The 115,343-nt window shown below is 67.2% G+C and carries 91 protein-coding genes, 1 pseudogene and 1 riboswitch (2 of these 93 cut by a window edge); of the genes and pseudogenes, 53 read left to right on the forward strand and 39 right to left on the reverse strand.

Annotated features, from left to right (window positions below):
• Positions 1 to 1,444, reverse strand: the 5' portion of a protein-coding gene (locus EDF74_RS12575; RefSeq protein ID WP_123730419.1) for a glycosyltransferase. The gene continues 656 nt to the left of window position 1, outside the view; the window shows 1,444 of its 2,100 coding nt (coding positions 1–1,444); the start codon lies at positions 1,442 to 1,444; its stop codon lies off the left edge, out of view.
• 96 nt (positions 1,445 to 1,540) lie between these two features.
• Here EDF74_RS12575 and mrcB point away from each other — a divergent pair, with 96 nt between their 5' ends.
• The 4 genes from mrcB (at position 1,541) to tsaB (ending at position 7,369) form a co-directional block, all read left to right on the forward strand.
• A complete protein-coding gene (gene mrcB / locus EDF74_RS12580; protein WP_123730420.1) occupies positions 1,541 to 3,982 on the forward strand; it encodes a penicillin-binding protein 1B in 2,442 nt (813 codons plus the stop codon).
• A 15-nt stretch (positions 3,983 to 3,997) separates the two neighbouring features.
• A complete protein-coding gene (locus EDF74_RS12585) occupies positions 3,998 to 4,525 on the forward strand; it encodes a hypothetical protein (RefSeq protein ID WP_123730421.1) in 528 nt (175 codons plus the stop codon).
• 70 nt (positions 4,526 to 4,595) lie between these two features.
• Positions 4,596 to 6,653 (forward strand): ATP-dependent DNA helicase, encoded by a 2,058-nt coding sequence (locus EDF74_RS12590; protein WP_123730422.1) that lies wholly within the window; start codon positions 4,596 to 4,598, stop codon positions 6,651 to 6,653.
• A 5-nt stretch (positions 6,654 to 6,658) separates the two neighbouring features.
• Complete coding sequence (tsaB, locus tag EDF74_RS12595) at positions 6,659 to 7,369, forward strand: tRNA (adenosine(37)-N6)-threonylcarbamoyltransferase complex dimerization subunit type 1 TsaB (protein ID WP_123730423.1); 711 nt, start codon at positions 6,659 to 6,661, stop codon at positions 7,367 to 7,369.
• Positions 7,370 to 7,515: 146 nt separating this feature from the next.
• On the opposite strand, the gene EDF74_RS12600 is transcribed toward tsaB, so the two are convergent.
• Entirely contained in the window at positions 7,516 to 8,403 is an 888-nt protein-coding gene (locus EDF74_RS12600; protein ID WP_123730424.1) for an energy transducer TonB family protein, read from the reverse strand.
• Entirely contained in the window at positions 8,400 to 9,350 is a 951-nt protein-coding gene (gshB, locus tag EDF74_RS12605) for a glutathione synthase (protein WP_123730425.1), read from the reverse strand. The genes EDF74_RS12600 and gshB overlap by 4 nt, the downstream gene beginning before the upstream one ends.
• Before the next feature lie 257 nt (positions 9,351 to 9,607).
• Between gshB and pilG the strand changes: the two genes are divergently transcribed.
• The 7 genes from pilG (at position 9,608) to EDF74_RS12640 (ending at position 21,551) form a co-directional block, all read left to right on the forward strand.
• Positions 9,608 to 10,009 carry a twitching motility response regulator PilG gene (gene pilG / locus EDF74_RS12610; protein WP_121039045.1) on the forward strand — a complete coding sequence of 134 codons (402 nt, stop codon included), beginning with the start codon at positions 9,608 to 9,610 and terminating at the stop codon, positions 10,007 to 10,009.
• Between the two features lie 18 nt (positions 10,010 to 10,027).
• The gene (locus EDF74_RS12615) at positions 10,028 to 10,390 is read left to right on the forward strand and encodes a response regulator (protein ID WP_123730426.1); all 363 of its coding nucleotides are present in this window, start codon (positions 10,028 to 10,030) and stop codon (positions 10,388 to 10,390) included.
• Positions 10,390 to 10,920, forward strand: coding sequence for a chemotaxis protein CheW (locus EDF74_RS12620; protein WP_123730427.1), 531 nt, complete (start codon positions 10,390 to 10,392; stop codon positions 10,918 to 10,920). Before EDF74_RS12615 ends, EDF74_RS12620 begins: the two co-directional genes overlap by 1 nt.
• A 43-nt stretch (positions 10,921 to 10,963) precedes the next feature.
• Positions 10,964 to 13,000, forward strand: coding sequence for a methyl-accepting chemotaxis protein (locus EDF74_RS12625; RefSeq protein ID WP_123730428.1), 2,037 nt, complete (start codon positions 10,964 to 10,966; stop codon positions 12,998 to 13,000).
• 94 nt (positions 13,001 to 13,094) lie between these two features.
• Positions 13,095 to 19,739 carry an Hpt domain-containing protein gene (locus EDF74_RS12630; protein ID WP_123730429.1) on the forward strand — a complete coding sequence of 2,215 codons (6,645 nt, stop codon included), beginning with the start codon at positions 13,095 to 13,097 and terminating at the stop codon, positions 19,737 to 19,739.
• On the forward strand, positions 19,726 to 21,048 hold the full coding sequence (locus tag EDF74_RS12635; protein ID WP_123730430.1) for a chemotaxis protein CheB: 1,323 nt from the start codon (positions 19,726 to 19,728) through the stop codon (positions 21,046 to 21,048). The genes EDF74_RS12630 and EDF74_RS12635 overlap by 14 nt, the downstream gene beginning before the upstream one ends.
• A gap of 29 nt (positions 21,049 to 21,077) precedes the next feature.
• Positions 21,078 to 21,551, forward strand: coding sequence for a chemotaxis protein CheW (locus tag EDF74_RS12640; RefSeq protein ID WP_123730431.1), 474 nt, complete (start codon positions 21,078 to 21,080; stop codon positions 21,549 to 21,551).
• Between the two features lie 62 nt (positions 21,552 to 21,613).
• Here EDF74_RS12640 and EDF74_RS12645 read toward each other — a convergent pair whose 3' ends face one another.
• On the reverse strand, positions 21,614 to 22,348 hold the full coding sequence (locus tag EDF74_RS12645) for a 16S rRNA (uracil(1498)-N(3))-methyltransferase (protein WP_123730432.1): 735 nt from the start codon (positions 22,346 to 22,348) through the stop codon (positions 21,614 to 21,616).
• The gene (bioA, locus tag EDF74_RS12650; RefSeq protein WP_123730433.1) at positions 22,339 to 23,730 is read right to left on the reverse strand and encodes an adenosylmethionine--8-amino-7-oxononanoate transaminase; all 1,392 of its coding nucleotides are present in this window, start codon (positions 23,728 to 23,730) and stop codon (positions 22,339 to 22,341) included. Before bioA ends, EDF74_RS12645 begins: the two co-directional genes overlap by 10 nt.
• Positions 23,731 to 23,780: 50 nt before the next feature.
• Between bioA and nudE the strand changes: the two genes are divergently transcribed.
• From nudE to gcvH, 8 genes are all read left to right on the forward strand, one after another.
• Positions 23,781 to 24,329, forward strand: a complete 549-nt coding sequence (gene nudE, locus EDF74_RS12655) for an ADP compounds hydrolase NudE (RefSeq protein WP_121039027.1) — start codon at positions 23,781 to 23,783, stop codon at positions 24,327 to 24,329.
• Positions 24,326 to 25,129 (forward strand): 3'(2'),5'-bisphosphate nucleotidase CysQ, encoded by an 804-nt coding sequence (gene cysQ, locus EDF74_RS12660; RefSeq protein ID WP_123730434.1) that lies wholly within the window; start codon positions 24,326 to 24,328, stop codon positions 25,127 to 25,129. The genes nudE and cysQ overlap by 4 nt, the downstream gene beginning before the upstream one ends.
• A gap of 16 nt (positions 25,130 to 25,145) precedes the next feature.
• Positions 25,146 to 25,958: a nucleoside triphosphate pyrophosphohydrolase gene (gene mazG, locus EDF74_RS12665; protein WP_123730435.1), complete on the forward strand. Its 813-nt coding sequence runs from the start codon at positions 25,146 to 25,148 to the stop codon at positions 25,956 to 25,958.
• Positions 25,955 to 26,278: a YnfA family protein gene (locus EDF74_RS12670; RefSeq protein ID WP_123730436.1), complete on the forward strand. Its 324-nt coding sequence runs from the start codon at positions 25,955 to 25,957 to the stop codon at positions 26,276 to 26,278. The genes mazG and EDF74_RS12670 overlap by 4 nt, the downstream gene beginning before the upstream one ends.
• 95 nt (positions 26,279 to 26,373) lie before the next feature.
• Positions 26,374 to 27,336: an SPFH domain-containing protein gene (locus EDF74_RS12675; RefSeq protein ID WP_046272684.1), complete on the forward strand. Its 963-nt coding sequence runs from the start codon at positions 26,374 to 26,376 to the stop codon at positions 27,334 to 27,336.
• Position 27,337: 1 nt separating this feature from the next.
• Positions 27,338 to 27,769 (forward strand): NfeD family protein, encoded by a 432-nt coding sequence (locus EDF74_RS12680; protein WP_123730437.1) that lies wholly within the window; start codon positions 27,338 to 27,340, stop codon positions 27,767 to 27,769.
• 85 nt (positions 27,770 to 27,854) lie between these two features.
• Complete coding sequence (gcvT, locus tag EDF74_RS12685; RefSeq protein ID WP_123730438.1) at positions 27,855 to 28,967, forward strand: glycine cleavage system aminomethyltransferase GcvT; 1,113 nt, start codon at positions 27,855 to 27,857, stop codon at positions 28,965 to 28,967.
• Between the two features lie 97 nt (positions 28,968 to 29,064).
• On the forward strand, positions 29,065 to 29,460 hold the full coding sequence (gene gcvH / locus EDF74_RS12690) for a glycine cleavage system protein GcvH (RefSeq protein WP_123730439.1): 396 nt from the start codon (positions 29,065 to 29,067) through the stop codon (positions 29,458 to 29,460).
• Positions 29,461 to 30,105: 645 nt separating this feature from the next.
• Here the strand turns inward: gcvH and EDF74_RS12695 are convergent.
• Entirely contained in the window at positions 30,106 to 30,297 is a 192-nt protein-coding gene (locus tag EDF74_RS12695; RefSeq protein ID WP_020424295.1) for a hypothetical protein, read from the reverse strand.
• Between the two features lie 90 nt (positions 30,298 to 30,387).
• Between EDF74_RS12695 and EDF74_RS12700 the strand changes: the two genes are divergently transcribed.
• The gene (locus EDF74_RS12700; RefSeq protein WP_123730441.1) at positions 30,388 to 30,978 is read left to right on the forward strand and encodes a histone; all 591 of its coding nucleotides are present in this window, start codon (positions 30,388 to 30,390) and stop codon (positions 30,976 to 30,978) included.
• 135 nt (positions 30,979 to 31,113) lie between these two features.
• On the opposite strand, the gene EDF74_RS12705 is transcribed toward EDF74_RS12700, so the two are convergent.
• The 3 genes and pseudogenes from EDF74_RS12705 to EDF74_RS18425 all read right to left on the reverse strand — a co-directional run.
• Complete coding sequence (locus EDF74_RS12705) at positions 31,114 to 32,508, reverse strand: serine hydrolase domain-containing protein (RefSeq protein WP_123730442.1); 1,395 nt, start codon at positions 32,506 to 32,508, stop codon at positions 31,114 to 31,116.
• Positions 32,509 to 32,674: 166 nt separating this feature from the next.
• Positions 32,675 to 34,135: a GMC family oxidoreductase gene (locus EDF74_RS12710; protein ID WP_428999156.1), complete on the reverse strand. Its 1,461-nt coding sequence runs from the start codon at positions 34,133 to 34,135 to the stop codon at positions 32,675 to 32,677.
• Positions 34,063 to 34,263, reverse strand: a pseudogene (locus tag EDF74_RS18425) (FAD-dependent oxidoreductase); the annotation flags it as partial. The pseudogene EDF74_RS18425 and the gene EDF74_RS12710, both read right to left, overlap by 73 nt.
• Positions 34,264 to 34,463: 200 nt before the next feature.
• Here EDF74_RS18425 and EDF74_RS12715 point away from each other — a divergent pair.
• Complete coding sequence (locus EDF74_RS12715; protein ID WP_123730443.1) at positions 34,464 to 35,807, forward strand: NTP/NDP exchange transporter; 1,344 nt, start codon at positions 34,464 to 34,466, stop codon at positions 35,805 to 35,807.
• Positions 35,808 to 35,838: 31 nt separating this feature from the next.
• Entirely contained in the window at positions 35,839 to 36,195 is a 357-nt protein-coding gene (locus EDF74_RS12720) for a DUF1304 domain-containing protein (protein WP_123730444.1), read from the forward strand.
• A gap of 87 nt (positions 36,196 to 36,282) precedes the next feature.
• On the opposite strand, the gene EDF74_RS12725 is transcribed toward EDF74_RS12720, so the two are convergent.
• From EDF74_RS12725 to EDF74_RS12735, 3 genes are all read right to left on the reverse strand, one after another.
• Positions 36,283 to 36,753, reverse strand: a complete 471-nt coding sequence (locus EDF74_RS12725; RefSeq protein ID WP_123730445.1) for a hotdog fold domain-containing protein — start codon at positions 36,751 to 36,753, stop codon at positions 36,283 to 36,285.
• A 69-nt stretch (positions 36,754 to 36,822) separates the two neighbouring features.
• Positions 36,823 to 39,300, reverse strand: coding sequence for an acyl-CoA dehydrogenase (locus EDF74_RS12730; protein WP_123730446.1), 2,478 nt, complete (start codon positions 39,298 to 39,300; stop codon positions 36,823 to 36,825).
• Positions 39,297 to 40,217 (reverse strand): alpha/beta fold hydrolase, encoded by a 921-nt coding sequence (locus tag EDF74_RS12735; RefSeq protein ID WP_123730447.1) that lies wholly within the window; start codon positions 40,215 to 40,217, stop codon positions 39,297 to 39,299. Before EDF74_RS12735 ends, EDF74_RS12730 begins: the two co-directional genes overlap by 4 nt.
• A 139-nt stretch (positions 40,218 to 40,356) precedes the next feature.
• Between EDF74_RS12735 and EDF74_RS12740 the strand changes: the two genes are divergently transcribed.
• The gene (locus tag EDF74_RS12740; RefSeq protein ID WP_123730448.1) at positions 40,357 to 40,959 is read left to right on the forward strand and encodes a TetR/AcrR family transcriptional regulator; all 603 of its coding nucleotides are present in this window, start codon (positions 40,357 to 40,359) and stop codon (positions 40,957 to 40,959) included.
• Positions 40,960 to 41,049: 90 nt separating this feature from the next.
• Here the strand turns inward: EDF74_RS12740 and EDF74_RS12745 are convergent, their stop codons facing one another.
• The 4 genes from EDF74_RS12745 to EDF74_RS12760 all read right to left on the reverse strand — a co-directional run bounded on the left by EDF74_RS12745 (position 41,050) and on the right by EDF74_RS12760 (position 46,775).
• Positions 41,050 to 41,514: a hypothetical protein gene (locus EDF74_RS12745; protein ID WP_148045953.1), complete on the reverse strand. Its 465-nt coding sequence runs from the start codon at positions 41,512 to 41,514 to the stop codon at positions 41,050 to 41,052.
• Positions 41,515 to 41,599: 85 nt separating this feature from the next.
• Positions 41,600 to 44,374 (reverse strand): TonB-dependent receptor, encoded by a 2,775-nt coding sequence (locus tag EDF74_RS12750; RefSeq protein ID WP_123730450.1) that lies wholly within the window; start codon positions 44,372 to 44,374, stop codon positions 41,600 to 41,602.
• A gap of 527 nt (positions 44,375 to 44,901) precedes the next feature.
• The gene (locus EDF74_RS12755; protein ID WP_184997299.1) at positions 44,902 to 45,726 is read right to left on the reverse strand and encodes a hypothetical protein; all 825 of its coding nucleotides are present in this window, start codon (positions 45,724 to 45,726) and stop codon (positions 44,902 to 44,904) included.
• Positions 45,727 to 45,878: 152 nt separating this feature from the next.
• Positions 45,879 to 46,775 carry an Hsp33 family molecular chaperone HslO gene (locus EDF74_RS12760; RefSeq protein ID WP_123730452.1) on the reverse strand — a complete coding sequence of 299 codons (897 nt, stop codon included), beginning with the start codon at positions 46,773 to 46,775 and terminating at the stop codon, positions 45,879 to 45,881.
• Positions 46,776 to 46,854: 79 nt separating this feature from the next.
• On the opposite strand from EDF74_RS12760, the gene mtgA reads away from it, so the two are divergent.
• From mtgA to EDF74_RS12775, 3 genes are read left to right on the forward strand one after another with little or no spacing between them, the layout of a single operon-like run.
• The gene (gene mtgA, locus EDF74_RS12765; protein WP_123730453.1) at positions 46,855 to 47,604 is read left to right on the forward strand and encodes a monofunctional biosynthetic peptidoglycan transglycosylase; all 750 of its coding nucleotides are present in this window, start codon (positions 46,855 to 46,857) and stop codon (positions 47,602 to 47,604) included.
• A gap of 39 nt (positions 47,605 to 47,643) precedes the next feature.
• Positions 47,644 to 48,663 carry a glycosyltransferase family 2 protein gene (locus tag EDF74_RS12770; protein WP_123730454.1) on the forward strand — a complete coding sequence of 340 codons (1,020 nt, stop codon included), beginning with the start codon at positions 47,644 to 47,646 and terminating at the stop codon, positions 48,661 to 48,663.
• Entirely contained in the window at positions 48,623 to 49,054 is a 432-nt protein-coding gene (locus EDF74_RS12775) for a CBS domain-containing protein (RefSeq protein WP_123730455.1), read from the forward strand. The genes EDF74_RS12770 and EDF74_RS12775 overlap by 41 nt, the downstream gene beginning before the upstream one ends.
• A 63-nt stretch (positions 49,055 to 49,117) precedes the next feature.
• On the opposite strand, the gene EDF74_RS12780 is transcribed toward EDF74_RS12775, so the two are convergent.
• From EDF74_RS12780 to EDF74_RS12795, 4 genes are all read right to left on the reverse strand, one after another.
• Entirely contained in the window at positions 49,118 to 51,100 is a 1,983-nt protein-coding gene (locus EDF74_RS12780; RefSeq protein WP_123730456.1) for an AsmA family protein, read from the reverse strand.
• Positions 51,101 to 51,507: 407 nt separating this feature from the next.
• Complete coding sequence (trhA, locus tag EDF74_RS12785) at positions 51,508 to 52,143, reverse strand: PAQR family membrane homeostasis protein TrhA (RefSeq protein ID WP_088432947.1); 636 nt, start codon at positions 52,141 to 52,143, stop codon at positions 51,508 to 51,510.
• 106 nt (positions 52,144 to 52,249) lie between these two features.
• A complete protein-coding gene (locus EDF74_RS12790) occupies positions 52,250 to 53,854 on the reverse strand; it encodes a peptide chain release factor 3 (protein ID WP_123730457.1) in 1,605 nt (534 codons plus the stop codon).
• A gap of 73 nt (positions 53,855 to 53,927) precedes the next feature.
• A complete protein-coding gene (locus EDF74_RS12795; protein WP_260232256.1) occupies positions 53,928 to 54,794 on the reverse strand; it encodes a M23 family metallopeptidase in 867 nt (288 codons plus the stop codon).
• Between the two features lie 153 nt (positions 54,795 to 54,947).
• Positions 54,948 to 55,068, forward strand: a riboswitch (SAM riboswitch).
• 78 nt (positions 55,069 to 55,146) lie between these two features.
• Between EDF74_RS12795 and metX the strand changes: the two genes are divergently transcribed.
• Genes metX through EDF74_RS12810 form a run of 3 tightly spaced genes read left to right on the forward strand, consistent with a single transcriptional unit; the run spans position 55,147 to position 58,483 of the window.
• Entirely contained in the window at positions 55,147 to 56,178 is a 1,032-nt protein-coding gene (gene metX / locus EDF74_RS12800) for a homoserine O-succinyltransferase MetX (RefSeq protein ID WP_123730878.1), read from the forward strand.
• On the forward strand, positions 56,175 to 57,419 hold the full coding sequence (locus EDF74_RS12805) for an O-succinylhomoserine (thiol)-lyase (RefSeq protein ID WP_123730458.1): 1,245 nt from the start codon (positions 56,175 to 56,177) through the stop codon (positions 57,417 to 57,419). Before metX ends, EDF74_RS12805 begins: the two co-directional genes overlap by 4 nt.
• Complete coding sequence (locus EDF74_RS12810; protein ID WP_123730459.1) at positions 57,416 to 58,483, forward strand: homoserine dehydrogenase; 1,068 nt, start codon at positions 57,416 to 57,418, stop codon at positions 58,481 to 58,483. The genes EDF74_RS12805 and EDF74_RS12810 overlap by 4 nt, the downstream gene beginning before the upstream one ends.
• Before the next feature lie 120 nt (positions 58,484 to 58,603).
• Here the strand turns inward: EDF74_RS12810 and EDF74_RS12815 are convergent, their stop codons facing one another.
• Positions 58,604 to 59,605 carry an alpha/beta fold hydrolase gene (locus EDF74_RS12815; RefSeq protein ID WP_123730879.1) on the reverse strand — a complete coding sequence of 334 codons (1,002 nt, stop codon included), beginning with the start codon at positions 59,603 to 59,605 and terminating at the stop codon, positions 58,604 to 58,606.
• Positions 59,606 to 59,719: 114 nt separating this feature from the next.
• Positions 59,720 to 61,102 carry an L-serine ammonia-lyase gene (locus tag EDF74_RS12820; RefSeq protein ID WP_123730460.1) on the reverse strand — a complete coding sequence of 461 codons (1,383 nt, stop codon included), beginning with the start codon at positions 61,100 to 61,102 and terminating at the stop codon, positions 59,720 to 59,722.
• A 97-nt stretch (positions 61,103 to 61,199) separates the two neighbouring features.
• On the opposite strand from EDF74_RS12820, the gene EDF74_RS12825 reads away from it, so the two are divergent.
• The gene (locus EDF74_RS12825; RefSeq protein WP_123730461.1) at positions 61,200 to 61,418 is read left to right on the forward strand and encodes a glutaredoxin family protein; all 219 of its coding nucleotides are present in this window, start codon (positions 61,200 to 61,202) and stop codon (positions 61,416 to 61,418) included.
• Positions 61,419 to 61,533: 115 nt separating this feature from the next.
• Here EDF74_RS12825 and EDF74_RS12830 read toward each other — a convergent pair whose 3' ends face one another.
• Genes EDF74_RS12830 through EDF74_RS12840 form a run of 3 tightly spaced genes read right to left on the reverse strand, consistent with a single transcriptional unit; the run spans position 61,534 to position 63,352 of the window.
• Complete coding sequence (locus tag EDF74_RS12830; RefSeq protein ID WP_019186059.1) at positions 61,534 to 62,100, reverse strand: YceI family protein; 567 nt, start codon at positions 62,098 to 62,100, stop codon at positions 61,534 to 61,536.
• A gap of 2 nt (positions 62,101 to 62,102) precedes the next feature.
• Positions 62,103 to 62,675: a cytochrome b gene (locus EDF74_RS12835; RefSeq protein WP_123730462.1), complete on the reverse strand. Its 573-nt coding sequence runs from the start codon at positions 62,673 to 62,675 to the stop codon at positions 62,103 to 62,105.
• Positions 62,672 to 63,352, reverse strand: coding sequence for a YceI family protein (locus tag EDF74_RS12840; RefSeq protein WP_123730463.1), 681 nt, complete (start codon positions 63,350 to 63,352; stop codon positions 62,672 to 62,674). Before EDF74_RS12840 ends, EDF74_RS12835 begins: the two co-directional genes overlap by 4 nt.
• A gap of 229 nt (positions 63,353 to 63,581) precedes the next feature.
• Between EDF74_RS12840 and EDF74_RS12845 the strand changes: the two genes are divergently transcribed.
• From EDF74_RS12845 to EDF74_RS12860, 4 genes are all read left to right on the forward strand, one after another.
• Positions 63,582 to 67,130 carry a hybrid sensor histidine kinase/response regulator gene (locus EDF74_RS12845; protein WP_123730464.1) on the forward strand — a complete coding sequence of 1,183 codons (3,549 nt, stop codon included), beginning with the start codon at positions 63,582 to 63,584 and terminating at the stop codon, positions 67,128 to 67,130.
• Positions 67,131 to 67,382: 252 nt separating this feature from the next.
• Complete coding sequence (locus EDF74_RS12850; RefSeq protein WP_123730465.1) at positions 67,383 to 70,826, forward strand: hybrid sensor histidine kinase/response regulator; 3,444 nt, start codon at positions 67,383 to 67,385, stop codon at positions 70,824 to 70,826.
• A 71-nt stretch (positions 70,827 to 70,897) separates the two neighbouring features.
• Positions 70,898 to 74,254, forward strand: coding sequence for a hybrid sensor histidine kinase/response regulator (locus tag EDF74_RS12855; RefSeq protein ID WP_184997230.1), 3,357 nt, complete (start codon positions 70,898 to 70,900; stop codon positions 74,252 to 74,254).
• 100 nt (positions 74,255 to 74,354) lie between these two features.
• Positions 74,355 to 77,873: a sensor histidine kinase gene (locus EDF74_RS12860; protein WP_123730467.1), complete on the forward strand. Its 3,519-nt coding sequence runs from the start codon at positions 74,355 to 74,357 to the stop codon at positions 77,871 to 77,873.
• Positions 77,874 to 77,925: 52 nt separating this feature from the next.
• On the opposite strand, the gene mdtD is transcribed toward EDF74_RS12860, so the two are convergent.
• The 5 genes from mdtD to EDF74_RS12885 all read right to left on the reverse strand — a co-directional run bounded on the left by mdtD (position 77,926) and on the right by EDF74_RS12885 (position 82,981).
• The gene (gene mdtD / locus EDF74_RS12865) at positions 77,926 to 79,329 is read right to left on the reverse strand and encodes a multidrug transporter subunit MdtD (RefSeq protein ID WP_123730468.1); all 1,404 of its coding nucleotides are present in this window, start codon (positions 79,327 to 79,329) and stop codon (positions 77,926 to 77,928) included.
• Between the two features lie 530 nt (positions 79,330 to 79,859).
• The gene (gene hemE / locus EDF74_RS12870; protein WP_123730469.1) at positions 79,860 to 80,933 is read right to left on the reverse strand and encodes a uroporphyrinogen decarboxylase; all 1,074 of its coding nucleotides are present in this window, start codon (positions 80,931 to 80,933) and stop codon (positions 79,860 to 79,862) included.
• Between the two features lie 77 nt (positions 80,934 to 81,010).
• Complete coding sequence (locus tag EDF74_RS12875; protein ID WP_123730470.1) at positions 81,011 to 81,262, reverse strand: WGR domain-containing protein; 252 nt, start codon at positions 81,260 to 81,262, stop codon at positions 81,011 to 81,013.
• Positions 81,263 to 81,332: 70 nt separating this feature from the next.
• Positions 81,333 to 82,442, reverse strand: coding sequence for a 3-dehydroquinate synthase (gene aroB / locus EDF74_RS12880; protein ID WP_123730471.1), 1,110 nt, complete (start codon positions 82,440 to 82,442; stop codon positions 81,333 to 81,335).
• Positions 82,439 to 82,981 carry a shikimate kinase gene (locus tag EDF74_RS12885; RefSeq protein ID WP_123730472.1) on the reverse strand — a complete coding sequence of 181 codons (543 nt, stop codon included), beginning with the start codon at positions 82,979 to 82,981 and terminating at the stop codon, positions 82,439 to 82,441. Before EDF74_RS12885 ends, aroB begins: the two co-directional genes overlap by 4 nt.
• Positions 82,982 to 83,076: 95 nt before the next feature.
• On the opposite strand from EDF74_RS12885, the gene EDF74_RS12890 reads away from it, so the two are divergent.
• Complete coding sequence (locus tag EDF74_RS12890; protein ID WP_123730473.1) at positions 83,077 to 83,280, forward strand: dodecin family protein; 204 nt, start codon at positions 83,077 to 83,079, stop codon at positions 83,278 to 83,280.
• A gap of 27 nt (positions 83,281 to 83,307) precedes the next feature.
• Here EDF74_RS12890 and EDF74_RS12895 read toward each other — a convergent pair whose 3' ends face one another.
• Complete coding sequence (locus EDF74_RS12895; RefSeq protein ID WP_123730474.1) at positions 83,308 to 84,135, reverse strand: kinase; 828 nt, start codon at positions 84,133 to 84,135, stop codon at positions 83,308 to 83,310.
• 41 nt (positions 84,136 to 84,176) lie between these two features.
• On the opposite strand from EDF74_RS12895, the gene pdxH reads away from it, so the two are divergent.
• A complete protein-coding gene (gene pdxH, locus EDF74_RS12900) occupies positions 84,177 to 84,776 on the forward strand; it encodes a pyridoxamine 5'-phosphate oxidase (protein ID WP_123730475.1) in 600 nt (199 codons plus the stop codon).
• 1 nt (position 84,777) lies between these two features.
• Here pdxH and prpR read toward each other — a convergent pair whose 3' ends face one another.
• A complete protein-coding gene (gene prpR / locus EDF74_RS12905; RefSeq protein ID WP_123730880.1) occupies positions 84,778 to 86,394 on the reverse strand; it encodes a propionate catabolism operon regulatory protein PrpR in 1,617 nt (538 codons plus the stop codon).
• 163 nt (positions 86,395 to 86,557) lie between these two features.
• On the opposite strand from prpR, the gene prpB reads away from it, so the two are divergent.
• The 10 genes from prpB to pbpC all read left to right on the forward strand — a co-directional run bounded on the left by prpB (position 86,558) and on the right by pbpC (position 103,049).
• On the forward strand, positions 86,558 to 87,448 hold the full coding sequence (prpB, locus tag EDF74_RS12910) for a methylisocitrate lyase (protein ID WP_123730476.1): 891 nt from the start codon (positions 86,558 to 86,560) through the stop codon (positions 87,446 to 87,448).
• A 27-nt stretch (positions 87,449 to 87,475) separates the two neighbouring features.
• The gene (gene prpC, locus EDF74_RS12915; protein WP_123730477.1) at positions 87,476 to 88,633 is read left to right on the forward strand and encodes a bifunctional 2-methylcitrate synthase/citrate synthase; all 1,158 of its coding nucleotides are present in this window, start codon (positions 87,476 to 87,478) and stop codon (positions 88,631 to 88,633) included.
• A gap of 139 nt (positions 88,634 to 88,772) precedes the next feature.
• On the forward strand, positions 88,773 to 91,388 hold the full coding sequence (acnD, locus tag EDF74_RS12920) for a Fe/S-dependent 2-methylisocitrate dehydratase AcnD (RefSeq protein ID WP_123730478.1): 2,616 nt from the start codon (positions 88,773 to 88,775) through the stop codon (positions 91,386 to 91,388).
• A gap of 97 nt (positions 91,389 to 91,485) precedes the next feature.
• Positions 91,486 to 92,202, forward strand: coding sequence for a hypothetical protein (locus tag EDF74_RS12925; protein WP_123730479.1), 717 nt, complete (start codon positions 91,486 to 91,488; stop codon positions 92,200 to 92,202).
• Positions 92,203 to 92,243: 41 nt separating this feature from the next.
• Positions 92,244 to 92,501 carry a type II toxin-antitoxin system ParD family antitoxin gene (locus EDF74_RS12930; protein ID WP_123730480.1) on the forward strand — a complete coding sequence of 86 codons (258 nt, stop codon included), beginning with the start codon at positions 92,244 to 92,246 and terminating at the stop codon, positions 92,499 to 92,501.
• A 25-nt stretch (positions 92,502 to 92,526) separates the two neighbouring features.
• The gene (locus tag EDF74_RS12935) at positions 92,527 to 92,814 is read left to right on the forward strand and encodes a type II toxin-antitoxin system RelE/ParE family toxin (RefSeq protein ID WP_260232257.1); all 288 of its coding nucleotides are present in this window, start codon (positions 92,527 to 92,529) and stop codon (positions 92,812 to 92,814) included.
• 80 nt (positions 92,815 to 92,894) lie between these two features.
• A complete protein-coding gene (gene prpF, locus EDF74_RS12940) occupies positions 92,895 to 94,079 on the forward strand; it encodes a 2-methylaconitate cis-trans isomerase PrpF (protein ID WP_123730482.1) in 1,185 nt (394 codons plus the stop codon).
• Between the two features lie 20 nt (positions 94,080 to 94,099).
• Positions 94,100 to 95,557 (forward strand): bifunctional 2-methylcitrate dehydratase/aconitate hydratase, encoded by a 1,458-nt coding sequence (locus EDF74_RS12945; protein WP_123730483.1) that lies wholly within the window; start codon positions 94,100 to 94,102, stop codon positions 95,555 to 95,557.
• Between the two features lie 143 nt (positions 95,558 to 95,700).
• Positions 95,701 to 100,620 carry an alpha-2-macroglobulin family protein gene (locus tag EDF74_RS12950; RefSeq protein WP_123730484.1) on the forward strand — a complete coding sequence of 1,640 codons (4,920 nt, stop codon included), beginning with the start codon at positions 95,701 to 95,703 and terminating at the stop codon, positions 100,618 to 100,620.
• A 53-nt stretch (positions 100,621 to 100,673) separates the two neighbouring features.
• A complete protein-coding gene (gene pbpC, locus EDF74_RS12955; protein ID WP_123730485.1) occupies positions 100,674 to 103,049 on the forward strand; it encodes a penicillin-binding protein 1C in 2,376 nt (791 codons plus the stop codon).
• 79 nt (positions 103,050 to 103,128) lie between these two features.
• Here the strand turns inward: pbpC and EDF74_RS12960 are convergent, their stop codons facing one another.
• Both EDF74_RS12960 and EDF74_RS12965 read right to left on the reverse strand, forming a co-directional pair.
• Positions 103,129 to 103,713, reverse strand: coding sequence for a ferritin-like domain-containing protein (locus EDF74_RS12960; RefSeq protein ID WP_123730486.1), 585 nt, complete (start codon positions 103,711 to 103,713; stop codon positions 103,129 to 103,131).
• A gap of 29 nt (positions 103,714 to 103,742) precedes the next feature.
• Positions 103,743 to 104,225, reverse strand: coding sequence for a peroxiredoxin (locus EDF74_RS12965; RefSeq protein ID WP_102788119.1), 483 nt, complete (start codon positions 104,223 to 104,225; stop codon positions 103,743 to 103,745).
• 250 nt (positions 104,226 to 104,475) lie between these two features.
• Here EDF74_RS12965 and EDF74_RS12970 point away from each other — a divergent pair, with 250 nt between their 5' ends.
• Complete coding sequence (locus tag EDF74_RS12970; protein ID WP_123730487.1) at positions 104,476 to 105,372, forward strand: DnaJ C-terminal domain-containing protein; 897 nt, start codon at positions 104,476 to 104,478, stop codon at positions 105,370 to 105,372.
• A gap of 123 nt (positions 105,373 to 105,495) precedes the next feature.
• Here the strand turns inward: EDF74_RS12970 and pilH are convergent, their stop codons facing one another.
• A complete protein-coding gene (gene pilH / locus EDF74_RS12975; RefSeq protein ID WP_123730488.1) occupies positions 105,496 to 105,879 on the reverse strand; it encodes a twitching motility response regulator PilH in 384 nt (127 codons plus the stop codon).
• Positions 105,880 to 105,968: 89 nt separating this feature from the next.
• Positions 105,969 to 106,964: a YhdH/YhfP family quinone oxidoreductase gene (locus EDF74_RS12980; protein ID WP_123730489.1), complete on the reverse strand. Its 996-nt coding sequence runs from the start codon at positions 106,962 to 106,964 to the stop codon at positions 105,969 to 105,971.
• A gap of 213 nt (positions 106,965 to 107,177) precedes the next feature.
• On the opposite strand from EDF74_RS12980, the gene hflK reads away from it, so the two are divergent.
• From hflK to EDF74_RS13000, 4 genes are all read left to right on the forward strand, one after another.
• Positions 107,178 to 108,299 carry an FtsH protease activity modulator HflK gene (gene hflK / locus EDF74_RS12985; protein ID WP_121038866.1) on the forward strand — a complete coding sequence of 374 codons (1,122 nt, stop codon included), beginning with the start codon at positions 107,178 to 107,180 and terminating at the stop codon, positions 108,297 to 108,299.
• Complete coding sequence (gene hflC, locus EDF74_RS12990; protein ID WP_019186091.1) at positions 108,296 to 109,159, forward strand: protease modulator HflC; 864 nt, start codon at positions 108,296 to 108,298, stop codon at positions 109,157 to 109,159. Before hflK ends, hflC begins: the two co-directional genes overlap by 4 nt.
• Positions 109,160 to 109,228: 69 nt before the next feature.
• Positions 109,229 to 109,414 carry a DUF2065 domain-containing protein gene (locus EDF74_RS12995; RefSeq protein ID WP_121038863.1) on the forward strand — a complete coding sequence of 62 codons (186 nt, stop codon included), beginning with the start codon at positions 109,229 to 109,231 and terminating at the stop codon, positions 109,412 to 109,414.
• A gap of 341 nt (positions 109,415 to 109,755) precedes the next feature.
• The gene (locus tag EDF74_RS13000) at positions 109,756 to 111,048 is read left to right on the forward strand and encodes an adenylosuccinate synthase (RefSeq protein ID WP_088432983.1); all 1,293 of its coding nucleotides are present in this window, start codon (positions 109,756 to 109,758) and stop codon (positions 111,046 to 111,048) included.
• A 104-nt stretch (positions 111,049 to 111,152) separates the two neighbouring features.
• Here EDF74_RS13000 and EDF74_RS13005 read toward each other — a convergent pair whose 3' ends face one another.
• On the reverse strand, positions 111,153 to 111,602 hold the full coding sequence (locus EDF74_RS13005) for an EF-hand domain-containing protein (RefSeq protein ID WP_184997234.1): 450 nt from the start codon (positions 111,600 to 111,602) through the stop codon (positions 111,153 to 111,155).
• A 194-nt stretch (positions 111,603 to 111,796) separates the two neighbouring features.
• Between EDF74_RS13005 and EDF74_RS13010 the strand changes: the two genes are divergently transcribed.
• Positions 111,797 to 112,123 carry a DUF6966 domain-containing protein gene (locus EDF74_RS13010; RefSeq protein WP_123730491.1) on the forward strand — a complete coding sequence of 109 codons (327 nt, stop codon included), beginning with the start codon at positions 111,797 to 111,799 and terminating at the stop codon, positions 112,121 to 112,123.
• Here EDF74_RS13010 and EDF74_RS13015 read toward each other — a convergent pair whose 3' ends face one another.
• Positions 112,124 to 112,822, reverse strand: a complete 699-nt coding sequence (locus tag EDF74_RS13015; protein ID WP_123730492.1) for a M23 family metallopeptidase — start codon at positions 112,820 to 112,822, stop codon at positions 112,124 to 112,126. It abuts the gene before it with no gap.
• 4 nt (positions 112,823 to 112,826) lie between these two features.
• The gene (locus tag EDF74_RS13020) at positions 112,827 to 113,801 is read right to left on the reverse strand and encodes a L,D-transpeptidase family protein (protein ID WP_123730493.1); all 975 of its coding nucleotides are present in this window, start codon (positions 113,799 to 113,801) and stop codon (positions 112,827 to 112,829) included.
• A 203-nt stretch (positions 113,802 to 114,004) separates the two neighbouring features.
• On the opposite strand from EDF74_RS13020, the gene EDF74_RS13025 reads away from it, so the two are divergent.
• On the forward strand, positions 114,005 to 115,343 hold the 5' portion of the coding sequence (locus EDF74_RS13025) for a methyl-accepting chemotaxis protein (RefSeq protein ID WP_123730494.1). The gene runs 794 nt beyond the window's last position; 1,339 of the gene's 2,133 nt are visible here — the first part of the coding sequence; the start codon lies at positions 114,005 to 114,007; its stop codon lies off the right edge, out of view.

Genomic DNA, 115,343 nt, shown 5'->3' on the forward strand with positions numbered 1-115,343 from the left:
CCATCACCGCCAGCTCGCGCGCGCGGGTGCGCTCGGCATTGCGCAGCAGCCCGGCATCCCCCGCGATCTCCGCGCCGCGTCGCTCGCGCAGGTAATGCAGATCGACGGTGTCGAACACGGTGCGCGCCTGCGGCGCGAAGCTGCGCAGCAGCGGCAGGCATTCGTGGGCGACGTGATAGCGCACCATCATCGCGACGTCGAAGCGGGCGCCGTTGGCGCGCAGCCACGGCGCGACGCCGACCAGGTAAGGCGCGTACCAGACCTCCACGCCCAGCGCCTGCAGCGCCTCGGTCGCCGCGCCGCCATGCTCGCGACGGGTCGGCACGAACACCACATGTACGCCCTCCTCGAGCAGCATGCGGATCAGGTTGTACTGGCGCAGCGAGGCCGAGTCGCGGTCCGGCTGCGGCACCTCTTCATCCAGGATCAGGACCTGACGCTGGGCACGGTGCAGCAGGGCCGGCGCGGGCACGCTGCCGACCGCCGGCTGCGCCTTCAGTGCATCGGCCCACTTGGCGGCGAACACGCTGCGGTTGCGGACCTGGTAGGCCTTGACCCCGCTGCCGGTATCAGTGCCATTGCTGGTGCCTTCGTCATGCACCACGCGGCTGGCCGGTTGCACCAGCACGCGGTGGCCGCTGGCGCGTACCGCGAACGCCAGATCGGTATCTTCGTAATACGCCGGCTTGTAGCGCAGATCGAAACCGCCAAGCGCATCCCACAGGGCGCGGGGGATCATCACCGCCGCACCGGAGCAGTAGTCGGCATCGCGCAGGGCGCTGTAGCGGGGATCCTCGGGCGACTCGAAGCGGCCATAGCTCCAGCCGCTGCCGTCCTGGAAGATCACGCCGCCCGATTCCTGCAGGCGACCATCGGGATAGAGCAGCTGTGAACCGACCAGGCCCGCGCGCGGCACCCGCGCGAAGGTCGCGAGCAGGGCATCCAGCCAGCCCGGCTGCGGCACGGTGTCGTTGTTGAGCAGCACGATGTACTGGCCACGCGAACGCGCCACGCCATCATTGCAGGCCTCGATGAAGCCGCCGTTGCTTGCCCGCACTTCATAGCGCAGGCCGTTGATCTGCGGCATCCAGGCCGTCGTTTCATCGCTGCTGCCGTCGTCCATCACCACGATCTCGCACGCGACCTGCGGCGGATGCGCGGCCAGCGCCCGCAGGCATGCCAGCGTGTGCGCAGCGTGGTTGTAGACCGGAATGATGATGCTGACCACCGGGTGGTCGCTGGCCGGCAGCGCGAACGGCGAGAAAGGCACGGCATCGGGCAGGTACAACGGCGCGCCACGCGGGGTCGGTACGGCCTGGGTATGCACCCGGATGCGCTGCAGGGTCGCGCGCCAGCCCCGGGTGCGCAGACTGGCCAGACTGCGACGGAACAGGCCACGCATGCGGTTCAGGAAATAGCGAGCATCGGCCAAGGACATCGACATCCCGTTGCAACTCCAGCTTAAGCGGGGGAACCCGGGAGAACGCGCCGCTCGCGGTGGCTGCGTTAGACTCGCCGGAATCCATATTCTCGCATCCCCGTGCCCCGACGCTACGATTCCGACGACATCGACGAGTTCGAAGACGACACCGAAAGCCGCGGCCCGCTGTGGCGGCGCCGGTTGATCACCTGGAGCATGGCGGCTGTCGCGCTGGGGCTGGGCTTCCTGATCCCCTATACGGTGTACCTGAACCAACAGGTCACCCAGCGCTTCGGTGAGCTGCGCTGGCAGATTCCCACGCGTGTCTATGCGCGCCCGCTGCCGCTGGCGCCCGGCGTGGCGATGGATGCGGCCACGCTCAAGACCGAGCTGGCGGCCTCGGCGTACCGTGATGACGGGATCGGCAAATCACCGGCCACATACACGCAGGAGGGGGGGCGTTTCGTCATCTCCAGCCGTGGCTACAACGACGTTGACGGCCGGGTCGCCCCGCGCCGCGTCGAGCTGAGCCTGTCCGGCGGGTCGATCGCTTCGCTGCGTGACCCCGACACCCGCAAGGCGCTGAAGGCCGCGCGCCTGGATCCGGCCCGGATCGCCACGCTGTACGGCCAGAAGCAGGAAGAGCGGCGGCTGGTGCGGATCGAAGAGACCCCCGAACTGCTGGTCACCGGCCTGCAGGCAGTGGAGGACAAGGACTTCAACCGGCACCACGGCATCGACCTGAGCGGCATCGCCCGCGCGATCTGGGTGACCGTGCGTTCTGGTGGCCAGAGCCGGCAGGGGGCCTCGACCCTGACCCAGCAGCTGGCCCGCAGCGGCCTGCTCGGAATCGGCAAAGAGCAGACGGTCACCCGCAAGTTCAATGAGGTGCTGTACGCGCTGATCATGGAAGCGCGCTACGACAAGCGCACCATCCTGGAGGCCTACCTCAACCAGGTCTACCTGGGCCAGCGTGGCAGCCAGGCCATCCACGGCATGTCCTCGGGCGCGGAGTTCTGGTTCGGGCGTGATCTGGCCTCGCTCAATACCGAGCACGTCGCGCTGCTGATCGGCCTGGTCAAGGGCCCGTCGTATTACGATCCGCGCCGCAATCCCGAGCGCGCGCTGGATCGCCGCAACTTCGTGCTGGGCAAGCTGCGTGAAGCCAACCTGATCGATGATGCCGAGTACAAGCGTGCGGTCGATGCACCGCTGGGCGTGCCCAAGACTCCGGGCCTGATCGCGGCCAACCGTTTCCCGGCCTATGTCGATCTGGTCCGTCGCCAGCTCGGCCACGATTACCCCGAGTCGGTGCTGCAGGGCGCCGGCCTGAGCGTGATGACCGGCATGGCGCCCTCGGCGCAGGCCTATGCCGAAGGTGCGGTCACCAAGACGATCAAATCACTGGAAAGCAAGCGCCGTCCCGCGTTGCAGGCCGGCCTGGTGCTGACCGACGTGCACAACGGGGATGTGCTGGCCGTGGTCGGCAGCCGTGATGTGTCCGAACCGGGCTTCAACCGGGCCATCGAGGCGCAGCGCCCGGTCGGCTCGCTGCTCAAGCCGTTCGTGTATCTGCTGGCGCTGGCGCAGCCGGACCGCTACTCGCTGTCCAGCTGGGTCGACGATTCGCCGGTGACGGTGCAGCTCAGCCGCGGCAAGCAGTGGTCACCCGGCAACGCGGACAACCGCAGCCACGGCACGGTCCGCCTGATCGACGCGCTGGCTCATTCCTACAACCAGGCCACGGTCCGGGTAGGCATGCAGGTTGGCCCGGAGCGGGTCACGCAGTTGATCCATGTTCTGGCCGGCATCAAGGCCGAGCCCAATCCCGCGGTGATCCTGGGCTCCACGGATCAAAGCCCGTATGCGATGGCCCAGCTGTATCAGTTCCTGGCCTCCGGGGGCGAGATCCAGCCGTTGCATGCGGTGCGTGGCGTGCTCGATCCGCAGGGCAAGTTGATGAAGCGCTACGACAAGACCCCGGCGCCGGCGCAGGAAGGTGACTCGATTGCCGCCAACCTGATCAGCATCGGTCTGCAGCAGGTCGTCGCCAGCGGTACCGCGCAGCGCCTCAACGCCGACGGCCTGGGCCGCCTGCAGCCGGCGGGCAAGACCGGCACCACCAACGACGGCCGCGACAGCTGGTACGCCGGCTACACCGGTGACCATCTGGCCGTGATCTGGATGGGCAACGACCAGAATGAACAAGCCGGGCTGTATGGCGCGACCGGGTCGATGCGGGTCTGGTCCGGCATTTTCCAGCGCCTGCCCAGCTCGCCGCTGAAGGTCAGCAACAAGGGCCTGGACTGGCAGTACGTGGAGGCCAGCGGCACGGCCACCACCGATGAAGCCTGCCCGGGCGCCCGTCGCTTCCCGTTCGTGGTCGGCTACACCCCGGCCTATGTACCGTGCACCGCGCCGAGCGCCTTGCCGGAAGGGGAGGGCGGCGAACAGAGTGAAGGCGGTGGCTGGCGCAGCTGGTTCGGCCTGGAGAAAAAGCCCGAGCCCGCCCCCGAACCGGCGCAGAATGCACCGGCCGCCACCCCCGCGCGTCAACCCTGATCGAGGCCTGCCTGCATGACCACCCGTTTCCTGATCCGTTCCGCGTCGCTTGCCACACTGTGCCTCGCGCTGGCGGCCTGCGTCACGCCACCGCCGGTCGTGAAGGCACCGGTCGACACCACCACGCCGGCCCAGCGCCTGGCCGCCGTGGATGCCGCCGCGGGCAATGACGACAAAGAGCTGGCCGTGCAGCCGCTGCGCGACAGCGAGGTGGAAGACCTGCGCCAGGCCGCGCATGCCCGTCGCCAGGCCAACGATCTGACCGGCGCTGCGGCGGCGCTCGATCAGGCGCTGGCGATCATGGCCTCGGACCCGTCAGTGCTGCAGGACCGTGCCGAGATCGCGCTGCTGCAGGGCGATTGGGCGGCGGCGGAAACGTTCGCCCGCAAGTCGGTCGAACTCGGTTCGAAGACCGGCCCGTTGTGCCGTCGCCATTGGGCGACGATCGAGCAGGCGCGTCTGGCCCGGGGTGAGAAAGAAAACGCGGCCTCCGCGCATGCCCAGCTGGACGGCTGCACGGTGCCGGGGATCATGCGCTACTGATAGGGGCGATGCAGTCGGATGCGTGACGGCGTAGCGCCGGGCATCGGTCGGCACCCTTTATCATTGCGTCATGTCCCAACTTGCCCACGCCAGCCGCGATGCCCTCAGTGAGGGCGGTGCGCTCGCCAGCCAGCTCGATGCCTTCGTTCCGCGCCCGGCCCAGCTGCGCCTGACCGCGGCGATCGCCGAAGCGTTCGACCAGCGCGACGTCCTGCTGGCCGAGGCCGGCACCGGCACCGGCAAGACCTATGCGTACCTCGTGCCCGCGCTGCTGTCCGGGCTGAAGACCATCATCTCCACCGGTACCCGCGCGCTGCAGGATCAGCTGTATCACCGCGATCTGCCACGCGTGCGGGCCGCGCTCGGTGTGGGCCACAGCAGTGCGCTGCTGAAGGGGCGCGCGAATTATCTGTGCCGCTATCGGCTGCAGCAGGCCCGGGGCGAGCCCCGCTTCAGTTCCCCTGAGCAGGTCGCGCAGTTCCAGCGCATCCTGGCCTGGTCCGGCCGTACGAAGTTCGGCGACATGGCCGAGCTGGAGGCCTTGCCGGAGGACTCGCCGCTGTACCCGATGGTGACCTCCACCGTCGATAACTGCCTGGGCACCGAGTGCCCCTTCTGGGATGACTGCTTCGTCGTGCAGGCACGGCAGCGGGCGCAGGCGGCCGACGTGGTGGTGGTCAACCACCACCTGCTGCTGGCCGATCTGGCGCTCAAGCAGGAAGGCTTCGGCGAGATCCTGCCGGGCGCGCAGGCGTTCGTGATCGACGAGGCGCACCAGCTGCCTGAACTGGCGGCCAACTTTTTCGGCGAAGGCTTCGGCATGCGCCCGTGGCAGGAGCTGGCACGCGACTGCCTGGCCGAGAGTCGCAGCGTGGCCGGTGCGCAGGCCGCCCTGCAGGAGCCTGCGGCCGCGTTGGAGCAGACCCTGCGCGACCTGCGCGTGGCGATGGATGGCCTGCCGCCGCGCGGCACCCAGTGGCGCGCGCTGACCGTGCCGCAGGTGCGTGATGGCTTTGATGCCGCGATGAGCACGCTGGTCCAGCTGCGCGATGCGCTGGCCGGCGTGCGCGAGGCGTCGCCCGGCCTGGACGCCTGCCATGCCCGCGCCATGGAAGCGGTCTCGCGGTTGTCGCGCTGGCTGGGCGACGATGCACCGATGCTGGATTTCGACACCGATCCGGACCAAGCGCCGCCGCCAGCGGAGGTGCTCTGGTATGAACTGACACCGCGCGGTTTCCGCTGCCAGCGCACGCCGATGGATGTGTCCGGTCCGCTGCGTGAGCATCGCCAGCGATCGATGGCGGCCTGGGTATTCACCTCGGCCACGCTGACCGTGGACGGGGGTTTCGAGCATATTTCCCAGCGGCTGGGCCTGGATGATCCGGTCAGCCTGCTGCAGCCCAGCCCGTTCGACTGGGCCCAACAGGCGCTGTGCTATCTGCCGACCGATCTGCCCGATCCGGCCGCGCGCGGCTTTGGCACCGCATTGATCCGAGCGTTGACCCCGGTGCTGGAGGCCTCACACGGCCGCGCGTTCCTGCTGTTCGCCTCGCACCGCGCGCTGCGCGAAGCGGCCGAGGCGCTGCGCGACGCACCGTGGCCGCTGTTCGTACAGGGCGAGGCACCGCGCGCGACCCTGCTGCAGCGCTTCCGTGAATCGGGCAACGGCGTCCTGCTGGGCTCGGCCAGCTTCCGCGAAGGCGTAGACGTGGTGGGCGATGCGCTCAGCGTGGTGGTGATCGACAAGTTGCCCTTCGCCGCGCCGGACGATCCGGTGTTCGAAGCGCGGCTGGATGCAATCCGCCGCGACGGCGGCAACCCGTTCCGCGATGAGCAGCTGCCGCAGGCGGTGATTGCGCTCAAGCAGGGCGTGGGCCGCCTGATCCGCAGCGAAACCGATCGCGGTGTGCTGGTGCTGTGCGATCCACGCCTGCTCAGCCGTGGCTATGGCCGGATTTTCCTGGATTCACTGCCGCCGTTCCGACGTACCCGTTCGCTGGCCGATGTGCAGTCCTTCTTTGCGCCACAATGGCCCGTCGCTGACCCCACACCCGTCGCTGCGCCTGCATCACCGCAGTCCGTGCAACGTCTGCCGTCCACCGATGACTTTCCCACTTCCCTGTTCTGACCGCCATGAAACTGCTCGCCTTTGAAACCGCCACCGAAGCCTGTTCCGTCGCCCTGTATGTGGATGGGCAGGTCAGTGAGCGCTTCGAGATCGCCCCGCGCCGCCACGCCGAACTGAGCCTGCCCTGGGCCGAGGCGCTGCTGGCCGAGGCGGGGGTGGCCCGTTCGCAGCTGGATGCGATCGCGTTGGGGCGGGGGCCGGGCGCGTTCACCGGCGTGCGGCTGGCCATCGCCATCGCCCAGGGGATCGCCCTGGCGCTGGACCGCCCGCTGATCGCGGTCTCCACCCTGCAGGCGCTGGCGCTGCGTGCCCCGGCTGAAGCCGATCATGTACTGGCCAGCATCGACGCGCGCATGGGCGAGGTCTATGCCGCACGCCACCTCCGCGTGGACGGGCAGTGGCAGCTGCAGGGCGAGGAGAGCGTGTGCGCGCCGGAGCAGGTGGTGTTGCCCGAGGGCACGCGCTGGTTCGGCGTGGGGACTGGCTTCGGCGCGGCCGACGGCGTGCTGGCGACGCGGTTGGCCGATCAACTGACCGGCGTGGACGCGCTGGCGCTGCCGCGTGCCTCGGACGTGCTGGCCTTGGCGGTGCCCGCTTTCCAGCGCGGCGAGGGCGTGGCACCGGAGCTGGTGGAGCCGGCGTATCTGCGCAACAACGTGGCACTGACCCTGGTGGAACAGCAGGCGGCGCGGGCGGCGAAGCAGGCGGCCTCGTAACGCAGGCGGCCTCGTAGCGCCGAGCTGCGCATCGCATCGTAAGCCCCAGCCACGCATGGCGTGGCACTACCTGCGCGGCGTTATCGTAGAGCCACGCCATGCGTGGCTGGACCCTGCGCACGACCTTGCGCACGATCCGCGCCCGATCACCGGTCGTCGCGCAGCTCGCCGCCAGGCAGGAACACCCAGGTGCGGGTCACCTGCAGGATGTCGATCGCATCCTCGGTCTTGGGCAGTGGCGGGAACGGCTGTGCCAGGGTGATCACGCGCAGCGCGGTTTCATCCAGCAACGGCGTGCCGCTGGACTGCAGGATGCGGGCACTTTCGACCGTGCCATCGCGGCGCACACCGACGGTGATCACCACCTGGCCGCCGAGCCGGCGGGCGCGTGCCTCATCGGGGTAGTTCAGATTGCCGACGCGCTCGGCGCGGTCGACCCACGCGCGCAGATAGCTGGCATAGGCGTATTCGCGGGTACTGGCCGAGACGAACTTGCGGTTCGGGCGTTTGGCGTACTGGGCCGAGCGCAGGTGCACTTCGGCGGCCAGCCGCGCCATCTCCACATCGCGCTGCTCGCGGGCCGTCATCGGTGCATCCGGGCGGGGTTGCTCGGGCAGCGGCTGTGGCTGCGCCTCGGCGATGGTGTCGGTGCCATTGCGGCTGTTGACCACACGGGTCTGCGGCGGCGGCACGCTGGCCGCCTCCTGGCGCTGCTGCGGGACGGGCGACAGCCCTGCCTGCGCCTGCGGCACGATCCCGGCCTGGTTGTCGCGCGGGCGCTGGGCCTTGTCGTGGTCGCCGCCGCCCTGCTGATTGGCCTGGGCCAGGAAATCGGCCTGCTTGGGCGTCAGCGGGGTCTGGGTCTGGCTGAAGATCACATCCAGGGTCGGCACCAGTGGCGCGTTGTCGCTCACCGCAAAGCCCACCCCGAGCAGCAGCAGCGCGTGCACGAGCACGGACAGCGTCAGGGTCGCGCCCAGCCGCTGGGATTCGCGCGCCTGCCACGTCGGGGCCGGGACGACGCTGGCGCTCATCGCGGCAGGCCGGCCTCGATCGCGTCGAACAGCGTGCCGGCGATGTTCAGCCCGAACTGGGCGTCGAGTTCGCGCACGCAGGTCGGGCTGGTGACGTTTACTTCAGTCAGGTAATCGCCGATCACATCCAGGCCGACGAAGCGCATGCCGCGCCGCTTCATCTCCGGCCCGACCTGGGCGGCGATCCAGCGGTCGCGCTCGCTCAGCGGGCGGCCTTCGCCGCGGCCGCCGGCGGCCAGGTTGCCGCGGAACTCGTCACCCTGCGGAATCCGCGCCAGGCAGTAGTCCACCGGCTCGCCATCGACCAGCAGGATCCGCTTGTCGCCGGCGGTGATGTCCGGGATGAACTTCTGCGCCAGGGCCAGCGTGCGCTCGCCGTCGGTCAGGGTTTCCAGGATCACATTGAGGTTCGGGTCGCCGGTGCCGCTGCGGAAGATCGAGCGCCCGCCCATGCCGTCCAGCGGCTTGAGAACAGCCTGGCCGTGTTCAAGCACGAAGGCCTTCAGGTCGGCGTTGCGGCGGCTGACCAGCGTCGGCGGGCAGCACTGCGGGAACAGCAGGGCGGCCAGCTTCTCGTTGTAGTCGCGCAGGCCCTGCGGATCGTTGACCACCATCGCCCCCGCCTGCTGGGCGACGCTGAGCACGTGGGTGTCGTAGATGAATTCGGCATCCACCGGCGGGTCCTTGCGCATCAGCACGACCTGGCCGGGGCCGAAGACCGTCTGGCTGAACTCGCCCAGGGTGAACCAGTCGTTCTTGTCCTCGCGCACCTGCAGCGGTGCCGTGCGGGCGATGGCCTGGCCGTCGCGCAGGGCCAGCCCGCCGGGGCTGACGTAGTGCAGGGCATGGCCGCGGCGCTGGGCTTCCAGCAGCATCGCGAAGGTGGTGTCCTTGGCAATCTTGATATGGGCGATGGGGTCCATCACCACGATGACATTCAACGGCATGGTCGCAACCTGGCGGGCAGGCCGATGATGGTAGCGACAATGGCCGCCCAATGCCTGCCCCGGGCTGCGCAACGCAGTGTCCGGCCGGGCGGCGGGCCGCCTCGGGTTTGCGCAGAATGCCCGGCGCCGGGCCGGCGGGAGGCGCTCGCGGCGGGGCCGGGATGGGGATGCTTGAAGCGCGCGCCGGTATTGGGATATAGATACGCTTTCGCAGCGACGCCGGATCAGTGCACGCGTCGCGCGCTTGGGGAAAGGTAATGACTGAATACATGGCTGCGGGTGGGGAACTCGCAGGGTTACGCGTCATGGTCATCGATGATTCGAAGACCATACGCAGGACGGCGGAAACACTGCTCAAGCGCGAAGGCTGCGAGGTGGTGACCGCGACCGATGGTTTCGAGGCGTTGGCCAAGATCGCCGACCAACAGCCGCAGATCATCTTCGTCGACATCATGATGCCGCGCCTGGATGGGTACCAGACCTGTGCGCTCATCAAGGGCAACCAGCTGTTCAAGTCGACGCCGGTGATCATGCTGTCGTCCAAGGACGGCCTGTTCGACAAGGCGCGGGGGCGCATCGTCGGCTCGGAGCAGTACCTGACCAAGCCATTCACGCGTGAAGAACTGCTGGGTGCCATCCGCACATACGTCAACGCCTGACCAGGGGGGAAAGGCACAATGGCTCGAATCGTACTGATCGAGGATTCACCGACCGACCGTGCGGTGTTCACGCAGTGGTTGACCAAGGCCGGTCATGAAGTCCTGGAAGCGGACAACGCCGAGGACGGGCTCAAGCTCGTGCGCGAGCAGTCGCCGCAGCTGGTGCTGATGGACGTGGTGCTGCCGGGCATGAGTGGCTTCCAGGCCACCCGCGCGATGGCGCGCGACGCGGCGATCAAGCACATCCCGGTCGTCATCGTCAGCACCAAGGCGATGGAAACCGACAAGGCGTGGGGGCTGCGCCAGGGGGCGGCCGACTACATCGTCAAGCCGCCGCGCGAGGAGGAACTGATCGCGCGGATCAACCAGTTGGTGGTCTGATGCGTTCTCCTTTCGACATCCTCGAGGCTTACGAGCGGCGCAGCCTGGCCCATGCGGTGCAGCTGCCCGAGCGGCAGTTCTCGCAGGACCTGTGGCGTGGCGTCGGCTACCGGGTGGGCAAGCGCCGGCTGGTCTCGGACTTCCGTGAAGTGGTGGAAATCGTCCCGATGCCGCCGATCACCCCGGTGCCGGGCGCGCAGCCCTGGCTGCTGGGCGTGGGCAACCTGCGCGGCAACCTGTTCCCGGTGGTGGACCTGAAGTACTTCCTGGAAGGCGAGCGAACCGTGCAGCAGGAAGGCCAGCGCGTGCTGATCATGCGCCAGGCCGGCGGCGACGTCGCGCTGACCATCGATGAACTGTTCGGCCAGCGCAGCTTCGAGCAGGACCAGGACACCGCTGAAGGCGATCTGGCGACCGGCCGCTATGCGCATTTCGTCGACCGCGCCTTCCACGGCGACGGTCATGACTGGGGCGTGTTCTCGCTGTCGCTGCTGTCGCGTACCCCCGAATTCAGGCAGGCCGCGGCCTGACCGCAGGCGCCTGTCTCTCCGTATTGAAGATCGAGGTTGAACGATGAGTACTGCTTCGGAATCCGCCAAGGCCGGCAAGCTCGGCTCGGTGGGCACCAATTTCTGGCTCGGCCTGCTGGCCGTGTCGATGATCGTGTTCGGCGTCAACACCGGCGTGGCGACCTGGCAGGGCAGTCGCCTGGCCAGTGCGAGCACCGATGCGGCGAACCTGCAGGTGCTCTCGCAGCAGCTGGCCAACCAGGGCCGTGAAGCGGTCTCGGGCAACGCCCAGGCGTTCACCGCGTTCAAGTTGACCAAGACCGACATCGAAACCACCGTCAGTGCCCTGCAGGGCCGCTACGGCACCGAGACCAATGTCGCCGGCCCGCTCGATGCGCTGATCAAGACGTGGGAGCCGCTCGGCAAGAGCGCCGGCCAGCTGGTCGCCAGTGAACCGGCGGTGCTGGCCCTGGCGGGCAACGCCAACAACTTCGTCAACGGCGTGCCGGCACTGCAGGCGCAGCTGAACGAAGTGGTCCGCGCGATGTCGGCCAGTGGCGCGCCCTCCTCGCAGGTCTACAACGCGCTGCAGCAGGTGGTGGTGGTCGGCTCCATGGCCCGCCGCGTGACCGAAATGCGTGCCGGCGGTGCCAATGCCGCCGCTGCCGGCGATGCGCTCGCCCGCGACTCGGTGGTGTTCACCCAGATTCTGGATGCGCTGCGCAACGGCAACGACGAGCTGGGCATCGCCCCGGTCCGCAACGCCCCGGCGCTGGCCGCACTGGAGCAGTCGCAGAAGCAGTGGGACACCATGAAGCAGGACGCCGATGCGATCCTGGCCAGTTCCCGCCAGCTGTTCGCGGCGCAGTCCTCGGCGGCCGCCCTGACCGGTGGCTCGGCCGACATGCTCCGCGACAGCAAAAAACTGTTCGAGGCGTTTTCTTCGTTCGGCTCGCTGCGCGATACCCGCCTGTTCCCGAATTTCTGGCTGGGTGTGGTGTCCGGTGCGCTCTCGTTGATCGCCATCGTCGGCTTCGTCGGCAGCACCGTGCGCAGCCGCTCGCGCGAGCAGGAACTGCGTTACCAGACCCAGGTGGAGTACAACAGCCGCAACCAGCAGGCCATCATGCGGCTGCTGGACGAAATCAGCTCGCTGGGTGAAGGCGACCTGACGGTGAAGGCCTCGGTGACCGAGGACATGACCGGCGCCATCGCCGACGCCATCAACTACGCCGTGGACGAACTGCGCCATCTGGTGACCACGATCAACGACACCTCGGCCAAGGTTGCCGTGTCGACCCAGGAAACCCAGGCCACGGCGATGCAGCTGGCAGAAGCGGCGGGCCACCAGGCCAACCAGATCACGTCGGCCTCGGACCGCATTGGCGAAATCGCAGCAAGCATCGAACAGGTGTCACGCAACTCGGCCGAGTCGGCCGACGTGGCACAGCGTTCGGTGGTGATCGCTGCCGAGGGTGCCGGCGTGGTGCGCGAGACGATCCAGGGCATGGACCAGATCCGCGACCAGATCCAGGAAACCTCCAAGCGCATCAAGCGGCTGGGCGAATCCTCGCAGGAGATCGGCTCGATCGTGGAACTGATCAACGACATTTCCGAGCAGACCAACATCCTGGCGTTGAACGCCGCGGTGCAGGCCGCCTCGGCCGGTGAGGCCGGTCGCGGTTTCGCGGTGGTGGCCGACGAAGTGCAGCGCCTGGCGGAGCGTACGTCCGGTGCGACGCGACGGATCGAAAACCTGGTGCAGGCCATTCAGGCCGATACCAACGAAGCGGTCAGCTCGATGGAGCAGACCACCGCCGAAGTGGTCTCCGGTGCACGCCTGGCCGAAGACGCCGGTACCGCGCTGACCGAAATCGAGCGCGTCTCCAACGCACTGAACAACCTCATCAAGAACATCTCGATCGCTGCCCAGCAGCAGTCGGCCGCGGCATCGGACATCACCCGCACCATGGGCGTGATCCGTCAGATTACCGGCCAGACCTCGCAGGGCGCGGGACAGACCGCCGAGTCGATCGGCCACCTGGCACAGCTGGCGGCCGACCTGCGCCGCTCGGTTGCCGACTTCAAGCTGCCGGCGTGAGCCGCGGGCAGGGCGGAGAGGGAAGGAACAAGCAGATGATGCATCGCGAGAAATCACCGCACGCCATGTGCGCCGAGCTGCCGGGAGACCTGGCATGAGCACGCTGCGCGATGCCATGAGCCACGCTGCACTGGGCTGGGTCAAGCCGGAGCTGGACGAGACCCTGCGCCAGGTGCGCAACGAGGTCGAGTACTACGTGGAAGACCCTGCCGATGGCAGCCGCATGCGCTTCTGCGCCGGCTACCTGCACCAGGTGCAGGGCACCCTGCGCATGGTCGAGCTGTATGCCCCGGCGATGGTGGCCGAGGAGCTGGAGCAGCTGGCCAATGCGATCGGCGCTGGTGAGGTGCCCGACCGTGATGAAGCCTGCGCCACGCTGATGCGTGGCAGCGTGCTGCTGCCCGATTATCTGGAGCGCCTGCAGAACGGTCACCGCGACATCCCGATCGTGCTGCTGCCGCTGCTCAATGACATCCGCTCGGCGCGCGCCGCGCCGGGTATCAATGAAAGCGTGCTGTTCGCCTTCGCGCCGGACAGTGCGAGCGCCACCGAGGCCGAGCTGGATCATGCGCGCGGCAGCCTGAGCGGGCGCAACCGCGAGCTGCTCGACACCGTCGGCAACGCGGTCAAGGAAGAGCTGCTGCGCATCAAGGATGCGCTGGACCTGCACCTGCGCACCGGCGGCGAGCCGGTGCACCTGCAGACCCAGGTCAACGAACTGGGCGCGGTGGCCGATACGCTGGGCATGATGGGTCTGGGCGTGGCCCGCGGCGTGGTGGTGCAGCAGCGCGACGCACTGCGCGATGTGGTCCAGGGCGTGCAGCAGATCGATGAAACGCTGCTGCTGGATATCGCCGGTGCGCTGCTGTACGTGGATGCCTCGCTGGATGACCAGGTCGCCCATCTGGGCGCGGTCGGCAGCGGCGCAGATGACCCGAGCGTGGCCGAGAACCGGCGCACGGTGGAAGTGCTGGCGCATGAAGCGATCGCCAACTTCGCCGCTGCGCGCGAGCACTTCGTCGCCTTCATCGAAACCAACTGGAACCACCAGCAGCTGCAGGAAGTGCCGCGCCTGCTGGGCGAGGTCGCCGGCGCGCTGCGCATGCTCGATCTGACGGTTCCGGCCGACTACCTGCAGGGCGTGCGCCAGTACATCACGGTGGAACTGCTGGGCAAGCAGCGTGTGCCGAGCGGTCGCCAGCTCGACACCCTGGCCGATGCCATGGCCAGCCTGGAGTACTACCTCGAAGCCCTGCGCGAAGGCCGCGCGGGCCGCGACGAGATTCTGGACATCACCCGCAGCAGTCTGGAAACCCTGCGTTACTGGCCACTGCCGGCTGCCAACCAGCCCTCGGCCGATACCGGGCCGGACGCATTGCCGGTGGCGCCGGAACCTATTGAACTGACCCCGTGGGACGCGCCGGCCGCCGAGCCGATCGCGCTGGGCGTCACCGCCGAGATACCGCGCCCGGCCAACCTGCCGCCGCCGCTGCCGGACTTCACGTTCGATCCGCCGCCGGCCACGACGCCCGCGGCCCCGCCGGCTGCCCTGGTGTTCGATGCGTCGACCGCGCCCATCGCGACCGATGCGCCGCAGTGGACCTTGGCGGGCAACAACGATGTGGACGAACTGCCGACTTTCGCGCATTTCGATCCGATCATCGCCGAAGCACCGGCCGGTGCCGCGTGGGGCGTGCCGCCATTGGTGTCAACGCCGGTGGCGGTCGCCGCCGAGACTGAGCTCGATGCGACGCCGTCGGAACGCACCGACGATGCCGATCCGACCTTCCTGGAGATGCCTGCATTCGTGGCGGACGGCACCGGGTTCGACCCGGTTGCGGCCGAGCACGAGGCGCTGGAGCTGAGCGACGAGCCGATCGAGTTCACCTTCGATGAGCGGCTGGACAACGCTGATGACGTGTTGTCGCTGCAGATCGACGATGCCGACCCGGAATCCGGATCGGCATCCGGATCGGTGCCTGACGACGCAGACGTCCAGGCGCTTCCCACTTTCCTTCAGGACATCCCGGTTGCATCTGCGGACGAGAGTGACCGCGCGTTGAGCGCCCCTGTCGTTGATGAGATCGACGACGTCGGCCAAGCGCAGGATGCCGCAGCGGCCTCACTTTCGACCTCGGGCGTGCAGGACGCCGTCATCCGCAAGATTGAGCTGGACGACGAATCGGTGCGGTTCCTGGCCGAGCTGGATGCCGCCGCCGCACAGTTCCGCGCGGAGGGTGTCGATCCCGTTGCTGCACCGATCACCGGCCTGGTGGCCGAGGTCGCTGCCGTGACTGCCGAGGACACCAGTATCGAGGCCGGCTTCGAGGACGATGGCGAGAACATCGACCAGGACATCCGCGAAGTCTTCATCGAGGAGTTCGACGAAGAGCTGGTGAACCTGGGCAACCTGCTCCCGGCCTGGCGCATCGCACCGGACAACATGGACCGGCTGCGACCGATCCGCCGCGTGTTCCACACCCTCAAGGGCAGTGGTCGCCTGGTCGGTGCACGCACCCTGGGAGAATTCAGCTGGAAGATCGAGGGCATGCTCAACCGCGTGCTCGACGGCAGCCGTCCGGCCTCGCCGGCGGTGGTCGCGCTGGTCGGGCAGGCCTACGACGTCCTGCCGCAGCTCAACGCCGCGCTGCGTGATGGCAGCCGCGTGACCGCCGACCTCCAGGCGATGCAGGCGATCGCCGATCGCGTGGCCGCAGGCGAAGAGACCTTCCATGTTCCGCTGCAGCGCCCGGTGGCGCCGGCGGCGACCGTGCCGGATCCGGTGGCAGTCGATACCGTGCCCGTGCCCGCGCCGGTGGTGGAAAGCACCCCGGCCAACATCGACAGCGTCCTGCGCGAGATCCTGGAAGCCGAGGTCGAGGTGCACCAGGCCACGCTGCAGGCATGGTTGGACAGCGCGTCCGACGCGTCGCAGCCGGTCACCGATGGCCTGCTGCGCGCGGTGCACACCATGAATGGCGCCTTCGCCATGACCGACGTGCCGGAAATCACTGCCGTCACCGGTGCGGCAGAGAGTTACATCAAGCGTTCGCTGGCCGCCGATGCGCTGCCCAGTGACGCAGGTCTGCAGGCACTGGGGGAGACCTGTGCCGCGATCACCACCACGATGGAGGCCCTGCAGGACGAGGCGCCGCGCGTGCCGGTCCAGCGCGCACTTGCTGCCCGCTTGGTCGCCCTGGCCGACACACTGCCCGAAGCGCGCTGGCCGGCGCTGGTCGATGACGAACGGGACCTGGCGGAGGATGACTCGGCGCTGGACGTGACCGATGCCGCCTCCCTTGCGGACATGGACGCCGACGTGGCTGCTCACGCCAGCGACGCTGGGCAAGCCATCGCTGCAGAAGAAGCCGTCGTTGCAGAAGAAGCCATCGCTGATCACGCGCCGGCCGACGTGGAGGCACCGGTTCTGGAGAGCATCGATGACGCTGCCGATGCCGACCTGCAGCAGGGGCTGATCGAGGCCGACGGCCTGACCCTGGTCGACGGGGATACCGTCGACGTCGACGTCGAGGCCACGGCTGACCACGCGCTGGTCGCGGCGGAACTGACTGGAACCGATGATCTGTCCGCCTACTTCGACGGTGGGTTGCCGGCGTCGCCGGTGCTCAACGAAGTTCACAACACGCAGGACACCGCGGCCGAGGAGACCGATCTGGACGCGGTGCACGCCGGTCTGGATGCCGTGGAACTCACCTCGGCCGAAGATCTGTCGCGGTACTTCGATCACCTCACCCCATCCGAGCTGGCGGCCGATCCGGAGCCTGGTGCTACGACGGCCGTGATGGACGAACCACAGGACGTTGCCGGAGCGTTTGCCGACGCCGAGGTCGACGCCGAAGCCGACGCCGACGCCGAAGCCGATAGCGTCGAGACAACCCTCGATGCATCTCACCCCGGCGGCAGCGGGGCTGTGCCGGCTGGCGCATACGCGGTCGCCGTGGACGACGCCGCCAACGACGGCTGGCGCGACACCGACGGGCGCGATGAGAACGACGACGACGCGCAGGCGCTGGACGACATCCTGCCGCCGCCGCCAGCCTTCGGCGAGGTGGTGGATGCGCAGCAGGCCATCGACGACGGCCTGACCGTGCTCGATGCACCGGATGCCGACGCGGGCGAAGACAACGGTGTGCTCGGTCTGGATGCCACGGTCGACGCACCGGTGGAAGGGGACGCCTTTGCCGAAGCCTTCGAAGCGACCGATACCGCAGACGCAGACGACAGCGAACCCACCGACGCCGCACCCGCGCGCTTCTTTGAACTGGAAGACGCGCCGGCGCCGGCCACCACCGCTCCGCAGCCTGCCGACACCGCATTCGGGGCGGCAGCATCGGACGATGACGTTGAACTCGATGCCGGCGACGCCCTCGATTTCACCCAGCTCGATCAGGAGCTGGTCGATATTTTCGTGGAGGAAGGCAAGGATCTGCTCGACCATTGCGATGGTCTGATCAGCGAACTGCGTGCCGCACCGCAGGACCGCGACGTCATCGCCGGTCTGCAGCGCGACCTGCACACCCTCAAGGGTGGCGCACGCATGGCCGGCATCAATCCCATCGGTGATCTCGGCCATGGGATCGAATCGCTGCTGGAAGCCGTGGCAGCCAACCGCACCGATATCGACCGCAGCGATGTGCATCTGCTGGAGCGTGGCTTCGATCGTCTGCATCAGTTGCTGACCCGGACCGGGCAGCACCGCACCGTGGCCATGCCGGACGACCTGATCGCCGCCTTCGAGCAGCGCACCCAGGGCCGTGCCGAGCCGGAGCAGATCGAGACCACCGAGCAGACACTTGCTTCCGGCGACGCCAAGGTCGAAGCCGCGATCGCCGCGCTCGTCGCTGCCCCGTTGTCCGCACCGGTGCCGCTGGAGACCGCCAGCGAAGACGACGGTCTGCCGCGTCCGCAGCAGGAGCAGGTGCGCGTGCGCGCCGATCTGCTCGACCGCCTGGTCAATCATGCCGGTGAAGTGGCGATCTACCGTTCGCGTCTGGAACAGCAGCTTGGCGCCTTCCGCGGCGCCATGGGCGAACTGGACCGTACCAATGCCCGTCTGCGCGATCAGCTGCGCCGCCTGGACCTGGAAACCGAAGCGCAGATCGTGGCGCGCTATCAGCGTGAGCAGGACCAGGCCGATCACAAGTTCGACCCGCTGGAACTGGATCGCTTCTCCACGCTGCAGCAGCTCAGCCGCGCGCTGAACGAATCGGCGGCCGATCTGGGCGGCCTGCAGGGCGTGCTGGACGACCTCTCGCGCCAGTACGACGTGCTGCTGCAACAGCAGTCACGCGTCAGTTCGGAACTGCAGGACGGCCTGATGCGCGCGCGCATGGTGCCGTTCGATGGCCTCGTACCGCGGCTGCGCCGGGTCGTGCGCCAGGCTGGCCAGGACACCGGCAAGCAGGTCCACGTCACCCTGGAAGGCACCCACGGCGAACTGGACCGCAACGTGCTCGACCGCATGGTCGCGCCGCTGGAACACATGCTGCGCAACTCGGTGGCACATGGTCTGGAAACCCCCGCACAGCGCCGTGCCGCCGGCAAGCCGGAGGAAGGCGAAATCGCCATCCGCCTGCGCCGCGAAGGCTCGGAAATCGTGCTGGAAGTCGCCGACGATGGCGCCGGGCTGGACCGCGAGGCGATCCGTCGCCGTGCCGAACAGCGTGGCCTGATCGCCGCCGATGCGGTGCTGGGCGATGCCGAACTGGACGCGATGATTTTCTCGCCCGGCTTCAGCACCGCCGACCAGGTCAGCCAGCTGGCCGGCCGTGGCGTGGGCATGGACGTGGTGCACAACGAAGTGCGCCAGCTCGGCGGCTCGGTGGACATCCACTCCGTGCGCGGGCAGGGCGTCACCTTCACCCTGCGCCTGCCGCAGACGCTGGCCGTCACCCAGGCGGTGTTCGTGCAGATCGGCGACACCACGTTCGCGGTGCCGGTGGCCTCGGTCAGCGGCATCGGCCGGATCTCGCGCGAGCGCTTTGAAACCGCCGATGGCGACTACCACTACGGCGGCGAAGCGTTCGCGCTGCACGATCTGGGGACGCTGATCGGCCAGGCCCAGGCCCGTGCCGAAGGCCAGGCCCAGGTGCCGCTGCTGCTGGTGCGCGCGGGCGACCTGCGCGTGGCCGTGGCGATCGACCAGGTGCTCGGCAACCGCGAAATCGTGGTCAAGCCGGTCGGCCTGCAGATCGCCTCGGTGCCGGGTATCTACGGTGCGACGATCACCGGCGACGGCCGCGTGGTGGTCATCCTCGACGTTGCGCCGCTGGTACGCCGTTACATCGCCAATCCGCACAAGCCGATCGCCCCGACCACCCAGGTCAGCGACCGCGATGCACCGCTGGTGATGGTGGTCGATGACTCGCTGACCATGCGCAAGGTCACCGGCCGCATCCTGGAGCGCCACAACTTTGATGTGACCGTCGCGCGCGATGGCATCGAAGCCCTGGAGCGCCTGGAAGAGCGCGTGCCCGATCTGATGCTGCTGGACATCGAAATGCCGCGGATGGACGGCTACGAGCTGGCCAGCGTGATGCGTGCGGACCCGCGTTACCAAGGGGTGCCGATCGTGATGATCACCTCGCGCAGCGGCGACAAGCACCGTCAGCGCGCCTTCGAAATCGGTGTCCAGCGCTACCTGGGCAAGCCGTACCAGGAGCTGGATCTGATGCGCAACGTGTACGACCTGCTGGGGATCGCCCGTGTCCGCGAGTGATGGCCCCACCTTGTTGACGATCGCGCTGCTGGCCCGTCCGGGTGCGGCCCGTGACCGACTGCGCGAAGCGCTGGATCATGCCGGCGCGCAGGTGGTGCTGGAGGACGACCCGATCACGCTCGAGCTTCAGACCCTGCGCGACGCCGATCCCGGTGCCGTGCTGATCGCACTGGAGCCGGCAATCGAGGATGCCCTTGAACGGCTGGACCCGGTGCTGGGCTCGCCATCGCTGACCCTGATCTTCGATGAGGCCGACCTGGCCGCGCGTCGGGATGGCTGGGAGGCGCAACGCTGGGCGCGGCATCTGGTGGCCAAGCTGCACGGTCATCAGGATGTGCTGCCGCCGGGCTCGGAGCAGGACCAGCATCTGCAGCCCGAACCGGGCCTGCCGGTGACGCCGGCCGAGCTGCATGCCGATGCGCCGCTGGAATTCCACCTGCGCGAAGCCGCCGATGCCGCCCCTGAGGTTCCCGCCGATGGCCTGTACCAGGCGCCGCAGGACCTGCGCGAGCCGGTCTCGCTGGAGGACGCGCTGGCTGCGCTGCAGCCGGCCCAGGACGAACCGCACCCGCCTGCGATGCCCGCTGCGGCACCGCCCGCCGACCTCGCCGCGGCAGTCGCGCCGGTCACCGCGATCGGGGATCACAGCCGCTGGTCGCTGGTGGAGGAGCACGTCGTAACGTCGCCCGCTGCATCAACGGCGGAGGCCGTACCGGAGCGCTTCGATATCGACCGGCTGTCGCTGGTCGAGCTTGAGCCCGATACGGGAATCGAGGGTGGGTGCCGCGGTGCCGTGCTGGTCCTGGCCGGTATCGGTGGGCCGGACGCGCTGCGTCGTCTGCTCGCTGCGCTGCCTGAAGCCCTGAGCACGGCGATCCTGGTGCACATGCGCCTGGACGGCGGTCGCTACGGCAATCTGGTCAAGCAGATGGCGCGCGTGTCTGCGTTGCCGGTGGTGCTGGCCGAAGTGGCACAGCCGGTGGACGCCGGACAGGTCTACGTCCTGCCGGACGACGTGGGCGTCGTCGCCAGCCAGGGCGGTCTGCAGTTCATTGCCGACACCGCCGGGATCCAGATCGATGCCCTGCCGGCGGCGCATAGTGGTGTGGTCCTGCTCAGTGGCGCGGACGCCGCCCAGCTGGATGCCGTGCTTGCGCTGGCGGCTGCAGGTGCCTGGGTTGCCGGTCAGGTGGGCGAAGGCTGCTACGACCCGACGGCGGCCAGTGCCGTGGTGGTCGCAGGGCAGGACGCCGGTGAACCGCCGCAGCTTGCCGCCACCATCGCCGAACGCTGGGGCGTGGACGCGTAAGCGCGTCACGCTCCTTTAAAGGAAGACCCATGAGCTACGCCAGCAACGACGAAATCCGCGGTGTCCTGATCCAGGCCGGGCACGAACGCGTGCTGCTGCCCAACGCCACCGTGGCCGAGATGATGTCCAAGGTGCCGATCGAAACGGTACCCGACGCACCGGCCTGGCTGGTCGGTCAGATCGCCTGGCACGGCTGGGACGTGCCGCTGCTGTCGTTCGCCCGGTTGTCCGGGCAGGGCGACGAACCGGTCGTGACCAACAACAAGGTGGTGGTGCTCAAGGCGCTGGGTGGCAATGCCCGCCGCCCGTACTTTGCCCTGCTGACCCAGACCTTCCCGCAGCTGATCGCGGTGCCGCGCGACGGTCTGCTGGCCGATGCCTCCGAGGAGACCCTGCCGCAAGGTGTGCACATGCGCGTCCTGCTGGGCGAACAGAGCGCGCTGCTGCCCGACCTGGATGCGCTGGAAGCGGCGCTGGACGAGGCATTCCCCGTCGCGGGGTGATGTAATAACGGGGACGGGGGTAGTTAATCGGCGCGATTAACTACCCCCGTCCCCGTTATTCTTCAGCCCAGATCGCCCAACCGTGCCTGCACGGCAGCGATCGCCGCCAAGCCTGCGGTCTCGGTGCGCAGCACCCGCGGGCCCAGCTGCAAGCCCTGGAAGCCTGCTGCCGCCAGTGCTTGGCGGTCGCGCGGCGACCAGCCGCCTTCCGGGCCGATCGCGATCACCACGCCGCCCGGTGCGGCCGAGAGCGTCGACAGGCGGTGCTCCCCCTGCGGGTCCAGGGTCAACTTCACGGCCGCGGCCGGGAGCGCGTTGGCGGCGTCCTGCAGCGAGCGCGGCGCGGCCACGGTCGGCACCCGGGCGCGGCCGGACTGACCACAGGCCGACACCACCACGCTGTGCCAGTGCGCCAGCCGCTTCTCGGCACGCGCCGCATCCAGCTTCACTTCGGTGCGTTCGGCGTTGACCGGCACGAAGGCCTGCACCCCCAGTTCGGTGGCCTTCTGCAGGATCAGGTCCATCTTTTCCCCGCGGGCGATGCCCTGCAGCAGGGTGATGTGCAAGGGCGACTCGTTGTCCAATGCGGTGGCGGCCTCGATCCGCACCTGCGCATCGCGCTTGCCGACGGCCACCAGCGTGGCGCTGTAGTCCTGGCCATCGCCGTTGAACAGCACGCAGCCGTCGCCTTCGCGCAGGCGCATCACGCGGACCAGATGGTTGGCGGCGTCCTCGGGCAGTGCCAGCGTCTGCCCGACCGCCAGCGGATGATCGATATGGCTGCGGGTCACGCGCATGCGACGGCCTCGTCGATGGCGGCAAGGGTGGTCAGGGCAAGCAGGTCCAAATGTTCATCCTCAACGCAGTACGGCGGCATCCAATACAGCACATTGCCCAGTGGGCGCAGCACCACACCGCGTTTGAGCGCGGCTTTATAAGCATGCAACCCGATCCGGGCCTCGGCCGGGAACGGCGTGCGCTTGTCGCCGTTGCGGGTCAGTTCGAAGGCCACCACCATCCCGGCCTGGCGCACATCGGCGACATGCGCGTGGTCGGCGAACGGCGCGGCCAGGGTGCGCATCACCTCGGCGGTACTGCGGTTGCGCGCGATCACGTCTTCACCGGCGAAGATGTCCAAGGTCGCCAGCGCGGCGGCGCAGGCCAGCGGATTGCCGGTGTAGCTGTGCGAATGCAGGAAGGCGCGCTCGCGTGAATCATCCAGGAAGGCGTCGTAGAGCGCCTGGGTGGCCAGCACTGCCGACAGCGGCAGGAAACCGCCGGTCAGGCCTTTGGACAGGCACAGCAGATCCGGCATTACCCCGGCCTGTTCGCAGGCGAACATCGTGCCGGTGCGGCCGAAGCCGGTGGCGATCTCATCGGCGATCAGGAAGGCACCATTGGCATCGCACAGCGCGCGCGCACGCTGCAGATAGACCGGGTCGTACATGCGCATGCCGCCCGCGCACTGCAGACGCGGCTCCAGGATCACCGCGCAGATTTCGCCCGGGTGCTGGTCGAACAGCGTGGCCAGTGCATCGGCGGCCTGGTGCGCGCGCTGCGCGGCGCTCTGGCCCGGCTCGGCCAGGTAGGCATCGGGCGAGGGCGCGAACAGCGCCTCGGTCAGCAGCGGCGCATACACGCGCCGATACAGGGGAATATCGCCGACGGACAGCGCGCCCAGGGTTTCGCCGTGATAGCCATTCTCCAGCGCGACGAACCGGGTGCGGTGGTTCTCGCCCCGGTTGCGGAAGTAGTGGAACGCCATCTTCAGCGCCACCTCGACCCCGGCCGAGCCGTTGTCGGCGTAGAACACCTTGGCCAGCGGGTCGCGTCCGGTCTGGCGTGGCGCCATCGCCAGCAGGCGCTCGGCCAGCTGTACCGCCGGCGCGTGACTGAAGCCGGCCAGCATCACCTGTTCCAGCTGGGTGGCCTGCTGGGCGATGGCCGCAGCGATGCGCGGTTGCGCATGGCCGAACAGATTGGTCCACCAACTGCTCACCGCGTCCAGATAGCGATGGCCGTCATGGTCGATCAGCCAGGGGCCTTCGCCACGGGCGATCGGCAGCAGGGGCAGGGTGTCCGGGTGCTCGCGCATCTGCGTGCACGGGTGCCACAGGACGGCCAGATCGCGTTGCCGCCACTGATCGGCCAGCGTGAGAGGGGCTGGGTCTGCTAGCATTTCGGGCTCATGAACACGTTTTCACCAGTACCCATTCTAGAGATGCTCGCATGAGCCGTCGCCTGCCCATCATCCACCAGATCACGGACGAGGAAAGCGGGCCGTTCCAGCGCCAGCATCTGGATCTGGAGTTCTCCAATGGCGAACGCCGCCGCTTCGAACGGCTCGTAACCCGCGGCCATGGGGCCGTGGTGGTGGTGCCGATGCTCGATGACGAGACCGTGCTGCTGGTGCGTGAGTACGCCGCCGGCATGCACCGTTATGAGCTGGGGCTGGTGAAAGGCCGCATCGATGCCGGCGAAACCCCCGAGCAGGCCGCCGACCGTGAATTGAAGGAAGAGGCCGGTTACGGCGCCCGCCGGGTCGACGTGCTGCGCGCGATGACGCTGGCCCCCACCTATATGAGCCATCAGTCCTGGCTGGTGGTGGCGCGGGATCTGTACCCCGAGCGCCTGGTCGGTGATGAGCCGGAGGAGCTGGAGGTCGTGCCGTGGAAGCTGGCCGATCTGGACCAGTTGATGCTGCGCGAAGATTTCTCCGAAGGCCGATCGCTGGCGGCGCTGTTCATCGCACGCGAGTGGCTGGGACGGAAGGAATGATCAAACTCACGACGGATCTGCGCGAAACCGTCATCGCCATCGCCCAGGACGCGGCCGCCGCCATCATGGCGGTGTATGCCACGCCGTTCGATGTGGAGATCAAATCCGACCACAGCCCGGTCACGGCGGCCGATCTCGGCGCCAACCAGGTGATCGAGCGTGGGCTGGCCCAGCTCACTCCGGAGCTGCCGATCCTCTCCGAGGAATCGGCGCAGGTGCCGTGGGAGATCCGCCAGCACTGGGGCGCGTACTGGCTGGTCGATCCGCTGGATGGCACCCGCGAATTCGTCAAACGCAACGACGAGTTCAGCGTCAACATCGCGCTGATCTACCAGGGCGCGCCGGCGTTCGGCGTAGTGCTCGCCCCGGCCACGGGCCAGATCTGGCATGCGATGCGCGGCGAACTCGCCTACCGCCGCGACGGTATGCGCGATTCGGTGCTGCGGACCCGCACGCCCGCCTCGGCGCCGCTGCGGGTGGCCGCCAGCCGCTCGCATCGCAGCGAGCAGACGCAGGCCCTGCTGGACCGCATGGGCGATATCGAGGTGCTCGCACAGGGTTCCTCGCTTAAATTCTGCCGCCTGGCCGAAGGCACGCTGGACGTCTACCCGCGGCTCGGCCCGACCGCCGAGTGGGATACCGCCGCCGGACAGTGCGTGCTGCACGCCGCCGGTGGCGCGGTACTCTCGGCCGAGACCGGCAAGCCGTTCCGCTACAACCGCCGCGAGAGCCTCTTGAACGGCGACTTCATCGCGCTCGGCGATACCCGCCTGCCGTGGCGTGCGTGGCTGCCCGCCTGACCTGACTGGAGCAACGATGCCTGCCACCCCTGAACTGGACCGCCTGCTGGGCATCATGGCGCGCCTGCGCGATCCGCAGCAGGGCTGCCCGTGGGACCTGCAGCAGGACTTCGCCAGCATCGCCCCGTACACCATCGAGGAAGCCTACGAGGTCGCCGATGCGATCGACCGCGGCGATCTGGATGACCTCAAGGATGAACTCGGCGACCTGCTGCTGCAGGTGGTCTTCCACGCGCAGATGGCGCAGGAGCAGGGCGCGTTCGGGTTTGCCGACGTGGCCCGCACGATCAGCGACAAGATGGAGCGCCGGCACCCGCACGTGTTCGCCCAGGTCCAGGTGGACGGGGCCGATGACGTCAACAGCAACTGGGAAGCGATCAAGCGCGCCGAGCGTGCTGCAAAGGGCCACACCGATACCTCGGCACTGGCCGGCATCTCGGGTGGCCTGCCGGAGTGGCAGCGGGCGGTGAAGCTGCAGGCACGCGCAGCGCGGGTCGGGTTCGACTGGCCGGGCCCCGCGCCGGTGATGGACAAGGTGCGCGAAGAACTGGACGAAGTCGCTGCTGAATTCGCGCGTGGCCCGGTCGAGGAGAATCAGGCACGCCTGCAGGAAGAGCTGGGCGATCTGCTGTTCGTCTGCGCCAATCTGGCCCGTCACGCCAAGGTCGATGTCGGTGCCGCCCTGCGGCTGGCCAACCACAAATTCGAACGGCGTTTCCGCGCGATGGAAGCACAGGCCGAGGCGGCCGGACAGTCCATGGGTGCGCTCGATCTGGAGGCGCAGGAAGCGCTCTGGCAGCGGGCCAAGGATGCCGAGCGCACGGGATGAACACCCTGCTGCTGTTTGTCGTGACCGCCGTGGCCGAGATCGTCGGCTGCTACCTGCCCTGGCTGTGGCTGCGCAAGGACGGCAGCGCCTGGCTGCTGCTGCCGGCGGCCGTCAGCCTGGCGTTGTTCGCCTGGCTGCTGACCCTCCACCCGACCGCCAGCGGGCGCGTCTATGCCGCCTATGGCGGGGTCTATATCGGCACTGCACTGATGTGGCTGTGGCTGGTGGATGGCATCCGTCCCAGCCGGTGGGACCTGCTCGGCGTCGGCCTGTGCCTGGTCGGCATGATGGTCATCATGTTCGCCCCGCGCACCGCCTGATCCTGCCTGACGGGCACCCAGGACACTCCCCGACGCCGGTGTGAAGACGGCGTGGCTATACTCGACCTACGATTCCGGGGAAAGGGAGTGACCTGATGTTTCCAACCATGCTGTTCTCGCTGGTGCTGGCCTTCGTGGCCGTTGTCATTCTGTTCAAGGCCGTGCGGATGGTGCCGCAGGGCTATGAATGGACCGTGGAGCGCTTCGGCCGCTACACCCACACCATGTCGCCCGGCCTGCATTTCCTGATCCCGATCGTCTATGGGGTCGGCCGCAAGGTGAACATGATGGAGCAGGTGCTGGACGTGCCCAGCCAGGAAGTGATCACCAAGGACAACGCCGCCGTGCGCGTGGATGGCGTGGTGTTCTTCCAGGTGCTCGATGCGGCCAAAGCGGCCTACGAGGTCGCCAACCTGGAGGTGGCGATGATCGCGCTGGTGCAGACCAACATCCGCACCGTGATCGGCTCGATGGACCTGGATGAATCGCTCAGCCAGCGTGAGGTGATCAATGCCCAGCTGCTGAGCGTGGTCGACCATGCCACCAACCCGTGGGGCGTGAAAGTGAACCGCATCGAGATCCGCGACATCCAGCCGCCGCGCGATCTGCTCGATGCGATGGCGCGGCAGATGAAGGCCGAGCGCGAAAAGCGCGCGCAGATCCTGGAAGCCGAAGGCTCGCGTCAGTCCGAGATCCTGCGCGCCGAAGGCGAGAAGCAGGCCACCGTGCTGGAGGCCGAGGGCCGCAAGGAAGCTGCCTTCCGCGATGCCGAAGCGCGCGAGCGCCTGGCCGAGGCGGAGGCCAAGGCGACCACGATGGTCTCCGAGGCGATCGCCCAGGGCGACGTGCAGGCGATCAACTACTTCATCGCGCAGAAGTACGTGGAAGCTTTCAAGGAACTGGCAACCTCGCCGAACCAGAAGCTGGTGCTGATGCCGATGGAGGCCAGCGGCGTCATCGGCTCGATCGCCGGCGTGGCTGAACTGGCGCGCGAAGCGTTCGCCAAGCAGGAAGAGAAGAAAGCCACGCGCGGCGTCCCGCCGCGGATCGGAGGCTGACATGCGCTGGGAAGTGGTGGCCTGGGGCGCGCTGGCACTGGTGCTGTTCGCCGCCGAGGCGCTCGCGCCCGGCGCCTTCATGTTGTGGATCGGGATCGGTGCGGCGGCCGTGTTCGTTCTGGTCGCGGTGTTCGCCGACGTCCCCCTGTTGTGGCAGGTGGTCGCCTTCGTGGTGCTCAGCGTGGTCTCGATCCAGTGCTATCGCCGCTGGGGGCGATCGCACGATCGCCAGAGTGATCAGCCGCTGTTGAACCGGCGCGCGGAGCAGTTGATCGGGCGGGTAGTGGTGCTCGACCAGGGCATCGTGGCCGGCAAGGGCCGGGCCAAGATCGACGATGCGTTCTGGGTGGTCGCCGGGCCGGATCTGCCGGCCGGCAGCCCGGTGCGCGTGGTGGCGGTGGAAGGGATGACGCTGAAGGTGCAGCAGGCCTGATCCGCGGTTTTCCCGCACCGCCGCAGGCGTTGTGAAGACGGTTCTGGGATAATGATGGCTTGCCTTCATTCCCCCGGAACCGGTCATGACCCAGAAGACGCTTCTCAACGATACCCACCGCGCACTCGGCGCCAAGATGGTCGATTTCGGTGGTTGGGACATGCCCATTCATTACGGTTCGCAGCTGGACGAGCATCATCTGGTGCGCGGCGATGCCGGCATGTTCGACGTCAGCCACATGACCGTGGTCGACCTGCGCGGTGAGCAGGTCAAGCCGTTCCTGCGCACGCTGCTGGCCAACTCGGTGGACAAGCTCAAGGCCACCGGAAAGGCCCTCTACTCGTGCATGCTCAATGCCCGCGGCGGCGTGATCGACGACCTGATCGTCTACTACATGGCTGACGATTTCTTCCGCATGGTGGTCAACGCCTCGACCCGCGAGAAGGACCTGGCCTGGATCCGCGAGCAGGCGGCAGCCTTCAACGTGGAGGTCATCGAGCGCGAAGACCTGGCCATCATCGCCGTGCAGGGCCCCACCGCGCGCGAACGCGTGATCGGCCTGCTGGGCGAGGGCGACCGCGCGGCGCTGGAAAAGCTGGGCCGCTTCGCCGCCCTGGAGACGGCCACCGCCGACGGCACCGCGCTGTTCGTGGCGCGTACCGGCTACACCGGTGAAGACGGTTTCGAGATCCTGCTGCCGCAGACCGCCGTGGTCGCGTTCTGGAATGCGCTGAGCGCCGCGGGTGTGCGTCCGGCCGGCCTGGGTGCGCGCGATACGCTGCGACTGGAAGCCGGCATGAATCTCTACGGCCAGGACATGGACGAGGAGATCACGCCTTATGAAGCCGGCCTGGCGTGGACCGTCGCACTGGACGAAGGCCGCGACTTCATCGGGCGCGATGTGCTCGAGGCGCAGAAGGCGGCCGGTAACGCCCGCCAGCTGATCGGCCTGGTCATGGATGAGAAGGGCGTGCTGCGTCACGGCCAGGTCGTGCTCACCGCCAGCGGCGAGGGCGAGATCCTGTCCGGCACCTTCTCGCCGACCCTGGGCAAGGGCATCGCGTTCGCCCGCGTGCCGGGTGGCGAACTGGGGGACGTTCGCGTGGATATCCGAGGCAAGCAGATTCCAGTGCGCGTGGTGAAGTTTCCGTTCGTGCGCGAAGGCCAGGCCCAGCCCGGCGTGTTGATCGACGGCTGATGCCGTGATGTATCCGGTGCGGACGCGTTCGTGTCCGCGCCGGTTGGTTACACTACCCCCGTTTCTTGACCCCCCTGATATTCCTCGGAGCAGTCCCATGAGCGAGATCCCCGGCGACCTCAAATTCCTCAAGTCCCACGAGTGGGCACGCGTTGAAGGCAGCGGCCGCGTCACCGTCGGTATTTCCGACCACGCCCAGGGCCTGCTTGGCGACCTGGTCTATGTTGAATTGCCGGAGGTTGGCCAGGAGGTCAAGGCCGGCGAACAGGCTGCCGTGGTCGAGTCGGTCAAGGCCGCTTCGGACGTGTACAGCCCGATCACCGGCACGGTGGTCGAGGTCAATTCGGCCCTGAGCGACAAGCCGGAAACCATCAACGAAGACGCCTACGGCGACGGCTGGATCTACGTCGTCGAAGTGGCCGGCCTGGACGAAGTCAACGACCTGCTGGGTCCGGACGACTACGCCGAGCTGCTGGAAAACGAAGATCATTGATCGTCGTGTCTGCTGAAAAACGGCCGCCTGGGTGCGGCCGTTTTTTTTTGCCTGCTTGCCCGGGCATGCGTCGATCGCGTTAGTGGTGCGTGAGGATTGCACTGCGTGCGCGATGGGCGGTGGTCGCGACGGCAGGCTCATGACGATCGGTTCGGTGCCGATGCGCGCCGGTGATCTGGTCTGCGGCGACGCGCCGACGGCATGCCCAGCAGGCATCCAAGCGGGTGTGCGGCGACGTTCAATGGCGAACGCCAGGCGCGAACATGTCGGTGCCGAACGGTCAAAAGTTTGCGCAGTTACGCGAATCGGGTCGAAAAAAGCGCGGGCAGATGTGAAAAGTTTTGCGGTCTGTTTAAGGTGCGCACGGGGAGTCCCGTGGCGGGGGTGATGGCATGCGATGCGCGCGTGCCGTTGCGGGGCGGCGCACGCCGATGTTGCGATGTCGCTACACGAAAGTGCTTCTTTTAAGTGTTTTTCTTTTCTGGGTTGTCAGCGTTTGATTGCGCGGAGTGTTCGCGCTGGCGGTGGCATGGCGCTCTGGTCGGGGCGCTGACGGGTACGGCAAGGGGCGCGCCGCAAGGCGCCGGTGTGAAAATTTTTCGCCGGGGTTGTTGACAGTGAAAAAAAGCGTGATTAGGTTTCGCCTCAGCAGACCTTGCCTGCGAACAGAGTGAGCAGAATCGACATCAAGTCGCGAAGCACAACCTGGACATCCACCTCGCGTCCCATGACGGTGGAGATGGCTTCGCTTCCTCCGGCGAACCGCAAGTTCCTTTCCTCTTCGATACCTGCCTGGCCACATGCGGCGGGTGTCACCGTATCCGTCACGACGCGCATGACGCGACGGCGGTCCCCGCGACGCAGCAACGGCGGGTTTGCTTTACCTGGGCGTTTCCACTCCATAGATCACTGACGAGGAGCCATCCCATGGCAACCAAGAAAGCTGCGAAGAAAAAGCCGGCCGCCAAAAAGGCAGCCAAGAAGGTCGCTAAAAAGGCGACTGCCAAGAAGGCCGTGAAGAAGGTAGCCAAGAAGGCGGCTGCCAAGAAGACGGTGAAGAAGGCGGCCAAGAAGGCGACCGCTCGCAAGGCAGCAGTGAAAAAGACGGCAAAGAAGGCAGTGAAGAAGACTGCGAAGAAGGCCGCCACCAAGAAGACCGCGAAGAAGGCAGTGAAGAAGACGGCGAAGAAGGCCGTCAAGAAGACTGCAAAGAAGGCAGCTGCCAAGAAGACCGCGAAAAAGGCGGTAAAGAAGACGGCCAAGAAGGCGACCCGCAAGGTAGCCAAGAAGGCCGCTCCGAAGAAGGCTGCCAAGAAGACCGCGAAGAAGACCGCCAAGAAGGCCACCCGCAAGGTAGCCAAGAAGGCCACCGCCAAGAAGGCGACTGCCCGCAAGGCTCCGGCCAAGAAGGCATCCGCGAAGAAGGCAGTGAAGAAGGTTGCAAAGCGCAAGCCGGCCGTTCGCAAGAAGAAGGCCGCACCGGTCGCACTGCCGGCAACCCCGGCACCGCTGATCTGAGTTTTTCCCGATAGCCGTACCTGAGACTCCTTCCCTGGCAGCCCAGCGGGGAAGGAGTTTTTTTATGGGCGGTACCAAAAACCACAAAAAAGGCGGCCATCCGGCCGCCTTTTTCAATGCCACGTGCGGGCAGGATCAGCGCGGCGAAGCGACCGCGCGGTTCGACGACACGCCCTTGCGCTTGCCTTGCGGGGCGGCATCCTCGGCCATCAGGCTGTCGCTGCCGAAGTCGGTGTCCACGTCCAGCCAGCGCTGGGTCGGCAGGCCCATGGCCTGGTCCAGTACGGTGGGCAGCAGGCCGCTGGGCAGGCTGCTTTCGCCGTTCCACATGATGGCGATGCCGAGGTCGCGTTCGGGCACCAGCGCGACCAGGCCGCGATAACCCTGGACGGCACCGGCGTGGAAGATCACTTCATGGCCGGCGTAATCGAAGGTGCGCCAACCCAGTGCATAGCCGGCCGAGTTGAGGCGTTCGCGGCGCCAGCCCGAGCGCATCTCACCGGGGGTGCTGATCAGGCTGGCGTGCAGCGTGGCCAGCAACGGGGCGGGCAGGACGTCGGGGCGATGGCCGGTGTGTGCCAGCAGCCACTGCGCCATGTCACTGGCACTGGCATTGACGCCGGCGGCCGGGGCGAGCCGGTAATAGGTCGGCTTGGGCGTGAGCGCGACCCAGCCGTTGCGGCTGCGCACGTGCGGGCGCGCCCAGCGCGAGCTGGCCTGGATGCCGGCCAGGCCGAGGCTGGCGTCATCCATGCCCAGCGGCTTGAACAGGCGGCGCTCGACGGACTGTTCGTAGAAGCTGCCGGAGGCGGCGTAGACCACATCACCGATCAGGCTGAAGGCCACGTTCTGGTAGGCATAGCAGTCGCCGGGCAGGCACTTGAGCGAGGTGGCCGCCAGCTTGTGGGTGAGCGTGTAGTACTCGGCGTTGGCTTCGACGTCGCGGTCGTAGGCGTTGTAGGGCAGGCCAACGCGGTGACTGAGCAGATCGGCCACGGTCAGGCGCTCGGTCGCTTCGGGCGTGCTCAACTGGAAGCCGGGCACGTAGTCGGTGACCTTGCTGTCCCAGCGCAGCGTGCCATCGTTGACCAGCAGGCCGGCCATGGTGCCGGCGAAGGCCTTGGACAGCGAGGCCAGGCGGAATACGGTGTGCGCGTCGACCTGCTGCGGATTGTTGACGTCGGTGACACCGTAACCGCGCGCGCTGAGCACGCGGCCGCCCTGGACGATCGCAACGGCCATGCCGGGTACGCGCTCGCCGTAGGTGAGCTGCTGCGCCATCGATTCGATCGAGGCCACGTTGAAGCTCTGCGCGGGCGGCTGCACTTTCAGGCCGGCCGGGGTGGTGCGATACGCGGCAGGCTGGGTATGCGGGGCGGCGCTCGGCGCCGATTCCTCGATATTGACCGGGAACCCGGCGGGCGCAGCGGCGGGTGTCTGTGCAGTGGAAGACATGGCGATGGGCATCAACATGCCCAACAACCCGGTTGCCGCCGAACGGATCGGTCGGCGCCTGTTGTTCTGGTTCATCGTATGGGTGCCCGTGCGCGACTGCTGTGACCGATTCTAGCGCCGCTTTTCGTGATTGCACAAACGAAACGAAGATGAATGCGTATCGCATTGAAAATACGCGGGTTTTGCCGATCTCCAAAGGATCCCTTGCCCGGGCGGTAAGGACGGTCCAGCGCACCCCTGTTCAGGCAGTGGCGGCGGTCCGGATCCAATGCGCTGCACGCTCGGCGATCATCAGGGTCGGGGCATTGGTGTTGCCGCTGACCAGGCGCGGCATCACCGACGCGTCCACCACCCGCAGCCGCTGGGTGCCATGCACGCGCAGGGTCGGATCGACCACGGCCTCGGCATGTTGCCCCATCGCGCAGGTGCCGACCGGGTGGTAGATGGTCTCGGCCTTGGCCCGGATGAAGGCTTCCAGTGCCGCGTCGTCCAGCGCGTCGTGCGGGGGGAAGACCGGCGCGCCGCGCCAGCGGTCGAAGGCGGGCTGGTGCAGTATCCGGGCCGACAGGCGCGCACATTCGAGCATCATCTTCAGGTCGTGGCCCTCCGCATCGCCGAGGTAGTTGGCGTGGATGCGCGGCGGTGAGCGCGCATCGGCATCACGCAGGCGCAGCTGCCCGCGGCTGCGTGGGTGCAGCGGGCAGGCATGCAGCGTGTAGCCATCGCCCGGCAGCCGGTGGCGGCCGTGGTTGTCCAGCATCGCCGGGACGAAATGGAACTGGATGTCGGCACCGGCATCGGTGGCCAGCGACGAGCGGGCGAAGCCGCCGGCCTCGGCCAGGTTGCTGGTGCCGGCACCGCGGCGGCCGCGCAGGAAGTAGTCCACGGCGATGCGCAGCTCGTTGCTGCGGTCGTAGCTGACGCCCGGTGTGGTGTGCACGACGGTGCAGATGTCCAGGTGGTCGTGCAGGTTGCGGCCGACACCGGGCAGATCCACGCGCGGGGTGATGCCGTGGCAGCGCAACGTGTCCGCCTCGCCGATACCGGAGAGCATCAGCAGGTGCGGGGAATGGATGGCGCCGGCGCTGAGGATCACCTCGACCGCCGCGCGTGCATGGAGGTGGTGGCGGCCGCGTCGATAGTGCACGCCGGTCGCCGTCGTGCCCTCGAAGCTCAGCGCGGTCGCCTGCGCACCGGTAAGCACCGTCAGGTTGCGCCGGTGGCGAGCAGGGCGCAGGTAGGCGTCCGCGCTCGAACACCGTGCACCGTCGCGCTGGGTGACCTGGTACAGCCCTGCGCCGAGCTGCTGGTCACCGTTGAAGTCCGCATTGTGGAGATGGCCGGCTTGCTGGGCGGCGGCGATGAACGCGGCCGAGAGGGGATTGTGGTGGCGCAGGTCGGACACCGACAGCGGTCCTGCGGCGCCGTGCAGCGCGCTGGCGCCGCGGCTGTTGCGCTCGCTGTGCAGGAACCAGGGCAGCACCTCGTCCCAGCCCCAGCCGGTGGCACCACCCGCTTCCCAGCCGTCGTAGTCGGCCGGTACGCCGCGCACGTAGCACATCGCATTGATCGAGCTCGAGCCCCCCAGCACCTTGCCGCGCGGCCACCACAGGCGACGGCCGTCCAGCGCAGGCTCGGGCTCGGTCTCCAGATTCCAGTTGATGCGGCGGTTGTTGACCAGCCGCGCCAGGCCCGCCGGCATGTGGAGAAGGGGTTGGTGTCGCGCGGACCGGCTTCCAGCAGCAATACCCGGCAGGCCGGGTCCTCGCTGAGCCGGTGGGCCAGCACGCAGCCGGCAGAACCGGCTCCAATCACGATGTAGTCGTACATGCCGCTCCTTGCCGGGGTGCGCACCGAGCATAAGACAGGTTGCGGCAGGCAGGGGCTGCGGGGTGCGTCACGCAGCGTTGCGCCGATGGGCGTGCCGGAGGCTGGCGATGTTGCGGTGCATCGTTTACCTTGCGCGCTTCGACGCCCGGAGTTCCCCACATGCTGCCGTTGCAACGCCCCTTGTGCGCGCAGAGCGGGCAATGACCGCGGCGACCGGGACCGGGACCGGCACGGCAGCCGGTGGCATGCTGAGTGCGTGGCGGCGTTCGCCACCGCTGATCTGGGCCTCGCTGTATTTCTTCTGCCTGCTGAGCGGCTACTACGTGCTGCGCCCGGTGCGCGAAGCGATGGCGGCCTCCTCCGATCTGCAGACGGTGTTCCCGCTGCCGTTGATCGAGTGGTTCGCCGGCCATGGGATCGCCCTGCAGGACTTCGTGCTGCAGTTCCTGTTCACCTGCGTGTTCTTCATCATGCTGGTGCTGCAGCCGCTGTACGGCGCGCTGGTGAGCCGCTATCCGCGCCGGGTATTCCTGCCGGTGGTGTACGGGTTCTTCATCGTCACCCTGCTCGGGTTCTACGTGATGTTCGACACCGGCGTGCCCGGGCGCGGCATGGCGTTCTTCTTCTGGATCACCGTCTTCAACCTGTTCGCGGTGGCCGTGTTCTGGAGCTTCATGGCCGACGTGTTCTCCAACGTGGAGGCGCGCGCGTACTACGGCTATCTCGGCGCGGCCGGGACGATCGGCGCATTCCTTGGGCCGATCATCACCTCGGCGCTGGTGCAGCGGGTCGGCATCGCCAATCTGATGCTGGTCTCGGCCGGCTTCCTGTTGATCTGCCTGGGCTGCATCTGGCGGCTGCGGCTGTGGGCGGTGGCACGCGAACAGGAGCGGGAACTGGTCTCCGGCGAGACGCCGATGGGCGGCAGCGTGTTCGATGGCCTGAAGCTGATCGTGCGTGAGCCGATGCTGCGCTGGCTGGCGCTGATGGTGCTGTTCGGCGTGGGCGTAGGCACCATGCTCTACAACGAGCAGGCCTCGATCGTACGACGCCTGTACACCGACCCTGCCGCCAGCACGGCGTTCTTCTCGCGCGTGGATCTGGCCGTGAACGCGCTGACCCTGATCATCCAGCTCGGCGCGACGCGCTGGCTGCTGTCGCGGTACGGGATCGCACCCGCACTGCTGATTCCCGGGGTGGCGATCATCATCGGGTTCTCGATCCTGGCCGCCTCGCCGCTGCCGCTGATGGTGGCGATGGTCCAGGTCATGACCCGCGCCAGCGAATTCTCGCTGGCCAAACCGGCGCGCGAGACGATCTACACCCGTGTGGACCGCCAGTGGCGCTACAAGGCCGGCGCGGCGATCGACACTGTGGTCTACCGCGGTGCGGACCTGACCTTCGCCTGGGTGCACAAGGGGCTGTCCCTGTTCGGCTCGCACATCGTGTTCCTCGGTGGCCTGGTCGTGGCCGGTGCCATGACCGTCGCCGCCCTTGGCCTGCTGCGCGAAGAAAAGAAGCTGCCGGGCGAGCGCCCGGAGTAAGCTCTCTGCATTACGTTCTGGAAGCCTGCCCATGTATTGGATCGCGCTGTCACTGACCTTGCTGGTCGCCCTGCTGCACGTGTACTTCCTGGTCCTGGAAATGTTCCTGTGGACCAAGCCGCTGGGATTGAAAACCTTCCGCAATACGCCGGAAAAAGCGCAGGCCACGCGGGTGCTGGCGGCCAATCAAGGGCTGTACAACGGCTTCCTTGCCGCGGGCCTGTTCTGGGGCCTGTTCGATCATCTGCCGATGCTGGTGAACTTCTCGCTGGGCTGCGTGATCGTGGCTGGCTGCTATGGCGCGTACAGCGTCAACAAGCGGATCTTCTTCATCCAGGCTGTGCCGGCGATCCTGGCCGTGGCGGCATGGTGGATGGTGCCGGCCTGACAGGCGGCAGCCACGCGTGGCGTGGCTCTGCCCTGCGATACACGAATTGGATGTAGAGCCACCCCATGGGTGGCTGCGCGCCAACGATCAACGCTTGACCGGCGACACCCACATCGCGATCCGGGCCTCGAACACCGCCGTGCCGGCGTCATCGCGCACCTGCACCTTCACCGGCAGCGCGTAACCCGCCTCGGCCGCCACGATCGGCTGCTCCGGCGTGGCCACGGCATGCTGGGTGCCCGTCGCCTTGGCCAGGTACTGCACGTCCATGCCCTTCGGGATCCAGCGCATGCCCTTGGGCAGCGAGGCATCCACCATCAGCCCGGCAGTGAGCTCGGCCAGGTTGCACAGCGCGATCGCGTGCACCGTGCCGATGTGGTTGGTGACCTTGCGCCGGTGCGCGATGCGGCCTTCGCAGCGGCCCGGTTCAAGCAGGGTGATGCGCGGGGCGATGCTGGCGAAGTAGGGTGCCTTGAAACACACCGCGCGCGAGAACAGCCAGTTGCCGGCAGGCCATCGCTGCATTCGGCGATAAAGCGTGAGCAGTGGAGCGGTCATCTAAGATCTCCCTAAAGAAACGGCGGACCGAAGTCCGCCGTTGTCGTTTACATGGTGCCAGGATCGGGATCAGGCGGCTTCGGACTGCGCGTCCTGCTGGGCACGCTTGTAGTAGCCCGCCGAGCGCAGCTCTTCCGGATCGAAGTCGTCCACGGTGATCGTTTCCAGGGTGAGCGTGCGCAGCTCCTCAAGCAGGGTGCGCTCGTCCTGGGTGATCACGCCTTCGGCCACGGCTTCGTCCAGCTGGGTAACGAAGTCCAGCGCCTCGATGCCCTTGGTCTTGAGCGCCTTGATGAACTTGCGCTCCACCGGCTCGGCCATGATCGCCTTGGACAGGTAGCTGTTGATGCGGCCACCCGGGTTGTTTTCGCACGGGGTCAGGAACACGCCACTGGCCAGACGGTCGCGGGCTTCGTTGGGCGCCATCAGCAGCGCGGCGACGCGGTGGCCAAGGCGGTCGCCCGGCGCCTCGGCACGACGACCGAACGGGAAGATCAGCGCCCACATCAGCCAGCCGATCGGACGCACCGGGAAGTTGCGCAGGGCGGCCGACAGCGACTCTTCGATCTTGTGCACGCTGTCATGGAAGGCCCAGGCCAGCAGCGGCTGGTCGGCGGCCGGTGCGCCTTCGTCGTGGTAACGCTTGAGCATGGCGCTGGTCATGTAGATGTGGCTCAGCACATCGCCCAGGCGGCCGGACAGCGATTCCTTGAACTTCAGCTTGCCGCCCAGCGTCATCATCGAGATGTCGGCCATCAGCGCCAGGTTGGCCGAGTAACGGTCCAGCTTGCGGAAGTAGCGGCGGGTGTAGGCATCGCCCGGGGCGGCACCGAAACGGGCACCGGTCAGGCCGAACCAGAACGAACGCACGGCGTTGGAGATGCCGTAGCGGATGTGGCCGAACAGGCTGCGGTCGAATTCCTGCAGGCCGGCACGGGTGTCCGGATCCTGCGCGGCCTTCATTTCCTTCAGTACCCACGGGTGGCAGAGGATCGCACCCTGGCCGAAGATCAGCAGGCTGCGGGTCATGATGTTGGCGCCTTCGACCGTGATCGCGATCGGCGCGGCCTGCCAGCTGCGGCCGGCGAAGTTGCGCGGCCCCAGGATGATGCCCTTGCCGCCGATGACATCCATCACGTCCGAGATCACTTCACGGCTCATGGTGGTGCAGTGGTACTTGGCAATGGCCGACGGCACCGACGGCACGTCGCCACGGTCCACCGCCGCCGCCGTGGCCTGGCACAGCGCGCTGATCGCGTAGGCCTTGCCACCGATGCGGGCCAGCGCTTCTTCCACGCCCTCGAAGCGGCCGACCGACAGGCCGAACTGCTTGCGGATGCGCGCATAGGCACCGGTCACCACCGCACCAGCCTTGGCACCGCCACTGGCGGTGGAGGGCAGGGTGATCGAGCGGCCGACGGCCAGACACTCGTTGAGCATGTTCCAGCCCTTGCCGGCCTTCTCGGCACCGCCGATCAGCTGGGTCAGCGGGATGAAGACATCCTTGCCGCGGATCGGGCCGTTCTGGAAGGTCGAGTTGAGCGGGAAGTGGCGACGGCCGATTTCCACGCCAGCGGTATCGCGCGGCAGCAGCGCCAGGGTGATGCCGATGTCGCGGGTGGTGCCGATCAGGCCGTCCGGGTCGTACATGCGGAAAGCCAGGCCGATCAGCGTGGCCACCGGGGCCAGCGTGATGTAGCGCTTGTCGAAGGTGAGCTTGACGCCGAGCATCTGCTCGCCGTTCCACTCGCCCTTGCAGACGATGCCGTAATCGGGAATCGAGGTCGCATCCGAGCCGGCAAACGGACCGGTCAGGCCGAAGCAGGGCACTTCACGGCCATCGGCCAGGCGCGGCAGGTACTGGTCCTTCTGTTCCTGGGTGCCGTAATGGTTGAGCAGTTCACCCGGGCCCAGCGAGTTGGGCACGCCGACGGTGGAGCTGACCACGCTTGACACCGAGGCCAGCTTCTGGATGACCTTGTGGTGGGCCAGCGCGCTGAAGCCCAGGCCGCCGTATTCCTTCGGAATGATCATGCCGAAGAACTTGTTCTTCTTGATGAAGCTCCACAGCTCCGGCGGCAGGTCGGCGTAAACGTGGGTGATTTCCCAGTCGTTGACCATCTTGCACAGCTCTTCCACCGGGCCGTCCAGGAACGCCTGTTCCTCGGAGGTGAGCTGCGGCTTGGGGTAGTTGAGCAGGATGTTCCAGTCCGGATCACCGGTGAACAGCTCGCCTTCGAAACCGACCGAGCCGGTTTCCAGCGCGATGCGCTCGGTCTGCGACAGCGGCGGCAGTACCTTGCGGAACACCTTCATCATCGGCGCGGTCAGCAGCGGCTTGCGGATGAAGGGCAGCAGCAGCGGCACGGCGATGACGGCGACGATGGCCGCAGCCACGATCGTGGCGGTCTGGTTGACGTACGGGATGAACCAGCAGGCGGCCAGCAGCACCAGGCTGATGATCGTCCAGGTGATCAGGCGCATCCGGTGGTAGGCGACGAACGCACCTGCCAGGAGGATCGCGAGGAAGGGAACGACAATGCTCATGAGCGTGCTCCGGTGACGTGCTCGGTAATGGCGGACGATGCGACGGCGGAGGCCGAGGGCAACACGTCCAGATAGTCCAACACAGTAGCGGTAAAGGCGTTGTTGTCGTCGCCGGCGACCATGTGCGTGGCCTCCGGCAACTGCACGTGGCGTGCATGTGGCACCAACGCGAGGAACTCGGCCACCGTCTGCGGGGTGACCAGGGTGCTGCGGCCGCCGCTGACCAGCAGCACGGGGCATTTCACCTGGCGCGCCGCCTCGGCAAGCGCGTCCTGGTGGTGCTCGCTGTCGCGCGCCAGCTCGGCGACCAGGCGCGGGTCCCAATGCCAGCGCCAGCGGCCGTGGCCGTCCTCGCGCAGCAATGCGCGCAGCGCATCATCCGACTTGCGCGGGCGGTGCGGCAGGTAGGAGGAGATCACGTCGGCGGCCTGGGACAGCGACGCGAAACCCTCCGGGTGCGCGGTCATGAACATCAGGATCTTTTCGACACCGGCGGTATCCCAGCGTGGGGTGATGTCCACCAGCACCATCGCCGAAAACAGGCCCGGCCAGCGCGACTCGGCGAGCAGGCCGAACAGACCGCCCATCGAGGCGGCGATCAGGACCGGCGGCTGCGGCTGTTCACCGGCCAGCACGATCAGATCATCGGCGAACTGTTCACCGTGATACGCAAGGTCGGCCGGGTTCCAGTCGGAATCGCCGTGGCCACGCGCGTCGTAAGCCAGGGTCTGGTAGCCGGCGTCGACCAGCGCGTTCGCGGTGGCGTTCCACGCATGCCGTGTCTGGCCGAAGCCGTGCGCGAACAGCACCGTGCCACGGCGCCCCGGACCTGTGCGGGTGGCGGCCAGCACGGCGTCATGCGCGCCGGTCAGTCGCTCATCGCCAAGGCGGGGCAGGGGAGAAGGAGGAATGACCATACTCGCTAGTATGGACTTGCCCTGTGCGATGTCAATACTTCGGAGTATGGTGGGTCCATCCCTTGTGGCAGCAGGCGTGAAGCGCCCTTTTGCTGATTCACATACTGCAACCAACTCCGGCGTATGGTTAAATCCACCTATGAATGAACCCGAAGCTTCCGCCGGCGAGCCACGTGCCGGCCGCAATAGCCGCCTCAGTGCCGAAGACTGGGCCCAGGCCGCACTGGATCTGATTGCCGAACAAGGCGTGGGCGCGGTCGCGGTGGAGCCGCTGGCGCGTCGCCTCGGTGTCACCAAGGGCAGCTTCTATTGGCACTTCCCTTCGCGCGATGCATTGCTGCAGGCTGCACTGGAGCGCTGGGAACTGTTCGAGCAGGAACAGGTGTTCGGCAGCCTGGCCGACGTCACCGATCCGCGCGTGCGTCTGCGCCAGCTGTTCCAGGTGGTGGCGCATGAAGTGCAGCCGCACATCATCTACAGCGAGCTGCTCAAGGCGCTCGATCACCCGATGGTGCGCCCGGTCATCGACCGCGTGTCGCACCGCCGGCTGGAGTATCTGGTCGCCTCGTTCCGCCAGGCCGGCCTGAGCCGTACCGACGCGCAGCATCGTGCACGCCTGGCCTATGCCGCCTATGTCGGCTTCCTGCAGTTGTCGCTGCAGCTGCAGCAGCCCAAGCAGGCGCGCGAGGATTTCGAGGCCTACGTGGAGCATGTGATCGAGACGTTGATTCCGATCGGGTGAGGGCGGCGCGGCGCGCCTGGTCATCGCATGCACAAAAAAGGCCTGCCCCGATCGGGGCAGGCCTTTGCGTATCAGCGGTAGTGCGTTTACTTACTTCTGGCTCTGACCGATCCGCTGTTGCGCACGGACGGTGTCGTCCTGCGCGCGCAGCTTCAGGCGGGCGCGTTCGGCGACGGTGAGGCAGTTGTTCTGCGGCAGGTTGCTGCCGATGGTCTTCTCGCGGCGACACACCAGGCGGCTGTCCGCGGCGGCCTGCGTGAGGATCGTATTGATCTGCGACTGGTCGTTCATGACCGCAACGCGGTCGTTTTCGTGCAGGCGCGAGACATCGTCGGCCGTGCCGAGCTTGGCCTGGATGCGGTTGAGTGCCGCCACCACCGAGCTCTTCTGTTCCAGCGAGATTTCGCGATATTTGTCGCTCTCAAGATCGGCCATGACCGTCTTGCGTTGTTCAGCGAACGAGTGGTTGAGATCGATCACGTTCTTGCCCTGCGCCCAAGCGGCGCCGGAGACGGCGAACGCCAGCAGCAGGCCGGTCAACATCCTTTTTTTCATGGGGCTCATCCTCGGTCCTGGAAGGAAAAAAGGATGGCCCGGCGAACCGGGCCATCCTCAAGCGGTTGCTACTACCTCAGACCCATCAGAAGCGCTGGGTGTACTGCATGTACATGTAACGACCCGGGATGTCGTACTGCGGGTCGAACGAGTTGGCGAACGCATCCAGCGTGACCGGCGGGTCCTTGGCGAAGATGTTGTTGGCACCGACGCGCACGGTCGCATTCCACGGCAGGTTGTAGCTCAGCTGCAGATCGTGGTACGTGATCGATTCCAGCGTGCCTTCGCTCACATCTTCGGTCAGGCCCGAACGGTAGCGGATCATCCAGCTGGCGCTGAAATCACCGTAGGTCCAGTCGGTGGTCAGGTTGCCACGCAGGCGCCAGTACGGATCGGACTCGAAGTACTTGCCGTTCAGCGCTTCCCAATCGTCCTGCGTCGAATCGCGCGAGCGGTTCTTGGTGACGTAGGTGGAATCGAGGGTGAAGCCGAAGGTGCCGACGCTGGTGTCTGCCAGGCGGTACTTCACGGTCAGGTCGTAACCTTCCAGTTCCTGGAAACCGGCGTTGATCGGGCCGATGAACATGCCGGTGACGAGACCGGTCGCATCACGGGTGATCAGGTCGCAGTAGCTGGAGATGTTGTCAACGTAGCACTTGTCCAGGATCGTGTTGGCCGCGAAGCTGCTGATGCGGTTTTCCAGCTCGATGGACCACCAGTCCAGCGAGATGTTCAGGCCGGTCGCCCAGGACGGGCTGTACACCACGCCCAGCGTCTTGCTGGTGGCGGTTTCCGGGGTCAGATCCGGGTTGCCGCCAAGGGTGAACGGATAGATGGTCTGGCCACCGTTGACGCCGCCGCCGCTGTTGTAATCGGCCACGAAGCCAGCCGGGACGCCGCGGGCGGCGCAGTTGGCCTGCACGCCAGCGTTGCCGGCGAAGCGACCGTCGCCCGAGCAGGGATCGGAGTAGGTGGCGAAGGTGTCGGAGTCACCACGGTACAGATTGGTGATCGACGGTGCACGGAAGCCTTCGGCCCAGTTACCACGGACCAGCACTTCGTCCAGCGGCTTCCACTTGAAGCCGAACTTGCTGTTCAGCGTGTTGCCGAAGTTGCTGTAGTCCGAGTAACGGGTGGCAGCACTCAGTTCCAGCAGCTGGGCACCCGGCAGGTCCTTCAGCAGCGGGATCGCCACTTCGATGTACGCGTCATCCAGCGAGTACTCGCCGGAGGTCGCGGTGAAGGAGTTGCCCGAGGTCAGGCCGTTGGCGATGAAGGCGTCCGGCGAGGAATAGCCGCTTTCCTTGCGGTGTTCAAAACCAGCCGCGAAGCTCAGCCAGCCAGCCGGCAGTTCGAACAGTTCACCGGAGAGGTTCGCGGTGACGCTTTCGTTGCGGTACTGGTAGGTGTTGTGTGCGGTGAACAGGATGTAGTCCAGCATCTCCTGGCTCACGCCACCGGCCGGCGACAGCGGGTTGAACGGGGTGCAGCCGCTGATGATGTCGCCGCCCGGGCCGTCAACGCAGACCACGCGGCCGCCACGCACTTCGGACGCGCCGAGGGCAGCTTCCAGCGACAGCAGGTTGGCGTCGCCGACCTGGGTCTCCACTTCGTTGGTCTTGTTGAACGCGTAACCGGCATCCCAGTTGAACTGGCGGCCGGCGAACTCGAAGAAGCCATCCAGGCCCAGATAGACGTGGCTGGTCTTGGTGTTCTGGTCGTACAGACGCGACGCTTCGGTCAGACGGTGGGTCCAGCTGACATCACGCCCATCACCGCCGTAAGCGGCGTTGTAGGGGTTGTAGTAGCTGTCACCGCTCAGGCTCAGGCCGGTGTTGATGGTGCTCAGCGGGAAGCCGGCCAGCTGCTGGGCCGAGCGACGCTCGTTGTACAGCGCATCCATCTTGAAGGTGATGTTGTCCGACAGGTTGTAGCTGCCCTGCGCGAACAGAGCACTACGCTTCTGCGGGGTCGCCAGGTAATTGTCCTTGGCGAAGTTGTAGTTGAAGTCGCTGGTGTACGGGATGTACTGGTTCAGCGCGTAGTACGGATCGCTGGCCAGACCGCTGGCGATGGCGCCCGGACGCAGGGCCAGATTGCCGCCTGCAGCTGCCGAGGCGTTGATCTTGCCGTTGGCCGAGTAGCTGCTGTACGTGGCGCTGCCGCGGCCGAATTCCGGCACCGCCGAGATGGCGCGGTCACCGGCGGAGACGGCGTCTTCTTCAACACGCGACACGCTGATGACCAGGTTGCCGCGATCGCTGCTGGTGCCGACGGTGGCGTCGAACGAGGTGCGCTGACCGTCGCCCTGGCCGTACTGGCCGACGTAGGCGTTGACTTCCGCGCCTTCGTAATCGCCGCGGGTGATCAGGTTGACCACGCCGGCGATGGCGTCGGAACCGTAGACCGACGAGGCGCCGTCCTTCAGCACTTCAACGCGTTCGATGATGGAGGCCGGGATGGTGTTCAGATCCACCGAACCGGAGGTGTTGGACACCCAACGGCGGCCGTTCACCAGCACCAGGGTGCGTTCCGAACCCAGGTTACGCAGGCTGATGGTGGACGAGCCGTCACCGCCGTTGTTGAAGTTGGTGTTCAGACCGGCACCGTTGGCCGAGATGCGCTGGAGCACATCGGCGACCGAGGTCAGACCCTGCTTTTCGATCGCAGCGCGGTCCATGATGAAGACCGGCTGGGAGTTCTCGACGTCCACGGAGCGGATGCGGGAACCGGTGACCTCGATGCGATCGAGGTTGGTCGGCGATGCCGACTCCTGGGCGACAGCGGTGGTGGCAGTGCCTGCCGTCGCGACCAGCGCGATCACCACTGCATCACGCAGCTTGTTGTGCTTGAAATTCATTGCTCTCTCTCTCTCCAAGTGGGCTTGGGTACGACACGAAGTTGGCTTCTGCGGGGCGGAGACGAAAGGCGTCTCCAAGTCGCGAAGCTGACTCGATAGTAACCACGTATTCGGAGAAATTAAAGACCCGTTAATACTTCATGTGATTTAGGTGAAATTCGGCAAAGTCCTTGTGCCCCAATGCATTGCGGGTGCGATCAGTGCTTCGCGCCCATTGGCAGTGCCTAAGATGTGATGACTTTTGGCACATTTTTTATGTCGATTTGTATCGAATTCGCCTGAATGGGCGGCCGGGAGGGCTCGCACTCGACCGGGCGCCGCGTTCCTGAAGCGTCGTGATTGTCCCGTCAGCGGGCGTTTCGGCACGCCTTATGCTAGGAATCGTTACATGACTGACGGTAATGAGGGGCACGGTGAACGCGCGCACGGCAATGCCGCCGCAGGAGGCAGCGGTCAATCAATCCAGATAGGGGGCAGGGATCACCCGTGCACCAGTGCAGGCCCGTTGCAGGCCAATCGGTGAGGGCTTACAGGTCCTGCTCGTAGCGGACGTAGGGCACAGTGCCTTCGTCGGTGCTCTCATTGCGCGGAGCGAACGGATTCTTGCCGCGGGTGACGACGTTCTCGGCGCCCACGGTGAGCTGGCCGCTCCATGGGGTGCGCCAGGTCAAGCCGACGCCCAGGCCTTCCCACTTGCCGGGCTGCCCCGGGACATCGACCACGCGGCCGATGATGTTGCCGCTGAAATTGCCGTAGCCAGCACCGATGGTGAGGCTCTTGCTGTCCCAGCGGTCGACGATGGCCGGCGAGGCGTCCGCGATCGGCACCAGGCGTGCCTTCGCATACGTGCCGCCGATCGACACGAAGCCTTCGCGGCCGATGTTCTTCTGCCCGAAGACGGTCAGATCGTTCTGTTCGGCGCGCAGCGACGGCGATTTGTTCGGCCCCGCCAGCCAGGCTGGCAGGGTGTCGCGGCCGCTGCCGGCGGTGATGCCCACGCGCCCACCGGGCCGGTTGAAGGCGGCGGTGCCGCTGACCCGGCGGCTGAGGGTGTTGTCTTCTTCATCGCCCAGAGTAGCCAGCATGCAATGACTGGCCAACCCGCTGATGCTGGTGCCGCGGCTGCTGTTGCACAGCAGGCCGAGCGAATCACCGGAGGACAGCCCAAAGGCCGCATCCAGCGAGCTGCGCCCGAAATGCCAGCGGGCACCGACGGCCTGTTCGCCGGTCGGCTCCAGATACAGCAGCGCCTCGACCTTGCCGCTGCCCTTGTTCCAGACCGGCAACACCGTGCCGTCCTGCCTGCCCTTGGCCTGCGCATGCGCGCCCGAGACCGCGCCAAGGGCGATCATCAGGGCCAGCGGTAGACGCAGAAGGGGATGCATGGGAACTCTCAGACAAGCGCTGTGACGACAAGTTCCCGCCGAAGCGGGACATTGATCCTAGGGCGTTTATGATTTCTTAACAAGTCTTGGTTCTCCCCAGAACAAAACTCGTACCAAAATTACTGAAGCCGTTCAGGTGCCGGCGAAGATACATCCATCTCGCGGAACAGTATGTCGAATTCCGTCAACGGAAAGTGATACTCCTGCCCGCAGAATTCGCAGCGCACTTCGACCGCACCGGTCGGCTCGGCGGCCGCCCGTGCTTCCGCTTCGCCCAGCGACTGCAACATGCCCTGGACGCGCTCGCGCGAGCAGGAGCAGGCAAAGCGCAGCGCCTTGTCGCCCAGCAGTTCCGGGTGTTCCTCATGGAACAGGCGATGCAACAGGTCGTGGCCGGGCACATCCAGCAGTTCCTGCTTGCCCAGGGTCTCGAACAGCGCGCTGGCACGCGACCAGCCATCCTGGTCGCCTTCATCGCCCGGCAGCTTCTGCAGCAGCAGGCCTGCGGCGCGGGTGCCATCCGCAGCCAGCAGCAACCGGGTCGGCAACTGCTCGGACTGGCGGAAGTAATCCTCGAATGCCTCGTCCAGGCCGGCCGCGCTCAGTCCGACCAGGCTCTGGTAGCGCTGCGGTTCGCGCGGGTCCAGGCCGGGGTTCTCGATGGTGATCGCCAGCAGCGCGTCATCGCCCAGGGCGGTCAGATCGCGCGGGGCATCACCACCGCCGTCGGCCAGCTGGACGATGCCGCGCAGGGTACCGGCTGCGGTGCACTCGGCGAACAGGGTGCGCAGCGCGGTGTTGCTGCGCAGCTGGATGGACAGCCGGCCATCAACCTTGGTGTGGCCGGTGAACAGCGCCGAGGCGACGCTCGCTTCGCCGAGCAGTTCGGCTGCACCCGGCGGGTAGGCGGCGTGGGACAGGATCTCCTGCCAGGTCGCATCGAGGTGCACGTGCACGCCGCGGACGCCGGCATCGGGGAGCAGGAAACGGGCAAGGGTGTCGGTCTGGGCGGTCATCGGTTCGGTGGCTGCGCGAAAGGAGTGCCGGTTGCCGGATAATGCGCCGACAACCGTGCAAGTAAAGGATGCACCAGTAATGGGGGCAGAGCGCAGCAACCTCAAGGTCGAGCCGGACCTGGAACCGTCACCGCCGCGGCGCTGGCGCTGGAAACGCCTGATGTGGCTGCCGGTGCTCTTCGTCGGCATCAGCGTGTTGCAGGTACTGGCCCTGCGCTTCATCGATCCGCCCGTGTCCAGCGTGATGGTGTGGCGCTACGGCGAGGCGCTGGGGCAGGGCGACTGGGGCTACCGGCTGCATTACCAGTGGCGTGACCTGGACCAGATGGCCGCGAGCCTGCCCATTTCGCTGGTGGCCGCCGAGGACCAGCGCTTCCCGGAGCACAATGGCTTCGACCTGCAGGCGATCGAAAAGGCGCGCGATCACAATGCGCGCGGTGGCCGCCTGCGCGGGGCCAGCACGATCAGCCAGCAGGTCGCCAAGAACCTGTTCCTGTGGCAGGGCCGCAGCTGGATCCGCAAGGGGCTGGAAGTCTGGTACACGGTGCTGATCGAAGCGCTATGGCCCAAGTCGCGGATCCTGGAGATGTACGCCAACATCGCCGAGTTCGGCGACGGCATCTATGGCGCACAGGCGGCGTCCCGGCAGTACTGGAACAAGGACGCCTCGCGGCTGAGCCCGGCCGAAAGCGCCCGGTTGGCCGCGGTGCTGCCATCGCCGCGTCGCTACAACGCCGCCAAGCCGGGGCCCTACGTGCAGCGCCGTGCGGCCTGGATCCAGCGGCAGGCCCGCCAGCTGGGCGGCAACGCTTACCTGGGCGACGACTGAGCATTCATGTACGTGATTGGCTGACGCTACAATCGCGGCATGAACGCCCAACGCCTGACCGTCGTGGTTGCCGCCCACAATGAAGCCTTGGCCCTGCCGATGCTGCACGTGCGTCTGTGCGCGGTGCTCGACGACCTGGGTGGCATCGATGGCCGGGTGCTGTATGTCGACGACGGCAGTACCGATACCTCGTGGGAGGTGATGCAAGGGTTGGCGGACGCGGACCCCCGCGTCGGCGTGCTGCGGCTGTCGCGCAACTTCGGCAAGGAGGCGGCGCTGACCGCCGGGCTGGATTTTGTCGACAACGGCGCGGTGATGATTCTCGACGCCGATGGACAGGACCCGCCCGAACTGATTCCCGAGTTCGTCGCGCTCTGGCAGCAGGGCTATGACAACGTGTATGGCACGCGCCTGAAACGCGATGGCGAGAGCTGGTTCAAACGGTCCACCGCGAAGGTGTTCTATCGGGTGATCGGGCGCCTGTCCAACACGCCGATTCCCGCTGATACCGGGGATTTCCGACTGCTTTCCCCGCGCGCGCTGCAGGCACTTGGCCAGCTGCGTGAACGTCACCGGTTCATGAAAGGGCTGTTCGGCTGGGTGGGTTTCCGCCGCAAGGCGCTGCCCTATCATCGTCACGCGCGGCTGGTGGGGGAAAGCAAGTTCAGCGTCTGGCGGCTGTGGAATTTCGCGCTGGAAGGCATCACGGGGTTCTCGACCGCGCCGCTGCGGGCGACCACCTACCTGGGCTTGGCCGCAGCGAGCGTCGCGTTCCTGTTCGCACTGGTGGTCGTCCTCAAGGCCGCCCTGTACGGCGACCGCGTCGCGGGCTGGCCGACCATGATGGCGGTGATCCTGTTCCTGGGCGGCATACAGCTGATCGCGCTGGGGCTGATCGGTGAATACCTCGGCCGGCTCTATGAGGAATCCAAACAGCGCCCGCTGTATCTGGTTGACACCTGGCAGGCGCCGTTCGTGGCAGACTCGGCCGTGCATCCCATCGGTGGAGAGCAGCGAGATGACCACGGTACGACAGCTGTTGGAAGGCAAGTCCCCTGAGGTATTCGCCGTAGCGCCGACATCGGCGGTGATCGATGCCATCCGGCTGATGGCCGAAAAGGGCATCGGCGCGGTGCTGGTGATGGAGGGCCGGCAACTGGTCGGGATCCTTTCCGAGCGCGACTACGCGCGCAAGATCGTCCTGCACGAGCGCTCGTCACGCACGACCGAAGTGCGCGAGATCATGACCCCCAAGGTAGTGACGGTAGCGCCCGGCGAGCAGGTGGAACACTGCCTGCAACTGGTCACCGATTACCGCATCCGGCATCTGCCGGTGGTCGACGGCACGGGCGTGCTCGGCGTGATCTCGATCGGCGATCTGGTCAAATCGGTGATCGACGAACAGGCGCAGAAACTCGATCAACTGCAGCAGTACATCGTCGCCGGCTGAGCGGCCCTGGATGTTGCCCGGATGGCCGGTCAGCGGCCGGCATCCGGCCATGACCGCATCTGCTTACTTGGCGTAACGCCCACCGCAGTTGCTGTCTTCGCCCGGGCCGGTCTCGATCGTGGCCAGCAGGGCAGCCGGCGGGGCGATGCTGCCCAACGCCAGCGCGATCGCTCCGCGGATGCCCAGCGCCTTGAAATCCGGGCGGAACGAGGGATCCTTGAAGGTGCCGCCGATGCGCAGTGGCGAGCGCAGCGCCAGGATGCTCATGTCCTTCGGGCGTGGCCGCAGCAGCAGGTCCAGCTGTTCCTGCTTCAGATCCACCTTGCCTTCGCCGAGGATCAGGGTGTCGGTGGTATCAAAGGCGAGCGAACGTGATTGCATCACACCGTTGGCGACTCCGAAGTCGCCCCACGCGCAACGCAGTGGAATCTGCTTGTCACCGGTAAACAGAAACTTCACCGATTCGGCGACATCCAGTCCGGCCAGTTCCATGATCAGATTGCCGACATGCCCACGGCCGATGCCGAGGGCTACCGCGCCGTCTGAACTGCCCAGCATCGCTGCCACCGAATTGCCCTGGCCGGTCAGGTTGATATCACCGCTGATGCCGCCCGAGGCCTGCTCGGCCAGCTTCGCATCCGGGAACAGCTTGCCCAGCTGCACCTTGCGGATGGTGGCCTGCAGCTGCGTGGAGATCGCCTGCTTGCGCGCGTCCATCCGGATCGTGCTGCGGATATCGCCGCCCGCCACACCGAAGTTGAGCGGTTCCAGGCGCAGCAGCCCGTCATTGAGCTTGAGGTGGGCATCCATGTCATCCAGCGGCAAGGTCGGCGAATTGATCCGCTGCGCCTTCCAGCGCACATCGGCATCCATCGCACGCAGCTTGGACAGGTTGTAAGGCGTATCGGGCAGCACCTTGGCGCGGGTCGCCAGCGCAGCCGCTTGGGCCTTCTGCTCGGCATTGGCCGATTCGCCCGCACCGGTTTTCGGCGGCGCCCCGATGAACCCGGCCAGATCGTCGAAGTCCAACCGCTTGGACACCAGATCCGCCTTCAGGAACGGCCGGTCACCGCTCACGTCGATCTGCGCGGTCCCGCCCAGATCGCTGTCACCGGCCGTACCCGTGAAATTCTCATAACGCCAGATCGCGTTGTCGCGCTTGAGCTGCCCCTTGAGCCTGTAAGGCGGCGTGGAGGGCATGGCGACCCCGATCAGCGGATACAGATCCTCCATATCCTGACCACTCAACATCAATTCCAGATCGAACACGCGCAGCTGGAATGGGTTGGTCAACGTCCCACTGGCGATCGCATGCGTATTCCCGGCACGCCCATCCAGATGGATGCGGAACGGGTGCCCGGTATTGGTCAGCTCCAACGGCGACTCGGTATTGCCTTCCAGCGAGAACGGATTGCCCTGCCAGCGCCCTTTGCCCTTCACCAGCAGCGGCGGACCACTGTCCTTGTCGCGTGGCTTGCCGCTGTCCAGCGACACCATCACATCGGTCCGGCCCGCCGCATCCTGGAACTGCAGCCGCCCATCATCGACCAACAACCGCTGCAGCACCGGCGGATCACCGTCGCTCGGCCCCAGGAAATCCCAATTGCCCGGCTGATTCTTCTCCGGCGCCGTCTCCAGCAACAGATCCGGCCGGATCAACCGGATCTCCGGAATCCGCACCTGCCCGCGCAACAACGGCGACACCCGCAGATCGATCTCCACCCGATCCGCCGTCGCCATCTGCGGCTGCTTGGCCCACGTCGCATTCGCAAACGTCAGCCCATCGCCGCGCACCGTCGTGACCCGACCCAGATCGACATCCAGATCCCCATGGATATGGAACTCCCGCCCGGTCTTGGCCTGAACCGCCCGTTCCACTGGCCCCTTGAACCAGTTCCAATCCCACAACGCGATCAGAATCAGCAGTGCAGCAAACAGAAACACGAGGATCGCCAACCACCGCTGCCCCCGCTTGCCAAGACGACGCCAGCGCCAGCGGGAACGAGAAGGAGCATCGGAAGGAACAGGGGAGGGCACAGTATTCACCTCCCCATGGTTGCCCTTGCATCGTGCAGGCAACGCGAAGCATTGGTAAGGGTAGTGTCAGGGTGAGGCGTGCCGATCCTCGTCGTCGCCGCTGGGGACGACTACGCCAGGCGCAGTGCGTGGCCATGCTTGGCACCCGGTCCAACCAGGATTTTGACCTTCTCAGGCCACCAGCCAACGGTGAGCGGGGCGGTGCGGGTGGGTTGGCGGGACCATGAGCGCCATGGATGGCGCGACATGAGCCTCCAGGGACGGATTCACGGCGTGTCCCGCCGACCCACCCGTGCCGACCCCGCCTGGCGCATTCCTGACGCCCGAGTCGCTCTTGGTCTCGCTCTTGCTGTTGCTAGTGCTATTGCTCTCGCTGGTCAGGGTGCCGTCGCACTTGCCTGGCAGAAAAACAGCACTCAGAGAATCTGCGCCGTCACCGCAACGAAGTGACACACACTCCCGCCGATCACGAACAAATGCCAGATCGCATGCGAATACGGCACCGACTCCCGGTGATAGAACACCGTCCCCAACGTATAGAACACACCGCCGGCCAGCAGCCACCCCAGCGTCCACGCATCCAGCGAATGCCACATCGGCTTGATCGCCACCATCACCATCCAGCCCATCGCGATATAGATGATCGTCGACAACAGCTTGAACCGGCCGGTATAGAACAGCTTGAACACCACCCCGAACAGTGCCAGCGCCCAGATCGCGGTGAACATGCCCCAGCCCCACGGCCCCCCGCGCAGACCGATCAGCGTGAACGGCGTGTACGTACCGGCGATCAACAGATAGATCGCGCAGTGATCGAACACCTTCAGCCGGCCCTTGGCGACCGGATGCTGGATCGCGTGATACAGCGTGGATGCCGTATACAACAGCAACAGCGCCACGCCGAACACGATCGCGCTGGCCAGCTGCCAGCCGTCGCCATAGATGGCGGCCAGGGTGATCAGTACCGCACTGCCAGCCAGTGCAGCAACGGCGCCAAGCCCGTGGGTCAAGGCGCTGGCGATTTCTTCTCGAACGGAAACGACAGAGGTCATGGCGATGATCGGATGTGCGGGGAGGAGGAGCCCGCTCCCCCCTATCATCGCCAAGATGGGCCGCGCATGCACGCGCGGCCGTTCAGCCGACAGATCGGCTGAGCGATCAGCTGACCGACACGCTGTGCGCGGCTTCGCGCGTGGCCGCAAAGCGCACGTCCGGCGCGCGTTCCTGCGCCAGCTGCAGATTGACGCGCGTCGGTGCCAGGTACACCAGCTGGCCGGCGGCATCGATGCTCAGGTTGCCTGCGTTCTTCTCGCGGAACTCCTCCAGCTTCTTCTCGTTGCTGCAGGTGACCCAGCGCGCCGTGGTCACACTGACCGGCTCGAACGTGGCTTCCACGCCGTACTCGTCCTTCAGGCGGTACGCCGCCACATCGAACTGCAGCACACCCACCGCGCCCAGGATCAGGTCGTTGCTCATCAGGGGGCGGAAGAACTGCGTCGCGCCCTCTTCGGAGAGCTGCGCCAAGCCCTTCTGCAGCTGCTTGAGCTTGAGCGGATCGCGCAGGCGGGCGCGGCGGAACAGTTCCGGCGCGAAGTTCGGGATGCCGGTGAAGCTGACCGCTTCGCCTTCGGTGAAAGTGTCACCGATGGAGATCGTGCCGTGGTTGTGGATGCCGATCACATCGCCCGGCCACGCCTCGGCGGCGATCTCGCGATCGCTGGCCATGAAGGTCAGCGCATTGGCCAGCTTCATTTCCTTGCCGGTGCGCACATGGAAGGTCTTCATGCCGGCCACGAAACGGCCGGAGCACACCCGCATGAATGCCACGCGGTCGCGATGCTGCGGGTCCATGTTCGCCTGGATCTTGAACACGAAGCCAGTGAGCTTGTTTTCCTGCGGTGCGATGACGCGGCCGGTGGTGGCGCGCGGCTGCGGCGACGGCGCATGCTCGACGAAGAAGTCCAGCAGCGGCTGCACGCCGAAGTTGTTCACACCCGAGCCGAAGAACACCGGGGTCTGCTTGCCGGCCAGGTAGGCCTCCACGTCGAACGGATGGCTGGCGCCCTGCACCAGCTCCAGCTCGTCGCGCAGGTCGGCCAGCATGCGCTCACCGATCTTCTCGGCCAGCCCCGGCGAATCGATCGAGGGGAAAATGGTCGAATCCTGGCGGGTGAAGTTGCGACCCTGTTCGTACAGATGCACCTCACCGCTGATCAGATGCACCACGCCCTTCAGGCGCTGGCCCATGCCGATCGGCCAGGTGACCGGCGCGCACTGGATGCCGAGCACGCTTTCCACTTCGTCCAGCAGATCGATGGGCTCCTTGCCCTCGCGATCGAGCTTGTTGATGAAGGTCATGATCGGCGTGTCGCGCAGCCGGCAGACTTCCATCAGCTTGATGGTGCGCTCTTCCACGCCCTTGGCCACGTCGATCACCATCAGCGCCGAGTCCACCGCGGTGAGCACGCGGTAGGTGTCCTCGCCGAAGTCGGCGTGGCCGGGGGTGTCGAGCAGGTTGACGATCTTGCCTTCGTACGGGAACTGCATCACCGAGGAGGTGACCGAGATCCCGCGCTCCTTTTCCAGCGCCATCCAGTCGGAGGTCGCATGGCGCGCGGCCTTGCGGCCCTTGACCGAACCGGCCATCTGGATCGCACCGCCGAACAGCAGCAGCTTTTCGGTCAGCGTGGTCTTGCCGGCGTCAGGATGGGAAATGATGGCGAAGGTGCGGCGGCGCGCAGCTTCGGTAGCGACTTCGGACATGGCGTGACGCGCCCGCCCGGGGCGCTTTTCATGGAGATAAGCCGCTCAGTATAGCGGGGGAGGGCGGCCGGGGTCAGGGCAGGGCGGATGGGCCGGCCTCGTCCGTGCTCCGGGCGAAGTGCAACTCGCCGTGTGGGCTGACGATCCGTGCCGGGATCGAGCGCAGCCGCATCCCGGCATTGACCTGCACCGCGAAGTGCAGGTGCGGCGCGGCGCTGTAGCCGGTGTTGCCCGATAGGCCGATGCGCTGCCCTGCCTGGACCTGCTCGCCGGGGAGGACCAGCACGCCGTGGTGCTGCAGGTGGGCGTATACGGCCATGCTGCCGTCGTCATGCAGCACCCGCACCAGGTTGGCCCGGCCCAGATCGTGGTCCCGGTCCTGCCCGTTGCCCTGATACCCGGCCTGGACCTGCATGACGGTTCCTGCCCGCGCCGCGAGTACGGGCGTGCCTTCGGGCAGGGCGAAGTCGATGGCCTCGCGGTTCTCGGCATCGTTGTGGCTGAACCGCCCTCGCGGTGCCTGGCTGACCTGGATGCGGGCGGCATCGAACGGCAGTTGGTAGCTCACATCCTGGGGCCGCGCGGCGGGGTCGCCAGGAACGGCCGTCAGATCCAGACGGATCGCGGTACTGCCGGCCGGCGGCTGCAGGTGGGTCACCACGACGCTGGCGCCTGCGGCGACCACCGTCTGAAGGGGGAGCCCCGGTAGCGCGGCGGCGCCGGCGGCGGGTCGCAGTTCGACCTGGACCGGCCCGGCCACGCGGTTGTCCACGCGCGCCTGCCAGCGCTCGCCAGCCCCTTCCAGGGTCAGCACGGCCAAGGCCGGCACATCCGTGGCGAGGCCGTCGCGGGGTGCCGAAGCGGATGCTGGCCGGTCGAGGTGCCAGCCCTTCCGCCAGTTCACCCCCGGGTCGGCCCAGGCGTTCAGCACCGGGATCATCATCAACGTCAGGGCAGTGAAACGCAGGCAGCGCAAGGCGTCGGCCGGGCAGGGAGGACGCTGGAGTATGCGCGACTGATGATCATCTGGAATATATATCGCTTCATGCCGATGAAGGGATTGACATGGGCCGGAAGCACTGGCATCGTGGCTCCACCATCGAGACCGGCAGAGGGACAGGCCCTTTGAAGCCGGGGCAGCCCGCAGACGCGAAAGCGACCTGCGTAGGTGCCAAATCCTGCGGAGACCGTTGGTGTCTTCCGAAAGATGGTTCGAACCGTGCACCGTGCGTGCGCTTCGAACGCGAGCTCCGCGAAAGCTCGATGGCCGTTTTCCTCCTTTGGATACCGCCATGCGCTTCGCCACCGCCGCCCCTGTCGCCACCGATTCCTTCGCCCCGCTCAGCGTCCCCGTCGACGCCGGGCTGAACGCCGTGCGCGGCGATATCGCGGCGGTGCTGTCGATGCGTCACGGCGGGGCGCGGCCGGTACGCCTGCGCTACGAATGCGTGGGCCGTGCCGATGCGCCGGTGGTGGTGCTGGCCGGCGGTATCTCCGCGCACCGTCATGTGGCGGCCAATGCCGAGTTCCCGGAAAAGGGCTGGGCCGAGGGCCTGGTGGCCGCAGGTCGCGCGCTGGATCCGGCCTCGCTGCGCATCCTGGCGTTCGATTTCATCGGCGCCGACGGCGCGCTCGATCTGCCGATCGATACCGCCGATCAGGCCGACGCGCTGGCCTTGCTGCTCGACCATCTCGGCATCGCCCGCCTGCAGTGCTTCGTGGGCTACTCCTACGGCGCGCTGGTCGGCCAGCAGTTCGCGATCCGTCATCGCGAGCGCGTGCAGAAGCTGATCGCGGTGAGTGGTGCGCATCGCCCGCACCCGTATGCCGCGGCCTGGCGCGCGCTGCAGCGCCGTGCGGTCGCGCTGGGTCAGCTGCAATGCGCCGAGAGCCACGGGCTGTCGCTCGCGCGCCAGTTCGCCATGCTCAGCTACCGCACGCCGGAAGAATTCGGCGAGCGCTTCGATGCCGCGCCGGAAGTGGTCAATGGCCGCGTGCGCGTTGCCGCCGAGGACTATCTGGATGCAGCGGGTGCGCAGTACGTCGCCCGCACCCCGGTCGATGCTTATCTGCGCCTGTCCGAATCGATCGACCTGCACCGCATCGACCCGGCCGCCATCCAGGTGCCGACCGTCGTCGTTGCCGTGGAGGGTGACCGCCTGGTGCCGCTGGCCGACTGTGTCGGCCTGGTGGAAGGGCTGGGCCCGCGCGGCAGCCTGCGCGTGCTGCGCTCGCCGTATGGCCACGACGCCTTCCTGAAAGAAACCGATCGCATCGACGCGATCCTCGCCACCGCTTTTCGTTCCCCCGGAGAATCCGCATGAGCCGTTCCGCTGGTACCGAGCCGTCCTGTAGCCGCGTCACCGCCGCCGTGCGTGCCGGCATCGACCGTGACACCGCCCACGGCGCGGTGACCCCGCCGATCGTGCTGTCCTCCAACTTCAGCTTCGATGGCTTCGGCAACAAGCGCCAGTACGACTACACGCGCAGCGGCAACCCCACCCGCGATCTGCTCGGTGAAGCGCTGGCCGAACTGGAAGGCGGCGCCGGTGGCGTGATCACCTCCACCGGCATGGGCGCGATCAACCTGGTGCTCAACGCGCTGCTGCAGCCCGGCGATACCCTGGTGGTGCCGCACGATGCATACGGCGGCAGCTGGCGCCTGTTCAATGCGCTGGCCAAGAAGGGTCACTTCGGCCTGATCACCGCCGACCTGACCGATCCGCGTTCGCTGGCCGATGCGTTGGCGCAGTCGCCGACGCTGGTGCTGATCGAAACCCCGTCCAACCCGCTGCTGCGCATCACCGACCTGCGCTTCGTCATCGATGCCGCGCACAAGGCCGGTGCCAAGGTCGTCGTCGACAACACGTTCCTGTCGCCGGCGCTGCAGCAGCCGATCAGCTTCGGTGCCGATCTGGTGCTGCACTCCACCACCAAGTACATCAACGGCCACAGCGATGTGGTCGGTGGTGCGGTGATCGCGCGTGATCCGGCGGTGCACGAGCAGCTGGTGTGGTGGGCCAACGCGCTGGGCCTGACCGGTTCGCCGTTCGATGCGTTCCTGACCCTGCGCGGCCTGCGGACGCTCGGTGCGCGTCTGCGTGCGCACCAGGAAAACACGGCGGCCGTGGTCGACCTGCTGGCCGCCAGCGATGCGGTCGCCAGCGTGTACTACCCGGGCCTGGCCGATCACCCCGGCCATGCGATCGCCGCGCGCCAGCAGAGCGGCTTCGGCGCGATGCTCTCGTTCGAACTGGCCTCGTGCCCGGGCGAGGATCCGCATGCGGCAGTGCGCGCCTTCGTGGATGGCCTGCGCTGCTTCACCCTGGCCGAATCGCTGGGCGGCGTGGAGAGCCTGATCGCGCATCCGGCGACCATGACCCACGCGGCCATGACCCCGGAAGCGCGTGCGCACGCCGGGATCAGCGAAGGGCTGCTGCGCCTGTCGGTCGGGATCGAATCGCCGGAAGACCTGGTGGCCGATCTGCAGGCCGGGCTGGAACGCGCGCAGGTGGTGATCGATCAGCACCGCGACGTGCAGCGCCGTAAACAGGTGGATGCATGAGCGCGGTCCTGAACCTGCCGCTGGCGGACCACCGCAAGCTGGCGCTGCTCGGTACCGGCACGGTCGGCACCGCGTTCGTGCAACGGTACGCCGCGCTGCAGGATCGCGGCGTCATGCTGCCCTCGTTCTCCTGGCTGGCGAACTCGCGCACGGCGCGTGCCTGCGAACAGACCCCCGCGCAGGAACTCGCCCAGGCCAACCTGGCCGCACGCGGCGCGCTGGCGTTGCAGCCGTGGGCGGAAGCCGAAGGCCTCCAGCGTGGCGATGTGGTGGTCGACGCGACCGCCAGTGACGAGGTCGCCAACTGGCACGAACAGTGGCTGGCGCGGGGCGTGCACGTGGTGACCGCCAACAAGCTCGGCCAGGGCGCACAGCTGGCCCGTGCCCAAGCCATCGCCGACAGTGGACAGCAGGGCGCTGCGCAGTACGGCGACAGTGCAACGGTGGGTGCAGGCCTGCCGCTGCTGAGCAGCCTGCGCGCGCTGGTCGCTGGCGGCGACCGCATCCATCGCGTGGAGGGCGTGTTGTCCGGTTCGCTGGCGTGGTTGTTCCATCACTACGATGGCCAGCGACCGTTTTCGGCGTGGGTGCGTGAGGCGGCCGAGGCCGGCTACACCGAGCCGGACCCGCGTGTGGATCTCTCCGGCGAAGATGTCCGTCGCAAATTGCTGATCCTGGCGCGCGCCAGCGGCATCGCGTTGCGTGCCGAGCAGGTGCAGGTCGCTTCATTGGTACCTGACGCGCTCGCCGCGCTGTCACCGGCGGATGCGTTGGGTCAGCTTTCTGTGCTGGACGCACCGCTGCAAGCTTACTGGCAGCAGGCGCAGGAACAAGCAGGGTGTCTACGTTTCGTCGGTGGTTTCGACCACGACGGAGCGGCGGTTGGGCTGCGCGTCCTGCCGCGCGATCATCCGCTGGCCGGCGGTGCACAGACCGACAACCGGGTCGCGATCCACAGCGACCGGTATCACGCCCAGCCGCTGCTGATCCAGGGGCCGGGCGCCGGGGCGGACGTCACCGCCGCCGCGTTGCTGGATGACGTGCTGGCGATCGTGCGGCGCTGAATGCCGTGCGATCCCACCCAGGCACACGGTGGCGCCAAGGGTGGGCTGGCTGCGTCGGCGGATAATGGTGAGGACGGCTGCTGCCACGCATGGCGTGGCACTACCGGGGTGGTGGGCAGGTCAGTCGTGTTGTGAGATTGCCTTCAGCAGTGCCGCATTGAACCGGTCCGGGTCCTGCACCTGTGGCGAGTGGCCGAGGTCTTCGAAGCTCACCAGGGTGGCGCCTGGGATCGCTGCCGCCGCCGCTTTGCCCAGCGCAGGGTAGTTGCCGAGCGTCGCTTTCAGGGCGGGTGGTGCCAGATCACGGCCGATTGCAGTGCGGTCGGTCTGGCCGATGAACAACGTGGTCGGTACCGTCAGCCTGGGCAACTCATGGACCACCGGCTGGTTGAACACCATGTCCGAGGTCAGCGCCTGGCTCCATGCCACCGCCTGTTTGCCGGGGCCGTCGTACATGCGCGACTGCATGCGCACCCACTGCTCGTACTCGGGCTTCCACTGGCCGTTGTAATAGACGTCGAGCTGGTACTTCTTGATGCTGTCGAAGCTGGTCTTCAGCTCGCCCGCATACCAGGCGTCGATGCTGCGCCATGGCACGCCCTTGGCCTTCCAGTCTTCCAGTCCGATCGGGTTGACCAGCGAGAGACTGAGGGTGCGCTGCGGGTACATCAGCGCGAAGCGGGCCGCGAGCATGCCTCCCATCGAATGGCCGACGATGTGCAGCTTGCCTTCGCCGTAGCCCAGATGCTCCAGCAGCGCTTCGGTATTGGCAGCCAACTGGCCGAACGAGTACTGGTAGCGCTCGGGCTTGCTCGATTTGCAGAAGCCGATCTGGTCCGGTGCGATCACCCGGTAGCTGGCCGCGCTCAGTGCCGCGATGGTGTCCTTCCAGGTGGCCGCGCAGAAATTCTTGCCGTGCAGCAGCACCACCGTCCCGGCGAAGCCTTTGCCACCGGCGGGCACGTCGATATAGGCCATCTCCAGCGGCTGGCGCTGGGACTCGAACCGGAAGATCTTCACGGGGTACGGATAGTCGAAGCCTTCCAGTCGCGGGCCGTAGGTGTCGGCGGCGAGGGTGGTCAGCGGCAGGCAGGCGAGCAGGGCGGCAGCCAGGATGCGCATGGCGGTCTCCATCGGGGGGAAGTCCTGACTGTACCGGAGCGGCCGTGCAGGCGTACCGACGATGCCACCGGGAGCAGCCGACCAACGGTCGGCTCTACCGCCGGGGACGGTCGATCAGCACTCGATGACGTTGACCGCCAGCCCGCCGCGGCTGGTTTCCTTGTACTTGTCCTGCATGTCGCGGCCGGTATCGCGCATGGTCTTGATGACCTTGTCCAGCGAGACCTTGTGCTTGCCATCGCCACGCATCGCCATGCGCGAGGCATTGATCGCCTTGACCGCGCCCATTGCATTGCGCTCGATGCAGGGAATCTGCACCAGCCCACCGATCGGGTCGCAGGTCAGGCCGAGGTTGTGTTCCATGCCGATTTCAGCGGCATTCTCGATCTGGCTCGGGTTGCCGCCGAGTGCAGCGACCAGGCCGCCGGCCGCCATCGAGCAGGCCACGCCCACTTCGCCCTGGCAGCCGACTTCGGCACCGGAGATGGAGGCATTTTCCTTGTAAAGGATGCCGATCGCCGCGGAGGTCAGCAGGAAATCGAACACGCGCTGTTCGTTGGCGCCGGGGCAGAAACGGTCGAAATAGTGCAGCACCGCTGGCAGTACGCCGGCTGCGCCGTTGGTCGGTGCGGTCACCACGCGGCCACCGGCGGCGTTTTCTTCGTTCACGGCCAGCGCGTACAGGTTGACCCAGTCCAGCGTGGTCAGCGGGTCGCGCATCGCCGCTTCCGGCTTGGAGGACAGTTCGCGGTACAGCGCCGGGGCGCGGCGTGATACATGCAGGCCGCCGGGCAGGGTACCTTCCTGACGGATGCCGCGCTCCACGCAGGCCTGCATGGCGCTCCAGATCTCGCGCAGGCTGTCGCGGATCTCGTCCTCGGTACGCCAGCACTTTTCGTTCTCGAACATCATCTGGGCGATGCTCAGGCCACTGCGGGCGGTCTGCGCGAGCAGCTCATCGCCGCTCTTGAACGGGTAGGGCAGCGGGGTTTCATCGGGCACGATGCGGTCATCGGCCGCGTCATCCTGGTTGACCACGAAGCCGCCGCCGACGGAGTAGTAATCGCGCGTGGCGATCACCTGCTCGTCCGCACCGTAAGCCGTGAAGCGCATGCCGTTGGTGTGGTACGGCAGCTTCTGGCGCTTGTTCAGGCCCAGGTCGCGCTTCTCGTCGAAGGCGATCTCATGCTGGCCCATCAGGCGGATGCGCTTGCTGCTGCGGATCCGCTCGAGCGTCTCGGGGATGATGTCCGGATCGATCAGGTTCGGGCGCTGGCCTTCCAGCCCGAGCAGCACGGCCTTGTCGGTGCCATGGCCACGGCCGGTCAGGGCCAGCGAGCCGTAGACGTCGGCGCGGATGCGCACCACGTCTTGCAGATGGCCGGGATCGAGGAGCCAGCGGTGCACGAAACGTTCGGCAGCCTTCATCGGTCCCACGGTGTGCGAAGAACTCGGGCCAATGCCGATCTTGAAAACGTCGAACGTGCTGACAGCCATGATTGCCAAACTGCGGGTATCGGATGGAGCGCTATTCTATGCTGTCGCAGGCGCCAGCCTTGAGTGCGGCGCAACATTTCCCAAGGCGGGTGGGCCGGTGTTTACCTTGTACCAGCGTGATGACTGCCAGTTGTGCGACCAGGCCCTGGCGGTGCTGGCCCAGGCCCGGGTGGCCGATCTGGACAGTGTGTTCATCGATGACGACACCGCGCTGGAGGCCCGCTACGGGCTGCGGGTGCCGGTGCTGCGCGATGCGCAGGGGCGGGAACTGGACTGGCCGTTCGATGTGGCGGGACTGCGGGCCTGGATCGGCTGACACCCAGCGCCGCTTGGCGGTGCTGGATGCCGTAGCGCCGGCCGCTGGCCGGCTCGTCGGGATTCGATCATCGCGGGAGGAGCCGGCCAGCGGCCGGCACTACCGCCATCTGACGTTACTTCGCCTTCAGGACCACTTTGGTGCTGATCGCGGTTTCGTTCGGGATCGTTTTGGTGTCGGCCCAGTCGCCGCCACCCACGCCGAAGTCCAGGCGCTTGACCGTGGCCTTGCCGGCCAGCACCGGCTGCGCGCCCGGGGTCCAGGTGAAGGTGAGCGTGACCGGCTTGCTCACGCCACGCAGCTCCAGCGTACCGTCGGCGGCGTACTGGTTGTTGCCCAGCGACCGGAACTTGGTGGCGCTGTACTTGGCCTGGGCGAACTTGCCCACGTTGAAGAAGTCCGCGCCCTGCAGGGTCGAATCGCGGTCGCTGTTGCCGCTCTTGGCGCTGGCCAGCGGAATGGTCACTTCCAGCTTGGCATCGTCCAGCTTGGCCGGATCGAAGCTGATCCGGGTGTCGAAACCCGGGAAGGTGCCGGTGAACACTTCGCCGTCGTACTTGGTGGCAAAGGCCAGCACCGAGCCGGGTGCCTGCACGTAATCGGCGGCCAGCACCGGGGCAGTGGCCAGCAGCCCGGCCAGGGCGGCAGCGACGGCGGCGGGAGAGGTGAGCTTGATGTTCATGGTCAATCCTTCTGGGGGGAGGCAAGCCAGCGCTGCGGGAGCATGCGCGCAAGCGTGGCATCGCGTTGGTAAAAATGGTGATAAAGCGCCGCACCGGCATGGGCGACCACCACGGCGATCAGCAGCCAGAAGCCCCACTCATGGATGGCGTGCGAGATCTGTGTGACGCGTTCGTCCGGTGGGCTCAGCTTCGGCACGTCGACCAGCCCGAACCAGCGGAACGGACGCAGGCCGCTGGCGGAGTCGTAGAGCCAGCCCGACAGCGGAATGCCGAACATCAGCACGTACAGCAGCCAATGGGTGGCCGAGGCGATGCGCTCCTGCCACGTCGGCGTGCCCGGCACCGGGTGTGGTGCGCCGGCGTACAGGCGCCACAGCAGGCGGGTCACGACCAACGCCAGCACGGTGATGCCGATCGATTTGTGCATGGTGTAGACCCAGAAGTACTTCGGGGTCCTGGGCAGTTCGCCCATGGTCAGCCCGACGATGCCCAGCGCGAGGATCAGTACGGCGATCAGCCAGTGCAGGGTCTGGCTGACGCCACCCCATCGGGTCGGGGTGTTCTTGGCGGTCATGGCGTGGTCTCCTGGACCGGCTGTGGGGAATCTGAGTCGGCCGGGGCGGCGGGAGTTCCCGGCGCATCGGTGGGGGCGGTATCGGCAGGATCGCCGGCGTTGCGATCACGCACGGCTTCGGCCTCGATCCGCAACTGCACCTCATCACCGATCATCGAGGCCCAGCCATCCACGCCGAAGGCGCTGCGGCTGAGCGTGGCGGTGGCCGAGAAGCCAGCGGTACGCCGGAACGGAGGCAGTGGATGCCGCTTGAGTGCGTTGAGGGTGACCGCCAGGGTCACCTCGCGGGTCACCCCGCGGACGGTGAGCTGGCCGGTAACGTTGGCGTGGGTCGGATCAATGGGCGCGACATGTGTGGAGACGAAGCGTGCCTCAGGAAATCGCTCGCCATCGAGCAGGTTGCGCGCCAGCGTGGCGGTGTTCCATTTGGCATCGCCCAGGTCCAGCCGCTGGATCGGCACGCTGACCTCCAGTCGCGCGCTGCGCCAGTCATCCGGATCGAACACCAGCACGCCTTCGCTGCCCGATACCGTCCCCAATGCATGCGAGAAACCGGCATGCTCGACCGCGAACAGCACACGGGTGTGCACCGGGTCCAACCGATAGCTGTCCGGCCCAGCAGTGGCGAGCAGCGGGGTGGTGGCCAGCAGCAGGGAAAGTGTCAGGCGCTTGAGCACGTCGCAGCCTCCATCAGGGTCTGGGGCGATCATACGCACAGCCATGTCATCGGATGCAGCGTCATGGCTGAAACAGATCGTGGTGCGGCCGACAACAGCGCCGCCCGCCTGTGCTGTCTCACTCGCCTGCGGCGGAAACAACCCGTTCCATCCACGGCAGCGGGGCCAGAATGCGGACACCGTCCTGATCGCTGTGTGACAATCCTCACTAACAGGGAGATCCGGATCGATGAGCACGCGCCGCTGGGGTGCAGGCATCGTGCTGTTGGCGCTGTGGTTGTGCGCAGTGCCGTCAGTGTTGGAAGCCGCAGGGACATCGGCAGAAACGCCACGTTTGCGCCGCCTGAGCGCCGCCGAAGGCATGCCATCGCGCATGGTGCTGGCGCTGGCCCAGGACCGCCAGGGGTACATCTGGGCCGGTACCGATGACGGGCTGGCCCGCGTGGACGGCGTTGGCCTGCGGGTGTGGCGCAATGATCCGGCCGATCCTGGCTCGCTGCCCGGCAACGAGGTGGAAACGCTGCTGGTCGATCCGCTGGACCGGGTCTGGGTGGGGAGCAACGGTGTGGGCCTGAGCATGCTTGGCCCGGAACGCACGGCGTTCACCCGTTTTTCCGCCTTGAGCGAGGCCTGCGAAGGCCAGTTCTGGTCGCTGGCGTATGCCGCGCAGTCCTTGTGGATCGGCACCAACCAGCATGGTCTGTGCCGGCGCAGTGAGGATGGCACGCTGGTCACCTACCAGGCAGACCCGAACGATCCACGCAGCCTGCCCGACAACACCATCTACAGTCTCCTGGCCGATCCGCAGGGGCGGGTATGGGTGGGTACGTCCAATGGCGTGGCCCGTTGGGATGGCGATGGCTTCACCCGTATCGCGCCGGCGCTGCTCGGCGGCAAGAGTGTGTTCCGCCTCAGCCGTGAGCCCGACGGGACGGTCTGGGCAGGTACTGAAGGTGGGCTGTTCCGCATCGATGCCGACGACCAGGCCCGTGCGGCAGCCTGGAAGCTCAGCGCGGATGTGCGTGCGGCGACGGTCATCCACGACCGTCATGGCGGGTACTGGCTGGGCACGGCCGATGGCCTGTACCGGGGCGATGATCGCGCGATGCGCCTGCTCGCCGGCGACGCGGGCAGCGGCTTCCTGACCGCACGCAGCGGCGTGCTGGACATGCTGCAGGACCATGAGGGCGGCCTGTGGGTGGCCATGCTGACCCAGGGCCTTGCCTATCTGCCGCCGGACTGGAAACGCTTCTCAAGCTGGTACCAGCTCGATGGCAAGCCGCTGGACAGTGTCTATCTGCTCGGCGCCGCGGCAGCGGGCGATGACTACTACATCTCCGGCGCGCACGGGCTTTACCGCCTTGATGCCCAAGGCGAGCTGCGCCAGATCGCCGACGATACGCAGATCGGTGTCGGTGCGGCCTGGTCGCTGTTGCCGCGCGACGACGGGGCCGTGTGGATCGGGCGTGCCGGTCGATTGAGCCTGTACCAGCCCGCCACGCGCACACTGCGGGAGTGGAAGATCGGCGGTGGCGCGGATGTGCGTCAGCGCATCGATCTGATCCGCCAAGCACCCAATGGTGAGCTGTGGTTGTCGATCATGAACTTCGGCATCCAGCGCCGCGATGCCCAGGGCAACGTGCTCGACACCATCCGCAACGACCAGGACCGTGGGCTCGTGGAAGACCCGGTGGAACAGATGGTGTTCGATCCGCGCGGCCAGCTGTGGGTGATGGGCGGCGCGCTGGGCCTGCGGCGTTGGCATGATGGCCGCTTCGAGCAGGTGCCCGGGATTTCGCGCGGCAACATCTACGATGCCGCGTGGACAGGGCCGGACGAGCTTTGGCTGGCCCGCCAGGGGGCGCTGGAACGGTACCGCTGGGATGGGTTGAGCATGAGCCTGCGTGAACGCGTCGGCCCTGCCGAGGGCATGCCGCCGGTGTCCATGGGCGGACTGGCGCTGGGCAGACACGGACAGGTGTGGGCGACCACGCCACGCGGGCTGATCTGCTGGCATGCCGACGCGCAGCAGCTGCGGTTGTATGGCGAGCGCGATGGGCTGCCGGATGTGGAATTCAGCAATCGCCCACCGGTGCAGGCGCGCGATGGCCGTGTGCTGGCCGTCACCGCGACCGGGCTGGTCGGCTTCGATCCGGACGCGCCTGACAGGGTGTTGCCGCCTTCGCAGCTGGTGATCGACAGCGTGCAGGTCCGTCGCGATGACGCCGAGGGTCAGCAGATGTTGTCCACACATGCGCCGATCGTGCTCGGCCCGCAGGACCGCGATCTCATCGTGTCCGCACGCTTGCTGTCCTTTGCCAACCCACATGGCAACCGCTATCGCTACCGCGTCTCCGGTTACGACCAGAACTGGGTCATGCAGGCCGCCGATGGGGAGCGACTGCTGTCGCGACTGCCGGCGGGCCACTACCGCATCGAGGTGCAGGCAGCCACGTCGCAGGGCGACTGGACGCCCTCCAGCACGCTGGCGCTGGAGGTACGCCCGCCGTGGTGGCGCAGTGGCTGGGCGATCGTGGGGTACGTAGTGCTTGGCCTGGTCGCGGTAGCAGCGCTGGCCTACGTTGCGCGTGCCCGCCTGCGCCGTCGTCAACAATGGCAGCTGACCGTGCACAAACAGCAGCTGGCCGAGCAGGCCTCGCAGGCGAAGAGCCGCTTCCTGGCGACGCTGGGTCATGAAGTGCGCACCCCCATGACCGGCGTGCTGGGCATGAGCGAGTTGCTGCTGGCCACCCCGCTGGATGAGGTGCAGCGGGGCTACGCGGGCTCGATCCAGCATGCCGGCAAGCACCTGCTGCGGCTGGTCAATGACGCACTGGATCTGGCGCGTATCGAGGCCGGTCGACTGGAGCTGGACCTGCGGCCGTTCGACCTGATGTCGTTGATGGAGCAGGTGGAAGCGCTGATGGAGCCGATGGCGCATCATCGCGGGTTGGCGTTCGAGCGCAGCTTCAACCTGCCCGGTCCCGTGCAGGTCAGTGGCGATGAAATGCGCGTGCGCCAGATCCTGATGAATCTGCTCGGCAACGCGATCAAGTTCACCGAGCAGGGCCATGTCGGGCTGGGCGTGGAACTGAGCGGTGATGGACGCGGCCTCGTCTTCGACGTGTCCGATACCGGGCCGGGCATCAACCAGGACCAGCAGGCGCGGCTGTTCCATCGCTTCGAGCAGGCTGACGGCCCACGCACGGCGTCGCGCTACGGTGGCAGCGGGCTGGGGCTGGCGATCTGCCAGGAGTTGGCGGTGGCGATGGGGGGGCGCATCGGCATCGACAGCCGACCCGGTCATGGCGCGCGCTTCACCGTCGAGCTGCCGTTGCCTTGGTCGCTCTCACCGATGGGAATGTCGCGGGACGCCGGCGCGGAAACGCGCGCACAGCTGCCGCCGCTGCGGATCCTGCTGGTCGAAGACGACCCCACCGTGGCTGACGTGATCGTTGGCCTGCTGCGGACCCGTGGGCACGAGGTGGTGCATGTTCTGCACGGCCTGGCGGCGTTGTCGGAAGTGGCGGCGGGAAGCTTCGATATCGGCCTGCTCGATCTCGACCTGCCCGCCTTGGATGGCATCGCCATTGCCGGGCAGCTGCGCGCGATGGGGTATGAGCTGCCGCTGATCGCGGTCACCGCGCGCTCGGATGCCTACGCCGAACAGCAGGTGCTTGCCGCGGGCTTTGACGGTTTCCTGCGCAAGCCGGTCACCGGTGATCTGCTGGTGGACGCCATTGCACAGGCACGCGCCGTACGGGCGTTGCGTTACTGATCCGGCTGCGGATCGCATGAGGTGTACATCGAATTTTTGTTTCGAACCTGCGATTTCAATCTGAAACTTGATTGACCGGGATGTGACGGCCGCACGGTCTGGCCGATGGTACGGCCACCGCTTCGACATACCGTGCTGTTCGAGCAGCTGAGGATGGTTGGAGTATAGGTGGCAGGAGGCCAGTGCGGTCGTGCAGGCAGGGGATGGATCGCCTTCATTCTCCTGGCCGTGCTGTTGTTGCCCGTCCCGGCAATGGCTGATGGTCTGGTCACCCTGCCGTGGCCACGGCGGCTGGGGCCGGCAGATGCGTTGCCGACATCGGCGATCCGCGCGATCGACGAAGACCAGGACGGTTATCTGTGGATGGCCAGCGACGATGGCCTGCTGCGTTTCGATGGCCATCGCTTTCGCGCGTGGCGCCGCGAGCAGGGACTGCCCGATGGCGACCTGCGCGCCCTGCATGTCGACGCGCAGCAGCGCATCTGGTTGGCGACGGCGTCGCAGGGGCTGGTTGCGCTGTCGGCGGATCGTCGTGTCTTCCATGGCGAGCGCGGCGAGGGCGGTGCCGTGTTGCCGCGCACCGGTGTCGTGCAGGTGACCAGTACCCCGGATGGCATCCTGTGGGTCGGCACGACCGGCCATGGCCTGTTCGCCCGGCATGGTGATGGCCGGTGGCGCAACATATCGCTGCGGCACGACGGGGTGCCGACGAGCCAGGTCACCGCGTTGGTGGTCGACCGTCATGGCCGGCTCTGGGTAGGTACGCCGCAGAGCGTGATGCGCCGCGACGGTAACCGGTTCACTGCGCTGGCGCTGCCTGCAGGCGATCACGGTGGCCTCCAATCGCTCTGGGCCGATCCGCAGGGCGGTGTCTGGGCGCGTACCCGCCGCGCGGTGATCCGGTGGGACGACGATGGCGCGCGCGTTGCACCGTCATCGCAACGGGACATGCCGGTGCTGCGCAGCCGCGAGGGGGAGCTGTGGACGAGCGGCCCAGAAGGCATGTTCCGGCATCGTGCTGGCGACGCCGCACAGCCGGTGCCGCTCCCCGGTCACGATGGCGCCTCGTCCACGACGCTGGTGAGTGCTGCCTTCCAGGACCGTCTGGGAGGACTGTGGTGGGCGGGGCACGATCAAGGGCTGTGGCACCTTCCCGCACGCTGGCGCCAGTTCGCGCTGCTCCCGGCGGCCCGGGAGGGCAGCCCCGGCCTGGACGGCGGACACGTCTGGGCACTGGCACCCTCGCGCGGTGAGCGGGTGTGGGTCGCCACGGATGGCGGGCAGGTGCAGCGCGTGGATCTGCGCACCGGAACCAGCCGGCTGCGCATCGATTACCGGCCCGCGGGGATGCAGCAGGCGGCGGTAGGGATGGCCGAAGATCTGCGTGGCCGGCTGTGGTTGGCCAGCGGGAACACCCTCTCCCGCTACGAGCCGACCACGGGCGGGATGCGGCACTGGCTGCTGGATCTGGGCAGCACCGCAGGCGGTGTGGACCTGAAGGTGTGCAGCGATGGCGCGCTGTGGTTGGCCCGGGCAGACCGCATACAGCGGCGCGATGCCGATGGCGTGCTGCAGCTGTCGGCGGCGCCGCAGACGCTCGGGCTGCTGCCGCCTGCCGCGGGGCCACAGCTGTTGTGCGGCGAGGACGGATCGTTGTGGGCAAGCGATCGTGCTGGCATCAAACGCTGGTTGCCGGCGCAGGAGCGCTTCGCGGCGGTGCGCGGTGGCCCGCTGGAGGAAGTCGGCGCCATCGCCCGCGGGGAGGATGACCACTATTGGGCCAGCAGCCCGGGTGTACTGCGCCGATACCGCTGGGACGGGCAGCAGTTGCGCAAAACCCACAGCTTCAGCGCCGTGCACGGGTACCCGCAGCTGCTTGCGCGGGCGCTGGTGGTCGATGAGCGTGGCATCGCGTGGGCGGGCGCCGCGCGCGGATTGATCCGGGTCGATCCCGATGGTGGCGGCGTCCGGCAGTACGGCAGTGACGATGGCCTGCCCGCACAGGCGGTGCTGCCCCGGCGGTTGATACACACCGCCGGGGGGCGTGTCGCTGCAGCAGTGCACGAAGGCGGGCTGTTGCTGTTCGAGCCGCGCGCCGTCCAGGCCCCGGCACGGATGCCCGGCCTGGTCGTGCACGCGATCACGGCCAGGCGAGGCAGCCGACAGATCACGTTGCCGGCGGGCGTTGCATCCGTGCCGCTTTCCGGTGCTGATCGCCATGTCCGGGTGGCGGCACGGTTGCTCGGCGGCGCACCGGGCAACGTGCGGTACCGGTTCCGGCTGCAGGGATACGATCCGGATTGGGTGCACAGCGGGTCGGCCGGCCAGCGTGTTTTCGAGCGCTTGCCCGTGGGTCTGCACACGCTGGAGGTGCAAGCCCGGAAGGGCGAGGGTGACTGGTCGCCGATCCGGCGCATTGCATTGCAGGTCTCGCCTGCGTGGTGGCAGACCCCGCTCGCCCGTTGGAGCGCGGCCGCAGCCGGCGTTGCGCTGCTGGGATTGGGGCTATGGGCATGCGAGGTACGTCGGACGCGCCGACGTCGCTGGCGGGGGTTGCGCGAAGGGCAGCGCTTGGCCGAACAGGCATCACTGCAGCGCACGCGGTTCCTCACGACACTGGGTGCCCGCATCCGCGTGCCGATGACGGCAGTGCTGGGCTGGAGTGAACTGTTGGCGCACGCACCGCTCGCGCCTGCCGAGCGCAGCCGGGTCGGCAGCATCCACCAGGCCGGCGAGCATCTGCTGCGCCTGATGGATGACGCGCTTGATCTGGCCTGCATCGAATCCGGACACCTGACGCCGCAGCCGGTGCCGTTCCTGCTTCAGCCGGTGATCGTGGCGGTCCATGCCTTGCTGCTGCCGGTGGCGCAGGGCAAGCGGCTGGTACTTGCTTGGCGCAGTACGCTGCCGGCGTCTGCATGCTTCAACGGTGATGCGCGGTATCTGCGGCAGATCCTGCTCAACCTGCTGGGCAACGCACTCAAGTTCACCGCATGCGGCACGGTTCGCCTGGAGGTTCGTGCCGGTGCCGAGGGCGAGGGCGTGATGTTGCAGGTGATCGATACCGGCCCGGGAATGAGTGCGGCACAGTGCGCGCGTCTGTTCCAACGGTTCGAACAGGCAGACGGTGCGCAGACGTTGGCCCGCTATGGCGGCACCGGGCTGGGCCTGGCCATATCGCGCGATCTGGCGCGGGCCATGGGAGGCGACATCGACGTGTCGAGCCGGCCGGGCGAGGGGGCGTGTTTCCGGGTGCGGTTGCCGCTGCCGCGCTGCCCTGCCGATGTCCGGGAGCCGGCGCTGCCTGTGGTCCCCGGCCAAGCGCTCCATGGCGGCCTGCGTGTGCTGCTGGTGTTGCCCGCCATGCCCGTGGCCGAGGTGCTGCACGCCTTGCTGAGTTCATTGGGGCATGGGGTGGCGTGGGTACGCAGCGTTGATGATCCTGCGGCGGCCTCGCTGGGCGATGCGCGCTGGGATCTGATCGTCAGTGATCCGGGCTTGCGTGTGGACGGAGAGCGGATCGGCACTGTCGTGCAGCGCCGCTGGCCCGGCATTCCGCGGCTGGCGCTGACACCGCGCGCGGACACGGCGGCCGAGCGCGATGCGGCTGCCGCCGGGTTCGATCTGTTCCTGCGGCTGCCGGCGAGCCGGGCCAGGCTGGCGGCGTGCCTGGCGCAATGCCGGCAACGCGCATGACGGGGCGGGCGAGGATGCGATGCCTGCGCACGGTCCTGTGCTGGCTCATCACGGCCTTTCCGGCAGCGGCAGTGTCCAGCCCTGCGCAGCGCATCACGACCGCAGACGGACTGCCCGCCAACGAGGTCCATCAGATCGTGGAGGATCGCCATGGCTATCTCTGGTTCGCCACCGCCGATGGCCTCGCCCGGCACGATGGCAGCGGGTTCCGTGTGTGGCGCATGGAGGATGGATTGGCCGACAACGATGTGCGCAGCCTGGCACTGGACAGGCAGGACCAGCTCTGGATCGGTACCGGCAATGGCTACCTTCAACGTCTGTCCGCCGATCGGCAGCAGCTGGCGCGCTGGGCAGGCCCGCGCGCCGCGGCACCGGCCGCCAGTCCGGTGCTCGCGGTGCAGCCGCTGGGCGACGGCAGCGTCTGGTTCGGTACCCGTGACGCAGGCGCTTACCGATTGGGTGTCGATGGGCGTCTGCGCCAGTATCTGCCGGCAGCCGATGGCCGCGGCCTGCCATCGGCCCGCGTGGAGCGGCTGGCTGCCGATACCGAGGGGGGCGTGTGGATGGGCACGGCTGCGGGGCTGACGCGGTGGCAGGACGACCGGTTCCAGCCGCCGGCCAGGCTCGGTGCGATCGCGCGGCCGGTGACCGCGCTGGGCGTGGATGCGCAGGGGTCACTGTGGTCGAGCACGGCCGAGGGCACCGACGTCCGCCAGCTGCCATCCGGGCAGCTCGACCTGGGCCGCGGTCACCCGGGTCACCGCTGGCTGGGTTACAGCCGGGAGGGTGGGCAATGGTTCTCCGACGGTGCACAGGTGTGGTGGGAGGACCGCTCGGGGCAGGACCGGCATGCGGTCACGCTGTCCGGGCGGGATCGGCATTCGCGGCCGCACATCACCCGTGTGGTCGAAGATCGCCAGGGGAGGGCCTGGTTGCTCGGCAGCCATCAAGGTGTGTGGCGACTTGGTACGCAATGGCGGCATGTGGAGCGGTTTGCAGCGCCAGCGGTCGTGGCCGGCGTAGCGCCCGGTGGACTGACCGCAGCGACGGACGGCACTGCATGGCACGCGCGCGGCGGGTGGCTCGGCAAGGTGTCGCCGATGAACGGATTCGACCGGCGGCGCTGGCCCTACGCACATGATCTGCAGCGCACCGATCGCCACGCAGTGGTGGACGATGGTCGCGGTCAGGTGTGGGTGTTCGCCGCCCCATGGCTGACGCGGATGGATGCCGAGCGGCGCCGTCAGCGGCGCTGGCGCGTTGCGGACCAGGACCCCGTGACCCAAGGTCACACAGCAGCCGGGCATGCCGTGCTGCGCATCTGTGGCGGTCATCTCTGGCTTGCCGGCCAAGGGCATCTGCAACAGCGCACCCTGGCGGGCACCGTGCTTGGCACCTGGTCCTACGATGCGGTGCGGTTGCGTCCCGGGGCTGCGCCCTTCGTCCTGTACTGCGACAGGACGGAAAAGATGTGGCTGGGCGACCGCGAAGGACTCAAACAGTGGCACTCCGCCGGGCAGTACTTCGCTCTCGTCCCCGGCGCGCCGCGGCGCCAGGCGGGCGGGCTGCGACAGGGCGCCGATGGACGGCTGTGGGTGGCCGATGCAGAGGGCTGGGTGGCCTACGGGCAAGACGCAGGGCGGCTGCAACGGTCCCAGCAGTTCGATACGACCCATGGGCTGCCGGCGGTGCTGCCGCGTGGTCTGGCCGAGAGCGGCGATGGCACCTTGTGGGCCACCAGCGCACGCGGGGTGGTGAGGCTGCAGCCCGACCAGCGCGGTATCCGGCTGTACACCGCCGAGGATGGAATGCCGATGATGGTGTTCGGTCACGACCTCATCGTGGCCGGCAATCACCTCATGGCAACGGACGTGGAGGGTGACGTACTGGTGCTGGATCCGTCCGCAATGGCGGCAGCCACGCTGCTGCCGACGCTGGTCATCGACCGGGTCCAGGTGCGTCGCCATGGGCGCTGGATCGAGCTGCCCGTGGCCGATCCGCTCCGGTTCAATGCCGATGATCGCGACATCCAGCTTTCGGCGCGGCTGCTCACCGGCAGCCAGGGCGGGGTGAGCGATTACCGGTTCCGGCTGCGTGGCAAAGATCCGGAGTGGGTCCGTGCCGGACAGCGTGGCACACGCGGATTTCCGCGGCTGCCACCGGGCGAGCATGTGCTGGAATACCAGGCCCGGGGCGTGGATGGCCGCTGGTCACCGCTGCAGTCCACCCGACTGCACGTGGCCTACAGCGGCTGGTCGCATCCCGGCGCCTGGGCGTTGTTGCTGATCGGGATGATCGCGGCGCTGATGCTCATCGCGTGGCGGGTGCGTCGGCACTACACCCGGTACGTCGCACGCCAGCGCGCCACGCGACGGCAGGCGCGCGCAGAACGGGCGGCGCAGGCCAAGGCACGCTATCTGGCGATGCTTGGCCATGAGATACGCACGCCCTTGACCGGCGTACTGGGGATGAGCGAGCTGCTGCTGACGGCGCCGCTGTCGGCGGCCGAGCATGCGCAGGTGCTGCACATACAGAAGGGCGGCCGAGAGGTACTGGAGGTGGTCGACACTGCGCTGCAGACCGCACGCCTGCAGGCCGGCAAGCTGCCGCTGCAGATGCGCCGCATCGACATCGCCGCGTGGCTTGGCGACCTCCACGCGGCGCTGGAACGCTCACTGGTTCCCAGGCACTGCGCACTCACGCTATGCCGGCAGCTGCCTGACGGGGCCCATGCCGAGGGCGATCCGGAGCGCCTGCAGCAGGCGCTGGCGAGCCTGCTCGGCGTCCTCGTCGCGCACACCGCCGCAGTGGGGATCGTGCTGCGCGTGGCGTCGCTGCCAGGGCGCGCGGGCGTGTTGTTCGACGTGATTGTCACACCGGGCGGGGGACCCGTGCCGGCGCTGTCAACGCTACGCGACGCGTTGGCCGACACCGACATGCTGGCGCGCGCCCTTGAAGGTCGCCTGCACCTGCTGCAGCGTGCCGGCCCAGCCTGGCAGGCTATGCTCAGCGTGCCGTTGCCATGGCAGCGGCAGGACCCGGTCAGAGCGGACGCGCCCGCACCCGGTGCGCTGCAGGTGCTGCTGGTGGAGGACGATCCGCTTGTCGCCGAAGTCGTCTCGGGCCTGCTCCAGATCCAGGGTCATGCCGTCATCCACGCCGGTCACGCGCTGGCGGCCCTGTCGCACCTGGCCAGCGCCGGTACGCAGGTGATCCTGCTGGATCTGGATCTGCCGGGGATGGACGGGCTGTCACTGCTCAGGCTGATCCGGCAGCAGGGGCACGGCATGCCGGTACTGGTGATCACCGCGCGCCGCGAGGACACGCTGGCGGCCGAAGTCGCCGGGGCCGGTGCGGATGGCGTGCTGCACAAGCCGCTGGGCGGCGACGCGCTGCAGGCGGCCCTGCAGCGGGTACGGCCGTGCTGAGTGGATCGTGCCGGCGCGGGGAACGGTTTACTATGCGGGGCATTGCCGGGCGGCGGCAGGGGATCCACTGACAGACCCGGGAGAGCCATTGGTGTTGCGTATGCTGTGGCCGTTGCTGATCGGCCTGTGTGTGCTCTGGACGACCTGCGTGTCGGCGCAGCCGGTACCGCCGACGCCGCGGCAGCTCACCGTGTTCGACGGTCTGCCCTCCAATACCGTCAACCGTATGGCCGAAGACCGCTTCGGCTATCTGTGGATCGCCACCAATGACGGTCTGGCCCGCTATGACGGGCGCAATTACCGCATCTGGCGCGCCGAGGATGGCCTGCGCGACAACCACGTCTGGACGGTGCACGTGGATGCACGCAACCAGGTCTGGATCGGCACGGAGAATGCCGGGCTGGCGATGATGTCGGCCGATCGGCGCGAGATCCGCTTCTACGATCGCGACAGCCATCCGGAGATCGGCAGCAATACGATCTGGAGCCTGGCCTCCACGCCGGACGGGGCGATCTGGTTCGGCACATACCAGGGCGGCCTGCATCGGCTGGATCGCGACGGCACGCTGACCCGCTACATGCCCGAGCCGGGCAACCCGCGCAGCCTGCCGGCGGCATCGGTCGGGTATCTGGCCACGACCCTGGATGGCAGCCTCTGGGTGGGTACCAAGGCGGGGCTGGCACGCTGGACCGGCCACGATTTCGATCCCGTCCCTGACGCGCAGCTGGCACCGCGGGTGATCAACGGCCTGACCGCCGAGCCGGATGGCAGCCTGTGGATCAGCAGCAACGCCGGGGTCACCGTACGCCGCCCGGATGGCCGCTTCGAACCGGCGCCGTGGAAGGTCACCGAGGGCGACCAGATCCTGGGCATGATGCTGCGCGATGAGCAGGGCGGGTACTGGCTCGATACCCGTTCCGGGCTGGGCCGGGCCATGAACAACCAGTACCAGCAGGTGCCGCTGTACAGCGCGGTCGCGCGTGGCCAGGTGCGGCCGAACTGGACCGGTGCCTACGAAGACCGCGAAGGCGGCATCTGGCTGGCCAGCACCAACGGAGGGCTCTGGCACCTGCTGCCGCGCTGGTGGCAGTTCTCGGTGCTGTCGCGGTTGGAGGACGATCCGGCGTCATTGCGCAATGCCTATGTGCTCGGCATGGGCGCGGCGGCGGACGGTGGTGTGTGGACGGTGGGTACGCACGGTGCATTGGACAAGTTCGACCCGGTGAGCGGCGAGATCCAGCAGCATCGCACCTGGGTGGACGGCACGCAGTGGCTGCAGTCGGTGCTGGAAGATCCGCGTGGACAGGTCTGGATCGGCTCATGGGACGCGCTGCTGCGGTATGACCCGAAGCAGGACCGGATCCAGCGCTGGGATCGCGACGCGGCGGTCGATGCAACGATGGACGGCGCGATCGAATCGATGGCGCTGTGCGATGGCCAGCGGCTGTGGACATCCTCGGCGAGCGGGCTGCAGCAGCGCGACCTGGATGGACGCGTGCTGCACCGGGTGACGTTGGGCCACGCCGGGCTGGCGCCCACGCAGATCGCGCAGGACATCCAGTGCGGTCCCCAGGACCGGCTCTGGGTGGCGACGGGCCAGGGACTGCTGCACTGGGTGCCGGCGCGATCCCGATTCGAACCACTGCCCGGCGGCCCCACGGGCGGGGTGCATGCGCTGGCCTTCGCGGCCGATGACAGTGTGTGGTTGTCCGAAGAAGGAAAGCTCTCGCAGTATCGCTGGGACAACGGCCGGCTTACGCCGCAGTCGGTGATCGGCAGCAGTGCTGGATATCCCGAGGTGACCGCCACCGGACTGGTCGTGGACCGTCAAGGCGTAGTGTGGGCGGCGAATGCACGCGGATTGATCCGCGTCGATCCGGTCACCGGCAGCGTGCGTCCGTACGGCGTGCATGACGGCCTGCCCAGCCAGGAATTCCGTCGCCGCACGCTGACACTGACGCCGAGCGGACGCATCGTGGGCGGTACCCCGGCCGGCGTGGTGGTGTTTGATCCGGAGCAGGTCAAGCCGGCCACGCGCCGTGCGCCATTGGTGATCGAACGCGTGGAGGTGCGTCGCGGCGAGCGGGTGCTCGACCTGACCCATGTCACGCCGCTGGACATCGCCGACGGTGATCGCGATCTGCGCATCGTGGCGCGGTTGCTGTCCTTCGCCGATTCCACCTCGAACAATTACCGCTACCGGCTGGCTGGCTACGATCCGGACTGGGTGGAAGTGGGGCCGGCAGGCGAGCGTCTGTTCTCGCGCCTGCCGCCTGGCCGTTATCGATTGGAGGTGCAGGCGCGCTCGGCCGATCACATCTGGTCGCGCGTGCAGGTGCTTGAGTTCCGCGTGCAGCCGCCGTGGTGGCGCAGTTTGACCGGCCTGTTGCTGCTGACGTCTGCGGTGTTGCTGTTGCTGAGTCTGTTCGCATGGCTGTACCGGCGCCGGTTGCAGCGCCGGCATGCGTACCAGCTGGCCCTGCAGAAGCAGGAGCTGGCCGAGCAGGCCTCGATGGCCAAGACCCGTTTCCTGGCGAATCTTGGGCATGAGGTACGCACGCCGATGACCGGGGTGCTGGGCATGAGCGAGCTGCTGCTGTCCTCGCCCTTGAATCCACAGCAGCGCAGTTACACCGAATCGATCCGGCACGCCGGCGAACATCTGCTGCATCTGGTCAACGATGCGCTGGACCTGGCGCGGATCGAATCAGGCCGGCTGGAGCTGCAGGCGCAGCCGTTCCACCTGCAGCGCCTGGTGGATGATGTGTGCACCTTGATGGCGGCACTGGCCGAGCAGAAGGGGCTGCGTTTCGTGGTCGACAACGCGTTGCCGGTGGGCACCAGTACGGTGGGCGACGAACTGCGCGTGCGCCAGATCCTGCTCAATCTGCTGGGCAACGCGGTGAAGTTCACCAGCCATGGCGAAGTACGCCTGATCGTGCGCGGGATCACCGCCGAACGGGGCCTGCACATCGAGGTGGCAGACACCGGGCCGGGCATCAGCAGCGATCAGCAGGAACGCCTGTTCCGGCGTTTCGAGCAGGCCGATGGCGCTCGCACCGCCGCGCAGTACGGCGGCAGCGGGCTGGGCCTGGCGATCTGCCGCGAACTGACGCTGGCGATGCAGGGGCAGATCGGCGTGCGCAGCCAGCTTGGCGTCGGCACGCGCTTCACGGTGACGCTGCCGCTGGCCCTGCAGTCGGGTATGGCGGCCGAGGTGGTCGGTGCCGAGGGCGAGCGGTGGGTGCTGACGCCCTTGCGGATCCTGCTGGTGGAGGACGATCTGACCGTGGCCGAGGTGGTGCGCGGACTGCTGTCGGCGCGCGGCCATGAGGTGGTGCACGCCGAGCATGCCCTGTCGGCACTGCGCGAGGTCAGCGAGGCACTGTTCGACGTGGTGCTGATGGATCTGGATCTGCCGGGACTGGGCGGCATCGCGCTGGCCGAACACCTGCGCAGCCAGGGCTTCGAGATGCCGTTGATTGCGGTGACGGCGCGCACGGACCCGGCGATCGAGGAGCAGGCGCGCGCGGCAGGTTTCAATGGGTTCCTGCGCAAGCCGGTGACCGGCGATCTGCTGGTGGAGGCGATCGCGCGCGTGTTGCACGCTACCCGGTAGCGGCGGAGCGTTGGTCCGCTGACCGTGCGTGCCTGCCGTTACGTGGTCGCCGTCATTCGGCGACCTCTTCAACGTCGCGCGGGGAGGGGCGGGTATCGGGCAACTGCCAGAAGATCAGCGTGGAGGTCAGGGTGATCGCACCCACGCAGACGAAGGTGGCGTGCAACGCAGCGGTGGCGCCGTGCGCGACGTCGAGGTGGTTGAACGCGGCGAGCAGGCTGCCCGCCGCCGCGGCACCGAAGCCGGTGGCGAGCATCATCACCATCGACAGCAGGCTGTTGCCGGCACTGGCGAAGTCGCGGTCCAGATCGCGCAGGGTGACGGTGTTCATGACGGTGAACTGCAGCGAGTTGACGGCGCCGAACAGGGCCAGCTGGACGACACGGACCCACACGGGTTGCCCGGGTGTCATGAAGATGAAACTGGCCATCGCCAGGCCGACCAGCACGGTGTTGACCATCAGCACGCGGCGGTAGCCGAAGCGTTCGACGAGTTTGACCGCATAGCGCTTGGACACCATGCCGGCGGCAGCGACCGGAATCATCAACAGGCCGGCGTTCATCGGACTCATCCCCATGCCCACCTGCAACAGCAGCGGAATCAGCAGGGGCATGGCACTGCTGCCGATGCGCGAGAACAGGTTGCCGAGGATGCCGATGCGGTAGCTGGGGACATGGAACAGCGCGAGCGAGAACAGCGGCGCCGTCGAGTTGGCCGCATGCAGCCAGTAGCCGACGAGCGCGGCGAGGCCGGCGACGGTCATGAGCATCACCAGCGCGTGCGGTGTTGCCATGCCGGAGATGCCGTCCAGCGCCAGGGAGAGCACGACCATGCCGAAGGCGAGCATGAGGTAGCCGGCGATGTCGAAGCGGGTGCGGTGCTCGGCGTAGTGGTCCGGCATGATTTTCATGGCCGCGACGTAGCCGATGATGCCGATCGGGAGGTTGATCAGGAACACCCAGTGCCAGGAGGCGACTTCGACCAGCCAGCCGCCCAGGGTCGGTCCGATCAGCGGGCCGATCAAGGCGGGGATGGCGATGAAACTCATGGCGCGCAGGAACTCTTCGCGCGAGACGGAGCGCATGACGGCCAGGCGCCCGACCGGCAGCAGCATGGCGCCCCCGATGCCCTGCAGGACGCGCGCACCGACGAGCTGGTGCAGGGTCTGGGCAAGGGCGCAGGCGAGCGAGCCCAGGGTGAACAGGATGATGGCGACGAGGAAGGTGCGCCGTGTACCGAAGCGGTCGGCGATCCAGCCGGAAGCGGGGATGAACGTGGCCACGGCGAGGGCGTAGCTGAAGACGACGGACTGCATCTGCAGAGGGCTTTCGCCGAGGCTGCGGGCCATGGCAGGCAGGGCGGTGTTGACGATGGTGGAGTCCAGCATCTGCATGAAGATGGCCAGCGATACGAGCCACAACAGGGGCCGGATCGAGGCGTAGCTGCTGGTCGTCATGGTGCGGGCCTTCGTCAACGAGGGCGATATGATCGCCGATGTGGGATCAGGGTGTGGTCAAAGTTGAAGCCGAAGCCGAAGCCGAAGTCGAAGCCGAAGCCGAAGCCGAAGCATTGGCTCGGTCGGTGTCCAGGAGAGGGTGCGGCACGGGTGGGTCGGCGGGACACGCCGTAAATCCGTCCATGGAGGCTCATGTCGCGCCATCCATGGCGCTCATGGTCCCGCCAACCCACCCGTGCCACACCCATGACTGTTGTCTGGCTGTCACAGGAAAAGCGGAAATGCAGGAAATCAGACGTTCGTCTTGATGCCCTGAATGGACGTGATGCCGGGAATGACATGGGTAGATCCACGCCATGCGTGGATGGCCGCGCGCAGCGCGGCAATGATCGGCACCCATCGCCTGCGGACGGCACGTGTGGTTCGTCTCGAGGGTGGAAACGAAAGCACGCGTTCTGGATGCAGAACGCGTGCATCGTCGGCCATGCCCGGGTAGTGCCGGCCGCTGGCCGGCTGTCAACCAGCGGCGATCAGCGTCGGCTCAAGCGGTGTACAGCTTCCACCAGGACCTGCACGTGGTCGGGGTTCATGTCGGGCGACATGCCGTGGCCGAGGTTGAAGACGTGGCCTTCGCGCGAGCCGCCGTTGCCTTGGGCGTAGCTGTCGAGCACCTGGCCGGCGGCGCGTTCGATGGCGGCGGGGTTGCCGTAGAGGGTGGTGGGGTCGAGGTTGCCCTGCAGGGCGACGCGGCCGCCGGTGCGGGCAACGGCGTCGGCGAGGTCGAGGGTCCAGTCGACGCCGAGGGCGTCGGCGCCGGTGTCGGCGAGGGCGCCGAGGTGCAGGCCGGTGCCTTTGCCGAACAGGATCAGCGGGGTGCGTTCGGCGCCTTCACCGCGTTGGAGTTCCTGGGCGATGCGGGTCAGGTAGCGCAGGGAGAATTCGCGGTACATGGTCGGGCTGAGTACGCCGCCCCACGTATCGAACACCTGCAGGACCTGGGCGCCGGCCGCGCGCTGGGCGGCGAGGTAGGCGATCACCGCGTCGGTGACGACCGAGAGCAGCTGGTGCAGGGCGGCCGGTTCGTTCAGGGCCATCGCCTTGATGCGGGCAAAGTCCTTGCTGCCGCCGCCTTCGACCATGTAGCAGGCCAGCGTCCACGGGCTGCCGGAGAAGCCGATCAGGGGCACGCTGCCATCGAGTTCGCGGCGGATCACGCGGACGGCGTCCATCACGTAGCGCAGTTCGGTCTCCATGTCCGGCACCGCCAGCTTGGCGATGGCGGCTGCGTCGCGGACCGGGTGGCGGAACTTCGGGCCTTCGCCTTCGACGAAGTACAGCTCCAGGCCCATTGCGTCGGGGATGGTGAGGATGTCCGAGAACAGGATGGCGGCATCGAGGTCGAAGCGGCGCAGCGGCTGCAGGGTGACTTCGCAGGCGATGTCCGGGTTCTTGGCCATCGCCAGGAAGCTGCCGGCCTTGGCGCGGGTGGCGCGGTACTCGGGCAGGTAGCGGCCGGCCTGGCGCATCAGCCAGACGGGGGTGCAGTCCACCGGTTCGCGGCGCAGGGCGCGCAGCAGGCGATCATGGCGGGAGGGGCTGGTCACGGAACGCTTCCTTGGGATCTGGTGGCGCAGGGCCGAATGGGGTCGTGGCGGTAGGGCGATGGCGGTGGGGTGGCCGCTCAGGGCGGCGGATCACCGCTGGTATAGGTCACTTCGTAGCCGCGATGCAGGTGCGCGTCGCGCGCCTTCTCGAACGCGGCCAGCGCCAGGTCTTCCTGCAGATGCAGCTCGCGGCGCAGTTGCCCGCGCCCGCCGATGGGGCCGGACTCGAGCAGCAGTTCCCAGCCACCGAACAGGTCCGGTTGCAGGGTGAGCTGGAGATAGCGGGCCGGATCGGCACCGCGGGCGTGTTGGTGCAGGAAGACGCGCATGCCCCGATTGTAGCCGTGAACGCCGCAGGCGGCCGTCAGCGACGGGCAGGTGCGGCGGAACGTCGCAGGCTCAGCCGGCGGCGAGCACGCGCAGGACGTCGGCCTCGTCGACATCGGCGACCACTTCGGCCCGGCCGATCCCGCGCCACAGCACCAGGCGCAACCGGCCAGCGACGTTTTTCTTGTCCAGCCGCATCCGGGCCAGCAGGGCTTCGGGCTGCAGGCCCGCCGGAATGGCAACCGGCAGTTCGTAGCGCAGCAGCAGCTCGCGCAGCTGGTCGGTGTCGGCGTCTTCGCTCATGCCCAGCTGGGCCGACAGGCGCGCGGCCAGGACCATGCCGATCGCGACGGCTTCGCCGTGGTTGAGGTTGTCGTTGCCCGGTGCGCCGTAGCCCTGTTCGGTTTCGATCGCGTGGCCGAAGGTGTGGCCCAGGTTGAGCAGGGCGCGCTCCCCTTTTTCCAGCGGATCGCGCGCCACGATCTCGGCCTTGTGCTCGCAGCTGCGTGCGATGGCCTGGGCCAGCGCGGTGTCATCGCCGGCCAGCAGCGCGGCGTGTTCGGCCTGCAGCCACTGGAAGAACAACGGGTCGCGGATGGCACCGTACTTGATCACCTCGGCCAGACCGGCCCGCAGCTCGCGCGGCGGAAGGGTACGCAGGGCGGCGGTATCGGCAATGACGGCGCGCGGCGGGTGGAAGGCGCCGACCAGATTCTTGCCTTCGGGGATATCCACCGCGGTCTTGCCGCCGACCGAGGAATCGACCATCGCCAGCAGCGAGGTCGGCAGCTGCACGCAGTCGACACCGCGCATCCAGCAGGCGGCCGCGAAGCCGGCCAGATCGCCAGCGACGCCGCCACCGAGCGCCATCACGCAGGCATCGCGGGTGGCGCCGAGGGCGGCCAGTGCAGTGATCGCATCGCCGAAGTGGGCCAAGGTCTTGGAGGCTTCGCCGGCCGGCAGCAGCAGCTCACCGATCAGCAGGTCCGGGCGCGCGGCCAGCAACGCCGATGTCACCCCGGCCAGATACAGCGGCGCCACCGAGGAATCGCTGAGCAGCAGCACATGGCGGCCGCGCACATGGCGGGCCAGCAGCTCGCCCTGGCCGAACAGGCCCGGGCCGATGTGGATGGTGTAGGGGGTGTCGCCGCTGACGGCAACGGTGCGCGGGGAGGGGGTCATTCGGGTGTTTCCTGTCGCTGCCACTGCGCGGCCAGGCGCAGCACCAACTGCGCGGTGGCCTCGGCGGGCGTGTAGAGGTCGGTATCCAGGGTGAGGTCGGCCAGGCCCTGGTACAGCGGGTCACGGGCGGCGGCCATCTCGTGCAGTACCTGTTCGCGGTCCGGGCGCTGCAGCAGCGGGCGGCCGCGGTCACGGGCAAGCCGCTCCAGCTGGGCCGGCACACTGACCCGCAGGTAGACCACGAAACCCCGGCGGGCGATCGCCGCGCGGTTGTCCGGATCCAGCACCGCGCCACCGCCGGTGGAAATCAGTTGACCGTGGCCATCCAGCAGGGCGTGCAGGACCTGACGCTCATGCTGGCGGAAGCCGGCCTCCCCGGAGTGTTCGAAAATCGCCGGAATGCTGGCCCCGGTGCTGTCCACGATGGCCTGGTCGGCATCCACGAAGTCCAGCGTGAAGCGCTCGGCCAGCCGGCGCCCGATGCAGGTTTTGCCGGCGCCCATCGGGCCAATCAGGATGAGGTTCGGAGCGGGATTCATTACCCTCGATCCTAACATCTCCGTGCCATTGCCTTTACGCGCGGCCCCCCATGGTGGGCCGGCGCGGACTGTCCCGCGCGCCACCGGAGCGCTCCATGTCCGTCGCCAAAATCATCGAGATCAACGCGTCCTCCAAGACCAGCGTGGAAGACGCCGTACGCAGTGGCCTGAAGAAGGTGGCCGAGACGGTCAAAGGCATCCAGGGCGCCTGGATCAATGAAACCAAGGTGGTGACCGATGGTGAGGGCAATATCACCGAGTGGCGGGTGAATCTGCGGGTCACCTTCCTGGTCGGTTGATCTGCGCGCGCCCTGTGGTGGCCGTGGTCAGCGCGTCGGAATGATCCGGCGCTGCTCGTCCAGCGCAATGACGGTGTCTGCCAACGCGGGCAAGGTACGCAGTGCCTGGCGGCTGACCCGTTCGTAGTACTGCACGAAGCGCTCCAGCTGAGCGCGGCTCATGCTGCTGCGGTCGGGCTGGGCCGCCTGCAGGTTCTGCTCCTGCTGCCAGCGCCAGCGCGGGATCACCGAGAAATCCGGCGGTTGCAGGAACCACAGCCGGTCGCAGCGCTGCCACAGCGCGGGGTAGTCGGTAGCGAGGGCGTGATTGCACCCGCGGCGCCAGCGGCCATCGGCGTCGGCCTCGCGCTCGAGCGCGTTGAGTGGTTCGGCCAGATCGGTCTCGTCCTGCGCCGGGGTCCCCAGGAACCAGCCTTCGAACACCAGCAGGTCGAGTGGCCCGTCAATGCGCGGCCAGTCCTTTTCGGGCAGGCGCTCGTCGGCGAGTTTGTCAAAGCGGGGCAGGGCGACCGGGCCGCCGGCCGCGACCGCGTCCAAGGTGGCATGGGCCAAGGCCAGATCGTGGGTGCCCGGCGGGCCGCGGGTCAGCAGCAACGGGTGCACCTGGCGGGCCAGACGTTGGCGCTGGGCACGGGTGAGGTACACATCGTCGATGGAGAGCATGGCCGCACGCAGGCCGCGCGTTTGCGCCAAGGCAACCACCTGGGCCGCCAGCGTCGATTTGCCGCTCCCCTGCAGGCCGCTGATCGCCAATACTGGGATGCCCGCGCCGCAGCTCAGTGCGTCGTCCAGCGCCTGTGCGACCAGTGCATCCGGAAAACCTCTCGTCGGGGGCATGTACGCAGGTGCAGACATGCAGCGACAATAAACCCAAACCGCGTGACAAGAAAACCGCCATGACCGATCTGTATGCCGAAGCGTTGTCCACCTTTGCCGGGCTGTTCGAAGAAGCCAAGGGAAGCCGCGAAGTCGAACCAAATGCGATGACCGTCGCCACGGCCGACCAGAGCGGTCAGCCCTCCGCGCGGACGGTGTTGTTGAAGGCGTTCGACGAGCGCGGCTTCGTGTTCTACACCCACCTGGACAGCCACAAGGGCCGTGAGCTGCAGGCCAATCCGCAGGCGGCGCTGCTGTTCCTGTGGCGCAGTCTGCGCGAAGCCGGCATCCAGGTGCGTATCGAAGGCCGCGTGGAGCAGGTCAGTGATGCCGAGGCCGATGCGTATTTCGCCTCGCGGCCGCGCATGAGCCAGATCGGTGCGTGGGCGTCGCTGCAATCCAGGACGTTGGCCTCGCGCGAAGAGTTTGACGCGCGCGTGGCCACCACCGAAGCCAGCTTCGACGGTCGCGATGTGCCGCGACCGGAAGGCTGGAGCGGCCTGCGCGTGGTGCCGCAGCGGCTCGAGTTCTGGTACGGCGCGCAATTCCGTCTGCACGAGCGCTGGTGCTATGAGATCGGCGCGGACGGGCAGTGGAGCAAGCGGATGCTGTTCCCCTGATCTAGGCCGGCGTTGCTTCGCGCAGCCAACGCCACAACGTCGTTCGCGAGACCCCCAGCTGCGCGCAGGCCTGCGCGCGGTTGCCGCCGCAGTCGGCCAGCAGCTGGTGCAGCGCGTCCGAATCCGGTCGCGCCGCCGAAGCAGCGCTGAGCGCTGCCGGTTCGCCGGGACCTGGCAGCACACGTGGGCGCTGCACCGCGTGCAGCTCCGGCAACCACTGCAGCATCTGCGGCAGCGACAGCGCACCCGGCTGCTGCTGCCAGTGGATGCGCAGGCGGTCGACCATGTTGCGCAGTTCGCGCACATTGCCCGGCCAGGCGTAGTCGCGCAGCCGCGCCATCGCCTCGGTGGACAGCGGTGCGTCGGTACCAGCCAGCTGCCGGAAGAAGTGGCTCACCAGCAAGGGGACATCCTCGCGCCGTTCGTGCAGCGTCGGCAGCGCGATGCGCAGTGCCGCCAGGCGGTAATAAAGATCGCGACGAAAGCGCTGCGCGTCCACCAGCAATGCCAGTGTCTGCAGCGTGGCCGCGACCACGCGCACGTCGACCGGCGTCGGCTCGGTGGCGCCCACGCGCAGCACTTCGCGCTCTTCCAGTACCCGCAGCAGCCGGGTCTGCAACGGCAGCGGCAGTTCGCCGATTTCATCGAGGAACAGCGTGCCGCCCTCGGCGGCTTCCACCAGACCGACACGACCGCCACGACGCGCGCCGGTGAACGCGCCCTCGTTGTAACCGAACAGCTCAGCTTCCAGCAGTGACTCGCTGATCGCCCCGCAGTTCAGCGCGACGAAACGACCCCGGCGGCCACTGGCGCTATGCAGTTGCCGCGCGACCAGCTCCTTGCCGGTGCCGGTCGCGCCGGTCACCAGCACGGTGCTGTCGTACGGGGCATACAGCGCAATGTGTTCGCGCACCTGCTGGATCAGCGCGCTGTCGCCGAGCAGGGCGTGGTCCGCATCCCGGCGCTTGGCCGGTGCCCGCCGCCGCAGTGACGATGCCCCGGAACGGGCCAGGGTCTGGGTCAGCTCCAAGGCATGTTCGAAGGCTTGCCGCACCGAGTCGGCCGAGTACAGCAGCACACCGGGCAGCCCGACCTGCTCGGCATGGTCGATCGCCATGCCGGTGCCGACGATCACCTCGATACCGTTGGCACGCAGATCGGCGATGCAGTCGCGCGCATCCTCACGGGTGACGAAGCGGCGGTGCTCGATGTCCAGACCGAAACTGTGCTGGAAGCTGCCGAAGGTCGGCACATCGGTGGCATGCGTGACCAGTCCGATCCGTGGTGCGATCCGGCGTGCGCGCGCCAGCGCCTCCATCAGGTCGAAGCCGTTGGCCTGGATCGGTACCAAAGGCACCTCCAACCGGCTGCGCAGGTAGGCCGCATTGGAGCCGCCGGCGATCACGACATCGCAGTGCTCGCGCCGCAGGCGTTGGCCGATCACATCCACTGCCTCCTCAAAGCCGAGATTGATCGGCACGATGCGGGCGCGGCGGTCGAACTCCGGAATCACATCGCCGAGCAGGCCGGTCAGGCGCGACACGCTGACCGTCCAGATCACGGGCAATTGGCCAGCATCCGGATCGGACAGACGGGAACGGTGTCGGGGCAGGCTGATCGACATGGGCACGTTTCGATGTTTCAGTTCCAGCCATGTTACAGATGTTTCAATGTTTCAAGGTGAAACGCTTCGGTCATCGAGGTGCCTCAATGAAATCAGACACTTGCCAGCTGGCACGGCCCTTGCGCTTATCTACAGGTCAACCACGATGGAATGCCGCATGAGCACCCCTGTTTCCTCCGCTGGCGCCCGTTTCCGCGCCGCACTGGCCGCCGAATCGCCGTTGCAGGTGATCGGCGCGATCAACGCCAACCACGCGCTGCTGGCCAAGCGCGCCGGCTACCGGGCGATCTACCTCTCCGGCGGCGGCGTCGCGGCCGGCTCGCTGGGCCTGCCGGACCTGGGCATCAACACCCTGGAAGACGTGCTGATCGATGTGCGCCGCATCACCGATGTGTGCGACCTGCCGCTGATGGTGGATATCGACACCGGTTTCGGCCCCAGCGCGTTCAACATCGCGCGTACGGTCAAGTCGCTGATCAAGGCCGGCGCGGCCGCCTGCCATATCGAAGACCAGGTCGGCGCCAAGCGCTGCGGTCACCGCCCGGGCAAGGAGATCGTGTCGCAGGGGGAGATGGTGGACCGGGTCAAGGCCGCCGCCGATGCGAAGACCGATCCGGACTTCTTCCTGATCGCGCGCACCGATGCCATCCAGGTCGATGGCGTGGATGCCGCGATCGAACGTGCCATCGCCTGCGTCGAGGCCGGTGCCGATGGCATCTTCGCCGAGGCCGCCTACGATCTGGAGACCTACCGCCGCTTTGTCGATGCGGTGAAGGTGCCGGTGCTGGCCAACATCACCGAGTTCGGTGCGACCCCGCTGTTCAGCCGCGATGAACTGGCCTCGGCCGGCGTCGCCATCCAGCTGTTCCCGCTGTCTGCGTTCCGCGCTGCCAACAAGGCGGCAGAGAACGTGTATGAGACCATCCGCCGCGAGGGCCATCAGCGTAATGTGGTGGAGGCGATGCAGACGCGCGAAGAGCTGTACGACCGTATCGGTTACCACGCCTTCGAGCAGCAGCTCGATGCGTTGTTCGCCGCCAAGAAGTAAGACCGCACACTGTTTTCTGGAGGGATCATGAGCGACACCACTACCGCCCCCGGCTTCAAGCCGAAGAAATCCGTCGCCCTGTCGGGCACCGCTGCCGGCAACACCGCGCTGTGCACCGTCGGCCGCAGCGGCAACGACCTGCATTACCGCGGGTATGACATCGCCGATCTGGCCAACACCAGCGAGTTCGAGGAAATCGCGCATCTGCTGGTCCACGGCAAGCTGCCGACCCGCGCTGAGCTGGTTGCCTACAAGACCAAGCTGAAGTCGCTGCGTGGCATCCCGGCCGCGGTCAAGGCCGCGCTGGAAGAGCTGCCGCCGTCGGCGCACCCGATGGACGTGATGCGCACCGGCGTGTCCGTGCTCGGCTGCGTGTCGCCGGAGAAGGACGACCACAACCATCCGGGCGCGCGCGATATCGCTGACAAGCTGATGGCCTGCCTGGGCTCGATGCTGCTGTACTGGTACCACTGGAGCCACAATGGCCGCGCGATCGACGTGGAGACCGACGACGACTCCATCGGTGGCCATTTCCTGCATCTGCTGCACGGTGAAAAGCCGCAGGATTCGTGGGTCAAGGCGATGCACACCTCGCTGATCCTGTACGCCGAGCACGAGTTCAACGCCTCGACCTTCGCGTGTCGCGTCATCGCCGGTACCGGCAGCGACATGTACAGCGCGATCACCGGCGGCATCGGCGCCCTGCGCGGTCCCAAGCACGGCGGCGCCAATGAAGTGGCCTTCGAAGTGCAGAAGCGCTACGACAGTCCGGATGATGCCGAGGCCGACATCAAGGCCCGCGTGGAGCGCAAGGAAGTCGTCATCGGTTTCGGCCACCCGGTCTATACCGTGAGCGATCCGCGCAACAACATCATCAAGGAGGTCGCGCGCGACCTGTCCGCCGAGCAGCAGAACGTCAAGATGTACGACATCGCCGAGCGTCTGGAATCGGTGATGTGGGACATCAAGAAGATGTTCCCGAACCTGGATTGGTTCAGCGCGGTCAGCTACCACATGATGGGCGTGCCGACAGCGATGTTCACCCCGTTGTTCGTGATCGCCCGCACCTCCGGTTGGAGCGCGCACATCATCGAGCAGCGCATCGACGGCAAGATCATCCGCCCGAGTGCGAACTACACCGGCCCGGAAGACCAGGCCTTCGTGCCGATCGACCAGCGCAAGTAACACAGACGTACCGCACCCGTTAGCGGGTGCTTTGCGGAACAGGCCGGCGCGATGCCGGTCTGCTCCGTTGCGGCGTCGCTACTCCTTCTTCGCCGGTGTCACGACGCCCCGGCCCGCCAACAAGCAGCTATCGCCAGCCATGAATACTCAGTACCGCAAGAACCTCCCCGGCACCGCGCTGGACTATTTCGATACCCGTGCCGCCGTCGACGCGTTGCAGCCCGGTGCCTATGCCACGCTGCCGTATACCTCGCGCGTGCTGGCTGAAAACCTCGTGCGCCGCTGCGATCCGGCCACGCTGGAGGCCTCGCTGCGCCAGTTGATCGAGCGCCGCCAGGACCTGGATTTCCCGTGGTTCCCGGCCCGCGTGGTGTGCCATGACATTCTGGGCCAGACCGCCCTGGTCGATCTGGCTGGCCTGCGCGACGCCATTGCCGATGCCGGCGGTGACCCGGCGCAGATCAATCCGGTGGTGCCGACCCAGCTGATCGTGGATCACTCGCTGGCGGTGGAATTCCCCGGCTTCGACAAGGCTGCGTTCGAGAAGAACCGCGCCGTCGAGGACCGCCGCAATGAAGACCGCTTCCACTTCATCAACTGGACCAAGAAGGCGTTCAAGAACGTCGACGTGATTCCGCCGGGCAACGGGATCATGCACCAGATCAACCTGGAGAAGATGTCGCCGGTCGTGCAGGTGCGCGATGGCGTGGCCTTCCCGGATACCTGCGTGGGCACCGACAGCCACACCCCGCACGTGGACGCGCTGGGCGTGATCGCGATCGGCGTGGGTGGCCTGGAAGCGGAGAGCGTGATGCTCGGTCGTGCTTCCTGGATGCGCCTGCCCGACATCATCGGCGTGGAGCTGACCGGCCGCCCGCAGCCGGGCATCACCTGCACCGACGTGGTGCTGGCGCTGACCGAGTTCCTGCGCAAGGAGCGTGTGGTCGGTGCGTGGATCGAGTTCTACGGCGAGGGCGCCAATGCGCTGACCATCGGTGACCGCGCCACCATTTCCAACATGACGCCGGAGTTCGGCGCCACCGCGGCGATGTTCTACATCGACCAGCAGACCCTGGACTACCTGCGCCTGACCGGCCGCGAGGATGCGCAGGTCGCGCTGGTGGAAACCTACGCCAAGGCCACCGGCCTGTGGGCTGACGATCTGGTCACCGCGCAGTACGAGCGCGTGCTGCAGTTCGACCTGTCCACCGTAGTGCGCAACATGGCCGGCCCGTCCAACCCGCACAAGCGTGTGGCGACGACCGATCTGGCTGCGCGCGGCATCGCCGATGAAGGCAAGCTGGCCTCGGGCAAGCAGGAACAGGCCGATGGCCTGATGCCCGATGGCGCGGTGATCATCGCCGCGATCACCAGCTGCACCAACACCAGCAACCCGCGCAACGTGATCTCCGCGGCCTTGCTGGCGCGCAACGCCAACCGCGCCGGCCTGACCCGCAAGCCGTGGGTGAAGAGCTCGCTGGCGCCCGGTTCCAAGGCCGTGCAGTTGTATCTGGAAGAAGCCGGCCTGCTGACCGAGCTGGAGCAGATGGGCTTTGGCATCGTGGCGTTTGCCTGCACCACCTGCAACGGCATGAGCGGCGCGCTGGACCCGAAGATCCAGCAGGAAGTGATCGATCGCGACCTGTATGCCACCGCCGTGCTCTCGGGTAACCGCAACTTCGACGGCCGCATCCACCCGTACGCCAAGCAGGCCTTCCTCGCCTCGCCGCCGCTGGTGGTGGCCTATGCGATCGCCGGTACGGTGCGCTTCGATATCGAGAAGGACGCGCTCGGCCATGATGCCGACGGCAACCCGATCACGCTGAAGGATCTGTGGCCGAGCGATGCCGAGATCGACGCGGTGGTCAAGGCCAGCGTCAAGCCGGAACAGTTCCGCAAGGTTTACGACCCGATGTTCACCTTCAAGGTGGAGCACGGCGCCCCGATCAGCCCGCTGTACGACTGGCGCCCGCAGAGCACCTACATCCGCCGCCCGCCGTACTGGGAAGGCGCGTTGGCCGGCACCCGCAGCCTGACCGGCATGCGCCCGCTGGCCGTGCTGGGCGACAACATCACCACCGATCACCTGTCTCCGTCCAACGCGATCATGGCCAGCAGCGCGGCCGGCGAGTACCTGGCGAAGATGGGCCTGCCCGAGGAAGACTTCAATTCCTACGCGACCCACCGCGGCGATCACCTCACCGCGCAGCGTGCCACCTTCGCCAACCCGAAGCTGATCAATGAAATGGCGGTGGTCGATGGCCAGGTCACGCAGGGCTCGCTGGCGCGCGTGGAGCCGGAAGGGCAGGTCACCCGCATGTGGGAAGCGATCGAAACCTACATGGGCCGCAAGCAGCCGCTGATCATCATCGCCGGTGCCGACTACGGCCAGGGCAGCTCGCGTGACTGGGCCGCCAAGGGCGTGCGCCTGGCCGGCGTGGAAGCCATCGCCGCCGAAGGCTTCGAGCGCATCCACCGCACCAACCTGATCGGCATGGGCGTGCTGCCGCTGGAGTTCAAGGAAGGCGTCAACCGCAAGACCCTGGGCATCGATGGCACCGAAACCTTCGACGTGCTCGGCGATCGCGTGCCGCGTGCCGAACTCACCCTGGTCGTCCACCGTCGCAACGGTGAACAGCTGCGGGTGCCGGTCACCTGCCGGCTGGACACCGCCGAAGAGGTCTCGATCTACGAGGCCGGTGGCGTGCTGCAGCGGTTCGCGCAGGACTTCCTGGAATCGGCGCAGGCGATGTGACGGTATGCCAGGCCCGCCCGCGAGGTGCGGACCTGGCGCGTCGCTGGCATGGGGCCATCGGCGCGAAGGTTCCACAACAACCAGGACAGGCGGCGACATGTTTTACACGGTGGCGGGCGCGATCAATACCGCCTTCATCCTGCTCAGCCTGGTGGGTGTGTGGGCCCAGCTGCGCAAGGTATGGCGGCGCCGCGCGAGCGGGACGCCGGGCGCAATCGCCACCGACATCCTGTCGCTCAACCAGTTCACGGTGAGTTTCCTCGCGTACCTGTCGTTCTTCGTCTACGGCTACTCCATCCAGCCGTTCAACCATTTCATTGTCTGGCCGCGCCTGCTTGCCTCGGTACTTGTGCTGCTGATCCTGCGCGAGATCTGGATGGACCGGCGCAGCCGCGCGGCCACCATTGGGCTGGCGCTGGCTTGCCTTGCGCTGCTATGTGCGCTGGCTGGGCTGGTCTGGGGGCAGCGTCACGTGGATGAGGGGCGCGTGCTCGCCTCGGCGATGATCGTGGCCATTACCGTGCTGCTGGCACAGGGCTATGCGCACCAGATCCTGCTGATCTGGCGCTCCGGCCGCACCGGCGCGGTGTCGCTGCGGATGAGCCAGCTGATCCTGCTGATGGACATCTCCACCATAGTGTTCGCCTTCGCCATGGGCCTGCGTCTGGGCTGGCCGTTGCTGCTGCTGGCCGTGGTCAGCGGAAGCACCAAGCTGATCATCCTGTGGCTGTTCCGCTGGGAGCGTCGTAGCGCGGTGGCCGAAATAGCGGAGCGGCGGGATGAACGAGGCGGAGTTGCGATCAATGAGAGGTAGGTGCACACTTTTATGGCAAAAATTGCCAAAGAGGTCTGATCATGGCCACGATGAACATCTCGCTCACCGATCCGCTCAAGCAGTTTGTCGATGAGGAAGTCACCCAGGGCGGGTACTCCAGTACGTCCGATTACGTGCGAGACCTGATCCGCCAGCGCCAGCGGCAAAAAGCCGAAGAGCTGTTGCGCCGGTTGATTGCGGAGGGCCTGGCGTCTGGCCCAAGTGTTCCGGTCACCCCGGCGACCTTCGAACGGATGCGCCAGGATCTGGCAGAGCGGTTGGACCGTGAAGCCGATTGAGTGGCGGCCACGTGCGGAACGGGACGTGGCCGAGGCTGCGCTCTGGTTTGCGCGTCAGGGCGGGCTGGCACTGGGCGAACGGTTCATTGCAACGGTGGATGCCGCGTTGGCGCGGATTGCAGCGTTTCCTGAGGCAGGATCGGCTCGGCATGCCTGGGTCACCGAGGAACTGCCGGTCCCGCTGCGATTCACGGTGCTGCCCGTCTTTGATCGCTATCTGATCTATTACCTCGACCTACCGGACTGCGTTGACATCCTTCGCGTTTGGGATGCCTCCCGCGGTTTGGATGCATTGATGGATCAGATGCCATGACCGTTCCCCAGTGCACGCAGCGCCATTCAAACGGATGAAGCATCCGCTCGTCCCCATCCATCCTGCACGGACATGATTTCATGACCCATCTCCCCCAGCTCCGCATCCCCGCCACCTACCTGCGCGGTGGCACCAGCAAGGGCGTGTTCTTCAAACTGACCGACCTGCCCGCCGCCGCGCAGGTGCCGGGCCCGGCACGCGATGCGCTGCTGATGCGCGTGATCGGCTCGCCTGATCCGTATGCCAAACACACCGATGGCATGGGCGGCGCGACCTCCAGCACCAGCAAGTGCGTGATCATCTCCGCGCCGTCGGTGCCGGAGCACGACGTGGATTATCTGTACGGCCAGGTCGCAATCGAGACCGCGTTCGTCGATTGGAGCGGCAACTGCGGCAACCTCAGCACCGCGGTGGGACCGTTCGCGATCAGCAACGGATTGATCGATCCGGCGCGGATTCCGCACAACGGCCTGTGCACCGTGCGGATCTGGCAGGCCAACATCGGCAAGACCATCCTGGCGCACGTGCCGATCGTGGAGGGCCAGGTGCAGGAGGACGGCGATTTCGAACTCGATGGCGTGACCTTCCCGGCCGCGGAGATCCAGCTGGAATTCCTGGATCCCTCCGATGAGGGCGAGGGCGGTGCGATGTTCCCGACCGGCAATCTGGTCGACACGCTCGATGTCCCCGGCGTGGGCAGCTTCGCGGTGACGATGATCACCGCCGGCATTCCGACCATCTTCCTCAACGCGGCCGACCTGGGCTACACCGGTACCGAACTGCAGCCGGCGATCAACGAGGACAAGGCCGCCCTGGCACGTTTCGAAGCGATCCGCGCGCACGGCGCGGTGCGCATGGGGCTGATCGAGACCATCGAACAGGCCGCGACCCGCCAGCACACGCCGAAGGTCGCCTTCGTCGCCCCCGCGCAGGACTACGTGTCCTCCAGCGGCAAGCAGATCGCCGCCGGGGATATCGATCTGCACGCGCGCGCGCTGTCCATGGGCAAGCTGCACCACGCGATGATGGGCACCGCCGCGGTCGCCATCGGCACCGCCGCCGCCATCCCGGGCACGCTGGTCAACCTGGCCGCCGGTGGCGGTGAGCGGGAATCGGTGAACTTCGGTCATCCCTCCGGCACGCTGCGGGTGGGCGCGCAGGCGGCGCTCGTTGACGGTCAGTGGACGGTCACCAAGGCCATCATGAGCCGCAGTGCCCGCGTATTGATGGACGGTGCGGTGAGGGTGCCTGCCACCACGTTGTAAGTCTCAACAGGAGAATCGCGATGTCCGGTCATGACAGCCACAGCAACCAGCGCCCCGCATGGGACACGGTCCTGACCGACATCGTCGATTACGTCCGCGACTACCAGGTCAGTTCGCCGCTGGCATACACCACCGCGCGGCACTGCCTGATCGATACGCTGGGCTGCGGGTTGGCGGCGCTCTCGTTCCCGGCCTGCAGCAAGCTGCTCGGGCCGCTGGTGCCGGGCATGCGGGTGATCAGCGGCGCGCGCGTGCCCGGTACCCGGTTCGAACTGGATCCGGTCCAGGCCGCCTTCAACATCGGCGCGATGATCCGCTGGCTGGATTTCAACGACACCTGGCTGGCGGCGGAGTGGGGGCATCCCTCCGACAACCTCGGCGGCATTCTTGCCACCGCCGACTGGCTCAGCCGCAATGCCGAGGCGCTGCGGCGGGCGCCGCTGACCATGCGCGATGTGCTGGAGGCGATGGTCAAGGCGCATGAGATCCAGGGCTGCCTGGCGCTGGAGAACGCGTTCAACCGGGTCGGGCTGGACCACGTGGTGCTGGTCAAGGTTGCCTCCACCGCGGTGGTGGCGCACATGCTCGGCCTGGATCGCGAGCGCATGCTCAATGCTTTGTCGCTGGCCTGGGTGGATGGGCAGTCGCTGCGCACCTACCGGCACGCGCCCAACACCGGCTCGCGCAAGAGCTGGGCAGCGGGCGATGCCACCAGCCGTGCGGTGCGCCTGTCGCTGATGGCCGCGGCCGGCGAGATGGGCTATCCCAGTGCGCTGACCGCGCCGACCTGGGGCTTCTACGATGTCTCCTTCGGCGGGCAGCCGTTCCGCTTCCAGCGGCCGTACGGCAGCTACGTGATGGAAAACGTGCTGTTCAAGATCAGCTATCCGGCCGAGTTCCATGGCCAGACCGCGGTCGAAGCGGCGATGCAGGTGCATGCGCAGATGCGCGCCAGCGGCAAACGCAGCGAAGACATCGCGCAGATCATCCTGCGCACCCAGCAGGCCTGTCTGCGCATCATCGACAAGCCCGGCCCGCTGCATAACCCGGCCGACCGCGACCACTGCGTGCAGTACATGGTGGCGATCGGCCTGATCTTCGGCCGGCTGGTTGCCGAGGACTACGAGGACGACGTCGCTGCCGATCCGCGCATCGATCCGCTGCGGGCGAAGATCACCTGCGTGGAAGCGCCGCAGTTCACGGCCGACTACCTGGACCCGGACAGGCGCAGCATCGCCAACGCGCTGCACGTGACCTTCTCCGATGGCAGCACGATGGAGGCCGTGGTCGAGTACCCGCTGGGCCACGCCCGGCGCCGGGCGGAGGGCATCCCGCTGCTGGAGGACAAGTTCCGCCGTCACCTCGCCGGGGTGTTCCCGACCGTGCAGCAGCGCCGGATCCTCGAGGCCTCGCTGGACCCGGTCGCGCTGGAAGCGATGCCGGTGCACGAGTACGTGGACCTCTACGTCGCCGGGTAGAGCCGACCGTTGGTCGGCTACCGTCCGCCGCCGCCCGCGGCGCACCTGCCCGCCCACCATGACGCTCGCACTGCCAGGGCTCCCCGCCCCCGGACGGGCCGGGACGGCCCGTATACTGGCCGCCTTGTTCAAGGAGTGACGTCATGGCTAGCCGCAGTCGGTTCGGGCAGTGGAGCTGGAAGGGAATCGCGGGCCTGGCGCTGGTCGCCGGCCTGGCCATCGGCGTCGGAGGCTGCAAGCGCAACGACAGCGGCCAGCTGCCCGCACCGTCCGGCGCGCCGATCACGGCCAAGGCCGAAGCGGTCACCGAGTTCACCCTGGTCCGGGCCTACCCGGATCAGAAGAGCGACGGCCTGTCGCTGGCGCTGGAGTTCTCGCGCCCGCTGGTCGGCACCCAGGATTTCGACGCGCTGGTCCGCTTTGCCGAGAAGGTCGGCACCGAGGACAGCAGCTGGTCGCTGTCCGATGACGGCAAGACCCTGCGCTATCCGTTCGTGGAGGCGGCCAAGGAATACTCCCTGATCGTCTCGCCCGACCTGCTCGCCGCCGATGGCAGCCGGATCGGCAAGGAGCTGCGCCAGAAGGTCTTCACCGGCGAGCTCAAGCCGGTGGCCGGGTTCGCCTCGCAGGGCAGCGTGCTGCCGGCCAAGGACAGCCGTGGCCTGCCGGTGGTGTCGGTCAACGTGCCGGAAGTGGACGTGGAGTTCCTGCGCGTGCGCGAGAAGGAACTGCCGAACTTCTTCAGCCAGTACCAGCGCGGCGGCCGCCGCGGCAGCTGGGAGCTGGAGAGCGAGTACGGCGACAAGACGCCGATGTCGCAGTTGGCCGAGCCGGTGTACGTCAACCGCTTCGTGATCGGCGGCAAGCAGAACGAGCGCGTGCTCACCTACCTGCCGACGCAGGACATCAAGGAGCTGCAGCAGCCCGGCCTGTATTTCGCGGTGATGAAGCGCAGCGGCTCGTTCGAAGGGGAGTATGACACCGCCTTCTTCACCGTCAGCGACATCGGCCTGCATACGCGTGCCTACAAGGACAAACTGTTCGTGCATACCGCTTCGCTGCAGAGCGGGGCGTCGCTGAAGAAAGTCGAGCTGCGCATCCTGGATGGCAAGGGCGAGGTGGTGCTCAAGGGCGCGACCGACGGCAACGGCAATGCGCTGCTGAACTACACCCTCGATGCCAGCCACGTGCTGATCGCCAGCAGTGGTGGCGATACCTCGATGCTGCCGTTCAACCAGCCCGCGCTGGACCTGAGCGAGTTCGCCGTGGCCGGGCGCGACAACGCCTGGTTCGACGTGTTCACCTGGTCGGGCCGCGACTTGTACCGTCCCGGCGAGAGCGTGCGCATTTCCGCCCTGCTGCGCGACAACGACGGCAAGCCGGTGAAGCCACAGCCCGTCTTCCTGCGCCTGAAGCAGCCCGACGGCAAGACCTTCCGCGAGACCCGCCTGACCCCGGGCGAGCAGGGCTACTTCAGCTTCGAGCAGCTGATCCCGGCCGAGGCCCCGACCGGGCGATGGCAGGTGGAGTTCCGCACCAACCCGGCCAGCAAGGAAGCGATCCAGGGCATGACCCTGCGCATCGAGGAGTTCCTGCCCGAGCGCATGAAGCTGGACCTGGACAGCGCGCAGAAGACGCTCAAGCCGGGCGAGCCGCTCAAGCTGCAGGCCGATGCGGCGTATCTGTACGGTGCGCCGGCCGACGGCAACCGCTTCACCGCACGCCTGGCCGTGGCGGCCGAGCAGTCGCCGGTCGAGTCGCTGCCGGGCTACTTCTTCGGTGACCCGACCACCGCGCTGCCGCGCGAGGCGCGCGACGTCATCGATACCGAGTTCCCGGCCGACGGCAAACTGCGCCAGGACGTGGAGCTGCCGGCCGAGGTCAAGCCGACCGCACCGATCGCCGTGGTGCTCTCCGGCAGCGTGTATGAAACCGGTGGCCGCACCGTGACCCGCACGCTGAAGCGGGTGATGTGGCCGGCCGCCGCGCTGGTGGGCGTGCGCCCGCTGTTCGATCCCAAGGATGGCGCGGACGCCAACAGCAACGCGCGCTTCGAGCTGATGCGCGTGGACGCGGCCGGCAAGCCGCAGCCGGCCAAGGGTCTGAAGGTCACGCTGGTGCGCGAACTGCGCGATTACCACTGGACCTTCAACGACAACCGCTGGGATTACGACTTCACCCGCCGCTTCGAGAACAAGGACACCCGTACCGTCGATGCAGGCAATGCGGCGGTCGGCATTGATTTCCCGGTGGAGTGGGGCGAGTACCGGCTGGACGTGTTCGATCCGGCCACCGGGCTGACCAGCCGCTATCCCTTCAACGCCGGCTGGAGCTGGAACGACGACAACCGCGGCCTGGATGCGCGTCCGGACAAGGTCAAGCTGGCGCTGGACAGGACCGGCTACAAGGCCGGCGATACCGTGCGCGTCACGGTGACCCCGCCGCATGCCGGCAAGGGCGTGCTGATGGTCGAGAGCGACAAGATGCTCTACGTCCAGGATATCGATGCCAAGCCGGGCAGCACCTACGACATTCCGGTCACCGCCGAATGGGAACGCCACGACGTCTACATCACCGCGCTGGTGTTCCGCGGCGGCAGTGCCCCGAGCAAAATCACCCCGGCCCGTGCGGTCGGCGTGGTGCATGTGCCGATGGACCGCAAGACGCGGCAGATCGCGGTCGGCCTGGTGGCCCCCAAGCAGATGCGCCCGGAGCAGACGCTGCCGGTCACCGTGAGTGCCCCGCAGCTGGCCGGCAAGGTCGCGCATGTGACCGTTTCGGCGGTGGACGTGGGCATCCTCAACATCACCCGTTTCCCGGTGCCGGATGCCGCGGGCCACTTCTTCGCACAGCGTCGCCTGGGCGTGGATGCGTATGACATCTACAGCCGCGTGATCGAAAGCTTCGATGGCAGCAGCGGCAAGCTGAAGTTCGGTGGCGACATGGCGCTGGCGGCGATGCCGCAGGCCAAGCGCCCGACCGCCCGCGTGCAGACGGTGGACCTGTTCTCCGGCCCGGTGAAGCTCGATGCCAAGGGCATCGCCCGGATCGCGCTGAAGGTGCCGGATTTCAACGGCACGCTGCGCGTGTCGGCGCTGGTCTACGCCGATGACCAGTACGGCAAGCGCGATGTGGAAACCGTGGTGCGCGCGCCGATCCTGGCCGAAGCCAGCATGCCGCGCGTGATGGCGCCCGGGGATACCAGCACGGTCACTTTGGACGTCCAGAACTTCACCGGCACACCGGGCGAGTTCAAGGTGCAGGTCGATGGTATCGGCCCGCTGACCCTGGGCGAATCCAGCCGCACGCTCAAGCTCAATGCCGATGCGAAGAGCACGCTGAGCTTCCCGCTGACCGCGCGCGAGGGCTACACCGTGGCCAAGGTGCGCGTGCGCGTGGATGGCAACGGCTTCAAGGTTGATCGCCGCTATGACCTGCCGGTGCGTGCGGCATGGCCGCAGGTGCTGCGCGCACAGACCCGCACGCTGGATCCGCTGGCCGCCGTCACGATGGAGGCCGGGCTGGCCGATGGTCTGATGAACGACTCGGTGACCGCACGCATGCTGGTCAGCGCGCTGCCGCCGATTCCGTTCGCCAGTGCCTTGAGTGGCGCGCTCAACTACCCGTATGGCTGCGCCGAGCAGACCACCAGCAAGGGCTACGCCGCGCTGATGCTGGATGAGGCGACCTCGGCCATGCTCGGCGCGGACGGGCTGGATGCCAAGACCCGCCGCGAGCGCATGGAAGGTGCCTTCGGCCGCCTGGCCTCGATGCAGGTGGCCAACGGCAACTTCTCGATGTGGGGGGACGACGGCTACATCAATCCGTGGCTGACGCCGTACATCGCCGAGTTCCTGCTCGACGCCAAGGACGCCGGCTTCGCGGTACCGGACAACGTGCTGCAGAAAGCGCTGAATCGCCTGAGCGAAGATCTGCTGTCCGGCGGCAACCAGTTCTATGGCGAGGATCGCCGCGAGAACCTGAAGTTCGCCAACCAGGCGTATTCGGGCTACGTGCTGGCCCGCGTCAACCGCGCGCCACTGGGTACCCTGCGTGCGCTGTACGACAACGAGCGCAGCAAGTCGCTGACCGGCCTGTCGCTGGTGCATCTGGGCATCGCGCTGTCCCTGCAGGGCGACCACAAGCGCGGCGATGCGGCCATTGCCGCCGGCTTCGCCAAAACAGGCAGTGACCGTCCGGCGTACTTCGGCGATTACGGCAGCGCGGTGCGCGATGACGCGCTGATGATCGCGCTGCTGCACGAGCGCAAGTTGTCCAAGCCCGCCTACGATGCACGTGCGGTCGATCTCGGCCGCGCGCTGGATGCCCGCCGCAATAGTGGCTGGATGTGGCTGAGCACCCAGGAGCAGGTGGCGCTGGCCCGCATGGGCAAGGCGTTGTCGGCCAACCAGAAGAAACTGGTTTCCGGCGAACTGGTGGTGGGTGGCGAAAGCGAGAGCATCTCGGCGCGGCGCATGTTTGGCCGCAGCGTCGACTACGCCGCGCTGGCCAAGGGCGTGCGCTTCACCCCGCAGGGGGAGCCGCCGATGTTCGCCAGCCTGGAAGTGGCCGGCATTCCGCGCAACCCGCCGGAACCGGACAGCCGCACGCTCGGCGTGGAGCGCAGCTGGTACACCACGGATGGCAAGCCGTGGACGCCGCGTCCGCTGAAGGAAGGCGAGGCCCTGATCGTGCGGGTCAGCGTCACCCCGAACGTGGACATGCCCGATGCGCTGCTGACCGATCTGCTGCCGGCCGGGCTGGAGATCGAGAACTTCAACCTCGGCGATGCCAAGCAGTGGGCCGATGTGGTGGTCGACGGATTGAGCGTCAACGATCGTGGCGATGCGGCCAACATCAAGCACGAGGAGTTCCGCGACGACCGCTACGTGGCCGCGCTGAAACTCTCGCGTGGCAGCACCGCCAAGGTGTTCTATCTGGTGCGTGCGGTCACGCCGGGCACGTATCGCGTGCCGCCGCCACTGGTGGAGGACATGTACCGTCCCGACCTGCGCGGGGTGGGGCGCAGCCTCCCGGCGTCCCTGACCGTGGTGCAGCCCTGATCGCAGGGCGGGCCGTCCCGGTGACGGCCCGCCTGCCTCGCTGCTGAATCGACATGACGTCTCTTTTCTCCAAGCGGTGGTGGGCGTCGGTGCTGCGCGGCGTGCTGCCGTACCTGCGATGGGGTACGGCTGCGCTGCTCACACTGCTGCTGGTGCTGGATCTCGCGTTCCCGCCGCCGCTGCCCAGGCAGCGCGATACCAGCACCCTGGTGGTCGCGCGTGATGGCACGCCGCTGCGCGCGTTCGCCGATGCCGACGGGGTGTGGCGTTACCCGGCCTCGGCGGACAGCGTCTCGCCGCTGTATCTGCAGGCACTGCTGAACTACGAAGACCGCTGGTTCTGGCGGCATCCCGGCATCAACCCGTGGGGCCTGCTGCGCGCCGGCAAGCAATGGCTGTTCGAGCAGCGGATCGTCTCCGGCGGTTCAACGTTGACCATGCAGGTTGCGCGGATCCTCGATCCGCATACGCGCACACCGTGGGGCAAAGCCAAGCAGCTGCTGCGCGCGGTGCAGCTGGAACTGCACCTGAGCAAGGCGCAGATCCTGGCGCTGTATCTGGAACGTGCACCCTACGGCGGCACCATCGAAGGCGTGGAGGCGGCGAGCTGGGCCTATCTGGGCAAGCCGGCCTCGCAGTTGTCGCATGCCGAGGCGGCGTTGCTGGCCGTGCTGCCGCAGTCGCCCAGCCGGTTGCGTCCGGACCGCCACCCGGAGGCGGCCCAACGGGCGCGCGACAAGGTGCTCGAGCGGATGGTGTCACTCGGTGTGTGGTCACGCGAGGAGGTCGACGATGCCCGCATCGAACCGGTGGTCACCCGCGCCCTGCAGCCCCCGCTGCATGCGGCGCTGCTCGCCCAGCGGCTGCGCTCGGCACAGCCGCAGGCGGCGCGGATCGAGAGCACGCTGGACATCGGCCTGCAGCGCACGCTGGAAGAACGCGTGTCCTCGTACTTCTCGCAGCTGCCCGAGCGCACCTCGGCGGCGTTGCTGGTGGTGGACAACCGCACACTGGAGGCACGTGCCTACGTCGGTTCGGTGGCGTTCGGCGACAGACAGCGGCTCGGCCATGTGGACATGGTGCAGGCATGGCGCTCACCGGGCTCCACGCTCAAGCCGTTCCTGTATGGCATGGCCCTGGATGATGGCCTGATCCATTCGGATAGCCTGATGGTGGATGCGCCACAGAGCTTCGGTGGCTACCGGCCGGGCAACTTCGATGCGGCCTTCAACGGGCCGGTCAGTGCCGCCACGGCCCTGCGGTTGTCGCTCAACGTGCCGGCGGTGGACCTGCTGGATCGGGTCGGCTCGGCGCGTTTTGCCGCACGCCTGTCGCATGCGGGCATCAACCTGCGCTTTCCGCGTGGCAGTGCGCCCAATCTCTCGCTGATTCTCGGCGGCACCGGCGCGCGACTGGAAGATCTGGTCGGCACCTTCGCCGCGTTCAACCGCAACGGCATCGCCGGGCGGGTGCGTTACACCGCCGAAGATGCGGTGATCGAACGGCGCCTGATGTCCCCCGGCGCGGCGTGGATCACCCGCGAGATGCTTGAGTCCAATCCACGCCCGGGCTACGGCACCGGCACCTTCGATGTCACCGGCCGCCCGCGTGTGGCCTGGAAGACCGGCACCAGCTATGGCTATCGCGACGCCTGGGCGATCGGCACCACGCGGCATTACACGGTGGGCGTCTGGGTAGGGCGTCCGGACGGCACGCCGCTGCCCGGGCAGTACGGCGCGGTGACCGCGTTGCCGCTGATGTTCGAGGTGATCGACAGTCTGCCGCGCCAGGCTGGTGATGCCAGTGCGGCGCCGATGCCGGCGAGCGTAACGCAGGCCGAGATCTGCTGGCCGACCGGCGGCTTGGCGGAGCAGACCGCAGCGCCCCTGTGCCAACGCCGTATGCCGGCCTTCGTGCTGGACGGGGTCGTGCCGCCGACCTTCGCCGAACGCGAGGCGCGGCTGTGGCAGCCGGGCCTGCAGCGTTTCCAGGTGGATGCGCGCACGGGGCTGCGGCTGTCGCCGGAGTGCAGCCGGCCGCATGCGGCGGAGCCGCGTGAGATCGCGCGCTGGCCGGCGCTGTTGTCGCCGTGGTTGCCACAGGCGCAGCGTCAGGCCTCGCAGCTGCCGGCACTGTCGCCGGACTGCAGCGACGACGGCCGCGAAAGTGGTGGCACCCTGCATATCGAGGGGCTCAACGACCGCGCCACCCTCGCACGCGCACCGAATGCCGAGCACGGCGTACGCCTGCAGCTGCGTGCACTGGGCAATGAAACGACAGTCGATTGGCTGCTGGACGACCGCTGGATTGCCCGCACCGAAGGGCCGCGACTGTTCCAGCGTGACTTTGATGAAGTCGGTGAGCACACGTTGACCGCGCTGGCCGCCGATGGCGCGTGGACGCAGGTGCGGTTCCGGATCCTGCGCTGACGGTTTGCTGCGCGGAGTGCGATGGTGCCGGCCAGCGGCCGGCACTACCTGTGCGCCTGGCGCCGTCCCGCGGCCGGCATTACTCCCCGATCCAGCCGTCCAGCAGGTCGGCGAACTCGTCGGCGTGTTCTTCTTCCTGCGCCAGGATCTCTTCCAGGATGCGCTTGGTCGTGGTGTCCTTGTCGCCCACGAAGTTGATCATCTCGCGGTAGCTGTCGATCGCGATGCGCTCTGCAATCAGGTTCTCGCGGACCATGTCGCGCAGGTCGCTGCCTCCCTTGTACTCGGCATGCGAGCGCGCAGTGAGTGTGTCCGGATTGAGGTCGGGCTCGCCGCCCAGCTGCACGATGCGTTCGGCCAGCTTGCCGGCGTGCGCCTGTTCCTGCTGTGCGTGTTCCAGGAACTCGGCCTTGATCGAATCGGCGAGCATGCCCTTGGCCATGAAGTAATGGCGGTAGTAGCGCAGCACGCAGACGTACTCGGTGGCGAGCGCATCGTTGAGCAGCTTGATGACCGCTTCGCGGTCGGCACTGTAGCTGTCGGTGATGGCGCCATCTTCGATGTCCTTGCGGGCCTTGGCACGCAGGGTGGCGGTGTCGCTGATGCCCGGAGGACGGCTGTTGTCCGGGGTGGCGTTCGGGGTGTTCTTGGCTGGCTTTGACATGGCTGGCCGGGTTCCTCTGTTGCGTGGGTCTAGCGGGGGAGATGCTCCAGCACGTACTGCGCCGAAGACACCTCGAATTTTCCGGGTTCCTCGATGAAGGTCTCGCGCACGACACCGTCTTCGACGTACAGCGCGAAGCGGCGCGAGCGGATGCCCATCCCCGAGCTGCTGGCATCCATTTCCAGGCCCAGCGCACGGGTGAACTCACCATTGCCGTCAGACAGCAGCTGCAGGCCGTCGGGCACCTGCTGGCTCTCGCCCCAGGCCTTCATCACGAACGGATCGTTGACCGCCATGCAGAACACCTCGATCCCGCGGTGGCGGAATTCGGGGAACTGCTCGATGAAGCCGGGCAGGTGCCGGGCCGAACAGGTCGGGGTGAATGCGCCGGGCACGCCGAACAGCACCGCTTTGCGCGAATCGAACAGGGCATGGGTATCGATGGTCTCCATGCCCTCGCGGATGCGCTTGAGGGTGACTTCGGGAATGCGGTCGCCAACGTGGATGGTCATGCGGACTCCTTGGACACAGGCAGGGTAGTGAGGGGCATGGGATGGCCATGTCAATACGTTGAAAAGCCGACGTGCAGACCCATCTGTAGCGGGAAAGGCGGGCCACGGGGGCAGCGTAGCCGTCCGGGATGTCCGCCGCATTGCGCAGGATCATTCGCGCCCGGCGTGACGGTGGGCCGGTCCGCAGCAGCTAGAATTGCGCGGACGGCGCCCGCCCACGCGGGTGGCCGAACTTAGTCGAGGTGTTTGGATGGAATTCAAGGATTACTACGCCACGCTCGGGGTGGAACCCACCGCGGGCGATGCTGAGATCAAGACCGCGTACCGACGCCTGGCGCGCAAGTACCACCCGGATGTGAGCAAGGAAGCCGGGGCCGAGGACAAGTTCAAGGCGGTCAACGAGGCTTACGAGGCGCTGCGCGATCCGCAGAAGCGCGCGGCCTATGACCAGCTCAAGGCGCAGGGCTACCGGCCCGGCGAGGAGTTCCATACCCCGCCGAACTACGGCGGTGGCCAGGGGTATGACTTCGAAGAGGTGTTCGGTGGCGGCGCCGGCGGCGGCGGCTTCAGCGATTTCTTCGAGAGCCTGTTCGCGCGCCAGCGCGGCGGTGGCGGTGGCCGCGCCAGTGGCTTCGGCGGCGCCAGCCAGGGCCCGCAGCCGACCCGGGACACCCGTGCCAAGCTGTCGGTGCCATTGGAAGCGGCCTATCAGGGCGACAGCCTGCGCATCAACGTGGGCGGCAAGCAGCTGGATGTGCGCGTGCCCAAGGGCATCCGCCCGGGCCAGGTGATCCGGCTGGGCGGGCAGGGCACCGGTGGCGGCAACCTGCTGCTGGAAGTGGAATACGCCGAGCACCCGCAGTTCGAGGTGGATGGCCGCAACATTCTGTACACCCTGCAGGTGACCCCGTGGCAGGCCGCGCTGGGCACCAGCATCAGCGTGCCGACCCTGGGCGGTGCGGTGGAGCTGAAGGTGCCGGCCGAGTCCGATGCCGGCCGCAAGCTGCGCCTGCGTGGCCGCGGCCTGCCGGGCAACCCGGATGGCGATCAGATCGTGGAGCTGGAGATCATTGCGCCGGCGCCCACCGATGAGGCGCAGAAGAAAGCGTACAAGACGCTGGCCAAGGCATTCGGCGAGAAGGTCTGAGGCAGGTGGCGCGCGGCGTCCGGGTCATCGTTGCGCACTGACCAACGGTCGGTGTCTACCGGGGCGGCCGCGATTGCCTTCGCGGTAGAAGCCGACCGTTGGTCGGCTCACCGTGCCATCAGCTCACGCCGTCGGCGGTTCCTGGTGGCTGAAAACGCGCTCCAGCACCTCGGACAGCTCGTCTTCCGAGAACGGCTTGGTGATGTAGGCCTTGGCGCCCTGGCGCATGCCCCACATGCGGTCGGTGTCCTGGTCCTTGGTGGTCACCAGGATCACCGGGATGTGCTTGGTCGAGGCGTCGCGCGCCAGCGTGCGGGTCGCCTGGAAGCCATTGAGGTTGGGCATGACCACGTCCATCAGCACCAGATCGGGCAGCTCGGCCTTGGCCGTTTCCACCCCGGCGGCGCCATCGGTGGCGGTCAGGATCTCGTGCCCGAGTTTTTCGACGATCCGCTGTATCCCCAACAGCTGCGACGGTGAATCGTCGACGATCAGAATGCGTGCCATGGTGTTCCCCGTGTGATGCCCGCAGTGTAGTGCGGGCCTCGCATTGTCGTGAAGCACCAAGCGTGCCGTCCGTCGCCCGGCTGCCACGCTCAGTCGATTCGTACCACCGTGCGGCCGTGGTTGCCGCCCGCGAGCAGGGTATCGAACGCCGCGGGCAGGCCATCCAGCCCGACCTCGCTGGTGCAGATCGTCTCCAGATGCGCCGGTTTCCACGCGCCGCCCAGCTTGTCCCAGACCGCTTCGCGCAGATCACGCGGTGCGCTGGAGGACGACACACCCAGCAGCGACACGCCGCGGATGATGAAGGGCATCACCGTCATGTCCAATGCCGGGCTGGCGGCGAGGCCGGCACTGACCACCGAACCGTAGGGCACGGTCTGGGCCAGCAGACTGGTCAGCATCGCGCCGCCGGCGTTGTCCAGGCCACCGCCGAAACGCGCCGATTCCATCGGGCGGGAGGTCGCCAGCACATCTCGCGGCAGAACCTCGCGGGCCCCCAGGCCTCGCAGATAGCCGGCCTGGTCGGCCTTGCCGCTGATCGCATGCACCTCGAAACCGGCCCGGGTGAAGATATCCACCGCCAGCGAGCCGACCCCCCCGGTGGCCCCGGTCACTGCCAGCGGCCCGTGGGCGGGGGTCTGACGGTTGTCCAGCATCCGCACCAAGGCCAGCGCGGCAGTAAACCCGGCCGTCCCCAGGATCATCGCCTCGCGCGGGCTCAGCCCGGCCGGCTGGGGGATCACCGCACTGGCGGCCAGGCGCACATACGGGCTGTAGCCCCCATCGCGGGTCTCGCTGAGCCCGCACCCGGTGGCGAGCACGGCATCGCCTTCGCGGTAGGCCGGGTCAGTCGAAGCGACCACCGTGCCGGCCACGTCGATACCACCGACCAGCGGGAAGCGCCGCAGGATCTTGCCCTTGCCGGTGCCGGCCAACGCATCCTTATAGTTGACCGAGGACCAGTGCGCGCGGAGGACCACCTCGCCGGGGTTGAGCTGGTCCAGGCCGATCGGTTCCAGCCCGGCGTGGTAGCCGGTATCGTCCTGGTGGATGCGGAAAGCGTTGAACCGGTCGGGAATTGCCATGAAGATGCCTGACGGGGGAAAACGCCACCTTACCTGCTGCTCCGGCGTGCGGGGACCCTCATGGGCCCTCGCGGATGCAGTTATGAATCGTTCCCCGAGATGCGTGACCCCTTCCAATCCTGTCGATCTGCCCCATCTAGTAGAATCGACAACGTTTTAACGGTTGACGGTGCGGGAGTGGCCCGCAGGCAACCTTACCTTGATGGAGCGTGCATGGCCTGGAATACACCCGGCGGCAACAAGGGCGGACAAGGCCCCGACGAGAATCGACGTGGGCCGTTCGGTCCTCGCGGTGGCGGCAATGGCGGCGGTTGGGGCGGTTTGCCCGGTCCGCTGAAAGACCTGTTCGATGGCGGCATCCTGCGGTGGGTTGCAGTGGCTGCGGTGTTGCTGCTGCTGTTCTCCAGCTTCCAGCTGATCGGCGAACAGCAACGCGGCGTCGTGCTGCGCTTCGGTCAATTCCATCGCATCCTGCAGCCTGGCCCGAACTTCAAGCTGCCCTGGCCGCTGGAATCAGTGACCAAGGTCAATGCCACCGAGATCAAGACGTTCAGCAGCCAGGTGCCGGTCCTGACCCGCGACGAGAACATCGTCAACGTCTCGCTCAACGTCCAGTACCGCATCGACGATCCGCGCCTGTACCTGTTCGGCTCGGTCGATGCCGACCAGGTGCTGGAACAGACCGCGCAGAGCGCGGTGCGTGAGCAGGTCGGTCGTGCCGACCTCAACAACGTGCTGAACAACCGTGGCCCGCTCGCCGTGGCCGCCGAAGAGCGCCTGCAGGCCTCGCTTGGCAGCTACCGCACCGGTCTGTCGGTGACCGGGCTGACCCTGCCCGATGCCCGCCCGCCCGAGGAGGTCAAGCCGGCCTTCGACGAGGTCAACGGTGCCCAGCAGGTCAAGGAGCGTCTGATCAACGAAGCCCAGGCTTACGCCGCCAAGGTGGTTCCAGAAGCGCGCGGCCAGGCCTCGCGGGCCCGTACCACCGCCGAAGGCTACAAGCAGGCCGTGGTCGCCAAGGCCGAGGGTGATGCCTCGCGCTTCAGCCTGCTGCAGGTCCAGTACAAGGACGCCCCGGAAGTCACGCGCAAGCGTCTGTGGCTGGAAACGGTGCAGAAGGTGCTCTCGGAGAACCGCAAGATCATCGGTGGCGATGGCCGCCAGCTGATCTACGTGCCGATGCCGGGCGACAACCGCACCAGCACCAATGCCGCTCCGGCGGTGACCCCGGAAGTCATGCTGCCGTCGCTGCCTGCCAGCACGGCCGTGGATGGCGTTCGCAATGCGGAGCGTCCGACGACGCGCCCGACCGGTCGTGAGGAGGGCAGCCGATGAGAAGTTCACTGTGGATTGGTCTGGCCGTAGCGGTCCTGCTTGGGCTGTTGGGGTCGGTTTACGTGGTCCGTGAGGACCAGACTGCGATGGTGCTGAACCTGGGCAAGGTGGTCCGTGCGGACATCAAGCCGGGCCTGCACTTCAAGGTGCCGCTGGTGGAAACGGTGCGCGTGTTCGATCGCCGTTTCCAGGTGCTCGACACCGCCCCGGCGCGTTACTTCACCGCTGAGCAGAAGGACGTCAGCGTCGACTTCTTCGCCATCGGTTACATCTCCGACGTGCGCGCGTACTTCCGTGCGACCGGCGGCGATGCCCGGGTGGCCAATGCCCGTCTGGCCCCGATCATCACCGACTCGCTGCGCAACCAGATCAACTCGCGGTCGTTGCAGCAGCTGGTGTCCGGGGATCGCAGCGAACTGATCGCCAACCAGCTGACCGGCATCAACGAGTCGGTCAAGGCGCTCGGCATGCAGATCATCGACCTGCGCATCAAGCAGATCGACCTGCCGACCGACAGCCAGGTGATCAACGATGTGTACGAGCGCATGCGCGCCCAGCGTAAGCAGGAAGCGGCCAAGCTGCGCGCCGAGGGTGAAGAGCAGTCGCTGACCATCCGTGCCCAGGCCGACCGCGAGAGCACCGTGATCGTGGCCGAAGCCGAGCGCGACGCCCAGCAGCTGCGCGGTGCCGGCGATGCCGATGCCGCCCGCATCTACGGCAAGGCCGGCTCGGCCGACCCGTCGTTCTACGCCTTCTACCGCAGCCTGGAGGCCTACCGTGGCTCCATGACCGACGGCAACGGCGTGATCGTGCTCGACAAGAACGACCCGTTCCTGCAGTACCTCAAGAGCGATCGCTGAGGCCGCAGGCGGTAGTCATCCACGGGGACCCGGTGCAGACCGGGTCCCCGTTTTGTTTGTGGAGATGTCATGAAAGATCTGTTCTCGGCCCTGTGCCTGGTCGCCGTGCTCGAAGGCCTGTTCCTGTTCGCCGCCCCGTTGGCCTGGAAGCGGATGGCCGAGCAGCTGCTGATGCTGCGCAGCAGCGCCCTGCGCACCTGGGGCGGGGTGATCCTGCTGGCGGGCCTGACCACCCTGTGGTGGTTGAAGCACTGAGCCGGTTCCCGCCATGCGCTGGTTGGTAGTGCCGGCCGTTGGCCGGCTCCAGGCCATCCCTCAAGCCGGCCAGCGGCCGGCACTACCCAAGCGGCGGTTCTGACCGGCCGGTGAAGTCCACCGGCCCCCGGGGTGGCAGCAGCCACCGGAAACCCGGATAATGCACAAAAGCCGGACGGGCACTCTGTTTCAGAGTTACTCGTCCGGCTTTTTCCGTGTCTGGGTCCCCCAGCGTCGGCGCGCTCCCCGCTGGAGCCCGCCACCCCGCGCTGAGCGGCCACCCCGGCATGGTCCCAAACCCGCGGCCCCGATGGCCGCACAAAAACCAGGAGTTACCCGTCATGGGTCAGTCAGTTGTCGTGTTGGGTGCCCAGTGGGGCGATGAAGGCAAGGGCAAGATCGTCGATCTGCTCACCGAGGAAATCGGCGCTGTCGTGCGCTTCCAGGGCGGCCACAATGCCGGCCACACGCTGGTCATCAATGGCAAGAAGACCGTGCTGCACCTGATTCCGTCGGGCATCCTGCGTGAAGACGCGCTGTGCCTGATCGGCAACGGCGTGGTGATCTCGCCGGCCGCGCTGCAGAAGGAAATCGCCGAGCTGGAAACCTCCGGCGTGGAAGTCCGTTCGCGCCTGAAGATCTCCCCGGCCGCGCCGCTGATCATGCCGTACCACATCGCCCTGGACCAGGCGCGCGAACGCGCTGCCGGCGGCAAGGCGATCGGCACCACCGGCCGTGGCATCGGCCCGGCGTATGAAGACAAGGTGGCGCGTCGCGGCATCCGCATCGCCGACCTGCATTACCCGGCCCAGCTGGAAGAGCTCCTGCGCACCGCGCTGGATTACCACAACTTCGTGCTGACCAATTACCTCAAGACCGACGCGGTCGACTTCCAGAAGACCTACGACGAAGCGCTGGCCTTCGGCGAGTACGTCGAGCCGATGAAGTCCGACGTTGCCGGCATCCTGCACGACCTGCGCAAGCAGGGTAAGCGCGTGCTGTTCGAAGGCGCCCAGGGCGCGCTGCTGGATATCGATCACGGCACCTACCCGTACGTCACCAGCTCCAACACCACTGTCGGTGGTGCACTGGCCGGTGCCGGCGTCGGCGCCGATGCGATCGACTACGTGCTGGGTATCGCCAAGGCCTACGCGACCCGCGTCGGCGGTGGCCCGTTCCCGACCGAGCTGGACGATGAAGTCGGCCAGGGCATCCGCGACCGCGGTGCCGAGTACGGCGCCTCGACCGGCCGTCCGCGTCGCTGCGGCTGGATGGACATCGTCGCGCTCAAGCGCGCCGTGGCCATCAACGGCATCAGCGGCCTGTGCATCACCAAGCTGGACGTGCTCGACGGCATGGAAAAGCTGAAGGTCTGCATCGCCTACGAATACCGCGGCAAGCGTACCGAGTACGCCCCGCTGGACGCGCAGGGCTGGGAAGAATGCACGCCGGTGTACCTGGAGTTCCCGGGCTGGACCGAGAACACCCACGGCATCACCAACTGGGATGATCTGCCGCCGGCCGCCCGCGCTTACCTGCGCGCGCTGGAAGAGCTGGCCGGTTGCCCGGTGAGCATCGTCTCGACCGGCCCGGACCGCGACCACACCATGGTCCTGCAGGATCCGTTCGCCTGATCAGGCGCGCCGTGCCGGGCCATGCCCGGTATCGCGTGAAGGTGTAAGGTGTAAAGAAAAGCCCCGCGCAAGCGGGGCTTTTTCGTTGCCGCGCCCGCGCCGCGTCAGCGCCGGCCGATGCCCATCTGCAGTTCCGACAGTTCCAGATTCTCATCGTGGTTGGCATCCAGGCTCTGGAAACGCATCTCTGACGAGCGGCGCATTTCCTCGGCACTCAGCTCGCCGTCGCCGTTCTGATCGGCAATGCGCACCCATTCGGCTGCCGAGAACTCGCCATCACGCTGCGGACCGAGCACCGCCTGCACTTCATCGACGCTCACACGGTAGTTGTGATCCGCATCGACCAGACGGAAGAACGCGTCACCGTCGTACTCATCACGGCTGACCTTGCCATCGCCATTGCGATCCAGCATCACGAAGCGGTCCGGCGCGGTGGCGGGCAGGTCCTGTGCGACGGCGGCGCCTGTTGCGCCAACGCCAGACAGAAGGAGCAGGGCAACGCGAGGTGCGAGCATCATCACGGTCTTCTCCAGAGCGGTGCGAATGGTAGGCATGCCGTCAGCGGTCAGTGTCCGCTCCGTGGGTGACCAGGCCAACGGCATTTTTCCGCATTCGTGCCAGTAGTTTTACTGGTTGATCGCGGTCAGCTGACCGCAGTGCTCGTGCCCCCGCCGGGCATGGCATGCTGGGCAGCCTCACAACAGTCACACGGGCCGGTATGGAATCTGGAGATCGCGCGGGGTCGCGCATGAGCAACGCGAACCGCGCCCTGCATGCGGTGGTGTCCGACCTTGAGGCGCTGTTGCGCGGCGATGGAGAAAACCACTGGGCCGATTGGATGCAGCGGGTCATCATCCAGCTTGAGCAGGGCGATCCAAGCGCGCCGGAGAGCCTGCTGCGCGCCTATGGCGGCATGGGGTCGTTCAACGATCTCGCGCTCGGGCAGGACTACAGCAGTGGCCACTTCCAGTGGCGCGCGGACGCGGGTGAACTCAATGAGCGTCTGGACGCATTGCGCGGCCGTGCCTGGGAACTGGCACGGGCGATCCGGGATGCAACAGCCAGCCCGCATTGATCACAGCGCCTGCCGACCGGTCAGCACCGGATAGGGGTTGATCGATTCGCCCTTCCACCACTGCTTTTCCGGGCCCAGTACATGGATCTCGAAATGCAGGTGGGGTGCCTCCGGACTCGCGTTGCCCGTGCTGCCGACATAGCCGATCACCTCACCGCGCTTGACCGTCTTTTTCTCCGCCAGGCCGTCGGCGTAACGGTCCAGATGGGCGTAGTAATAGCAGTAGCGACCGCTCGGTTCGAACTGGTACACGGTGAGCCCACCCCGCACGCTGTCGAACAGTTTCTCCACGGTACCGTCGGCGACGGCCAGCACCGGCGTGCCGTTCGGCGCGAGGATGTCGATGGCATCGTGCACGCGGCCTTCGCTGCGGGCATCGGTGAAGGTGTCCTGCAACTGGTCCGCGCGGATGCCCTGCACCGGCAGCAGCAGGGCGCCGCCGGCATCTGCTGGAGGCGCCGCGACACCGCCCGGGTCAGGCGCAGGCGGTGCGGGCATGGTCTGGATCGGTGCCGGTGTCGCCGCCGGCGTGGAAGCAGGCGGCGGTGGCGCATCGAGTGCGGCACGGGCGGAACTCGTGGCCGATCCCACCTTGGCCGGTTCGGCGGCGCCAAGGCGGGCGGACGGCCCCGGCCCCAGCAGCCAGTAGCCGACCACGCCGATCACCAGCCCTACCGCCAGCAGTCGCAGGGTCTTCATGCGCTTACTCCTGCATCACGACGGGCACGGAGGCATCCACCGCGTCGGCTACCTGCAGCGCATCCCAGTTGGTCAGGCGCACACAGCCATGGGACTCGGTCTTGCCCACGTGGCCAGGCTCGGGCGTGCCGTGCAGACCGTAATGCGGTTTGGAAATGTCGATCCAGACCACGCCGACCGGATTGTTCGGGCCCGGCGGCAGCACCGCCTTGCTGTCGCCGGCCTTGGCGTCCCAGAACAACTTGGGGTTGTAGTGGAAGGTCGGATCGCGCGAGATGCCGAGGATCTTCCATTTGCCAATCGGCAGCGGGTCATGTTTGCTGCCCGACGACACGGGGAACTGTGCATAGACCTTGCCATCGGCATCGAACAACCGGAGCGTCGAGTCGGATTTGTCGATCACCAGCTTGCTGGCTTTGGCCAGCGGGGTGACCGCGATGTTCGGTACCTGGATCACGCTGCCGGCCTTGCCCAGGTCCACACCGGGATTGAGCGCCTTCAGCAGGTCGGGCGAGGCGTGGAAGCGTTCGCCCAGTGCTTCTTCCACGGAGCCGAAGCCCAGCGATGTCAGCTTGGCCTGTTCGGCCGGCCCCTTCGGCACGGGCTGGAACGGGCCGGCCACATCCTCGGCGGTCAGCGTGTAGCGCACCAGCGGCGGGGCGCTGTCCGGCTGCAGGGCCTTCCAGGTCGCATCGTCCAGTTCACCGGTCACCTTGATCCCGCGGGCGGCCTGGAAGCCGGACACGGCCCGCTTCTGGTTGGAACCCACTTCGCCATCGATCTGCCCCGGAGAGAAGTGGGCGCGGTCAAGCAGCACCTGGGCATGCAGGTCCGAGCGCGGCCCGGTGGCCAGCGGCGTGTCGGCCGTGGCGGTAGCCGGTGTCGCGGCCGGTGCCGTCTGGGCGACCGCCCAGACAGGGGCGGCGAGCGCCAGGGCGAGGGCGGACATGCGGGCGATCTGGTGCAGGCGAGGGGTCATCGGACATTCCAGGAGAGACGTGCTTCCACCATGCCTGCCGGGCATGCGCAGTGGCCGTGAAAAGCCTGACGCGCGGCTGAGTGTGGGCACCGGCCCGGCCAATGTGTCCGCTACGTGAACCCATTCACCCCTCAACACGCCCACGGATCAAGGCCGCCCAGGGAAGGCCGATACCAGTGCACCCCCCACGTTTGGAAGTTGTCATGGATTATTTGCGGAACGTCAGCGTCGTCTGGCGGCTTGGCCTGGGCTTCGGTCTGTTGCTGCTGCTGGTGGCTGCGGTCGTCGCCATCGGCGCGACCGGCAGCGCGGAACAGAAACAGTCGATGCAGCAGGTGGTCGAGGTCAATGTGGCCAAGGTCCGGCTGCTGTCGGAAATGCTCGATGCCAACAACCAGATGATGGTGGTGCGGCGCGAGATGCTGATCCGCCAGGGCGACCGCCTGGCCGATGACGAAGTGCGCATCGCCGACCTGGTGAAGCGTTACGAGGCCAGCTGGACTGCCTATCAGGCGTTGCCCACCAATGCTGACGACAAGGCGATCGGCGACGCCATCGCAGCGGCCCGCGCGGTCGCGCGCCCGCTCAACAAGCAGATGAGCGAACAGCTCAAGCTGGGCGATTTCGCCGGTGCCACCGCGTTGACGCTGGGCGCCGTGCAGGAAGCCGCCAACGCTTGGAACAAAGCCCTCGGCGATGGGGTGAGCTACGAAGAAACGCAGAGCCGCCAGGCTGCCGCCGAGGCGATCCGGCTGGGTGAGCGCACGTTCCTGCAGTTGCTGGTGCTGGGCGCGATCGCGCTGGTGGTCGGCATCACGGCCTCGGTGTTGATCGGACGCAGCCTGACCGGCCCGCTGGCACGCGCCGTCGGTCTGGCGACCCGCATGGCCAAGGGCGACCTGGAGCAGGACTTCCGCCTCGGCGGCCGCGACGAGATCACCCAGTTGGGCAACGCCATGGCCACGGTCCGCCAGACCGTCCAGTGCGCGATCACTGCCCAGCTGGACATGGCCCGCCAGCATGAAGCCGGCGCCATCAGCTACCGCATGGACGAAGCCGCCTTCCCCGGCGATTTCGGACGCATGATCCGCGCCACCAACGAGCTCGTCGGGTCACACGTGGCCGTCGAGTTCCACATGGTCGAGGTGATGCAGCGCTATGCGATCGGCGACCTGAGCCGCGATCTGGACACCTATCCAGGTGAAAAGGCCGTATTGACCACCACCATGGCGACCGTCAAGGACAGCCTGATGGCGATCAACCAGCAGATCGAGACGCTGGCGTCGGCTGCACGTGCGGGCGACTTCTCGGTGCGTGGTACCGAGCAGAGCTTCCAGTTCCAGTTCCGCGCGATGGTCGCCCAGTTGAACGGGATGATGGCCAGCTCGCAGAGCAGCATCGCCGACCTGTCGCAGGTGCTGCGCGCGATCTCCACGGGCGATCTGACCTCGCGCATGGATGGCCACTACGAAGGTGTGTTCGCGCAGATGCGCGACGATGCCACGGTAACCGCTGTCCAGCTGACCGGCATCGTGCAGCAGA

The sequence above is a fragment of the Stenotrophomonas rhizophila genome (genome assembly GCF_003751305.1).
Taxonomy (GTDB): Bacteria; Pseudomonadota; Gammaproteobacteria; order Xanthomonadales; family Xanthomonadaceae; genus Stenotrophomonas; species Stenotrophomonas rhizophila_B.

Bases quoted from the DNA above. Each gene is read 5' to 3' on its own strand.
- EDF74_RS12585 (WP_123730421.1), top strand. From the start codon at position 3,998: ATGACCACCCGTTTCCTGATCCGTTCCGCGTCGCTTGCCACACTGTGC.
- EDF74_RS12590 (WP_123730422.1), top strand. From the start codon at position 4,596: ATGTCCCAACTTGCCCACGCCAGCCGCGATGCCCTCAGTGAGGGCGGT.
- tsaB (WP_123730423.1), top strand. From the start codon at position 6,659: ATGAAACTGCTCGCCTTTGAAACCGCCACCGAAGCCTGTTCCGTCGCC.
- EDF74_RS12600 (WP_123730424.1), bottom strand. From the start codon at position 8,403: ATGAGCGCCAGCGTCGTCCCGGCCCCGACGTGGCAGGCGCGCGAATCC.
- gshB (WP_123730425.1), bottom strand. From the start codon at position 9,350: ATGCCGTTGAATGTCATCGTGGTGATGGACCCCATCGCCCATATCAAG.
- pilG (WP_121039045.1), top strand. From the start codon at position 9,608: ATGACTGAATACATGGCTGCGGGTGGGGAACTCGCAGGGTTACGCGTC.
- EDF74_RS12615 (WP_123730426.1), top strand. From the start codon at position 10,028: ATGGCTCGAATCGTACTGATCGAGGATTCACCGACCGACCGTGCGGTG.
- EDF74_RS12620 (WP_123730427.1), top strand. From the start codon at position 10,390: ATGCGTTCTCCTTTCGACATCCTCGAGGCTTACGAGCGGCGCAGCCTG.
- EDF74_RS12625 (WP_123730428.1), top strand. From the start codon at position 10,964: ATGAGTACTGCTTCGGAATCCGCCAAGGCCGGCAAGCTCGGCTCGGTG.
- EDF74_RS12630 (WP_123730429.1), top strand. From the start codon at position 13,095: ATGAGCACGCTGCGCGATGCCATGAGCCACGCTGCACTGGGCTGGGTC.
- EDF74_RS12640 (WP_123730431.1), top strand. From the start codon at position 21,078: ATGAGCTACGCCAGCAACGACGAAATCCGCGGTGTCCTGATCCAGGCC.
- EDF74_RS12645 (WP_123730432.1), bottom strand. From the start codon at position 22,348: ATGCGCGTGACCCGCAGCCATATCGATCATCCGCTGGCGGTCGGGCAG.
- bioA (WP_123730433.1), bottom strand. From the start codon at position 23,730: ATGCTAGCAGACCCAGCCCCTCTCACGCTGGCCGATCAGTGGCGGCAA.
- nudE (WP_121039027.1), top strand. From the start codon at position 23,781: ATGAGCCGTCGCCTGCCCATCATCCACCAGATCACGGACGAGGAAAGC.
- cysQ (WP_123730434.1), top strand. From the start codon at position 24,326: ATGATCAAACTCACGACGGATCTGCGCGAAACCGTCATCGCCATCGCC.
- mazG (WP_123730435.1), top strand. From the start codon at position 25,146: ATGCCTGCCACCCCTGAACTGGACCGCCTGCTGGGCATCATGGCGCGC.
- EDF74_RS12670 (WP_123730436.1), top strand. From the start codon at position 25,955: ATGAACACCCTGCTGCTGTTTGTCGTGACCGCCGTGGCCGAGATCGTC.
- EDF74_RS12675 (WP_046272684.1), top strand. From the start codon at position 26,374: ATGTTTCCAACCATGCTGTTCTCGCTGGTGCTGGCCTTCGTGGCCGTT.
- EDF74_RS12680 (WP_123730437.1), top strand. From the start codon at position 27,338: ATGCGCTGGGAAGTGGTGGCCTGGGGCGCGCTGGCACTGGTGCTGTTC.
- gcvT (WP_123730438.1), top strand. From the start codon at position 27,855: ATGACCCAGAAGACGCTTCTCAACGATACCCACCGCGCACTCGGCGCC.
- gcvH (WP_123730439.1), top strand. From the start codon at position 29,065: ATGAGCGAGATCCCCGGCGACCTCAAATTCCTCAAGTCCCACGAGTGG.
- EDF74_RS12695 (WP_020424295.1), bottom strand. From the start codon at position 30,297: ATGCGCGTCGTGACGGATACGGTGACACCCGCCGCATGTGGCCAGGCA.
- EDF74_RS12700 (WP_123730441.1), top strand. From the start codon at position 30,388: ATGGCAACCAAGAAAGCTGCGAAGAAAAAGCCGGCCGCCAAAAAGGCA.
- EDF74_RS12705 (WP_123730442.1), bottom strand. From the start codon at position 32,508: ATGAACCAGAACAACAGGCGCCGACCGATCCGTTCGGCGGCAACCGGG.
- EDF74_RS12710 (WP_428999156.1), bottom strand. From the start codon at position 34,135: ATGCCGGCGGGCCTGGCGCGGCTGGTCAACAACCGCCGCATCAACTGG.
- EDF74_RS12715 (WP_123730443.1), top strand. From the start codon at position 34,464: ATGACCGCGGCGACCGGGACCGGGACCGGCACGGCAGCCGGTGGCATG.
- EDF74_RS12720 (WP_123730444.1), top strand. From the start codon at position 35,839: ATGTATTGGATCGCGCTGTCACTGACCTTGCTGGTCGCCCTGCTGCAC.
- EDF74_RS12725 (WP_123730445.1), bottom strand. From the start codon at position 36,753: ATGACCGCTCCACTGCTCACGCTTTATCGCCGAATGCAGCGATGGCCT.
- EDF74_RS12730 (WP_123730446.1), bottom strand. From the start codon at position 39,300: ATGAGCATTGTCGTTCCCTTCCTCGCGATCCTCCTGGCAGGTGCGTTC.
- EDF74_RS12735 (WP_123730447.1), bottom strand. From the start codon at position 40,217: ATGGTCATTCCTCCTTCTCCCCTGCCCCGCCTTGGCGATGAGCGACTG.
- EDF74_RS12740 (WP_123730448.1), top strand. From the start codon at position 40,357: ATGAATGAACCCGAAGCTTCCGCCGGCGAGCCACGTGCCGGCCGCAAT.
- EDF74_RS12745 (WP_148045953.1), bottom strand. From the start codon at position 41,514: ATGAAAAAAAGGATGTTGACCGGCCTGCTGCTGGCGTTCGCCGTCTCC.
- EDF74_RS12750 (WP_123730450.1), bottom strand. From the start codon at position 44,374: ATGAATTTCAAGCACAACAAGCTGCGTGATGCAGTGGTGATCGCGCTG.
- EDF74_RS12755 (WP_184997299.1), bottom strand. From the start codon at position 45,726: ATGATCGCCCTTGGCGCGGTCTCGGGCGCGCATGCGCAGGCCAAGGGC.
- EDF74_RS12760 (WP_123730452.1), bottom strand. From the start codon at position 46,775: ATGACCGCCCAGACCGACACCCTTGCCCGTTTCCTGCTCCCCGATGCC.
- mtgA (WP_123730453.1), top strand. From the start codon at position 46,855: ATGGGGGCAGAGCGCAGCAACCTCAAGGTCGAGCCGGACCTGGAACCG.
- EDF74_RS12770 (WP_123730454.1), top strand. From the start codon at position 47,644: ATGAACGCCCAACGCCTGACCGTCGTGGTTGCCGCCCACAATGAAGCC.
- EDF74_RS12775 (WP_123730455.1), top strand. From the start codon at position 48,623: ATGACCACGGTACGACAGCTGTTGGAAGGCAAGTCCCCTGAGGTATTC.
- trhA (WP_088432947.1), bottom strand. From the start codon at position 52,143: ATGACCTCTGTCGTTTCCGTTCGAGAAGAAATCGCCAGCGCCTTGACC.
- EDF74_RS12790 (WP_123730457.1), bottom strand. From the start codon at position 53,854: ATGTCCGAAGTCGCTACCGAAGCTGCGCGCCGCCGCACCTTCGCCATC.
- EDF74_RS12795 (WP_260232256.1), bottom strand. From the start codon at position 54,794: ATGATCCCGGTGCTGAACGCCTGGGCCGACCCGGGGGTGAACTGGCGG.
- metX (WP_123730878.1), top strand. From the start codon at position 55,147: ATGCGCTTCGCCACCGCCGCCCCTGTCGCCACCGATTCCTTCGCCCCG.
- EDF74_RS12805 (WP_123730458.1), top strand. From the start codon at position 56,175: ATGAGCCGTTCCGCTGGTACCGAGCCGTCCTGTAGCCGCGTCACCGCC.
- EDF74_RS12810 (WP_123730459.1), top strand. From the start codon at position 57,416: ATGAGCGCGGTCCTGAACCTGCCGCTGGCGGACCACCGCAAGCTGGCG.
- EDF74_RS12815 (WP_123730879.1), bottom strand. From the start codon at position 59,605: ATGCGCATCCTGGCTGCCGCCCTGCTCGCCTGCCTGCCGCTGACCACC.
- EDF74_RS12820 (WP_123730460.1), bottom strand. From the start codon at position 61,102: ATGGCTGTCAGCACGTTCGACGTTTTCAAGATCGGCATTGGCCCGAGT.
- EDF74_RS12830 (WP_019186059.1), bottom strand. From the start codon at position 62,100: ATGAACATCAAGCTCACCTCTCCCGCCGCCGTCGCTGCCGCCCTGGCC.
- EDF74_RS12835 (WP_123730462.1), bottom strand. From the start codon at position 62,675: ATGACCGCCAAGAACACCCCGACCCGATGGGGTGGCGTCAGCCAGACC.
- EDF74_RS12845 (WP_123730464.1), top strand. From the start codon at position 63,582: ATGAGCACGCGCCGCTGGGGTGCAGGCATCGTGCTGTTGGCGCTGTGG.
- EDF74_RS12850 (WP_123730465.1), top strand. From the start codon at position 67,383: ATGGCTGATGGTCTGGTCACCCTGCCGTGGCCACGGCGGCTGGGGCCG.
- EDF74_RS12860 (WP_123730467.1), top strand. From the start codon at position 74,355: ATGCTGTGGCCGTTGCTGATCGGCCTGTGTGTGCTCTGGACGACCTGC.
- mdtD (WP_123730468.1), bottom strand. From the start codon at position 79,329: ATGACGACCAGCAGCTACGCCTCGATCCGGCCCCTGTTGTGGCTCGTA.
- EDF74_RS12875 (WP_123730470.1), bottom strand. From the start codon at position 81,262: ATGCGCGTCTTCCTGCACCAACACGCCCGCGGTGCCGATCCGGCCCGC.
- aroB (WP_123730471.1), bottom strand. From the start codon at position 82,442: ATGACCCCCTCCCCGCGCACCGTTGCCGTCAGCGGCGACACCCCCTAC.
- EDF74_RS12885 (WP_123730472.1), bottom strand. From the start codon at position 82,981: ATGAATCCCGCTCCGAACCTCATCCTGATTGGCCCGATGGGCGCCGGC.
- EDF74_RS12890 (WP_123730473.1), top strand. From the start codon at position 83,077: ATGTCCGTCGCCAAAATCATCGAGATCAACGCGTCCTCCAAGACCAGC.
- EDF74_RS12895 (WP_123730474.1), bottom strand. From the start codon at position 84,135: ATGTCTGCACCTGCGTACATGCCCCCGACGAGAGGTTTTCCGGATGCA.
- pdxH (WP_123730475.1), top strand. From the start codon at position 84,177: ATGACCGATCTGTATGCCGAAGCGTTGTCCACCTTTGCCGGGCTGTTC.
- prpB (WP_123730476.1), top strand. From the start codon at position 86,558: ATGAGCACCCCTGTTTCCTCCGCTGGCGCCCGTTTCCGCGCCGCACTG.
- prpC (WP_123730477.1), top strand. From the start codon at position 87,476: ATGAGCGACACCACTACCGCCCCCGGCTTCAAGCCGAAGAAATCCGTC.
- acnD (WP_123730478.1), top strand. From the start codon at position 88,773: ATGAATACTCAGTACCGCAAGAACCTCCCCGGCACCGCGCTGGACTAT.
- EDF74_RS12925 (WP_123730479.1), top strand. From the start codon at position 91,486: ATGTTTTACACGGTGGCGGGCGCGATCAATACCGCCTTCATCCTGCTC.
- EDF74_RS12930 (WP_123730480.1), top strand. From the start codon at position 92,244: ATGGCCACGATGAACATCTCGCTCACCGATCCGCTCAAGCAGTTTGTC.
- prpF (WP_123730482.1), top strand. From the start codon at position 92,895: ATGACCCATCTCCCCCAGCTCCGCATCCCCGCCACCTACCTGCGCGGT.
- EDF74_RS12945 (WP_123730483.1), top strand. From the start codon at position 94,100: ATGTCCGGTCATGACAGCCACAGCAACCAGCGCCCCGCATGGGACACG.
- EDF74_RS12950 (WP_123730484.1), top strand. From the start codon at position 95,701: ATGGCTAGCCGCAGTCGGTTCGGGCAGTGGAGCTGGAAGGGAATCGCG.
- pbpC (WP_123730485.1), top strand. From the start codon at position 100,674: ATGACGTCTCTTTTCTCCAAGCGGTGGTGGGCGTCGGTGCTGCGCGGC.
- EDF74_RS12960 (WP_123730486.1), bottom strand. From the start codon at position 103,713: ATGTCAAAGCCAGCCAAGAACACCCCGAACGCCACCCCGGACAACAGC.
- EDF74_RS12965 (WP_102788119.1), bottom strand. From the start codon at position 104,225: ATGACCATCCACGTTGGCGACCGCATTCCCGAAGTCACCCTCAAGCGC.
- EDF74_RS12970 (WP_123730487.1), top strand. From the start codon at position 104,476: ATGGAATTCAAGGATTACTACGCCACGCTCGGGGTGGAACCCACCGCG.
- pilH (WP_123730488.1), bottom strand. From the start codon at position 105,879: ATGGCACGCATTCTGATCGTCGACGATTCACCGTCGCAGCTGTTGGGG.
- EDF74_RS12980 (WP_123730489.1), bottom strand. From the start codon at position 106,964: ATGGCAATTCCCGACCGGTTCAACGCTTTCCGCATCCACCAGGACGAT.
- hflK (WP_121038866.1), top strand. From the start codon at position 107,178: ATGGCCTGGAATACACCCGGCGGCAACAAGGGCGGACAAGGCCCCGAC.
- hflC (WP_019186091.1), top strand. From the start codon at position 108,296: ATGAGAAGTTCACTGTGGATTGGTCTGGCCGTAGCGGTCCTGCTTGGG.
- EDF74_RS12995 (WP_121038863.1), top strand. From the start codon at position 109,229: ATGAAAGATCTGTTCTCGGCCCTGTGCCTGGTCGCCGTGCTCGAAGGC.
- EDF74_RS13000 (WP_088432983.1), top strand. From the start codon at position 109,756: ATGGGTCAGTCAGTTGTCGTGTTGGGTGCCCAGTGGGGCGATGAAGGC.
- EDF74_RS13005 (WP_184997234.1), bottom strand. From the start codon at position 111,602: ATGCCTACCATTCGCACCGCTCTGGAGAAGACCGTGATGATGCTCGCA.
- EDF74_RS13010 (WP_123730491.1), top strand. From the start codon at position 111,797: ATGAGCAACGCGAACCGCGCCCTGCATGCGGTGGTGTCCGACCTTGAG.
- EDF74_RS13015 (WP_123730492.1), bottom strand. From the start codon at position 112,822: ATGAAGACCCTGCGACTGCTGGCGGTAGGGCTGGTGATCGGCGTGGTC.
- EDF74_RS13020 (WP_123730493.1), bottom strand. From the start codon at position 113,801: ATGACCCCTCGCCTGCACCAGATCGCCCGCATGTCCGCCCTCGCCCTG.